The 115343-nt window shown below is 45.7% G+C and carries 73 protein-coding genes, 5 tRNA genes and 1 riboswitch (1 of these 79 running past the window's edge); of the genes, 31 read left to right on the plus strand and 47 right to left on the minus strand.

Translation table 11 applies throughout. The features are described 5' to 3' along the window. The 10 genes from B0I27_RS05040 to B0I27_RS05085 all read right to left on the minus strand — a co-directional run. The coding region (locus B0I27_RS05040; RefSeq protein WP_146133090.1) for a hypothetical protein at positions 1-9017 on the minus strand (9017 nt) is incomplete at its 3' end. Positions 9018-9038: 21 nt separating this feature from the next. After that, positions 9039-12866 carry a tail fiber domain-containing protein gene (locus B0I27_RS05045; protein ID WP_181276685.1) on the minus strand — a complete coding sequence of 1276 codons (3828 nt, stop codon included), beginning with the start codon at positions 12864-12866 and terminating at the stop codon, positions 9039-9041. A 114-nt stretch (positions 12867-12980) separates the two neighbouring features. After that, positions 12981-19322 (minus strand): beta strand repeat-containing protein, encoded by a 6342-nt coding sequence (locus B0I27_RS05050; RefSeq protein ID WP_146133091.1) that lies wholly within the window; start codon positions 19320-19322, stop codon positions 12981-12983. A gap of 58 nt (positions 19323-19380) precedes the next feature. Next, entirely contained in the window at positions 19381-20409 is a 1029-nt protein-coding gene (locus tag B0I27_RS05055; RefSeq protein WP_106292135.1) for a PorP/SprF family type IX secretion system membrane protein, read from the minus strand. Positions 20410-20412: 3 nt separating this feature from the next. Then, positions 20413-28620, minus strand: coding sequence for a PKD domain-containing protein (locus B0I27_RS05060; protein WP_181276711.1), 8208 nt, complete (start codon positions 28618-28620; stop codon positions 20413-20415). A gap of 216 nt (positions 28621-28836) precedes the next feature. Then, entirely contained in the window at positions 28837-29094 is a 258-nt protein-coding gene (locus B0I27_RS05065) for a hypothetical protein (protein WP_106292139.1), read from the minus strand. A 297-nt stretch (positions 29095-29391) separates the two neighbouring features. Then, a tRNA-Val gene (locus B0I27_RS05070) sits at positions 29392-29469 on the minus strand. A 92-nt stretch (positions 29470-29561) separates the two neighbouring features. Beyond that, entirely contained in the window at positions 29562-30071 is a 510-nt protein-coding gene (locus tag B0I27_RS05075; RefSeq protein WP_106292141.1) for a glutathione peroxidase, read from the minus strand. 29 nt (positions 30072-30100) lie between these two features. Next, positions 30101-31741: an NAD+ synthase gene (locus B0I27_RS05080; RefSeq protein WP_106292143.1), complete on the minus strand. Its 1641-nt coding sequence runs from the start codon at positions 31739-31741 to the stop codon at positions 30101-30103. Between the two features lie 33 nt (positions 31742-31774). Beyond that, on the minus strand, positions 31775-32395 hold the full coding sequence (locus tag B0I27_RS05085) for an outer membrane beta-barrel protein (protein ID WP_106292145.1): 621 nt from the start codon (positions 32393-32395) through the stop codon (positions 31775-31777). A 24-nt stretch (positions 32396-32419) separates the two neighbouring features. Between B0I27_RS05085 and gldB the strand changes: the two genes are divergently transcribed. Beyond that, positions 32420-33448 carry a gliding motility lipoprotein GldB gene (gene gldB / locus B0I27_RS05090; protein ID WP_106292147.1) on the plus strand — a complete coding sequence of 343 codons (1029 nt, stop codon included), beginning with the start codon at positions 32420-32422 and terminating at the stop codon, positions 33446-33448. Here the strand turns inward: gldB and B0I27_RS05095 are convergent. Both B0I27_RS05095 and B0I27_RS05105 read right to left on the minus strand, forming a co-directional pair. Beyond that, positions 33445-34113 carry a hypothetical protein gene (locus B0I27_RS05095; protein ID WP_146133092.1) on the minus strand — a complete coding sequence of 223 codons (669 nt, stop codon included), beginning with the start codon at positions 34111-34113 and terminating at the stop codon, positions 33445-33447. The two genes, gldB and B0I27_RS05095, sit on opposite strands and share 4 nt — an antisense overlap. Positions 34114-34471: 358 nt before the next feature. Then, entirely contained in the window at positions 34472-35464 is a 993-nt protein-coding gene (locus tag B0I27_RS05105; RefSeq protein WP_106292153.1) for an aldo/keto reductase, read from the minus strand. A 147-nt stretch (positions 35465-35611) separates the two neighbouring features. Here B0I27_RS05105 and B0I27_RS05110 point away from each other — a divergent pair, with 147 nt between their 5' ends. Further along, the gene (locus B0I27_RS05110) at positions 35612-36067 is read left to right on the plus strand and encodes a hypothetical protein (RefSeq protein ID WP_106292155.1); all 456 of its coding nucleotides are present in this window, start codon (positions 35612-35614) and stop codon (positions 36065-36067) included. A gap of 70 nt (positions 36068-36137) precedes the next feature. Here the strand turns inward: B0I27_RS05110 and atpG are convergent, their stop codons facing one another. From atpG to B0I27_RS05150, 8 genes are all read right to left on the minus strand, one after another. Next, entirely contained in the window at positions 36138-37028 is an 891-nt protein-coding gene (atpG, locus tag B0I27_RS05115; protein ID WP_106292157.1) for an ATP synthase F1 subunit gamma, read from the minus strand. A 63-nt stretch (positions 37029-37091) separates the two neighbouring features. Further along, positions 37092-38666 (minus strand): F0F1 ATP synthase subunit alpha, encoded by a 1575-nt coding sequence (gene atpA, locus B0I27_RS05120; RefSeq protein WP_106292159.1) that lies wholly within the window; start codon positions 38664-38666, stop codon positions 37092-37094. 70 nt (positions 38667-38736) lie between these two features. Continuing rightward, positions 38737-39282 (minus strand): ATP synthase F1 subunit delta, encoded by a 546-nt coding sequence (gene atpH / locus B0I27_RS05125; RefSeq protein WP_106292161.1) that lies wholly within the window; start codon positions 39280-39282, stop codon positions 38737-38739. A gap of 25 nt (positions 39283-39307) precedes the next feature. Next, positions 39308-39817, minus strand: coding sequence for a F0F1 ATP synthase subunit B (gene atpF, locus B0I27_RS05130; protein ID WP_106292163.1), 510 nt, complete (start codon positions 39815-39817; stop codon positions 39308-39310). 88 nt (positions 39818-39905) lie between these two features. Further along, entirely contained in the window at positions 39906-40121 is a 216-nt protein-coding gene (gene atpE, locus B0I27_RS05135; RefSeq protein ID WP_106292165.1) for an ATP synthase F0 subunit C, read from the minus strand. A gap of 35 nt (positions 40122-40156) precedes the next feature. Beyond that, positions 40157-41290, minus strand: a complete 1134-nt coding sequence (atpB, locus tag B0I27_RS05140; RefSeq protein WP_106292167.1) for a F0F1 ATP synthase subunit A — start codon at positions 41288-41290, stop codon at positions 40157-40159. Between the two features lie 20 nt (positions 41291-41310). Beyond that, positions 41311-41685: a hypothetical protein gene (locus B0I27_RS05145; protein WP_106292168.1), complete on the minus strand. Its 375-nt coding sequence runs from the start codon at positions 41683-41685 to the stop codon at positions 41311-41313. After that, a complete protein-coding gene (locus B0I27_RS05150; RefSeq protein ID WP_245925438.1) occupies positions 41682-41924 on the minus strand; it encodes an AtpZ/AtpI family protein in 243 nt (80 codons plus the stop codon). Before B0I27_RS05150 ends, B0I27_RS05145 begins: the two co-directional genes overlap by 4 nt. Positions 41925-42129: 205 nt before the next feature. Between B0I27_RS05150 and porW the strand changes: the two genes are divergently transcribed. The 3 genes from porW to uvrC are packed head-to-tail and all read left to right on the plus strand — an operon-like array spanning position 42130 to position 48825. Next, positions 42130-44724 carry a type IX secretion system periplasmic lipoprotein PorW/SprE gene (porW, locus tag B0I27_RS05155; protein WP_146133093.1) on the plus strand — a complete coding sequence of 865 codons (2595 nt, stop codon included), beginning with the start codon at positions 42130-42132 and terminating at the stop codon, positions 44722-44724. Positions 44725-44728: 4 nt separating this feature from the next. After that, positions 44729-46987: a transglycosylase domain-containing protein gene (locus B0I27_RS05160; protein ID WP_106292170.1), complete on the plus strand. Its 2259-nt coding sequence runs from the start codon at positions 44729-44731 to the stop codon at positions 46985-46987. A gap of 11 nt (positions 46988-46998) precedes the next feature. Further along, on the plus strand, positions 46999-48825 hold the full coding sequence (uvrC, locus tag B0I27_RS05165; RefSeq protein ID WP_106292171.1) for an excinuclease ABC subunit UvrC: 1827 nt from the start codon (positions 46999-47001) through the stop codon (positions 48823-48825). Here the strand turns inward: uvrC and porN are convergent. From porN to B0I27_RS05205, 8 genes are all read right to left on the minus strand, one after another. Further along, positions 48817-49689, minus strand: a complete 873-nt coding sequence (porN, locus tag B0I27_RS05170; protein WP_106292172.1) for a type IX secretion system ring subunit PorN/GldN — start codon at positions 49687-49689, stop codon at positions 48817-48819. The two genes, uvrC and porN, sit on opposite strands and share 9 nt — an antisense overlap. Before the next feature lie 6 nt (positions 49690-49695). Then, a complete protein-coding gene (gene porM, locus B0I27_RS05175; RefSeq protein WP_106292173.1) occupies positions 49696-51219 on the minus strand; it encodes a type IX secretion system motor protein PorM/GldM in 1524 nt (507 codons plus the stop codon). A 37-nt stretch (positions 51220-51256) separates the two neighbouring features. Continuing rightward, on the minus strand, positions 51257-52075 hold the full coding sequence (gene porL / locus B0I27_RS05180; RefSeq protein WP_106292174.1) for a type IX secretion system motor protein PorL/GldL: 819 nt from the start codon (positions 52073-52075) through the stop codon (positions 51257-51259). A gap of 27 nt (positions 52076-52102) precedes the next feature. Continuing rightward, entirely contained in the window at positions 52103-53419 is a 1317-nt protein-coding gene (porK, locus tag B0I27_RS05185; RefSeq protein ID WP_106292175.1) for a T9SS ring complex lipoprotein PorK/GldK, read from the minus strand. Between the two features lie 159 nt (positions 53420-53578). After that, positions 53579-54343, minus strand: a complete 765-nt coding sequence (locus tag B0I27_RS05190; protein ID WP_106292176.1) for a uroporphyrinogen-III synthase — start codon at positions 54341-54343, stop codon at positions 53579-53581. 6 nt (positions 54344-54349) lie between these two features. Beyond that, positions 54350-55333, minus strand: coding sequence for a DUF4271 domain-containing protein (locus B0I27_RS05195; RefSeq protein WP_106292177.1), 984 nt, complete (start codon positions 55331-55333; stop codon positions 54350-54352). Positions 55334-55361: 28 nt separating this feature from the next. Further along, positions 55362-55763, minus strand: a complete 402-nt coding sequence (locus B0I27_RS05200; protein WP_106292178.1) for a hypothetical protein — start codon at positions 55761-55763, stop codon at positions 55362-55364. Positions 55764-55783: 20 nt separating this feature from the next. Next, a complete protein-coding gene (locus B0I27_RS05205; RefSeq protein WP_106292179.1) occupies positions 55784-56839 on the minus strand; it encodes a nucleoid-associated protein in 1056 nt (351 codons plus the stop codon). A gap of 93 nt (positions 56840-56932) precedes the next feature. Between B0I27_RS05205 and B0I27_RS05210 the strand changes: the two genes are divergently transcribed. After that, positions 56933-57838 (plus strand): AEC family transporter, encoded by a 906-nt coding sequence (locus B0I27_RS05210; protein ID WP_106292180.1) that lies wholly within the window; start codon positions 56933-56935, stop codon positions 57836-57838. A gap of 81 nt (positions 57839-57919) precedes the next feature. Here B0I27_RS05210 and B0I27_RS05215 read toward each other — a convergent pair whose 3' ends face one another. Beyond that, positions 57920-58117, minus strand: a complete 198-nt coding sequence (locus tag B0I27_RS05215) for a hypothetical protein (protein ID WP_106292181.1) — start codon at positions 58115-58117, stop codon at positions 57920-57922. A gap of 227 nt (positions 58118-58344) precedes the next feature. Here B0I27_RS05215 and B0I27_RS05220 point away from each other — a divergent pair, with 227 nt between their 5' ends. The 5 genes from B0I27_RS05220 (at position 58345) to B0I27_RS05240 (ending at position 66104) form a co-directional block, all read left to right on the plus strand. Beyond that, positions 58345-58926, plus strand: a complete 582-nt coding sequence (locus B0I27_RS05220) for a TetR/AcrR family transcriptional regulator (RefSeq protein WP_106292182.1) — start codon at positions 58345-58347, stop codon at positions 58924-58926. Between the two features lie 104 nt (positions 58927-59030). After that, complete coding sequence (locus tag B0I27_RS05225; RefSeq protein ID WP_106292183.1) at positions 59031-60380, plus strand: TolC family protein; 1350 nt, start codon at positions 59031-59033, stop codon at positions 60378-60380. Between the two features lie 6 nt (positions 60381-60386). Next, complete coding sequence (locus B0I27_RS05230; RefSeq protein ID WP_106292184.1) at positions 60387-61517, plus strand: efflux RND transporter periplasmic adaptor subunit; 1131 nt, start codon at positions 60387-60389, stop codon at positions 61515-61517. 24 nt (positions 61518-61541) lie between these two features. Then, positions 61542-64742 (plus strand): efflux RND transporter permease subunit, encoded by a 3201-nt coding sequence (locus B0I27_RS05235; protein WP_106292185.1) that lies wholly within the window; start codon positions 61542-61544, stop codon positions 64740-64742. A 345-nt stretch (positions 64743-65087) separates the two neighbouring features. Then, positions 65088-66104, plus strand: a complete 1017-nt coding sequence (locus tag B0I27_RS05240; protein ID WP_106292186.1) for a LacI family DNA-binding transcriptional regulator — start codon at positions 65088-65090, stop codon at positions 66102-66104. Here B0I27_RS05240 and uxuA read toward each other — a convergent pair. Beyond that, the gene (gene uxuA, locus B0I27_RS05245) at positions 66101-67288 is read right to left on the minus strand and encodes a mannonate dehydratase (protein ID WP_106292187.1); all 1188 of its coding nucleotides are present in this window, start codon (positions 67286-67288) and stop codon (positions 66101-66103) included. The two genes, B0I27_RS05240 and uxuA, sit on opposite strands and share 4 nt — an antisense overlap. Positions 67289-67308: 20 nt before the next feature. Beyond that, complete coding sequence (locus tag B0I27_RS05250; protein WP_106292188.1) at positions 67309-68151, minus strand: SDR family oxidoreductase; 843 nt, start codon at positions 68149-68151, stop codon at positions 67309-67311. 183 nt (positions 68152-68334) lie between these two features. Between B0I27_RS05250 and B0I27_RS05255 the strand changes: the two genes are divergently transcribed. Beyond that, positions 68335-68922 (plus strand): Crp/Fnr family transcriptional regulator, encoded by a 588-nt coding sequence (locus tag B0I27_RS05255; protein WP_106292560.1) that lies wholly within the window; start codon positions 68335-68337, stop codon positions 68920-68922. 6 nt (positions 68923-68928) lie between these two features. Here the strand turns inward: B0I27_RS05255 and yiaK are convergent, their stop codons facing one another. Then, positions 68929-69900 carry a 3-dehydro-L-gulonate 2-dehydrogenase gene (gene yiaK / locus B0I27_RS05260; RefSeq protein WP_106292189.1) on the minus strand — a complete coding sequence of 324 codons (972 nt, stop codon included), beginning with the start codon at positions 69898-69900 and terminating at the stop codon, positions 68929-68931. A 108-nt stretch (positions 69901-70008) separates the two neighbouring features. On the opposite strand from yiaK, the gene B0I27_RS05265 reads away from it, so the two are divergent. Then, entirely contained in the window at positions 70009-70731 is a 723-nt protein-coding gene (locus B0I27_RS05265) for a pirin family protein (protein WP_106292190.1), read from the plus strand. Next, positions 70731-71033, plus strand: coding sequence for a response regulator receiver protein (locus B0I27_RS05270; RefSeq protein WP_106292191.1), 303 nt, complete (start codon positions 70731-70733; stop codon positions 71031-71033). Before B0I27_RS05265 ends, B0I27_RS05270 begins: the two co-directional genes overlap by 1 nt. Here the strand turns inward: B0I27_RS05270 and B0I27_RS05275 are convergent. The 3 genes from B0I27_RS05275 to B0I27_RS05285 all read right to left on the minus strand — a co-directional run bounded on the left by B0I27_RS05275 (position 71014) and on the right by B0I27_RS05285 (position 73048). Further along, a complete protein-coding gene (locus tag B0I27_RS05275) occupies positions 71014-71619 on the minus strand; it encodes a thioredoxin family protein (protein WP_106292192.1) in 606 nt (201 codons plus the stop codon). The two genes, B0I27_RS05270 and B0I27_RS05275, sit on opposite strands and share 20 nt — an antisense overlap. 1 nt (position 71620) lies before the next feature. Further along, positions 71621-72094: a TlpA disulfide reductase family protein gene (locus B0I27_RS05280; protein WP_106292193.1), complete on the minus strand. Its 474-nt coding sequence runs from the start codon at positions 72092-72094 to the stop codon at positions 71621-71623. 126 nt (positions 72095-72220) lie between these two features. Next, the gene (locus B0I27_RS05285) at positions 72221-73048 is read right to left on the minus strand and encodes an energy transducer TonB (RefSeq protein ID WP_106292194.1); all 828 of its coding nucleotides are present in this window, start codon (positions 73046-73048) and stop codon (positions 72221-72223) included. 260 nt (positions 73049-73308) lie between these two features. On the opposite strand from B0I27_RS05285, the gene purL reads away from it, so the two are divergent. Then, on the plus strand, positions 73309-76977 hold the full coding sequence (gene purL, locus B0I27_RS05290; RefSeq protein WP_106292195.1) for a phosphoribosylformylglycinamidine synthase: 3669 nt from the start codon (positions 73309-73311) through the stop codon (positions 76975-76977). 84 nt (positions 76978-77061) lie between these two features. Here the strand turns inward: purL and xth are convergent, their stop codons facing one another. Further along, positions 77062-77844: an exodeoxyribonuclease III gene (gene xth / locus B0I27_RS05295; RefSeq protein WP_106292196.1), complete on the minus strand. Its 783-nt coding sequence runs from the start codon at positions 77842-77844 to the stop codon at positions 77062-77064. A 238-nt stretch (positions 77845-78082) separates the two neighbouring features. Between xth and B0I27_RS05300 the strand changes: the two genes are divergently transcribed. After that, positions 78083-78400 (plus strand): hypothetical protein, encoded by a 318-nt coding sequence (locus B0I27_RS05300; RefSeq protein WP_106292197.1) that lies wholly within the window; start codon positions 78083-78085, stop codon positions 78398-78400. Positions 78401-78719: 319 nt separating this feature from the next. After that, positions 78720-80297: a peptidoglycan-binding protein gene (locus B0I27_RS05305; RefSeq protein WP_181276686.1), complete on the plus strand. Its 1578-nt coding sequence runs from the start codon at positions 78720-78722 to the stop codon at positions 80295-80297. 9 nt (positions 80298-80306) lie between these two features. Here the strand turns inward: B0I27_RS05305 and B0I27_RS05310 are convergent, their stop codons facing one another. From B0I27_RS05310 to B0I27_RS05320, 3 genes are read right to left on the minus strand one after another with little or no spacing between them, the layout of a single operon-like run. Beyond that, positions 80307-81473: a glycoside hydrolase family 88 protein gene (locus B0I27_RS05310; RefSeq protein ID WP_106292199.1), complete on the minus strand. Its 1167-nt coding sequence runs from the start codon at positions 81471-81473 to the stop codon at positions 80307-80309. Between the two features lie 5 nt (positions 81474-81478). Beyond that, entirely contained in the window at positions 81479-83938 is a 2460-nt protein-coding gene (locus B0I27_RS05315; protein ID WP_106292200.1) for a glycoside hydrolase family 2 TIM barrel-domain containing protein, read from the minus strand. A gap of 55 nt (positions 83939-83993) precedes the next feature. After that, a complete protein-coding gene (locus tag B0I27_RS05320; RefSeq protein WP_106292201.1) occupies positions 83994-84239 on the minus strand; it encodes a hypothetical protein in 246 nt (81 codons plus the stop codon). Positions 84240-84296: 57 nt separating this feature from the next. Between B0I27_RS05320 and B0I27_RS05325 the strand changes: the two genes are divergently transcribed. The 6 genes from B0I27_RS05325 to B0I27_RS05350 are packed head-to-tail and all read left to right on the plus strand — an operon-like array spanning position 84297 to position 97441. Further along, complete coding sequence (locus B0I27_RS05325; RefSeq protein ID WP_106292202.1) at positions 84297-86975, plus strand: glycoside hydrolase family 2 TIM barrel-domain containing protein; 2679 nt, start codon at positions 84297-84299, stop codon at positions 86973-86975. 29 nt (positions 86976-87004) lie between these two features. Beyond that, a complete protein-coding gene (locus B0I27_RS05330; protein WP_106292203.1) occupies positions 87005-87871 on the plus strand; it encodes a polysaccharide lyase in 867 nt (288 codons plus the stop codon). A gap of 26 nt (positions 87872-87897) precedes the next feature. Further along, positions 87898-90717, plus strand: a complete 2820-nt coding sequence (locus B0I27_RS05335; protein WP_181276687.1) for a SusC/RagA family TonB-linked outer membrane protein — start codon at positions 87898-87900, stop codon at positions 90715-90717. A 10-nt stretch (positions 90718-90727) separates the two neighbouring features. Beyond that, positions 90728-92440, plus strand: a complete 1713-nt coding sequence (locus tag B0I27_RS05340; RefSeq protein ID WP_245925439.1) for a RagB/SusD family nutrient uptake outer membrane protein — start codon at positions 90728-90730, stop codon at positions 92438-92440. Between the two features lie 10 nt (positions 92441-92450). Continuing rightward, positions 92451-95567, plus strand: a complete 3117-nt coding sequence (locus tag B0I27_RS05345; RefSeq protein WP_106292205.1) for a SusC/RagA family TonB-linked outer membrane protein — start codon at positions 92451-92453, stop codon at positions 95565-95567. 38 nt (positions 95568-95605) lie between these two features. Continuing rightward, a complete protein-coding gene (locus B0I27_RS05350) occupies positions 95606-97441 on the plus strand; it encodes a RagB/SusD family nutrient uptake outer membrane protein (RefSeq protein WP_106292206.1) in 1836 nt (611 codons plus the stop codon). Between the two features lie 93 nt (positions 97442-97534). Here B0I27_RS05350 and B0I27_RS05355 read toward each other — a convergent pair whose 3' ends face one another. Then, complete coding sequence (locus B0I27_RS05355; RefSeq protein WP_106292207.1) at positions 97535-101689, minus strand: two-component regulator propeller domain-containing protein; 4155 nt, start codon at positions 101687-101689, stop codon at positions 97535-97537. A 212-nt stretch (positions 101690-101901) separates the two neighbouring features. Between B0I27_RS05355 and gntA the strand changes: the two genes are divergently transcribed. Together gntA and B0I27_RS05365 are read left to right on the plus strand one after the other, a co-directional pair. Then, positions 101902-102612, plus strand: coding sequence for a guanitoxin biosynthesis heme-dependent pre-guanitoxin N-hydroxylase GntA (gntA, locus tag B0I27_RS05360; RefSeq protein WP_181276688.1), 711 nt, complete (start codon positions 101902-101904; stop codon positions 102610-102612). A gap of 4 nt (positions 102613-102616) precedes the next feature. Then, on the plus strand, positions 102617-103198 hold the full coding sequence (locus tag B0I27_RS05365; RefSeq protein WP_106292209.1) for a DUF1989 domain-containing protein: 582 nt from the start codon (positions 102617-102619) through the stop codon (positions 103196-103198). Between the two features lie 156 nt (positions 103199-103354). On the opposite strand, the gene arr is transcribed toward B0I27_RS05365, so the two are convergent. The 5 genes from arr to B0I27_RS05390 form a co-directional block, all read right to left on the minus strand. Continuing rightward, positions 103355-103780, minus strand: a complete 426-nt coding sequence (arr, locus tag B0I27_RS17795) for an NAD(+)--rifampin ADP-ribosyltransferase (RefSeq protein WP_281260333.1) — start codon at positions 103778-103780, stop codon at positions 103355-103357. Between the two features lie 528 nt (positions 103781-104308). After that, positions 104309-104380, minus strand: a tRNA-Glu gene (locus tag B0I27_RS05375). 35 nt (positions 104381-104415) lie between these two features. Beyond that, positions 104416-104491 (minus strand) — tRNA-Met (locus B0I27_RS05380). A gap of 70 nt (positions 104492-104561) precedes the next feature. Beyond that, positions 104562-104633, minus strand: a tRNA-Glu gene (locus B0I27_RS05385). Positions 104634-104675: 42 nt separating this feature from the next. After that, a tRNA-Met gene (locus B0I27_RS05390) sits at positions 104676-104748 on the minus strand. Between the two features lie 132 nt (positions 104749-104880). Between B0I27_RS05390 and era the strand changes: the two genes are divergently transcribed. The 3 genes from era (at position 104881) to B0I27_RS05405 (ending at position 107352) form a co-directional block, all read left to right on the plus strand. Continuing rightward, the gene (gene era, locus B0I27_RS05395) at positions 104881-105759 is read left to right on the plus strand and encodes a GTPase Era (RefSeq protein WP_106292210.1); all 879 of its coding nucleotides are present in this window, start codon (positions 104881-104883) and stop codon (positions 105757-105759) included. An 86-nt stretch (positions 105760-105845) separates the two neighbouring features. Next, the gene (gene der, locus B0I27_RS05400) at positions 105846-107147 is read left to right on the plus strand and encodes a ribosome biogenesis GTPase Der (RefSeq protein WP_106292211.1); all 1302 of its coding nucleotides are present in this window, start codon (positions 105846-105848) and stop codon (positions 107145-107147) included. Position 107148: 1 nt separating this feature from the next. Further along, positions 107149-107352, plus strand: coding sequence for a hypothetical protein (locus tag B0I27_RS05405; protein ID WP_106292212.1), 204 nt, complete (start codon positions 107149-107151; stop codon positions 107350-107352). Between the two features lie 7 nt (positions 107353-107359). Here B0I27_RS05405 and B0I27_RS05410 read toward each other — a convergent pair whose 3' ends face one another. Continuing rightward, a complete protein-coding gene (locus B0I27_RS05410) occupies positions 107360-108973 on the minus strand; it encodes a S41 family peptidase (protein ID WP_146133094.1) in 1614 nt (537 codons plus the stop codon). Between the two features lie 345 nt (positions 108974-109318). Here B0I27_RS05410 and B0I27_RS05415 point away from each other — a divergent pair, with 345 nt between their 5' ends. From B0I27_RS05415 to metF, 3 genes are all read left to right on the plus strand, one after another. Then, positions 109319-109885 (plus strand): hypothetical protein, encoded by a 567-nt coding sequence (locus B0I27_RS05415; RefSeq protein ID WP_106292214.1) that lies wholly within the window; start codon positions 109319-109321, stop codon positions 109883-109885. Between the two features lie 62 nt (positions 109886-109947). Next, positions 109948-110061: riboswitch (SAM riboswitch) on the plus strand. 71 nt (positions 110062-110132) lie between these two features. Beyond that, positions 110133-113816 carry a methionine synthase gene (gene metH / locus B0I27_RS05420; RefSeq protein WP_106292215.1) on the plus strand — a complete coding sequence of 1228 codons (3684 nt, stop codon included), beginning with the start codon at positions 110133-110135 and terminating at the stop codon, positions 113814-113816. An 89-nt stretch (positions 113817-113905) separates the two neighbouring features. Further along, complete coding sequence (metF, locus tag B0I27_RS05425) at positions 113906-114859, plus strand: methylenetetrahydrofolate reductase [NAD(P)H] (RefSeq protein ID WP_106292216.1); 954 nt, start codon at positions 113906-113908, stop codon at positions 114857-114859. Between the two features lie 94 nt (positions 114860-114953). Here metF and thrC read toward each other — a convergent pair whose 3' ends face one another. Next, positions 114954-115343 carry the 3' end of a threonine synthase gene (thrC, locus tag B0I27_RS05430; RefSeq protein ID WP_106292217.1) on the minus strand. It continues 918 nt past the right edge of the window, so the window shows 390 of its 1308 coding nt (coding positions 919-1308); its start codon lies beyond the right edge, outside the window; its stop codon occupies positions 114954-114956.

The following is a 115343-nucleotide window of genomic DNA, read 5'->3' on the forward strand; positions in this document are numbered from 1 at the left end:
GGACAGATCTTGAAGCTGGTTACAGCCGGGCTATAAGAAGTGCCTTCGCTGTTGGTAGCATAAGCACGGACGTAGTAAGTCGGACCTTCGCGAAGACTTCCCAGGATACCTTCAAAAGACCCTATACCGCTACCTGCAGGTACGCATATATCTGAAGTCGTAGGTGTGCCGGTAGTATTAAAACATAGTCCGCGTGATGTAACCAGGGCTCCTCCATCAAGACTAACGGTAGCTGAACCAAGGGCCGTTTGTGGGGTCATCTCTCCAATTACTACATCGCTGACTGAAGGCACGCTCTTTACAATAGTGTCCCGAACGCAGCGTAAAGGGAAAGCATAAGCCTTATCTGCATAACTAACTGAACTACCGTTAAGCAGGTCCAGAAAATATCCATAACTCGTGCTGCTATACTGGGTGGCAGTCCAATAACGGCCATACACACCGCGACCCTCCAGGGTTCCTCCACCCTGCGTCAGCATTCCCGCCGAGTGAAGTTTCAGCACAGAAGCGTAAGCATTCGCGGCATTCGTCCAGTTTTGAGGTGCAGCATCCGCGGCTATCCACTCTGCCGATGTCGGAATACGCCAACCGAGACCCAGAAGTAAATTACAAGGATCATTATCAGGTTGCCATGACCGATTTTCTGAAATACTCGTAATCCAGGGTGTCCAGGCATTGGACGGTGCGCGAACCCCATTCTCCGATCTATAGCCCTTAGAACGATTGAACTGCCAGTACCAACCGGCTGAAGCTTCTGTTGCGTCGTTTACAGCTGTAGCTTGCTGATCAGCTCCCAAATTCTGGGTTAACCAACAGAGTAGGTTTCCGGATAAATTGGAACTGACATTTCCATAGTTTACTGTTTTACTTACAGGCGCGCCGTTCAATCCGGCAGTATGAATACTGGTAAATGGTTTACAGATCTTGAAGCTTGTTACCTCTTTGCTGAAAGCTATCCCGACACTATTCGTTGCGTAAGCGCGGATATAATAGGTAGGACCTTCGGCAAGGTTCTCGATGGTACCCTCAAAACTTCCCGTTCCACCGGCGGAATCTTGAATGACATTATCCGACAAGGTCGGCATCCCTTTAGTTGCCCAGACGAAGCCTCTAACGGTAACCTCTGCTCCCCCATCATCAGTAACCTCCACCGTTCCAACAGCTGTAGAATCACTCAGAGAAAGGATCGACACGACACCTACTGATGGAACAATGGGTTGCGTTCTAACGGTATCTATATCGCCGTAAGCGGTACCGAGATTGTTCGTCGCATAAGCCCTAATGTAATAGGTGGTAATATGCTTGAGGCCTGTTATTGTACTGACGAAAGGTCCGGTTCCAGTGCCATTGGTAGTTTTGGCAGCTAAGGCAACGGTTGGAATATCGGTGCTACTCCAGCACACACCTCTGGCGGTTACAGCCAGACCTCCATCCTTCAGAACATCGCCTCCACTCGTCAGTCCTGAGCTTAATATATCGCCGGCTTTAATGGTGATCACTGTAGGCGTGGTCGGCGTAGTGATACTATCTAAATTACCATAGGCTGTACCCATGGCGTTTGTAGCATAGGCTCTTACATAATAGGTCCTGCCCTGCAGCAGATTAGTAAGACCAACACTGAAGTTCCCGATGCCACCATTCGCATGGGCTGCTTTTAAGCTATCTAAAGTAGGAGTACCTGAGAGACTGTAGACCACGCCGCGTGCTGTAACCGGCAGACCTCCGTCTTTGGATATATTCCCGCCTGTAGTGGCTGTATTTTTAGTGATAGCCGTTGCCTTGTTGGTCGTGAGCGAAGGCAGTGTAGGAGTGGTGACAACAGTAGCAGTTGCACTGAAGCGCGTGCCTGCCGCATTGGTCGCATACGCCCAAACATAATACTTCGTTTCCGGTAACAACCGGATGATCGTTCCTGCTATCAGTGTTCCATTCTCAGTCACTGACAGCATGCTATCCTGAGGAACAGGATACACCGGACTTTTCCCGGAGGTATTCCAATACAGACCCCGGTCTGTCACCGGTGACCCACCTGTGGAAATCACATTAGCGGTACCTTTGGCACTGACCATCGTGAGTTCAGAAAGCTGAACATTGCTTACGGAGGGCCTGATGATGGTTGTTACCAGACTCTCGAGATTTCCGTATGCCGTACCCTTGCTGTTGATGGCAAAAGCTTTCACATAATACTTAGTTCCGGGAAGCAAACCCGTCAGGTAATTGGTGTACTCGCCAACACTGCTCACGCTGTTATAGACTTTGGAATTGACGGTTATCGTAAAGTCGGGGGTAGTGCTCCAGCAGATTCCACGACCCGTAATAGGCATTCCGCCGTCGTCGCTGATATCACCGCCGCTGGTTGCTTTCACGCTATCGATTTCGGTTGGCGTCAGGGTTATAAGAGTAGGCAGCATTACCTGGTTGGTGGTGAACTGAACCTGACTGCCATATCCCGTGCCTACACCATTCGTTGCATATGCCCTGACGTAATAGGTCGTATTGGCTGCCAATCCTCTCATCGAAGCAATGAAGCTTCCGATGCTTCCGGAAGAACGATCTTCAGTTTTGGTGGACAGGGACACGTCGGGATTACTGTATCTGCTCCAGCAAAGTCCTCTAACCAGGATAGCCGTTCTGCCATCGTCCGTAATTTCACCTCCACTTTGAGCTGATGTAGCGAGAATATTGGTAACCGGAGCTGTAGCCGTAAGGGTTGGAATTCCGTTTGTCTGGAATGTCCTCTCAACCCCGTATGCCGTACCGATCTTATTGATTGCGTAGGCACGGACGTAATAGAGGGTATTGGGCTTCAGGCCGGTCAGCAAAGCCGAGAATGCCTCGGTTCCCTCGCCGTTGTAGGTACGACTGTTGCTGATCGTTGGATTGGGTTGAGTGTTCCAGCAAATACCTTTAAGAGTAACCGGAGCTCCTCCGTCACTTGTAATGACACCACCGCTCTTTGCCGTTAATCCGGCGATATCAGTCAGTTCGTTCGTATTTAATATCGGAGCTGTAGGAAAAATAGTCACTGCTATTTGATTACCGTAGGCCGTTCCCGCAGCATTTGTAGCATAAGCCCGGATGTAATAGGTCGCGCTCAGCTCCATATTGGCTACGGTACTGCTAAATGATCCGGTTCCGACGCCGTCTATGGTCTTTGCTACGGTTACCGTATCCGGATCAAAGTCTTCGTCTGTACTCCAAACAACGCCCCTTTGTGTTATCGCGGCTCCGCCATCTGCACTGATAGTTCCTCCGGTCACCACTGTCGATTTGGAGGTCACTGTGGCATAAGTGGTAGTAATGGTTGCCAGCGCAGGTAAGGTGGTGACTTCGACTTCCTCTCCGTAACCGGTTCCCTGGTTGTTGGTGGCATACGCACGGACATAATATTTCGTGACCGGATTCAGGCCTTGAAGAGAACTGCTAAAAGAGGCACCAGACCACGGATCGTAAGTTGTTTTGCTATGGAGGTTAACAGTCGGTTGAGGACTGGTACTCCAGCAAACACCCTGATTGTACACAGAGGCCCCGCCGTCATGGATGAGCTTTCCGCCACTGGCTGCAGACTTCCCGTCTGTTCCGGCAACAGTCGTCAATGTATTCAGTTTCGGAATGTCGAGCGTAATGAATGTTATCTCATCGCCGTAGCCAGTACCCACGCTGTTGACTGCGTAAGCCCTGACGTAGTAGGTAGTACCCCGGCTCAAACCAGTCATGCCGGTCGAGAATGATCCGTTTCCTGAACCGACCTGAACTGTTTTATTGTTCACGACCGTATCGGGATTGAAACCGGATACTGTGCTCCAGACCACGCCCCGCGTGGTGACCGGTTCTCCGCCGTTATCGGTGATGATTCCTCCCGTAGAAGCGCTAAGGCCGTTGATGTTCCAGGCATCCCGGGTGCTGAGGGTTGGAAGAGTGGCCGGATCTGTGATAAAGCTAAGCAGGTTACCGTAGCTGGTTCCGGCAATGGTTGTTGCAAAGGCACGGATATAATAGGTTGTGCTTGCTTTCAGGTCAGTCAGCCTGCTCACGAAAACGCCTGCTCCACTGCCACTGCTTAGCTTATTGGCAACGACCGTATCCGGAATAAAATCAACTGACAGACTCCAGACCACACCCCTTTGAGTGACATCTGCACCACCGTCATCAGTAATATTTCCGCCGCTATTGGCCTTGGTCGGACCGGTAGCCGTTGTATATGCTGTGGATATGGTCGCCAGCGTAGGTGTTCTGAAGCTCATCTCTTCACCAAAAGAAGTTCCTACTCCGTTTACGACGTATGCCTTAACATAGTAGGTGGTGTTAGGAACCAGCCCGGTAAGATCTGCGGTAAATGTTCCTTTGAAGTAACCGGTCTGAGCGGTTTTATTAATGGTGATCGTATCAGGATTAAAGTTCCGTTCGGTGCTCCAGTAGATACCTCTTGTCGTGACTGCGGACCCCCCGTGGCTGACAATATTACCTCCGCTGACTGCTGTTACAGAAGATGTTGCGGTTGGCTTAGTCGTTATTATGGTCGCCAGAACAGGCGCTTTGGTGCTGAAGGTTTCTACATTTCCATAACCTGTTCCTACAGTGTTCGTTGCGTAAGCCCTGACATAGTAAAGAGTACTTCCCATAAGCTCTGTAAGCGTAGTGACGAAGCTACCTGAGCCATATCCGTTGGTGGTGTGCTCATCAGCGATGGCCGGCAATGGATCTGTGCTCCAGCAAAGACCGCTTTGAATGATATCCGTTCCTCCGTTGGAGATTATCGTACCTCCAGTTTTGACCGAAACGCTGGTAAGGGTAGCAGGGTCTGGTGTTATGGTAACGATTGAAGGGACATCAAACGTTTTGAACATCACTTCATTACTTGCATACCCTGTACCTACGGAATTGGCAGCATAAGCCCGCACATAATAGGTAGTGCCGGGTTTAAGACCTCTGAGGGTTGAGGTGAAATTGGCAGTGCCGGCCTGGACCGTCTTATTGACTACAACCGTGTCGGGTTTGAATCCTGAAGCGGTACTCCACACCAGTCCCTCCGTATGAATCAGCGCTCCGCCATCACTTAATATCGTACCGCCTGAAAGTGCGGTGGTTCCCGTCACGCCGCTTCGGCCCTCCATTGTAGTCAGGGTTGGAATTACCGGCGGACCGGTTACGAATTCTTCCACGTTTCCGTAGGCGACACCAGCGCTGTTAATAGCATAGGCTCTGACATAATACTTGGTACTTCCGAGAAGCTTCGTCAGACTATGAATGAAATTACCTACGCCTATTCCGCTGGTGGTGCGGGTATCGTTTATGTTCGGATCGCCAGTCGTGTTCCAGCATATACCACTTGAAGTAACCGTAGACCCCCCATCGCTTACAATGTCGCCTCCGCTCTTTGCATCTGTAGCGGTGATTGAATAGGCAGGAGTGGTGATGATGGTCGGGATGGTAAAGGTCAGGAAGCTGACACTTTCTCCATAGGCCACACCCGCACTGTTGATTGCGTATGCGCGGGCGTAGTATTTGGTGTTAGGCGTCAGATTCGTCAGCTGGGCAGAATAGCCTCCGGTACCATCGCCTGAAGTTGCTTTGGAATCAAGTATGGTCGGATTGTCGCCTGTGCTCCAGCAAATCCCACGTTCGGTAACTAATGCTCCTCCATGATTGCTCACCGTTCCTCTTCCAAGGGCTGTCTTTCCGCCGATGTTGATCACGTCCCGGGTTATAACCAGTGCTGGTTGAGGATCAGCAGTGCTGAAAGATTCCTGATTACCATAGCCCGTACCCACATCGTTTACCGCATACGCGCGAACATAGTAGGTGGTAGCACCGAGTAGCCCCGTCATCTTGATGGAGAATGTTCCCACACCTGAACCGCTTGACCAATAGGTATCGGCGGTGGTAGGATTAGGACTCGTACTCCAACAGATACCTCTGCTATAGACTGTCGAATTACCGTCGTTAGGGATATATCCGCCGCTGACCGCCGTCATATTGGTTATCGAATGAGCAGGCGCAGTAGTGATCTCTGCTGTAGATGCGGTCGTGAGGCTGTCCAGATTCCCGTAAGCTGTTCCGAAGCTGTTTACAGCATAGGCTCTGATATAGTAGGTTGTACCAGGGGTCAGGTCGCGGAGGCGGCTGACGAAGGTTCCCGTTCCGATGCCGTTGACCGGTTCGGAGGTTCTAGTTTCCAGATCAACGGTTGGTATCCTTTCCGTACTCCAGCAGACGCCTTTTGCAGAGATCACATCATCGCCGGTGGAAGTGATGTCGCCACCACTATAAGCGGAGAACCCGGTTACGTAAGATGGTGGCGTAGTCGTTAGTACGGCCAGAGAAGATGTACGGAAACTTGCCTCAGCACTTATGGCCGTACCTACTTCATTGGTAGCATAAGCCTGCGCATAATAAGTGGAGTTTGGCGTAAGGCCGGTGAGCGAGGCGAGGAAAGTACCTATATCTGTCTTATTCAGCGTAGTTGAAGAGACATAAATATAATTTTTCCTGTCCTTACTGTAGCGGATACCTCTGTCGGTAACCGGTGCTCCTCCATTGTTGACGACCAGGAACGTACCCGATGCACTGGTATTGGTGATGCTGGCGATCTCAAAAGCCGGCGGCAGCACAGACGGCAATATAGGAGGAAGCGTTTGAAAGATCTTCAGGTCGCCATAGGATTTGCCGTAGCTGTTGACAGCGTAGGCCCTTACGTAATAAGTGGTATTACCCAGCAGATGCTCCATCTTACTTGGGAAATAGCCTACTCCGGAGCCATCATTCGACACGATGTTGGCATTTGGATCTGTTATAGGGTCGCCGGCTGTGCCCCATATGATACCCCGCAGAGTTATCGAAGCACCACCGCTACTGGTGATATCACCGCCGCTAAGAGCAGACATACTGGTAATCTCAGTGACATTCAGGGTAATAATAACCGGTGCTTCCGGCACGATCTTGAACGTAAGATCTTCTCCGTAGGAAACGCCTGCTTTATTCACCGCATAGGCTCTGAAATGGTAAGTTACGTTAGAGGTCAGACCTTTGAGGACGGCGCTAAACCAACCCAGTCCACTACCCTGTGCTGAACGGGAATTCGCTATTGTCGGGTTTTCGGCGGTACTCCAGCAGACTCCTCTTTCGGTTACGGACGCGCCGCCATCTGCTGACACATGTCCGCCAACGGTTGCCGTAGTTTGGTACAGCGAAGATGCAGCGACCGTGTGAACGGTTGCTAAATCGGGAACATGGAGACTGTCGAGATTCCCGTAAGAAACACCCGCACTGTTCACTGCATAGGCACGCACATAGTAAGTAGTACCCGGAAGCAGCTCCTTCATGGTGCTGGTAAAGGCTCCGGAACCGTTGGAGCCCAGTGGTTCAGAGGTTGTGGTAGGAAGAGCTATCGTAGGGTCTCTGTCCGTACTCCAGCAAATTCCTCTCTTGCTGATTACAGAGAAGCCGGTGTTACTGATAGTGCCCCCACTTAATGCGGTGGTACCGGAATAGTCGTATGGCTTAATAGTGGTAATGGTAGCAAGCGCGGCGGTAATAAAACTTGTTTCGCTGCTATAGCCTGTACCTGCGCTATTGGTGGCGTATGCTTTTGCGTAGTATGTCGTTCCTGGCTCTAAGCCGCTCAGCAGGGTCGTAAACGCCCCTATATCCGTAGGCGTCGCTGTAGCAGATGGAACGTATATGTAGTTGATCTGGTCTTTACTGTAGCAGACACCCTTTTCGGTTACGATAGCTCCACCATTGTTAATGATCAGGGCAGAGCCGGTGGCGGAGTCTCCGGTAATATCTGTAATGGAAAGAGAGGGATTAAGCACTGGCGGTACGGGGGCCGGTGTCGTGAATTCGACCAGGTTGCCGTAGGCTATTCCTACGACGTTAACGGCGTACGCGCGAATGTAATAGGTGGTATTGCCGAGAAGTCCTTCCAATGTACTCGGGAAGGGGCCCACGCCTGAACCATCGTCTGTACTGGTATGAGTCGGAACGTTAAGCGGATCGGTGATACTGCTCCAGATGATGCCACGCTTGGTTACCGGGCTTCCGCCGTCTGCTGTGATGCTTCCTCCGCTTTCTGCCGAGATACTGGTGATATGAATTGCCGGAAGGGTGATGATTTCGGGAGTGGAGACAGGGGTTTTAAACACGACATCTTCGCCGTAGACAACACCCTGGCCATTTATTGCGTAAGCCCGAACATAATAGGTCGTATTCGGCATCAGAGCAGTTATTGCGCTCTGGAATGTGCCTATTCCACTACCGGTGGCCGGGAATTGCGTAGTGGTAGGAAGGAAGATATCGGGGTTTGGATTGGTATTCCAGCAGAGACCGGTCAGGGTAACGGGGGAACCTCCATTTACGAGAACCTCTCCTCCGCCAAGTGCGGTCTTTGACGTGATATCCTCAACAGGCAGTGTCTTAACGATAGCGCGACAGGCAAGTGATTTCCAATTATAACCATCATAATATTTGATGGTTCTGGTGTCGGAATTGATATAGAGTGCTCCGGCAGAAAGCCCGTTTGGACTGGGGTCTTTGTCGAGGACGGGGAATTTACAGGTATTGGCATCACGACCAGCACTAAAGCCTTTGCTTTGGGCAATAGTGGCGGTACTCATCTCGGCAACTTTCAACCAGGAACCGCCGTTGAAGATCATAACAGCATTACTTGCGGTTGAATAATAGATCGTGCCCGGGAGCAGTATTCCCACAGGGGCGTCATTTAGTGCGGGCAGGAAGGGAATACCTTCTTTGACCAGGAAGAAGTCATGAGTAGACGTCCCTGAGATATTACCTGTACAGAGACTTTCCCAATCAGAGCCGGTATAGATAAATGGCTCTGCGTTGGCGCTACTGTAAACCAGCATGCCTTTCTGAGGAGAAATCACAGCAGCAGGATCCAGCACCGGAAGGTGTGGAACGCCGTCCATTACCCGAAAGTAGTCTTGTCCTGAAGCGGTCTTCAGTACCGCAAAGAGGACGAAAAGGACGATTTTAGCTATGTGTGATAATTTTCTCAATACCGTTGCTCAAATACCATCTTACTTCATCTTGTCAAGTATCAAATCGATCTGCCGCTGCTGGCTTTCAATTCTATCTTTCAGGTCGTTGATTTCCGTTTGCTGATTCTTCAAAAGCACGTGCTGCTCTTTAACGGCCTGAATCAGGAGGCCGGAGAGCTGTGTATAGTCCACTTTCAAAAAGCCATCGCTATCCCGGGTGACCATTTCAGGGAAAAGTTTTTGAAGTTCCTGTGCGATCAGCCCTATCTTAGGACCGCTTGCGAAGCGTTTCTGATCCTTATATTCGAAGCGGACGCCGCGCATCTGATCAATAGCTTGCAGTGCATTTGCAAGGGTTTCTATTTTGGTTTTCAGTTTTCGATCTGAGGGTGTATAAAGGTTACCTCTCACAGTAAGATCCTGAGCGAGAACTGCGCTACCTGTTGATTCAAAGCTGAGACCGCGATTTGCGGCACCGTCGCTGCTGATCGAATAAGATAAAGTTTTAATGTTTTGCGTTGCTGTGTGGTTACCGAGGTGATCGCCTGGGATAGTAATGTTTGAGGACCCGTCGAACGGAATTCCATTTATAGTAATGGCATTGGTTAGCTTGGTGGCCGCCAGTACCGTCTTAGAAGCGTCGGCGGTGTTATCAACATTATTCAGGGCCAGCATTGCTTTTACCTGCGCAGGGCTTAAGGACTGTGCGGCAGATTCAACCGCAGAGTTATTTCCGAGCAGGGTATTTGGAGCCACTTTATTGATACCTGACGCATCCAGTTTGGTGTCTACGTAATTCTTTGTGGCTGCATCCTGATCTGCGGAAGGGTTTGCCAGGTTGATAATTTTGTAATTATTGCTACCACTCCCCATGGATATGTTTGCCTCAGCATCACCAAATCCGCTTAAGGTAATAGCACTCTTCGCTGTAGACGACGCTTTTCCGTTTGCGTCGCCTACCAGCATATTCCCTCTGGGAAGAGAGAGAGTAGTATTGATATTAGCAAGCAGGCTGTCGACGTATCTTTTATTTACTGCATCGCGTTCTGCTGTGGGAGTTGCGAGGTTTATTATTTTATAGTTTTCGAGGGGCAAATCTTTGGTGGGCTTGCCGAAGTCCGTTAAGGGTATGGAAGTTTTCTGAGCAGCAGCGGCCCTATTGCTGGCATCTCCTACAAAAAGCTGCCCCATAGGTAAAGCGTTATCAACAGGTACCCATTGATTGCCATCAAAAACATAGAACACCTTTTCAGTAGTATTGTAATAGGTACTGCCCGCTGTAGGATTTAACGGCGGGGTGGTCCCTCCGGGGATAGTGCCCGACTTACTGTCAACATACTTTTTAGTGGCTGCGTCCTGGTCGCTTGACGGATCCTGAAGTCCGGTTAACTTATGATTTGAAAAACTGATATCAGTTTCTGGTGCGCCAAAGCCGCTAAGAAGAATGGTGTTCTTAGCGACTCCCACAGCTTTTCCGGAAGCATTACCGACAAACAATTGGCCCGTAGGCAATGAGAGCTGGGAGGTAATTCCCGACAGTTGTGCGGCAAGATATTTTTTATTGACAGCATCCTGATCTTGAGTGGGATCTGCGAGGTTGGTAAGTTTGTAATTAGATAGCGACAGATTTTCTATGACAGCTCCGAATCGGCTTAACGAGACGTTTCCTATGGATATCGCTTCAGCGATATTAGCCGGACTTCCCAGCAGGATATGATCCGCTGACAAAGATATAGATGAGGGGTTACTCACCTTCTGATCTACGTAATTCTTTGTAGCTGCATCCTTTGGCTGCAACGGTTCGGCGAGATTACTGATATTGAACTGGCTGGATGCGTCTCCCATAAATACTGTTTCGGTCGCTTTTCCAAAACCACTTAGGGGTATTGCACTTTTCAGACTGGGCGCGGCTTTTCCGTAAGTATTTCCGACAAAGAAGTTACCCGCAGGGAGGGCAAGCGTGTTGACAGGGTTTAAAAGCAGGTCATCCACATATTTTTTAGTGGAGGCATCGCTATCGGTAAGGGGCGCGGCCAGATTAGTAATCTTGTGATTTCCCATAGAAATCTCCGTTGCTGCGGGGCCGAAACCGCTTAGCGGAATATCTGCTTTTGCTGTCGACACTGCCTTTCCTGAAGCATTACCGACAAACAATTGGCCCGATGAAAGGGCAAGATTGGTCGGAGCAAACACCTTATTGTCTACATAGTTTTTTGTGGCGGCATCCTGGAGTGCTGCAGGTTCTGCGAGGTTGGTAATCTTAAAACCACCAAGAGACACCTCTGCGATAGCCGCACCAAACTCACTAAAAGCAATGTCCTTCTTTTCTACCATTCCGGCCTGTCCCTGATCGTTTCCCATCAATAGCATGTTACGATAGAGGCTGATGTTAATGGGATAAACCGGTCGGGTATCTACATACAACTTATTAGCGGCATCGCCGTCATTGGAAGGACTAGCCAAACCAGTGATCAGCTTATTGTTCATGGCGATATTAGTAGCAGGAAGCCCGAAACCACTTAGCGGGATAGCACTTTTCAGGGTTGCTACTGCTTTATTAGATGCGTTTCCGACGAAGAAATTTCCTGAGGGGAGGGTAAGGAGACTTGTGGGGTTAAGGAAGAGCACATCTACGTAAGACTTGGTGACGGCATCCTGTGCTGCTGATGGATTTGCCAGGTTGACGATCTTATAGTTGGTTGTTCCGTCGCCGAGGGATACATGATCCGTTGGTGTTGCGAAACCGCTTAATGGTATATTTTCTTTATCTAATTTTTCGTCTGATATTGCTTTCGCTTTCACCGTAAGCTTGCCGCTGTTGGTTATGGTGGCATCGCCCGACATGCTTACTGCCGCCGCGACGTTGGATGGGTTTCCGACGAAGATCTGGCCGCTGGAGAGGGCATTGCCTACCGGCATCCAGGTGCTGCCATTATAGACATAGAGCTGTTTTTCTGTTGTATTGTAGAAAAGGCGACCTTCGGTTATGGGTGCACTAGCAGGGTCGGGGTTAAGTACGCCACCGGGTGTGGATCCGTTGATGGAGACTTCGAGCCACTGGTTGTTGATATCGTAGACGAAGAGTTTGTTTTCGTCGGTATTGAAGAAAAGGTCTCCGGGGTTGGGAGACGTTGGGAGGTCTGCACTTCCGCCACCGGGAATGGAGGAGGAGGAGATGGGGAGCCATTGGGGGGTGCTGGTTGCTCCGCCATCTGCCATCATGTACAACTTTTGTTCGCCGGTTTGGTAGTAAACGTCGCCGAATTTGGGCATGGAGGGAAGGGATGAAACAACGGGAATTTCTATCCATGAGGAGCCATTAGAGATGTAGTTCTTATTGGTTCTGAGCAAATAAACGATTGACCCTTCAGCGTTGACTGGAACGGAAGATATTGAAGTGGCAAAGCTTGTCATTGGAGTTACTACGAGCTCCTGCCAATTCGTTGCCAATAATTTGTAGAAACTGTTTGTTATAGCGTATAGGACAACATCTCCTGACTTTGATGAAATGTTTGGCAAAGATGTTCCCGATAAAAACTTCGGGATGTCAGAACTTATAGCTATAGTAGAAGTATTCAGAACTGTGTTTAAGACATTTGAGGGAGTACTATTTGCAATTAATGGGTATCCACTTACTGTCGGCCGGTAGATTATACCTTGCCCCATTGTAGGATAATTACTATTGAATCCTTTTGTTTCAACACTAATAACACTGCCACTTACTGAGGTTATTTTTTGTATCGCATATGTATTCCCATTTGCGTCTACTACTTGGTCGCCAACCACGACATTTGAAGCGGTGAAAATGTTACTCAGGTCCGAAAATGTCCCCGACATATCATATCCCCCGTTGATTGATTTTATCAAACTAATGTTATAGAGCCCATTAAATTGCCTTACAGTCTGTGCTGTGGTAGATACAATGGGCATAGTCAGCAGCAGAAAAGTTAAATACCAAGGAGTACAAGCTTTCATAGGAAATCAATAAGTCAGACTAACAGAAAAACCGGGTCCGTCACCACTTAATCCACATCCATCAGTAACAGCGGCGACACCTCCTATCTCAATCATTAGAATACCAGTATTGCCTAAGGACATACTCGACTCTAAAGCTATGTTCCCGTTAGTATTTCTGTCTACTTTAATAGGAGCGCCGAGATTTAGAAAAGAAAAAACTGGCATAAAGATGTCGTCTATCGTATTATTTGTCCTTTTCGAGAGGTCAATGATTTTTAGATAAAATTTATAATTTCCTGCACGGCTATTCTTTATTGCACTTGTTTTACTCTGTTCAGTTACGTTTATTCGACAAGAAGCCAAATTTGCATTTGCTGGAATCGTGATAACAAAACCAGGAATCTCGATTCCCATTCCCGTTATGTCTGTTGACCAATCACAAGTGATATGAGCACCCCAACCCTTAACTAAAACATCTTTCGCCCCAAGTCCCGATCCTGTCGCAAAGTATTGCTCGGGTCCTGCGCTACTTCCTCCCCCTCCAGTTGTTGGAGTTTTCCATTCTGCTCTTCCAGTTGTTCCGTTTAGGGTGAGCACCTGTCCATCAATTGCCGGATTAGGTATATCAGCTATCTTATCTAACTTTGTCTTATCATCCGGTAGCATTAGACCAGCCACGCCACGTGTGGTTGCTGTACCGCTTATAATATTAGGGGTTACGGAACCAACCGGACTAATATTCCCGCCGGTTATGGATATGGCACCAGCGACATCTGTAGCCGAATAGGATATAGAAGGCGCTTGCCAAGAAGCCGTACCGCCACCAGCTAATACAGTTAATACATTGCCTTCAAGCGCAGTATTTGTTATAGTGGGTATCTTATCGATTTTTAACTTGTCGATCGGAGCCATTAAGCCCGCTAAATTACTTCCACTCAGAGGAGTTACTAATGGAATGGTCGCTACTCCCCCATTCCCAGCTTGCATCTGTCCAGATGTCGGCAGCGGAGAATATGTTAGATTAACATCATTCCCGCTTCCGGTTATTGCAGCCCACGTACCATCTCCACGAAGGTAGGAACTGGATGTGGCTGTACCTCCGGCGGCGATTGCACCGATTGGTATAGTCAAAGCATCAAAAAGAGTCGAAGATATCTTCCCGGTTGTTATATTACTTGCATTTGTTTGATCAACGTTTTTAACGTTGTCGAGTGCAAGTAGGGACTTTGTTTGAATAGCGCTTAATGCAACAGGCGTAGCGCTCCCAGCTGTATTATTTCCCAAAATAGTAGATGCTCCAATTGGCGGTATTCCACCAGACGGCAGGACCCAAGACGCCGCAGTACCATTCGTTTGCAAGACTTTTCCAGAGTTACCTGCTTGACCTGGCAATAAAGCATTTATTGCCTCCGCAGCTGTTGTTGCCCCAGTCCCTCCCTTACTAACAGGTATTGTGCTACCTCCCCATACTCCATTCGAAATAGTTCCAAGGGTAGTAATACTAGATGAGCCTATCCATGTCGAAAGTTTTGTATTTTCCACATTTCCCAGGCCTAGAATAGTTTTAACAGTCGCAGCGTCCAATGCGGTTGGGACAGCGTTTGAACCTGAGCTATTCCCTAATAACGTCTTATCGGCTATTGCTGGCAAAGTTGCGCCAGTCGCCGATACTATTCCTGAAGCGTCAATAGCCAAGCCTGTTCCTATCTTTATACCACCTAAGGCACTAGCAGAAGCTGTTGGTAATGTATAATTATTAGCGCCAGCGGCAATTGCATCAAGTTTGGTTTTGTATTCCGGAAGCATTAAGCCAGCATTCGTTGAGGAGGCAGCAGTGATAGTGGCGGCTGAGCCATTGCTATTCGTAATAGTTCCTGACAACGGGCTTGCTGTGTAAGAGAGGTTCGTTGCCCCGCCCGTGCTCCAGGCAAAGCCTCCCGCAACAGCCGTTAGTACTTGACCTGGTGTCCCCGCAGCACCTGTAATTTGGAGTTTAGATGGAGTGATAACACCGTCTGCTATATCGACTGCTGCAATCGTTCCGTCCAGAATTTTAGAGGAAGTGATCTTGCTATCTCCTATTGTTGTAGCAATCGTTGTAGTAGGGGTATTTCCTGCTCCAGTAATATCCCCCGTCAGAGATATCGTCTGATCACCTGTATTTGTTCCAGATAAGTTAGCTCCTGGAGATATATTGGAACCGGTTATTGCACCTGCTGCGGCAATAGTGGTTCCTGCTTTGATCGCTCCTGTGGTAGTGACCGATGTGGGGGTAATATCACCTAAGCTAAGCTTGATCTCAGGCGTTGTTGTTGCATTAGTAACGACCCCTTTTATACCCGCGTTATCTAAAACAGATACGGATTCAACGGTACCGCCTCCACCAAGTGCTGGAGTACTCCAGACTGCCTTACCGGCAGCATTTATTGTTAATACCTGGTTGACAGTTCCAGGATCGGGAACCAGTGTTTTAACATAAGCTACTACCGCATTTGCAGAAGGGTATTTCTCGGGCGCTTGAGTTGTGGCTATAACATTTACTTTATTCGACTTATCCTCTTTATTCTGTATAGTGGAGTTTGCTGCGACATTAGCGTCAGTGAAAAATTTGTTACTAGCTCCCGTATTCTCCTTAATTAAATCTGTATGATAATCGCCGTTAGCGGCAACAATAGCACCTGTCCGTCCGAATACAGATGAAACAGTACTACTGCTGGCAACTTTGCCCCAGTCTACGCCATTCGAAATAACCCAGTCCCCAATATTATATGGGGTACCGCCAATAGTGCCTGCTGTATTTATGATGTAATACGACCCTTTCTCTGTTGAAGCCGGAGGTAGAGTACCCGATGCTGGATTATATGTACCTTGGTAAGTCACGGCACCCAGTAACGATTCAGGCAGGAACTTACTGTCAATCTTCGCAGACAGGTCTAACGGGACGACACCTGAAGCTACGCCTATTTCATTTTTACTGATCTTTGTATCTGCATACTCCTTGTTCGCAGCATCCGTAGCGGCGACAGGAGAATTGAGGTTAGTAATCCTATTTCCTCCCATATCCACTTCAGCGGTAGCTGCTCCAAAGCCGCTTAACGGTATTGCCTGCTTGGACGTTGCGGCAGCCTTTCCGGCAGCATTACCGATATAAAGTTGCCCCTCGCCTAGAGATAATGTTGAAGGATCCGCTGAGACTCCCCCCGAAATGTCCATCCACGAAAACGTGCCATTCCCATTTGATTTGAGAATATGACCAGCGGTACCATTAGTAAGCGGTCCACTGCCGCCTTTCAAATTCTTTGCTGCAATGCCGTCATCTGCAACACTAAGGCTTACAGTTCCTGTTGTTCCTCCTCCCAAGAGTCCGGCTCCGGCCGTTACTCCCGTGATACTGCCTATGCCACTGACGCTATTTCCGGCAGCACCTGAGATTGTCAGGGTCCCGGCAGTCAGGCTTAAGGTCTGATCTCCGGTGTTAGTGCCTGCTGTATTTGTCAGGGTGCTCAGCTGCGTATCTGTTACATATCTTTTATCAGTTGACGGGGCTATATCTGCGGTGGTAGCATCCTCTCCCTTTGTAACCAATCCTTTTGTATCGTACGAAATTTTTGTCTTTGTTCCGGCTACTATAAGTGGATTGCCGGTGACTTTACCACTGACGTCCGAAGAGTTGTCTCCTATCTTGGTCAGTAATTCTGTTATCGCTTCCTGAACGGTTGAACCGGTTATTCCGGTAATGGAGGGTGCTAAAGAAACTGTGCTTGCGTTCTGATCGCCGGTATTATCTCCGGAAACAATAGCGTTATCAGTTAATGTCAGCGTTTTCGCATTGGTTCCCCCACCGATACTGAAGCCTGTCGGTAAGGAAGCGAAAGTCAGACCGTTTAAACCGACAATATCCGTCAGCATCTTGGGTATATTAGCAATTGGCAATATCCCGATGACTTTCGTCGTTAAATCGATTCCTCCGGCCAGCATATCATTAGTGACCTTACCCGTACCAATTTTTAAGGTAGGAGTTAAAGACGTGGAGCCCGATGCGGCGCCTGTTACATCACCTGACACAGCTGGGGCGAAGTTTATAGACTGGTTCGTGGAGGTTAACGGTTTATTTTCCCATTTACCGGTAGTGACATTCCATTGCAAGATATCTCCACCAGCCTTCGTTCCTACTGAGAGGTCTGAAAGAGCTTCCAGCGAGTGTGTGTGACCTGTTGCCGCTGCATCAGTAATCCCGTATCCAGCTAAAGTTGTAGGATTGGTACCCGCTATTACCCGACCCTGGGCATCGGTAGTTACCGACCGATACGTGCCGGCTGTACCTACTGACTTGAGCGTTGTTGTCAGCGTTCCTGCAACATTGGTGACGTCACCTTTAAGAGCCGGAAACCGACCTTCGGCTAAGATACCCTTTGCATGACTTCCTGAAAGGTCGACCGCCCCGGCAGTTAGCGTCTGGTTGGTAAGCGTCAGATAGCTTTCTCCTGCCAAGGTCACATCACCACCATTTTCACCGGCTATCCCCCCGTTTGCAGATAATACACCTGCGTTTAAAGACAGTCCAGTACCGATTGAAATAGGTTGGGGGTGTCCCGCATTTATAGTGCTGTTCCCTAACAACGACTTTGCGGGAAGAGCAGCCAGCTTGCTCATAGCAATTTTACCATCTCCAATGGTCAGATTGGTGGAATTACCATCTCCTGAAAATATGGAAGCATCGTGTTTTACACCAGTCATTCCTCCGCTTGACGCGGTTGTAATCTTGCCTTGCAGTTCTTCCAAAGCTGCCTGTACGTTGGTAGATATTAATGCGCCGGATGGTGTAACTGCAACTTCTGCGGCTGTTTGATCGTCTGAGAGGCCAGCTATGGCTCCCCATGTGCCGTCTCCTCTCAGATAATTGTTTACAAGTCCATTTCCAATTATCGAGGATGCTGGGATGCTGGCAGTCCCGTATCTTCCTGAAGGAATGGTTCCAGTAGTCAAATTAGCAGCATTGGTTTGATCGAGGTTTTTTACGTTCCCCAGGCCAACATCTGAAGCGGTTAAGGCCAGCAAGTTCTTTAGCTGCGGCATCGTCATGGCGGATGGGCTGGAAGAAGCGGGAGACGGATTACCTAAAATGGTGGATGACGGGATAGTAGCCAACTTACCCAGACCAATTCCATTATCGGTGATACCAAGCGAAATAGTACCCGACGTTCCACCACCGGATAAGCCTCCTGAAGTTGTAATTCCTGTAATGGTACCCTGTCCTGTGCCTGACGCGGCGTCCACCCAGTTAAATCCGCCAGTCCCGTTAGAAGAAAGCACTTGCCCACTAACGCCACTGCCGGTTAAGCCTTTCATCTTCAAAGCGTCAATCGCCTGACTGGATATACCTAATGGGCTCGTGGAAACGCCGCTGCCTGTTAAGGTTGCATCATGGATAACAACACCGCCTGGCCCTGTTGATCCTCCACCGTTCAGAAGTCCTGCTAAATCAACGTGACTACCTCTCGGGCCGGATATGGAAAGCACGGATCCGGCCAGGCTCAAGGTTTGATTAAGATCTGCCAGACTAATAGAGTTTCCTCCTTTAAGCGACAAATTGTGAGCGGCATCAAGGCTAAGAACTGGATCAAAAGACGCAACCTGAGCAAACAGGTCATCTACATATTTCTTGGTGGCAGCGTCTTTACTGGCTGTTGGCAATGCCATGTTTGTAATTCTGTAACCACCCATTGCGATGTTGCCTGTTGGAGGAGCAAATCCACTAAGAGGTATATTCGCTTTGTCGAGTGCCTTGTTTGATACTGCTCCGTCCGCAATTTTTGATGCTGAAACGGCCTTATCTGCAAGATCCAAACTTAAGGGGGTTAAAGCCGCTTTTGCTCCATTGGTTATAAGTATCGTTCCGGAGGAACTTACATCTTGACCGGATACCGTCATCGGCACCCCATTAGCCGGCCAGGCATTAGACTGTTTCGGGCCAAACAGCATATGAGTGGTGGTATTGATATAGAAGTCGCCATTTGATCCGACGGTGGAAGCCGGATTCGTTGTACCACTCAACATCGCGTTACCCGTGGCCCCTCCTCCAGTAGTTAACTCTGTATTCTTAACCAGTCGCTGCCATCCGTTATCGTAAAAATAGAATCCTGCAGATCCGTCTGTCTGGTAGACAAGTAAACCTGTAGCAGGGCTGTTTATTCCGCTGCGCTGGGAAGCTGTTATTCTGGGTATCAACACCCCTTTAGATGTTGATGCTACGTCTAACTGGGCGCTTTGGTCTGGGGTTAGCGTGCCTATTCCTACCTGAGCATTCGATTTTAATGCGACGAAAACGATGATAAGTACGCCTAAATACTTGACGAATTTATTCATGAGGGAATGTTTATGGTTTATTGGTTTAGCTGGCATGGTATATATTCTTGAACGGGGTTTAGTAAAAATCATAGCATCTTCGGCTGTCGCTTCGGCGTCTTGCTCCTGAAGCACCATTCGATCTGCCCGGGAATGTGGTTTCGTAACTTAATGCAGCTTCTGAAGTGCCTGATGTGTTTCCATACTGCATTTTAGACAGGGTTGCATCGTGACTAAGACCGAGTCGAACTTTATCATACATATCTTTTCTGATGAACAAATCGAAGATGAGAGAAACAACAAGGGCATCCCGACCTCCTTTTGAATCACTGCGATACCAGAGTCCTACATTTGCTCCTTTATATTTGTACTGGCATCCCGCACTGATGAGGTTGGCATTTGCCTGATTATAAACTACCAGCGAGGGAATAAGACTCGAACCATCATCGTCTCCATATGGATTTAATGGCAGACGATAACTCGCATGGGCATTAAGACGAACGGGCAATGTTGATTTTGAACCGGTGAAGGACTCATTAGGCCTGTTTATATGCTGTGCCGACAGTCCTGACATGAAATTGCCTACCACCAGGTTGACGCCTGCTCCGGCATCGAAAAAGTATTTGTTATTATATTCTGGAAGGGTTGCATCGGATACCGCACCTGGAATGATTCCATCGATCGCATCAATCTGATCGCCAAAAACAATTTTACCGTAATCTATTTCCCGCTGAGTAAAGCCGGCTTGTAGACCGAAAGAAAGGACTGCATTATCAAAGTCAACGCTGTAAGAATAAATTCCCGAGATATTAAGCTTGCGGAGGTAGGCTGTTCCTTCATTTGAGCTGGTAACCAGCAAGCCCAGACCGCCGTTTAAGGCTGGCATATTATAGTCGGCTGAAAAAGTCAGATAGTTTTGATTGCCGGGAAGGGCACTCCACTGATTCCTGTACACCAGATTCATTCTCAGGTCACCATCAAACTGGCCGTTTAAGGCCGGATTCAAATAATTGGGGGCGTTATAGAATTGCGAATAAATATGATCCTGCGCCTGTGAATTAAGTGCAAACAGCAGTGAAAAGATTATATATAGTAGCTTTTGTTTCATATCCTAGCGTATCAGATTTATAGAACCGACTGTACGTCTCGGCCCGGTTTTATATTTCATCCCTTTCCATTCAGATCCTTCTATGAACCTGGCTTCGATTCTCCAGACATAAACACCTTGAGGTGCAGGTGAACCCCCAATATTTCCGTCCCATCCTTCCGTTGGAGTTCCCTGATCGTCCAGCTTATCTGTTTGCCAAATAAGCTGTCCCCATTTATTGAAGACCTTCAGTGAGTAGGTTGCTATTCCGGATCCCTTAGGGAGAAATGTCTTTAGATCCTGCTTCATGTTTGCTGGCTCAAATCCGCTGGGGACGTAGAGATAGCCGGGCACGCCCTCTATGCGGGCTACCTTTCTCAGGGTATCGGCACATCCGGCTTCGGTGGTCACGATCAAACTAACCGTATATTCTCCCGGTTCTCTGTAGGTATGTGAGGGGCTTTCTTCTGAAGATATCGAGCCGTCGCCAAGATCCCATTCATAGCGCTTGGGTTTTCCTTCACTGGTGTTTTTAAACGAAAAAGTGAAGTCCGGAACTTTGATAACATCATTCGGTAGGATTTCAAAGTTTGCAACCGGTGGCTGTGACACGGTGATGTATTGAGTTTGGACGGTTACGTCGTAACATCCAAACTCTCCGTAGGCCGTAAGCTTGACGTTATAAGGTGATTTCTCAGAAGTGTATCGATGCGTTGGATTCTTTTCTGTAGAAAACGTTCCGTCCCCAAAATCCCAGAGATAGCAACTTGCATTAATGGAGAGATTTTCGAAGGTCACACCCGTGAGAGAACAACCCTTCTGAACATCCGATGTAAAAGCGGCCTGTGGCAGGGCTGAGATCCTTATGGTACGCTTGAATACGTCACTGCATTGACCGTCGAAAGCAGTAAGCCGCAAGTAATAGGTGCCGGGTTTACCATAGATGTGCGCCGGTGAAGGATCTGTACTTAGCGGACTTCCATCGCCGAAATCCCACTGGTACCGGATTGCTCGTTCGCTTAGGTTCTTAGGTTTGACTTCCAGCTTCCCGTTACAACTCAGGCTGTCTGTAATCGTAAAATATGCCTCGGGTTTTGGATGTGTTCTCAGGATCTTATCAGTGGTATCCACCTTACATCCGTAAGTATTGGAAACGATAAGTCTTACCGAATAAGTTGTATCCTGAAGACTGGCAACGATAGTAGAAGGTTCTTTTTCGTTGGAAACAAGTTTCCCATTAAGATACCAGAGGAAACTGTCTGCATGTTCTGAAGTATTTTTGATATCAAGCGTTAAAGGAGCACAGCCGGGATTGGACTTCAACTCAAACCGAGCTACCGGTAGTGGATTATGCCTTATTACAACCTCGGTAGTATCAGAACATCCCAAAATATTCACGGCCACCAATTTTACTTTCGACACATAAGGCATCGATGAGCCGGCCGGTACAACAAAGCGATGGCTTAAGTTCTCCTGTGTCGAGATTGGCTTATCGTTAACTATCCATTTATAGGTAAGGGCTTCGGCACCGTCACCCGTTGATTTGTTAGTGAAGAGGATGGTCCCGGAAGTGCCGCATATTAAGGTGTCGGAAGCACTAAACGCTGCCGTAGGTTTCCCGACAACTTTAATTGTCCTCACCATGCTATCGATACATCCGGATTCATTATAGGCGAACTCAGTTACTTTATAGATTCCGGGCTTCGTGTAAATATGCTCTGCATTATAACCCGAGGCATTGTTATAGGGACTTTGAATGTCACCAAAGTTCCAACGTACGGTTGCTGCGTTTGAAGGTGTGGTAGTAACCTGCAGTTTGAACGGTACGCAATTCAGATTTGCGGAATTGCTTGTGAACAGCGCAACGGGAAGGGCTAATATTTTCACTTGCTGGCTGGAAACATTACTGCAGACGCTTCCGTCCGGATGAGACTGCAGGACTGTAAGCTTTACATTGTAGACTCCTTCGTTTAAAAATGTATGCTTGGGATTCGCCTCATTGCTTTTCGTTCCATCTCCAAAGTCCCAGGCATACGTGCTGGACGGAGTAGGTTGCGATTGAAACGTGACAGGATCATTTTTACAATATTGCTGACTGTCGAATGTGAACCTTGCATCTGGCACAGGATAGACGGTTATGGTTTCAGTTGTCACACCAGATGAACACCCGTTCGTCGCCAGCAAACTTACCTCGTAAACTCCGGGCTCTAGGAAAGTATGATCCAGGAATGCGGGCGATGTCGTTGTCGTCGTTTGACTTCCGTCCTTAAAGTCCCAATGGAAACGATTTGCTCCCAGAGAATTGTTATTGAACCTGACAGTGAAAGGAGCGCAACCAAACTTACGGTTCCCATCGACAACCAGCTCTGGTGTAACGGTATTTGGATAAACAACAATATTATGACTGGTGGTATCCGTTCCGCATTCATTCTCTGCAAGTAATGTTACTACGATGGTGTCTGTCTTTGTTACATAGAATGTATGCGTTAAAGAGGTATTATCGGTCGTTACTACCTTATCGCCGTCTCCGAAATCAAAAGTGTATTTGTTGGGGCCTCCTGCCGATTGATTGCTGAAATTTACGGTGAGAGGCGAGCAGCCTACCACAACGTCTGGGGAGAATACCGCTTTTGGTTGGGGACGTACAAGCACGGAATCGCGGTATTCTGTTGTCTCGCATCCGGAGTTGGCCCTAAGTGTGATAATATAAGTGGTGTCGCGATGTGCCGGATGGGGTTGAAATACGATTGCTCCTGGCTGAGCTTCGGTTGAAGTTTGCCCGTTTCCAAAATCCCATATATAATTTCCTCCTGCAATTGGTGTGGAGGTGTTTGTAAAACTCACGCTTAGAGGTCCACAGTCCTGAACTTTGTCTTTCGTAAAGGAAGCAACAACATTTTTGACGGTGTAAAACTCTTTCTCCAGGATGTCCTGCCCACATCCAAACTTACTTTTTGCGATTAGCTTGATGATGACTTTTTCGCCGTCCCTAACAATCGTATATCCGGGAAACTCTCTTCCCCTGCCTATCAGGACATCATCTGCATACCATTCAAAGTCGCCGTTGCGGTCTTCATATGGCTCCAGCATTATCGCCTTCTTCAAATCAAACGGAGTACATGAAATATAGGTGGTCGAAGAAAACTCGGCTTTAGCCAAAGGGTTAATAAGGATGCGTACAGGCTCACTAACGTTTTTTTGGGCGCCTTTACACAAAGCGGTAGTTACAATTCTTCTATACCAGGATGTATGCGTTAGAACAGGAGGAGCATAGTCTTTTTTTATTTCATCTGGAAGATCTGTCCAATCAGATCCGTTTTCACTGATTTGCCATTGAAAAAAGAAATTACCGTCGCCTCCGGTAGGAATCGTTCCTGCGATTACCGCAGAGGCTTCACCTAAGCACAGAACCTGATCTTGTGAGATGGAGTTATTAGCCACAGCTGGCTGCACCGTGATTTTTACAGAATTGCTGACGGATGAACATGGTCCTGATGTTATTTTCCGCCTTAAGTAAGAGGTGGCAGTAAAAACATTCGTGTAATCTTTCAGAACTGCAGCAGTCAGTAACGTCCAGTTTATTTCATCTGTACTGACCTCCCACGAGTATTGATAAGTCCCATTTCCCCCACTAAGTTGGTCGTTGAACAGTTGCACGTGCTGTCCGGAACACACTGTAGTCGTTCCTGTAATGGCATTCACAATAGCTGGGTAATTGAAAATTCTTACTTCGGCTATACTCGGATCACAGATACCGTTGGAGATACTCCACCTGAATACATATTCACCCGGTGATGCACCGCTGACCGTAGTCCGATAACCGGATGGATCATCAAGCCGGCATACTGGGCCGCTCACCTGAGTCCATGATCCGAGGCCTTTTTCAGCTTGGTTAGCGGTTAGAGAAAATTCAGTTTCATTGCATAGATACTGATCTGCTCCTACTTTGGCGATTGTTACGTTCGGAAGCACTTCTATCAGGAATTCCGAGGAACGGACCTCATCGCAAGTACCATTCCTGACTACTGCCCTAAACCGGCTGGTCTGTTGCGGAATGTGATTAGTGAGTTCTTCAGAAGAGACGTTTAAAGGAGTCCAGTCTCCTCCATCGGTTGACACCTCCCATCTAACTATGCTCCCCCTATGTCCGCTAACCTTTAGACGTACGGCATCCCCAATACAAACTCTCGATTTGGCACTTGTGATTTCGCCACCTATCGAAGGTTCATCAACTGTTATCTTTACTCCTTCAGTAAAAACGAATGTTTGGCACCCTCCGCCCTGAGTAATCTTTACTCTGTACCATGTTGTGCTGGCCAAAGCCGGTGCGGAATAGTCTGACAGAGTGACGCCCGGAAGATCATCGTAGCTTTTTCCATCCGTTGATATCTGCCATTGAAGAATATCGGCCGGAGAGTAACCGGAAAGCTTTAACAGTCCAGGTGAACTCCCCTTGCAAATAGAAAGAGCAACTGGATGGATCGTTCCTAAGGTTGGATAATCTACTACTGAAATGATCAGTTGGGCACTGCTCGTCTTGCATGACGCGTCGGCTGAGCTGGCGTCACTGGAGATGTTCCACTCGAGCTTGTAAACACCACCTTTAAGGTTACTTACCTTTGTCTTCGCCTGATTTGCATCTTCGAAGATTAGTCCCTCTGGACCCGATAACAACTTCCAGAAACCCTTCTCTCCGTTCGATATATCAGGCAGGTTCCCGGTTAGAACAGTATGGTTATTTGAGTTGTCTTTAAGGATACAGATTTCCTGCTTTTCACCTACGGTTGCTTGGGTAACAGGTTTGCGAACGGTGAGGGTTACCGCTGATCTCTCATCGGGACATGGGCTGACGCCAGAAATAACCCATTCCAATACATACGTTTTACCGGCCACAAGGTTACTCACCGTAGCGTTATGCGCATGGTTATCCGGAGAAAATGAAAGCTTGCTCAGCGGGTCAGAATCCCTCCATGTTCCTGTGAAATGTCCGGCATCATTTGCGTTCAGCTTATATGAGGTTTCATTACACAATATCTGACTTTCTCCGGCTTTGGATTCTGGAGTCGGGTCGTTGACGACGATCTCTATTTCCGGACTTACCACTTCACATTTTCCATGGCTTTTAGCTATACGGCGGTACTTGGTTGTTGCGATTGGAAATACTTCTATGTTTTCTTTTGTACCGTTGACTACAGGTGTCCAGACGCCCATAGTGCCGACTAACTGTTCCCATCTGAACGTATACTTAGCCGAATGAACACTGCTTGCTCCTCCAGTTAATAATGCTGTCGTTAGTTTCACAGCTTCGTTTTTACATGATATCAGTCTGTCGGCCTTTATCGTGTTTTGGATCGCTGAGATAACTTCAATGGAAATTTTATCAGGTTCACTACGACATATACCATTGGATATTTCCCAGGTAAACTCATAATGGGCGCCGGTTTGTAATCCAGCTATTGTAGCGTCGTGCCTGTTTGCATCATCAAACGAAACCGTGGGACCAGCAGTTTGCTTCCATAACCCAGAGCCAACTTCAGGTCTGTTGCCCTTTAGCGTAAATGTTGTCGTGCCTTCACACAAGATTTCATTCTCACCTGCATAGGGTTCAGTAGGCAACGGGAGAATCTGAACACTTGTAACCGACGACGACGCTTCAGAGCAAGATCCACTTTTGACTATCGCACGAAATTGTGTCGTGAACTTAAGTTTACTATAGCTATAACTTGTTGCAGTCGACTGAATCAGATTCCATGTATGCCCGTCGTCTGTTGAGCTTTCCCATCTCACAACATTCCCGGTGTGACCGGTCAAATCTATCTTTCCACTTTCAGAAGTTACGCAGTAGGTGGCTGCTCCGGATGTAGTACCACCCTTTGTTTCCGGATCGACATCTACAACAAATATCTCAGATTTAACTACAGAGGAACATCCGGCAGCTTGACCCAAGCTGGCCACATTTACTCTGAAAAACGTCTTTTTACTTATAGGGAGGAAAGCGTATTCTTCCAAGGTATGGGATATTCCTGTCCAGGTGATTTGGTCTGTTGACGATTCCCAGCTCAGGATCTTTCCCGAATAATCAGTTAACTTCAACGTTCCTCCATTGCCAACACAAACACTTTGACTACCCGATAATTGTCCGCCTACAGGTTTTGCATAGACTTCTAAGGTCATATCATCAAACTCATCGCAACCGGCATCATTACTTATTGTCCACCGCAAATGGTAAGTGCCAGGAATAAGGCCAGAGATAATGGCGTTGGGACTTGCTTCTCCACTAATGAACGCATTTGGAGGACCGTCTACTACGCTCCACCTTCCGGACTCTTGAGGTTGAGGTGTATTTCCCTTCAGTTGGAAGGTTGTCTGGTGCTCTCCCGGAATATTATCGCAGACAAAAGCATCCGCACCTGCGTCTTTAATAATCGGTCCATAAAGGGTGACCATTCTTGTCTCAGTAACCGGATGGTCGCATTCGCTATTGTAAGTTACACTCACCCTATAAACTCCGGAAGCATTAAAGGAGATAATCGGAAAAGGATCAGACGCTCCATGTTCCTCGAAATGATAATCGCCGCCGCTGACTTCCCACTTGTAAATTTTATTTTTCGCGAACCCCGTATAGGTCGGTTTGAGGTTTTTGTCTTCGGCAAAATTGACGATGACCGGATAATCGCGGCAATACTTCGGATTGATATCAGGCAAAGCAACAGTTAAGGGGCCGGCCACGGTAAACGGCTTTTCAAGGATAAGAGTCTTGCAAGAATTGGTCGATTCAAGACGAAGTAAATAGTCTCCTGGAACAGAAATCTCAATACCTGGATGCAAATCTTCCCGTGACCCTAAAAATTTGACGCCGTCTAAAACTTCTGTTCCCGTTGCAGCGTCCATAATCTTCCAGAGCCAGGCAATGCCACATGATCCCTTCACTTTAGTTTTATTTTCTAAGGACATCCTCACGGGGCTGGATCCGGATAGATAACAATCGGCTGACTGCGTAAAGCTAAAGTCAAGCTCAGGATCAGCCTCAATGCATATGTCTGAAATCTTTTCGGAGGGAGGGCAGCTATTATTGCTTGCAACAAGCTTTACACTGTACACGCCGACTTCTTTAAAACGATATGAGAGGTTAGTTTCGTCAGAAATTAATTTCCAGGAACTTTCTGGTTCAGATTTTTTCTTTACATACCACAGATAAGAGGTGTAGTCTGTACAAGCTGTACCTTCGGAATTCTCGGACATTCCTGGAATAGTTTCGTTTATAATAGTAACAGGTTCGTTCAAACAGCCGCGTCCTCCGGATATATCAAAACTTGCAACAGGAGCGCTGAAAACTTTTGAATACGTTTGTATTGGAAAGCTAGCCCCTGTACAGAAGGGAGCATTGACAGATATGCTCACCTGATAGGCGTTATAGACTGGCTGATTAGGGTTAGCGACTGGTTGATTACAAGATGGTTTACTGTACTTATGGCTGGCAATTCCGTTTAAGGCAATTAGTTCGCTCTGACTGATCAGATCTATATTGCCATCGCCCCAGTCGAATTGATACGCCAATCCGGGGTAGTTTGTTAAAATGCTTCCCTTATTAGATGAGGACGGGATACCTATATTCATGGAAAACTTAACGGATCCCGTATCTTCGGCATCCGCGTTTGAAATACACGCCGTCTGTGCACCCTCTGACTGCAGGCTATTGTTATTAGTCGAACTCAAGATGACGTAGCTTTTTGTTGAGACTACCCCTTCTCTTTCAGACCTAAATGTTGCGGTGTAATAGCTGTCTTTCAGTTTAAGTGTCTGGAGATTTGATTCCTCAAAATCAAACTGTAGATTTGGCGTGCCGGTATTATAATCGTCCTTTAATACACCGGAGAGACTCGCATTTGGAGCTGTTGAGTTTCTAACTACAAGTTCCTGATAATCTTTGCCTTTATCCTTGATATTCGAGCAAAAGCCCCATATCTGATCTACCACCAAAACTCTACTATTATCTGATGGGGCGACATGAATGACAGGGGCTACCCCTCCGACAATTTTTATGGGCGTATTGAGTACTTTATGTGGGATATCCCCTGAGTTCTTAACCTCAATTTTTAATCTATAAAAACCACTTAATATGCCCTCGGGAATCTTTCCGTTTACAAACGTTGCAAAATGACTTTTAAATACTCCGATCGGATCTGACGCAATAAAATTTCCATCCCTATCAGACAGATATAACTCGAACACACATCCCTTCTTAAAACTTCCACTTAAACTAATAGGCACAGAGATGTCACTCCCTGGCCCATAAGGACCAGAATCCACCTCTCCTATCGTTATAACCTGAGCGGTGGCTGAAAAACTTATTAGAATTAATAAAAAAACAAATAGTCGGTTTAAGAAGAATTTCCTATACATAGTAGGACTTGGGATGGCCGTTTATAGCCGATAAGTGCTGCTTGATTATAAAACTGCATAGATAGTCAGCCCCAAGATTACTTGTCCCACAATGATTGCCAACCATACAAACCTGCTCTCCTTCGATGATAAAGGAACTCCGTCATTTTCGTCCAGAGCATGCGCCGGCACTTCGCTTAAGTCATGAAAGAATTTTTTCCTTCCTTCCGAAGATTGATTGAAACGCGCTTTCTTTCCTGATGCAGCTGTACTTATGTATTCAGGGAGTGCATGTGTTTGCGGATGACTGGTTATTAGGTTCATAAAATAAGTTCAAGCTACAATAGTACCCAAAGGAATACTCTCAAAATATGATGTAAGTCATCATTAAATGTGATATATTTTTAACTAATAGATAAAAGTTTAAACATCATTATACATTTCTTCCCATTAGCGTGGATTAATGCACGGTTACCAGAATAGAAGACAAGGAATGGGAATGGGAATGGGTAAAATGGCCCGAAACTTAGAAATAATAGTGCGAGGAAGTGGACTAAGATGAATTCTTCAGGAAAATCTTATAAAAGCAAAAAGCTCCTTAGACATATATCTAAGGAGCTTTGGTGGAAGCTACTGGGTTCGAACCAGTGACCCTCTGCTTGTAAGGCAGATGCTCTGAACCAGCTGAGCTAAGCCTCCATTTCCTCGCCTTGTTCGGTTTGGGATTGCAAATATATCATCCTCTGCACAGTTTCCAAAGAATAAATTAAAAAAATATTTATAAGGCTGACTTACAGGTATTTTGTTATTTCCGTGGAGAGCGGTTCAACCTTTGATCGGAAACGATGAATCAGCTTACCGTTCTCATCGATAAGAAACTTCTCAAAGTTCCACTTAATATCGCCTGTAAAATCCGGGTTGTCAGTGTTAGTTAGATACTTAAATAAAGCAGCCTGTCCCTCGCCTTTAACTGTTACTACATCACTTAGAAGGAAGCTGACACCATAATTGGCCTCGCAAAATTCTTTTATCAATTCAGTTGAGCTTAGCTCTTGTTTGAAGTCATCTGCGGGAAAACCGATCACTACCAACTTATCTTTGTACTGTTTGGAAAGGGTTTCTAATCCAGCATATTGCTTGGTATAACCGCATTTCGACGCAGTATTAACGATAAGGATCTTTTTGCCCTTAAAGGCCTTAAGGTCAATATTCTTCCCGTCAATCGACTGTATCTTGAAGTTGTGAACCGACTTTGGCGGTGCAAAGAACAGCGTCATGAAAAGTAAAGCTAATATCTTCATTGTATATAATATTTAAAATTTCTACGACATTAAGAAAGATACTTACCTACAAGCGGCATTCTTCTTCCCATACCAAACGCTTTAGGTGACACTCTAAGTATCGGAGCTGTCTGATATCTTTTAAACTCAGCCATATTTACCATTTTGAGGGTTTTTCTAACTAATTCCGCCTCAAACCCTTGTGCTATAATCTCTTTAGAGCTCTTTCTCAGCTCAATATACTGGTAAAGAAATGCATCCAATGTATCATAGTCTGGCAACGAATCGCTATCTTTCTGATCAGGTCTCAACTCTGCTGAAGGAGGTTTTACGATACTGTTTACAGGAATAATTTCACGATCCCGATTGATATACTCAGCTAACTTATAAACCTGCGTTTTGTAAACATCACCGAGCACGGAGATGGCACCTGCCATGTCTCCATATAACGTTCCATAACCTACAGCACACTCGCTTTTATTAGAGGTATTCAGAAGTATGTAACCAAACTTATTCGAAAAGGCCATCACCACTATTGCTCTGCTTCTTGCCTGAATATTCTCCTCAGTCGTGTTAAACGGAAGTCCTTTAAATGCAGGTTTAAGCATGCTTTCAAAGGCATCTGTAGCATCTTTGATCGCAATAGTATAATGTTGGCATCCCAGGTTATTGACCAGACCCATAGCGTCACTAACCGAATGATCGGTCGAATACTTCGACGGCATCAGAACCGCCATTACATTGTCGGGACCAAGAGCCTCGGCTGCCAACGCACATACTACGGCTGAATCGATCCCCCCGGAAAGGCCAAGAACTGCCTTACTGAATCCCGACTTACCAAAATAATCTTTGATACCCAAGAGTAATGCTTGATGAATCTGCTCTATGTCAGAAGGAGGCTGATAGCTTATTGGCTCTAATCCCTGGATTTCTCCGTCGTTAAATTCAAATATCCGGAAGTCTTCTTCAAAATACTTCATATGATGAAGCAGGTTGCCTTTTTTATCAAATGCGAACGATCCTCCATCGAAGACTATTTCCGTCTGCGCACCTACCTGGTTAACATACAGCAGCGGAAGCTCATACTTTTTGCAATTCTCGCTCAAGACCTTTACCCGATTATCATCATGCACGTATGAAAAGGGTGAAGCCGCAATATTGAGCATTAAAGAAGGCTTCTCTTTGATAAGCTCATCCATCGGTGACATCAAATACAATGGATTATCCTTCATATTCCACAAGTCCTCACAAATGGTGAGGGCGATGCGGAGCCCCTTAACTTCAATACATTTGAATACTAGCCCAGGCTCGAAATACCGATACTCGTCAAATACATCATAATTGGGCAACAGGGCTTTATTTACTTTTGATACCACCCGTCCATCTTCCATTACATAGGCCGAGTTGAAAAGATCCTTACCCTCTAAACGATCATTGCGTGTCGGTGCTCCAAGCACACAGACGATCCCCGTACAGGCTTTGGCAATCCGATTGACAGACTCTTCACACAGGTCTATAAACTCTGAAAACTCAAGGAAATCTCGCGGCGGATATCCACAAACAGCCAGCTCTGCAAAAGCAACTAAGTCGGCGCCCTCCGATTTGGCTTTGTTAATTGACTCAATAATTTTTGTGGTATTTGCTTCGAAGTTGCCTATATGATAGTTTAACTGCGCAAGAGCTATCTTCATGTGTATGAGTTTTAAACGTGGTAAGTAAGGGTTCTAGAAAAAGACACCAAGTGTTAAGGCGACGTATGAATTCTTTAATTTTTCGCCTCGCTTGTTCATCGTGGTAAAACCATTGTTATAGGTAACACCTGTTATAACATTTAAGTTTCCGTTAACTTCCCATTCTACACCGGCGCCCGCAATCATACTAAGTCTGAAGAAGTTAACCTCTGACGAAATATCAACATCATTTTTCTTAGGAATGCCAGGTCCTTCGCTGATATCCCCCTTCGCGCCAATTTTAAATCCTGTACCTAAGCCAAACTGTCCGTAATAACGTCCCATAGTTGTCGGTGCACTTTTCAGCTTTAATGTAAGCGGAACTTCGATGTACCGAACCTTGTAATTTATTGAGTTCAGATCAGAAGCAGCAGGACTGTTGACAGATGTTATGGTGAATCCCGAGGCAAAGTAGTAATTGGAGCTAAAGGCAAAGTCTGCCAATACACCGTACGCAATACCCGCGCTAGTGCCATCTCCCGGAGAACCCTCTCCTGTGACCCATCCCAGGTTCGGCGAAACCGTAAAGCCAAGCTGTGTGTTGTCTCCCGCAATTTGGGCCGAAGAAACAAAGGGCAGTAAGAAGCATACCAGCGCAAAAAAAAGATTTTTCATATTTTCGTTTTTCTCATTTAAACTATGTCCTGCAAAAGCATTGTCCAAATCTACTTGTTTTTTTTTACAGCGTTAATTTTAACGAGCTGCCAGAATAAAAAAGCAGTTGATGTAAGCCACATAGATGTCGACATCCGCATCGAACGGTTTGATCAAGACCTGAAGACTCTACAACCCGACAACATTACTAAAAGGTTGCCTGTTTTAGAAAAGAAATATTCTACATTTTATCAGGATTACATGGAGCAAATGCTAAGTGCCGGAAGCACTTCGGACACTGCATACTATGCCAATATGCGTTTGATACTTACAAACGACGACTTCCACGCACTAAAGACTGAAGTTGGCGCTGCATTCAAAGATCTTAGTAACAAAGAGGGTGAACTCCGCGACGCGTTCAAACATATTAAATACTTCTACCCTGACGTTCAAATACCGCGGATTATATCCTTCTACTCTGGCTTCACGGTTCAGGTTCCCTTAGGCAAAAACTACCTGGGAATAGGTCTGGACATGTTTTTAGGAGCTGATTCCAAATTCTACCCTGCTTTACGTCAGAGCATACCACAATATATCTCGAGACGATTTACTCCTGAGAATATCACTCCAAGGCTTATTGAGACCTTTGTGAGAGAAGAGATGTTTCCGGAACCGGACGACTTAAATTCGCTCCTAGACAGGATGATTTACAATGGCAAAGTGATGTATTTCATGCAATCCGTGCTTCCCGAAGTGCCTGATTCTCTCATCATTAACTACACATCTGATCAGCAGCAATGGGCAGAAAATCATCAGTCGGACATCTGGGGCTACTTTCTTGAGAATAACTTGTTATATGAGAGCGACTACATGAAGATACAGAAGTTCCTGACGGAGGCTCCGTTTACTCCGGGTATAGGAAACAGGAACGAATCCGCTCCGAAGCTCGCATTATATACGGGATGGCAAATCATAAGGGAATATATGGAAAGGAACCAAAATGTAGATCTGCCGGCACTTATGAAAAACACCGATTACCAACAGATCTTAACCGATTCCCGGTATAAGCCCTAATTTACCGTGCCTAAACTTGTAATTGGGTTGATAGTAGTTTTTCCATCTGATCCGTACCCTCCAGAGTATACTCTTCCATTTGCCAGCTGTCCCAAAGGCCTACCAGGGGATCCTGACCTGATCTGTCCGAAGATAACGGCAAGATCAGACTGTGGGTTAGTACGATACCCCCCGCCGCGATTTTCAATTTCAATATAGGCAGACTGCTTCGAAGTCTGGATTTGGGGTGTAACACCTGAAGACAAATAGTTTATAACCACGTTTCCGCCATTTCCGTTATCAAATTTCCGATTAGCAGATTTCGCATCTTGCCCTGCCACATTGATAGTGAGATTTTTGAGCGCGGCGAAGTTTATATTTAGTTTGATATTGGTTCCGTTATTCCTCCCATCATTACCTCCTATCCATGCTCCTTTTTCAATAACAGCATGGCGGACGACCATCTGCGCTTCCTTCTTGTTGAAGAAACTGATCTTAGCGCCGGGACGCATAACAAGTGTATCTATAAACACAGATACACTTGAGTCCCTCGAGGAAAATTCATATGATTCTCGCTTGTCGATTACAAGCTTCTTTATTTCGATAACTTTCGGTTTCAGCTTAGTTTGAGAACCAGCAAGAAACGGGGCAAGCAGGCCCATCAATACTACTAATCGCTTCATCATAAAATCATTAACGATTAAATGATGCAGTTCGTTTAGTCATTCCATAAACATGGAAAATAAAAGTTGTTTTTTATTGAAGCACCTTGTAAACTGCTCTTAAGCATATACCGACTCCCACAACGAGAATCAAATTGGAAACAGCGTCAATTAGCGACCAATCCCCAAAAAAACGTAGAAGTACACCTATCATGGTGATGATGATACCAATGGTTAATAATTGGTAATGAGCCGGATTATTCGCGTTGTCGTTTTGTTCGCCTAGATTACGGGTAGTTCTGTCTGTATTTTCCATTCTTTTATAATGCTGTGCTAAGTTACAAACTTAGATAAAATAAATCTAATGCTTTCTACAAAAGGGTCAAACCAGCTTGAGTTCGTCGAGCCTTTCGTTTATAAATGCCATTTCATCCACAGAGATTTTGACGTTGACCGCTCTCGCGTTTTGAACTGCTTGCTCAGCATTCCTGGCTCCCGCCAGGGCAATCGTTATACCAGGCTTGTCTACCGTCCACCTGAGCACCAACTGTCCTAAGCTCACACCTTTGTCCTCAGCTATTGGTTTAATGCTCTCCAGAAAAGCATTTACCAAGACTATATTGGCGGCCTGATAATACTTCAGATCGGCCCGATGGTCGCCGGCAGCGAAAGTATGTCCCGGTTTAATCTTTCCAGTCAGCAATCCTCGCTCAAGAGGACTGTATGCGATTATAGATCTTTTATTGGCAAGCGCAAAGGGAATGACGACCTCTTCTATACCTCTGTTTACCATACTGTAGGGAACTTGATTGGATACCAGTCCCGGTGCTTTCATTGCTTCGGCCATTTGCACTTCGTCATAATTACAAACGCCGGCATAACGGACCTTGCCTTGCTCGATTAAACGCTGCACGGCCTCCATACTCTCACTAATAGGCGTAGTGATATCCGGCCAGTGTATTTGATACAAGTCAATATAATCAGTACCTAACCGTCGAAGACTATCCTCACATTCTTTGATGATACTGTCTTTTCCCGCATACTTATAAACATTTATTGCCTCACCTTGGTTGTTTTCAGACTTGAATCCAAAATCCCCTTTCTTCAAATCCCACCTCATCCCATACTTGGTCAGTATTTGTACCTTATCTCTGGGGATCCCTTTAATAGCTTCCCCTACGATCTCCTCACTAAGACCCTGACCGTAAATCGGAGCCGTATCTATTGACGTTACGCCTTCCTCATAGCAGGCACGGATCGCCTTTACCGATTCGCTTCTCTCCGTTCCTCCCCACATCCAGCCTCCGGCAGCCCAGGCACCGAATGTAATTACCGAAACTTCCAGATCTGATTCTCCCAATTTTCTAAATTCCATATTTCCAATTTCTGTGTTAACAACGCCAGGGAAAATAAGTTTAGCGGATGATATTTGATCTGACGAGTGTCGCACTCATACAATGATCTGCGTATTAAATTACTAATAGTCCTGTTTATAACTAGTTGCAGGTTCTTAGTACGATCCATGATAGCGAAAAAATCTCTTTTATTTCTGATACTCGGCTTGGCCTTATCCGGCTGCCGGATAGACGATACATTGTGTGAGGCAGCAGACTGCATCGCTCCAGTGGTCACACTTAAAATAAAACTCGTTGATAAGGTTAGCAATGTCAATTTGCTTAGCAGAAACAGCTCTTTCAAACTTTCAGACTTAACTATCACCAGCACAGCCTACAGTTCAAACCTGGCGTTAAAAATAGACAGCACGGAACTGAACAACAGGTATGTCACCATTTTATCCTCAGGCACGGAGACATTTACCGTAAAATATAAAGACTCCGCACCAGATCAGATAGACATCCGTTCAAAACTAGTAAAAAGCGGCTGCTGTAAAATACTGAATGTTCAATCGATAACACTCAATGGCAATCCCGTGTGTCCAAAATGCAGCGGGGTGGAGGTAATTGAAATTCGCAAGTAGTAAAAGTCTATCCATGAAAAAGGTCCCAACGCATCACGCTGGGACCTTTTTCATGAATATTATACTCGTATTAACCGTTTGAAAGTGCTGCAGCACCACTTACTATCTCTGTAAGCTCTGTTGTAATAGCAGCCTGACGGGCCTGATTATACGATAACTTTAGTGATCTTAAAAGCTCTCCTGCGTTATCTGTAGCCTTATCCATTGCAGTCATACGCGCTCCATGCTCAGAAGCATGAGAATCAAGCACTGCCTTATATAATTGAATCTTAATCGACTTCGGAATCAAGCTGCTCACAATCTCCTCCTGAACGGGTTCCAGTATGTAATCAACTTTAGATCCCACCGATCCCTTCCCAACAGTCGGAGCTGGCTTCGGCAATGGCAGTAACTGCTCTGCTGTCAGAATCTGCATCGCTGCGTTTTTGAACTGATTGTAAACGACTTCAACACGATCGTAGTCTCCGTTAACAAATCCGTCCATGATAGACTGCGTTACAGTAGAAACGTTCGCGAATGACAGATCTGCAAATAGTTCGGAGTGATTTCCAATCGTTTTGTATTTACGGCGTTCGTAGAAATCCTGCCCTTTCTTTCCAATAGCTAAGATGCTTACATTACCATTGCGAAATTGTTCAGCATACTTCTCTGCAATGAGAACATTGGCAGTTTTGATAGCATTCGCATTAAACGCTCCGGCTAGGCCTCTGTTTGAAGATACTACAACAATTAACACCCGAACAGGTTCACGCTCCTGGATGAATGGAGAATTTGAGTTCTCAAGACTTGCAGATAAATTGCCCAGAATGTCCTTTAATTTAGTTGCATAAGGACGCATCTGAACAATTGCATTCGTAGCCCGCTTAAGCTTAGCAGCAGATACCATTTTCATGGCCTTTGTAATCTGCTGAGTTGAACTTACAGACGCAATCCTGTTTCTTACTTCTTTTAAATTAGCCATTTTTTAAAATTTAAACTTTAAGTCCAGAAGAACAAAAAGTACTTCTGAACTTAAGAGCACGAACTAGTAGTTCGCAGCAAGTTCTTTTGCTACAGTTTCAAGAACTCCGGTAATAGAATCATCGAACTTTCCAGCCTTCAGGCTTTTCAACACCTCAGGGTGTCTTACTTCCAGTTGCTGTGTATATTCCGCTTCAAATTGTTTCACCTTGTTCACAGGCACCTGACGCAACAGACCTTTAGATCCGGCGTAGATGATCGCTACCTGTTTTTCAACAGACACTGGTGAAAACTGACCTTGCTTCAAAATTTCAACGTTCCTCGCACCTTTATCAAGTACCGCTTTCGTAGCAGCATCAAGATCAGATCCAAACTTAGAGAATGCCTCAAGCTCGCGATACTGAGCCTGGTCAAGCTTCAAGGTACCAGCAACTTTCTTCATTGACTTAATCTGCGCATTACCTCCAACACGAGACACAGAAATACCCACGTTGATCGCCGGTCTCACACCCGCATTGAACAAGTTAGACTCAAGGAAGATCTGACCGTCGGTAATCGAAATAACGTTTGTAGGGATATATGCCGATACGTCTCCTGCCTGAGTTTCAATAATCGGAAGCGCAGTTAAAGAACCACCACCTTTTACGACATCTTTAAGAGATTCCGGGAGATCATTCATATCTCTTGCAATTGCATCAGATGAGTTGATCTTAGCAGCACGCTCCAATAGACGGCTATGCAGATAGAACACGTCACCAGGATATGCCTCGCGGCCCGGTGGACGACGAAGTAACAGCGATACCTCACGGTAGGCTACTGCTTGTTTTGACAAGTCATCATAGATAATCAATGCCGGACGTCCTGTATCACGGAAGAATTCACCGATTGCAGCACCTGCAAATGGCGCGAAAAACTGCATTGGAGCAGGATCAGCAGCAGAAGCGGCAACAACAATAGAGTAAGCCATTGCACCGTTCTCCTCAAGGGTACGAACGATATTTGCAACAGTTGAATTTTTCTGGCCAATAGCTACGTAAATACAATATACCGGCTTTCCTTCTTCGTAGAATTCTTTTTGGTTGATGATGGTATCGATACATACAGCTGTCTTACCAGTCTGACGGTCACCGATAACCAACTCTCGCTGACCGCGACCGATAGGAATCATCGCGTCGATAGCTTTGATACCCGTCTGAAGAGGCTCAGTTACAGGCTGACGGTAGATTACACCCGGAGCTTTACGCTCAATTGGCATTTCATAGGTCTTTCCTGTGATAGGTCCTTTTCCATCGATTGGCTGACCTAATGTATTAACAACACGGCCAAGCATTCCATCTCCAACTTGAATAGAAGCGATCCTTCTGGTGCGCCTCATCGTATCACCTTCCTTTATCTCATCGTATGCACCAAGCAATACAACACCCACGTTGTCTTCTTCAAGGTTCAAAACAACACCTTGTAACCCATTGTCAAATTCAACCAGCTCACCTGATTGAACTTTGGTTAGTCCGTAAACCCGGGCAATACCATCGCCCACCTGCAATACGGTACCTACTTCTTCAAGTTCAGCCTCTGATTTAAAGCCTGACAATTGCTGACGCAATATTGCCGAAACTTCATCTGGTCTTACCTCTACCATAGTTTTATATTAAATATTTTGTTTTTAACTCTGTTAATTATAATGCCTGTAATACTTGTCTGCAATCGGATCAAACCACCTTTTGTATGAACTCTTTTTTGAGTTTGCTTAAACTGCTGGAAATACTCGCATCAAACTGCTTGTCGCCAACCGTTAGCACAAATCCACCAATGAGGTCAGGTTCTACAAGTGTCTTAAGCAAAACCTTCTTTTGTGTTGCTTCCTCCACTACCCGTTGCACTTCGGCCTTATTTTCATCTGTCAGCGGGATCGCTGATACGATCGAAGCTTTTATCACCCCATTGATCCTGTTGTAGCCGTTTACAAACTCTTTGGCTGTTTCATACAGGACTTCTGCACGCCCTTTGCTGATCACTATCTTGAAAAAGCGAATAACAATCTCATTAACGGATGGGCTGAACACTTCCTTAACAATCGAGAATTTTTTATCCGGACTAATAATCGGATTTCTCAAGACAGCCTTTAACTCAGGCGTCGCCTTTAAAACAGCTAAGAAAGACTCCAGATCAGACTTTATGGCGTCAAGTGTATTTCTCTCCTGCGCCAGGTCAAGTAATGAATTTGCGTACCTTGATGCTACTTGTATTTCAGACATCTTATGTTATGATTTGGAAAGCTAATTAATTTAACTTTACTTCTTTTAATAGATCAGAAACCAATGCTTGCTGCTTGTTCCGGTCTTCAAACTGATTACGAAGAATCTTTTCAGCGATTTCTATGGAAAGCGTTGCAACCTGATCCTTCACTTCATTAAGAGCGGCAACCTTCTGGCTATCGATTTCCTGCTTCGCCTTTTCTATCATCTTTGCACCTTCAGTTTGGGCACTAGTACGGGCTTCAGCAACAATCTTATCTTTTAATTCTTTCGCTTCTTTTAAAATCAAATCACGCTCAGCACGTGCTTCTTTTAATAAACTTTCGTTCTCATTGGTAAGGCGCGCCATCTCTTCCTTGGCTTTTTCAGCAGATGCAAGTGCATTCTCGATGAACCGCTCACGTTCTGAAATCATTCCAAGGATCGGCTGCCACGCTAGTTTTTTCAATATGATAAGCAGTAGCAGGAACGCTACAGATGCCCAAACTACAAAACCGAGGTGGTGATTAAGTATTCCCTCAAATAATTCTCCCATTTTCTATCAATATTTTTTTGATTGCAAAATACAAGGACCGGAAAATAACCAATCGTTAATCTCCGGTCCTTAGACCGAAGTCCCTTGTTTATTGAGGATTGTTACCCAATAAAGCTACTACCACACCAAACAAAGCAACACCTTCAACAAGGGCTGCAGCGATGATCATAGCAGTCTGAATTTTAGAAGCAGCTTCTGGCTGACGAGCAATACCTTCCATTGCTTTACCACCAACCTGACCAATACCGATACCTGCACCGATTACCGCTAAACCTGCACCTATTGCAGCAATTGAACCTACCATAATTGTATTTATTAAAATTTAAAAAAAGTTTCTAATTAATGGTGATGCTCATCAACCGCCGTTCCAATGAAGAGGGCCGTTAGCATCGTAAAAATAAAGGCCTGTAAAAACGCTACCAGAAGCTCGAGTACGTTCATGAACAATACAAACGCAACCGATACAGGCGCTATAGCCAGGGACTTGAAAATGAAAATAAGGGATATTAAACTCAAGATGATGATGTGACCGGCTGATATGTTGGCATAAAGACGGATCATCAATGCAAACGGCTTGGAAATAACACCGATAAGCTCAACAGGAATCATAATCGGATACAACCACCATGGCACATCAGGTAGCAAAATATGCTTCCAGTAGTACTTGTTACCATTCAGATTCACAACAAGCAAAACAATGAATGAAAGTACAAATGTCAGAAATATGTTCCCCGTTACATTCGCTCCTCCCGGAAATATCGGAATCAATCCTAACAAATTGTTGATCCAGATAAAGAAGAACATGGTCAACAACAAAGGCATGAATTTAGCGTACTTGTAGCCGATATTTGGAATAGCGATATCGTCTCTTACAAACATAATGAAAGGCTCGATAACAGACTGTAATCCCTTAGGTGCCTTACCTTGTCTTTTCTTATAAGAAGATGATACCGATGTGAAGATCAAAATAAGTACAATAACCGCGATCCAGAGAGATGCAATATTCTTTGTAATCGAGAAGTCGTATATCTTTGATGAAGCCTCTTTGTCAACGTTTCCTTGTGCGTCTACAACAAACAACTTATCTTCAATAAGCTTATAAGTATAATGGGTTCCCTCGTAGGCATCCTCTCCATGGTGAAACTTTGCAGACGAAAAAGCCTCCACACCTTTATCCGTAATAATAATAACCGGCAATGGTAGCGACGTGTGTCCCCACAAATGCCAATAATGTGAGTCAGCAATGTGCTCCATGATAGCCTTGGTAGGGTCAAACTTTTCTTCCCCATGACTGTTTTCTACATGCTCAACACCTGGGATGTGGCTATCGCTTTCGACGGTAGAACTTGCTGCAGAGTCACTGGTGTGATGCTGAGCTACTAAAGAGGGACTAATACTGAAGAGAGTGAAAAAAAAAGCGCAAACTACAAAGAGTCTAACTTTTCCTGAACTCAAAATACGCGTAGAGATCATCTAATTGGAGATTTTACTATTTATTTTGGTGGGCGCAAGTTAAGTAACAATGATTTAACTTCAAAGGCAGTAAATAAGAAATATAAAGAAAAAAACTCCAGGGCGAAGAATGTACCGTTTACCCGGTGTTTTTGAAGGTAAATGACCACAAATAATAAACTGACTATCAGTTTAATAAATATAGCGGCCATAAGTACATAAACAGACAATTCACCTCCCGTTTTGATTCCGGCGTACGAAGCTATATATGCTACTATTGTAAGGCCGGCGAGGAAGCCGAAGATCAACCAGAATTGAGGTACAAGAAGAGAGTAATACGCATCTAACGCCAATGCAAGAACCGATGCGGCGATAAGTACTCCGCAGAACTGAAATAGAAATTTTTTAATGCTCAATTTTTGTTTTTGTTTACTGATCGTATGACCAAATACATGGAAGCACATACCCCGACAAGACTAAGAAATGCTGTAAATATAGGCGTACCACTGTCGCGGCCCTCATCAATCTGGTAGCCGATGAACGCAAATATCCCAATTACCGCAATCATTTGAAACCCCATACCCGAATAGTAGGCATAACTGTTCAATGCTCTTTTACCTTTGTCTTTATCTTCTTTTTCGTCCGATGGCTTCAACTTGGATCTTTTAGGTTGTCGACTAGGGATCAAAATTAGTAAATCATTTTCCTATTATCGTCGTAATCTCTTTTGTTTTTATTGCCTCACCACAATCTGATTCTGGATAAAATATTGTAAAATTGCTCCTTACGCAAAATGATATCTCCAATTGGATAATCGCCGTTCCTCTCTGCTTTCTTGTTTGCTCTCCTTCCTGATGCTGATGGCTGCGGGGTGTGCTTCCAGCCAAAATCCGACTTTGCAAAATGTAACGGCCCGGTTTAATATCCTATATAATGCTGAAAGGTTGCTGGATGATTACTTAAAAAGGGAAGATGTCTTTATTGCGGACGATTACACCGAACTTTTACCGGTTTTTAGGAAGCTAAGAAACGATACAGACACTCAGCTTCTGGACTCTGTAATTTTTAAGGCCAATAAAATTATCAATAGTAAAGCGCAGAGCGATTTCCTGAACGATGCATACTTCCTGATTGCCGAAGCTAATTTTCTAAAAGGCAACTTTTTCGATGCTGCGGAATTTTACACCTATGTCTACGCTAATTTTCCCGGCGAACAGGACTTAGCCCAGCGCGCGAGGATCAACAAAGCGCGGGCCCTGCTGTCCCTGAACAACGTTCGGGGAGCGACCGCAATGCTAGACACTGCACTGAAGTATGACAGGATATCTGAAAATACTAAGGCCGATCTTTTTGCATTAAAAACGCAGATCCTAATTTCACAAAACAGATTCGAGGAGGCCGAACTGAGCCTCAGCCAAACGCTTTCTGCCAGACCTCCGAGGTCAGGCAAACAACGATGGACCTTTCTACTGGCTCAGTTGCATGATAAGAACAATAAGAAAAGTCTGGCTTTACGCAACTATAAAAAGCTCAAAAAAAACATCGCACCTTCAGTACTGAACTTCTACGCAGATGTAAAGCAGTCGGCCATACATAATGAAATCTATCAAAGGGATGTTGATGTCATTACTCAATTGAAAACACTTTTAGAGAATGACCTGTACGTAGATTTTAAAGACCGCATACTTTACATGATAGGAAAAGTGCAGGAACAGAGGCATCTGACAACAGACGCCTTGATAAGCTATAAAAACTCGGTAAGGGCAAGCCTGCCAAATAGCGATCAGAAAGGTCTTGCCTACAACTCCCTGGCCGATATCTATTTCACAAGCGGACTTTATAAACCCGCACTTTCATACTACGATAGCAGTCTGGCTTCTCTTCCCCCTTCCCATCCCCGATATGCAGACATCAACAAAAAAGGGGAAAGTCTCCGTCATCTTGCGGACAAATTCGAAGCGGTAAATTTTGAAGAAGCTCTTCAAAGAATTGCGGAACTGCCTGAAGATGGGCGGCAACAAGCAATTACAGAGCTAATCCGGAAAAGAAATGAGGAAGAAGCGGAACATCTGACTTCGAGTATATTGCTGGAAAGAGACACAGAGCCCGGGCAGACCGACTTCTTCTATTTCAACAATCCAAGAGCGCTAAGACAGGGAGCTCTTGAGTTCAGGGAGAAGTGGGGAAGCAAACTTCTGAAGGACGGCTGGCGGTACGAGATCTCCGGAACCTCAACATCAGAACTCATACCATTACCTGCAAACGCTGCGCAAGGAAATGAAGCTACTGCTACCCATCCAGAAACTACTCGAAGATTTGAAGATTACTTGAATAATCTTCCACTCAGCCCAGATGCGATCAAAGCATCAAACGAACGAATCGCAGCCTCTGTATACGAAATCGGAGTATTTTATCTTAACAAACTGCATGATGATTATCAGGCCTCTGCCAGCTTTGAAAAGTTGGCGGGTCGTTTTTCAGAAACGAGTTACGCTCTTCCCGCATATTATCGCTTGTACTTAATGAAACGTAAAACCGACTCCGCATCGGCCAGGAGATACGAACAAATCATTCTTACAAAGTATCCGGAATCTGAAATTGCCAGCACAATCCGGTATGCTTCGTCTCCACTTAAAGATAATTCCCCGGATGCAGCTTACACGAATATCTACAACCTTTTCGCCAACAAACAGTTCGAAGAGGTTATTAAGCAGGTTGAAGAAGAACGTAAAACCAAAGAATCAGATATTTTCGCCCCACAACTCGACTACTTCTACACCATCTCCATGGGGCATAATCAAAACCCGCGCGCATTCGAAGATTCCCTTTTGTCGTTTACCTCCAAATATTCCCAGGACTCACTTGTAACACCACTCGTTCGACAGCATATCGAATATATTAGATTAAACAGAGAATCTTTTTCGCAAAGATCAGTTGCCCTGTTAGTCGATGAAGAGAGCGCATCCGGACACAGCCCTACAGAACTTTCCATTGACCAGACACTCCCTGAAACCAGGAAAATCGACCCGCTGCCCCAGACACCCGATATGCATGCCGATGTTCAACATGCTACTCCATCGCCGGAAGCTGCTATAGCCCCCCGTACACCTATACCGCATTATTTCGTGATAAACATCCTCAGCGCAACAGCAAATCTAAGCCCATCACGGTTTGCAATAGGGCAATTCAACCGTTCCAGATACCCGGGAGTTGCAATAAAACATCAATTAAAAGTGGTGAATAAAGAAAATCAACTGATATTTGTAGGTCCCTTCCAGGATAAGGAAGAAGCCGTGTCATATGAAGCCCGAATTCTTCCTATGATGAAAGAAATAATGAAGATACCTGCGGAGAGGTATAACACCTTTATTATTTCCGGGGAGGGGCTCGGTCAATTGAATACGCGTGAGCAAATTCAATCGCACATAGAACATACTACTAAGAATATTAAGTAATCATATGCCACAAAAAAAGACTTCACTTACAAAGCAGGAGATCACTAAATACACCATAACATTCTGGAAAATAGTCATCGGTGCTATCGCCTTCGGCATCATCCTTATATTTAGTATCGGCCTCGGGCTTTTTGGCAAACTACCATCTTTCAGAGATCTTGAAAATCCGAAGAGCAACCTCTCATCAGACGTCATCTCGGATGACGGAGTCGTCCTCGGCTCCTACTTTGTTCAAAACCGGTCGAACGTCCGTTATGACGAGATCTCTCCAAACGTCATTAACGCCCTTATTGCAACAGAGGATATCCGCTTTTACAGCCACTCCGGTATAGACTTCAAACGAATCTTCACCATTGTTTTTTACAACCTGATGGGAAATAAGCAAGGTGCGAGTACGATCACTCAGCAGCTGGCGAAAAACCTTTTTCCGCGCGAGGGTGTCAACGGATTCTTCAGCATTGTAATTGTCAAATTTAAAGAGTGGATCATCGCATTAAAGCTCGAAAGAAATTATACCAAAGAAGAGATCATCACCATGTATCTAAACACGGTCGACTTTGGATCTTACAACAGTTTCGGCATTAAATCTGCTGCTCAGACTTATTTCAACACGACTCCCGACAAGTTAAATCCTGAGCAGGCTGCTGTATTGATCGGTATGCTGAAAGGTCCCTCATGGTATAACCCTGTACGTAACCCGGAGCGGTCTCTTGCCAGAAGAAATACGGTTCTTGAAAACATGGGAAAGGCAGGATATCTCTCAGACCCTGAAACAGAAGAATTGAAACAAAAGCCCCTTGTTCTGTCTTTCAAGGCTACCCATCACTTTGATGGATATGCAGCCTACTTCAGGGCGGTGCTAAAAAAAGAAATACAAAAAATCTTTGAAGATCAAGAGATCGTAAAAGCCGATGGCACACCCTATGATCTGGATCGCGACGGATTGAAAATCTACACAACAATCAACGCCAGAATGCAGAAGTACGCCGAGCAGGCTCAGCGGGAATATATGAAGACTCTCCAGACTGACTTCAACAGGGAATGGAAGAATCGCAACCCGTTTATGGGCGAGGCTGCTAAACTGCTTAAAATCGGCATGATGAGGTCTGACCGCTACCGCCAGCTTAAAGACGAAGGCATCTCTGAAGAGGAAATAACGAAGAACTTCAACACACCCGTAAAGATGTCCATTTTCTCCTGGAATGGCGAGGTAGAAAAAACCATGACCCCAATGGACTCCATCAAATATTACAAGCTGCTGCTCCGCAATTCCATGATGTCCATGGAACCGCATACCGGATTTGTCCGCGCATGGGTAGGAGGAATAAGCTTTGAGCATTTCAAGTACGATCAGGTAAAAACGGGTGCGCGCCAGGTCGGTTCTACTGCAAAACCTTTTACCTACGCTGTCGCTATAGAGAATCAGGGATATTCTCCTTGCTATATGGCCCCCAATGAGCCGGTAGAAATTGAAGGATACAGACCCCGAGCTTATAAACCAATACCCGGCTATATTTCATTAAAAACTGCGTTGGCATACTCTCAGAACTATGTTACCGTATTCCTGATGAAGCAAGTCGGCGCTACAGCAGTCTCCACGCTGATAAAAAAGATGGGTATTACCACCGACGTACCTGCCTATCCCTCCATTTCCCTGGGAAGCTTCGAGGCCTCTGTGTACGACATGGTAGGTGCTTATTCAGCGTTTGCCAACCAGGGCATCTGGACAGAGCCTACCTACCTGACCCGCATTGAAGATAAGAACGGAAATGTCCTGTATGAAAGAAAGGCGAGAGTTGTGGTTGCCCTAAACCCGCAGACGGCATACGCTATTACAGATATGCTGAAAGAAGTCGTAGATAGAGGTACAGGCCGACGTCTGAGAACGAGATATAACCTGACAAATCCAATCGGCGGTAAGACCGGAACCACGCAGAACAATTCTGATGGATGGTTTATCGGCATCACCCCTCAGCTGGTAACCGGGGTGTGGACAGGAGCTGAAGACAGAGCTATCCACTTTGCCAACACCAGCCAGGGCGGGGGAGCAAACTCAGCCTTGCCAATCTTTGGCTTGTATATGAAAAAAGTGTATGCAGATCCGACGCTGAAATATACCAAAGGAGATTTCGAACCTCCAAAAGGGGGAAGTACCATAACCTTGAACTGTGATGCTTATACAAAAAAGCCAAGTAGCGACTCTACAACAACGACCGCACCTGCTGTTGAACCTGTAGTTCCCGTCACTGAGCCGGCTCCATAAAGTGCTAAAGAATGAAGTTTGATTATCGTGAGGCGCTGAAGAAGATCCCGTCCAAACCGGGTGTCTACCAGTATTGGGATGCCGCAGGCGAATTGATCTATATAGGGAAAGCAAAAAACCTGAAAAACAGGGTTAGCTCTTACTTTAATAAGGATAATTATCGCATCAATTCCAAAACCAGAGTATTGGTCAGCAAGATTGCCGATATCACCTTTACGATCGTTGATACGGAAATAGATGCCTGGCTGCTAGAAAACAGCCTGATAAAGAAACATCAGCCAAGGTACAATGTCCTCCTTAAAGACGACAAAACCTATCCCTGGATCGTTGTCAAGAATGAACCGTTTCCTAGAATTTACTGGACAAGGCGTATTATTAAGGATGGTTCCAAATATTTTGGGCCTTATGCTTCGATCAGCATGATGCATACCATCCTTGATCTCATCAAAGAAATCTATCCATTAAGAACCTGCAATCTGCCTCTAAACCAGCCAAACATCGCTGCAGGCAAATTTAAAGTTTGCCTCGAATACCAGATCGGTAATTGCAAGGGACCTTGCCAAGCTTACCAATCAGAGGAAGACTACAACCAAAGTATCGATAGCATACGCGACATCCTGAATGGAAAAATTGGCCAGGTAGTGCGAAGCTTGAAGTCTCAACTGGAAACTGCTTCCATGGACTTGAACTTTGAACTTGCTCATAAGCTTAAACGCCAGTACGATCTCCTGGAGAAATACCAGAGCAAATCCACGATCGTCAACTCTTCCATATCTGATGTCGATGTGTTTAGCATCGCCTCAGATGAAAAGCTCGCGTTCGTCAATTATCTAAAGGTGATGAATGGAACGGTCATCCAGACTCAGACTCTTGAACTTAAGAAGAGACTTGACGAAACGGATGAAGATCTGTTGAGTATTGCAATCTCTGAATTCCGGACCCGCTTCAATAGTACCTCCAGGGAAATCATTGTGCCATTTGAATTGGAGCTGGATGACCCTGCCCTGAAATTCACGGTGCCTAAACTTGGCGAAAAAAGAAAATTACTTGATCTCTCGCAAAAGAATGTCAGCTTTTTCAAACGTGACAAGATAGATCAGTATGAAAAGCTCAATCCGGAGGTACGAACGGAAAGATTGCTCAACCAGATGATGAAAGATCTTCGTCTGAATCAGCTACCACGACATATTGAGTGCTTCGACAACTCCAACTTTCAGGGAAAATATCCAGTATCGGCTATAGTAGTATTCAAGGATGCCAAGCCCTCAAAAAAGGACTACAGGCACTTCAATGTGAAAACTGTTGAAGGACCCAATGACTTTGCCACGATGGAGGAGGCCGTATACAGACGCTATAAAAGAATGCTGGACGAAGAAACGCCTCTTCCGCAGCTCGTAATCATCGATGGCGGAAAAGGGCAGCTCTCTGCCGCTATGAAAAGCCTGAAGCTCCTTGGCATTGAAAAACAACTAACGGTAATTGGTATCGCAAAAAGACTGGAAGAATTATTCTATCCCGGCGATCAGTATCCATTGTATCTGGACAAAAAATCGGAAACACTCCGAATCATTCAGCAACTTCGCGACGAAGCTCACCGCTTCGGCATTACCTTCCACAGATTAAAACGCGATAAGGGGACCTTGGTAACGGAACTGAGCAACATCCCTGGCATTGGTAAAACGAGCGCCGACAAGCTGCTTTTACACTTTAAATCAGTAAAGAAAATCCGTGAAGCAACAAAGGAGGAAATCAGGTCGGTCTTGAACACAAAACAAACTGAATCCCTCCTTAGCTATTTTGCCGGAGACAAAAATAAACCTGGTCCTGATCTAATATGACCAAAGGTCATGCTCATAGTCCATAAGCTCTTTCTTGACACGCTCAGACTCGTAAAGACGGTCAATACCTGATGCATAGTCCTTAATTCGTAAATCGTCAGGATTCGACTCCTTCACGATATAGCTTGAAAACAGACGCTTCATAAATATATCGTCGTAGCTAAGTCCCGTCGCGTCGTTGTTTCGTGTGCTCACTGCTTTGGTTACAAAAATATGGCGGGCCTCAGGAAAATAGATCCAAAACGCTGGCTGCTCACCAAGATCCTGACCTGCTGCCTTTATCTTCACCATAGGAGCGATACCAATGATGCGGGGTTCGAAGACCGATCGTTGCTTATCAAATATCCAGTCTTCCTTAATCTGAAATTTCGTTACGCTGTCCGGATTAAATTCGCCGCTTTCCATGTGCGAACCAATTTCTTCACCCATATCGTTGAATTCAGGAACTACTACGCTATCGGCAAACTTTGCCATCGCCTGGCCCGGAGGCAGGATCGTACCAAAAGAGTCTCCGTTAGGATCTGATTTCGTACTTACCGCATCATAAGCAGTCAATTCACCTGCCTGCACAGCCTCCATGATCACATCAATCAGCCGCGATTTAGGTGAAGCATAGATGTGATTCATTTTCTCACGCAGATCGATCTCCCTCCAAACACGTTTGGAAAACATCACATCAACATCCCTGACATTCGCATATGGGGTCACCCGGGCGCTTTCAATGTTCGCCTGCTTGAAGTAACCATCCACCGGTCTTTCCACTTCAACTGCCTGGGGAGTCTGTGAATTGTTTAAATTGGGACTCTGTGCGCTTGCTGCAGCAGCAAGCAAAGAGAACATTCCAATCATGCATAAGCTTCTCATCTCAATTTAATTAGCTGTTAACGCAATAGAATTTAATGACCGTTGCGAACCATCAGGACCAACCGCAATAATATTATCAAATATGACTCTCGAGCCGGGACCGATCCCTGCAAGGGCCGATTTCATCGCGGCACTCAAAGTATTCCCGGTCGTGCTTAAAACAACAGCGTCCGCCCTTGGCTTGGCAATGATCAATGTAAAGCGTGTCACGTCAAACCGGGCGTCAAAATCGAAGTTCTCCAGCATCGCGAAGACTTTACTTTGAGACTTTATCGCTACAGAACTTGCAACGCCACCCGTTTTGCCAACAAACTTCGCTACCGGATCAGGAATACGCTTTACGCGAAAATCGGTGGTTCCGACTGTCTGCACCTTACCCGGAGCAACTTCTGCAGATACAGACACCTTTGCCTGCCCCGGAGAACTTACTGTGACGATGTACTTGCCGCCAGCTCCTTTGATAGAACCGCCCTGCATACTTACACGCAGATTCTCTTTCGGAATACCGGGCGCCGATACAGAGACAGGATTTGCCACGCCGATATAAAATACGTTCATCTTATCAGGAGAGACCACTGCCGATGGCCGGGCAACCTGATATTTCTGTTCTGGAGTACGATATTCTTTTATCGTTCCATCTGTCTGCTTAACCTTCACGATTCCAGACCAGGAGAATACTCCCTCCCTTGTCGTTGGAACCGAATAAACTCCCTTCCCATCTCGTAGGGGCAGATTCGCTCCTCCAACGGTGATTGATGGACTTGTCCTTGAGTCATAAGCCGTCAGAAACACTTCAGCAGTATAAGGCTGTCCCTGAATCAAGTACGAAGTAGGTGCAACCGCAACTGCTGCAAACTTATCAAGATTAACTACCGCCTGATCCATCTTTCCAAGAATACGCTTGACCACGTCCGCTTCAGCATTCTTCGCATCGGTCTGAATTTTAGTCAGAATAGTCATCGCAGCTGTTAAAGGCGTACCTTCTCCAAAATTGACATCTTCCCAGCTACGACGTCCCTTTACAGGGTCGTTTGCCTGTAGGGCAAGATTGAGACCTGTTTTGTCCTTCTCGTCCAGTAAGCTGCTCAGCTTTTCGCGTGTTTCATTGATTTTCGCTTTCAGGGCTGCCCCTTTCTTCTGATTGATCATGATTCCCGGAGAAATATCTGTGTTATCGCGCTGAACAAGATCACCTGTATCTTCACTATAACCCTGTCCCGCAGTCACAAATTCCTTTTTCAATTGTTCAATGTACGCATTCAGCTCCTCCGATACCGCCTGAGCCTGCTTAGCCCGCTCGTAAATTGGTCGCGCGCGCTCAGGTTCCTCTTTTAGCTTGGTAGCCTCGAATGACGAAAATAGTTGCGTCACACTGGTATTAACGTTTGATCGGGACGTTTCTAAACTATCATTAATGTTCTTAAATGCATTGAGTATACTATCTGACACATTCAACGCGAGCATAGCGAGCAATACCAAATACATGATATTGATCATCTTCTGTCTCGTCGTTTCTCTACCTGCAGCCATCTATTTGATTCTTGTATTGATACTGTCCATCATTAACTTAGACCCGCGGCTGATTCATAGCCGAAAGCATATTACCATAAATCGCGTTCAAAGAGGCCAGATTCTTAGCCAGACGACCAACCTCATCTTTAAACTGTTTAGAATCTTCCATCGACTCGTTGAAATTCTGCATGGTCAAAGAGACGTTCTGATAAAACTTATTCATCGACTTCAAGTGGGCACTTGAGTCCTGCAATTCCAGCTCATATACAGCATTTAATGCAGACAAGTTGCGAGCCAGATTATTAACCTGCTCATGGTATGATTTCGTATCTGCATTGGTGTTACCAAGTTCAGCAAGATTCTCTGTAGCCTTAGAAAAAGCAACGTTCAGTTTGTCAAAACTACCTGAAGCACTCTTTACCTTAGAAGTATACTCATTTGTTGCAATGGAAGCGTCGGCAACGGTAGATATCGAGGCTACCTTATCACCGAAAGTCCTTAATCCATCACCCAGACTTTGGATCAGTTCAGGACCAACTTTCGCATCAGCAAGCATTTTATCTAATGCAGCAGATGTCGGTGCGGAGCTAGCTACCGGCGCCTGACGAGTTGCCTTCTGCGGTAACTCACCGCTGAAATCATCAGCAAGTTCCGGATAAACCCTGGCCCATTCCGGATCCTTGGCAGGAGGAACAAAGCCTGTTAAAAAGAAAAGGAACGCTTCCACCCCTAGTCCTATACCAATCATGTAGTTGCCCCAGACACCCCCTATATGAAGAATCTTAAACAATGCACCCAAAATAACAATACTCGCACCCCAGGATATCGCTTTATGCAGGAACCCCTCAAATCCTGTGCTTTTCTTCTCAGCCATCTTAAATATAATTTTTTGATTTTTTAATTAGAATGTACTCTTATCCCTGATATCCCTTCCCGGATAGCGGGTTACACATCGAAAGCCTATGTAAGACTTGGATGTGTCCTGATATTCATATGTCCGGGTGGAATTTTGCAGAAAATATCCAATATCCTTCCAGGATCCGCCTCTTACGACTTTACGTTTCATCGTTTCAGGGTCGCCTGTTTTGGCCTCATAGCTGAAGACCGGGTTCATATCGTGTACAAAGGTTGAAGCCGACTCATCGTAGGCTGATGATGTCCATTCAGCAACGTTTCCAGCCATATTATATAATCCGAAATCATTCGGAAAATAAGACTTCACATTCACTGTGGTTGCCCCTCCGTCATCATTATAGTTTCCTCTTCCCGGCTTAAAATTAGCCATCAGACATCCTTTTGCATTGCGGATATAAGGACCGCCCCAAGGGTAATCCGTACCTATCCTACCACCGCGGGCAGCATATTCAAACTCCGCTTCGGATGGTAAACCATAAGGCAGCCGCGGGCTTCGCTCCGCTTGTTTCGAATTTTGATAGAGCCTTGTACGCCACACGGTGAAGGCTCTCGCCTGTCTCCACGTAACGCCCACAACAGGATAATTTGCATAGGAAGGGTGAGTGAAATATCCTTCTGTAAGCGGATCATTCTGTGCATAGGCAAAGTCTGCCAGCCAGGCAAGCGTATCAGGATAAACCGCTACTGTATCGCGGAAAATAAAATCAGATCTCCTCTTCGTACGGTCAGCCCTGTGATTCGCTGCATCCTGTAGATTTACAAATGCAAAGTTGTATTTAAGAAGACGTACGTCTATTTCGTTTTGGTCGAAGATCCTGTCCTCTCCCTGGTAGTACATTCCCTGAAGTTTGTTCGCATTTGCAGGACTCCGCTTATTGCTCCATATGATGGATCCATCTCCAACTTTCGCCCAGTCGATATAACGCTGACCCCCGCTACCGGATGCCTGGTTACCGGTCTGAACAAACAATTGAGGATCCTGAAGATAGTCGGTGATCGCAATGGAGTCTCGCACCCAGTTCACAAACTGTCTGTATTCACTGTTTGTAATCTCGGTTTCATCCATATAAAAAGCCTGGACAGTGACTTGCTTATTTTGTGCAATTTGTGAGAAAGTGATATCCTGGTCGGTTTGACCCATCACAAACGTGCCGGCAGGCACATAAACCATCCCGTAAGGGACCTGGCTTGTACTTACTTTCTTATTCTTTACCCCTACTAATTCTCCTCCTGCTCCATTGCGACCGCAACTCGCTGCCACTATGGAAAGTAGAGAAAAAGCAATCATGTAAACTCTTCTCATCTATGCGCTGAACCTGGTTAAAAATTCTATTGAATTTGGGGCTAAGTTATTAAAACTCTTTACATCTGATTCAAATTTCGCACAGATTTAACAAACTATGCCCCTCTTTAGACAAACATATAAAAAAGGGGTTAGTTTGAAAGAATAAAGTCTTCAAATTTACTTGTTCGCGAGCTTTATATATTGCTCAATAGCCATCGTCATACTTGGGGCAACGGGCGTCGGGGCCGGAATATCTAATATAAGATCACGCTCCTGAATCGCCTTTTGAGTACTTGCACCAAATGCAGCGATACGTGTGTCATTTTGCACAAAATCTGGGAAGTTTTTGTATAGTGATTGTATACTGGACGGACTAAAGAAAGCTATTACATCATAAAAGACATCAGCAAGGTCTGACAGGTCACTGCACACCGTTCTGAATAGCACTGCCGGAGTAATATCATAGCCGTTGTCCTGCATAAACTTCAGGGTTTCTTCAGCCGCTACATCCGAACAAGGAAAAAGGAACTTTTCCGATGCATTCTTTTTCAGTACTTCCGCAAGATCAGATGCAGTTTGCTTTCCAAAAAAGATCTTCCGCTTACGATATTGAATGTATTTCTGCAGATATAAGGCAATATTCTCCGAAAGACAGAAATATTTCATCTCCGAAGGCACATCAAACCTCATTTCCTCACATATTCTAAAAAAGTGATCTGCTGCATTTCTGCTAGTGAAAACCACAGCTGAAAAGTCAGCGAGGTTGATCCTGTCCTTACGAAAATCCTTTGCCGTAACACCTTCTACGTGAATAAACGAGCGAAAATCAATTTTAACGTTATACTTTTTCGCTAATTCAAAGTAAGGTGACTTATCTGTTTCCGGTTTTGGCAAGGTTACCAAAACGCTTTTAACCTTTTTCTTCCTGTCTGATAACTGCATCTTTATTTAGAACCTGAGAGCTTTAATTAATACCAATATTGGGCAGATTTCAAGCGCACAAAGATACAAAATTAAATACAGCTTAGGAAACTTGTAGCTAGACAAGATATTAGAGATAGCCCTTGTGAATTGAGAAAAAACGATGAAGAATATCAGTACAAACGACAGATAAATATAGTAAGGAGCAAAACGCGTCGGCGTTAAACTAAACGCAATGACTATCGGAAGAAACAACAGGGCAGCGTTGAAGTAACTAAGGAATAAAATAGAAATATATTCTTTGACAAGCTTCACCGAGTCAAATAGAAAACCAAGGAACTTCAACAGGATGACTTTAAGTGTGAACACTCCAATAACAATCATCGATAGCCGTAAAAACCATTGAAATCCACTATAGGAATAGGAAAGCTGGAAGTACTTCCCACACTGGTACAAGAACATTCCAATGGTAAATCCGAAAAGCAGATATAGAAATACAAACGGCCAGGAATTAAAAAACTTTTCCTCTTTATTGATCTGGCTGAGAACCCGATTGCTGAAGAAAGCGTGAATTATAGCTGATAGTTCATTAAAGAACATATGCCTTAATATGGCAAATAATATCAGGGAAACCAGTACAAATGCAATCACCCACAGCTCTCCCTTCTTTCTAAGCTTTCCGGAATCATACTGTTGCTCGGGCTTTTTCGATCTCGACTCCCATTCTGAAAAGTCAAGATTCGTTACGAGATTCGCCTTAAACAAGCTGTCACGAAATCGGTTTTCCCTCCCGGGATCGGGTTTCTTAATCCATACCATGGACAAAGAATCGCCAATATGGCGTAGAGAATCATTAACCCGCTTCTTCTCCTCCTGTAACAATCTCCATCTGTTTATTCTGGATTCTTTGAACCCCGCAGATGATTCAGCAACAGTGTCCACCTGTGCCTGTACAGCACCTGCAGACAAGCTTATCAGGAAGACGAATAGTAGACGGGCGAAGAAGTTCATATACAATAAGAGGCAAAGGTAGCCATTTTCATTTCAGTTTCCTTGCTGTAACTCTTACAGCATCCGCTTCCATGGTCTGAAAAACAAGCACGCCATCTTCTAACTTTTTAATCAGAAATTTAATTTTCCTGCTGCCCTGTTCTTTTAAATTCTCTTCATAATTGATAACAGGGTACTCGATATGATAGGTTCCTTCAGACAATGCCCTTCCTCCCCAAATCATTTCCAACTTCTTTCCCTTGCTGAACCGAATAGATGGGTTGTTCTCTTTTAGCTCCTCATCAGGTGTTACACTTCCTTGATTGGGATTCTCCACTTTTACATATTGCCAAACACCATAAAGATCCTCATCATTTACAGCCGGATTACAAGCGGTCGATACGACCAGCAAAATAAAGATGCTTAAATAAAAAACCCTTGATAAACTCATGACTTGTTATACTAATGAAACTACTGCTCTTCCTTAAAAAAGACCTTGTAAAAATTCATCGATCTCCCCTCATCGAAACCCTTCTCTATTAACTCTCTGTCACCGTGGATATAGATATGAAAGTTTTTATCCAGCTTTAAAATACTTTTAAACTTCCTTGCCTGCGTCTTAACGGCGGCGGCAGAGATGTCGAACGAATCATTTATTTCCGTATCGAATTCCTGCTCATAATTGCTTTTATATGCTTTAAAGGATGCTATAGCGTCCGGATTGACGATGACCTCGTTTGAAAATTCGTCCAAATCAAAACTCTCTTTCTCTTTGAAATATTTCATTGATTTGTTAAGCAAATCAATCTTATCCGCCTTGGTCAACTCAAACTCTTCATCCACCCTTGTAGTGATAAAGTCTTTATAAACACCAAGTGCCGCTGAAGTCTGATTATAACTATCATTACGAATCTGGAGTTTAAGGAAGTCATCTTTCCAGTAAACAGCCTCCGTGCTTCTGTTGGTCTGGTCGGTCACCAACACTTTATACCCCTCGGATTTGTCAGTCTTAAAAATAAGAACGCCCTTATCAAGCTTTTGAATATTAATTCCTTCCTGTTCGTACTCCAGTCTGAAACCCGATTTCTCAGGAAAAACCTTTAAGTAGGTTTCCTTCGTTTCAGATTTAAACACACCAATCGCATCGAGCACTTCGCCCTCTATCTGGACATTTTTAAAGGATACCACGTAAAGTTCGCCAGACTTGATCTTGGGATGGGTTGAGACATCGTACAGGAACTTAGCCATCATTTGAGAGTTTTCGTGAAAGCGAAGCGGATCGTCAAATATCTCCGTACAGAAGTGGAACATCTCATTGAGCTCCAGATTACCGCTCGAATGCATAAAGCGATAAACTTCATTAACCTTCTCAAAAGGTTTGAGATAATATTGCATCAATAAATTATTGAGTAACTCATCGTCTATCCGGAAAGGTTCCTCAGAAAGAACATAAAACTCTTCCTGCATCTTGTTCCCAATTCGGTGAATAGACAGATGCTCCAGCGCTGCTTCGAAAAATGTGACCATAATCAATTTGTAAAAAGGCGTGAAACATACTGAAATATTTCATCAATCGCCTACTTTTGCTGATATTTCTAACACCCTCGGGGTTCAAATAATATGATCAACTTTATTTTGATAGCGGGCTCGCTTCTGATGGGGCTGCTGTTTAACATCTTTGGGTCATTACCTAAAGATTCATACAAAGGAATCAATGCATGGGTCTTGTTCGTCGCTCTACCAGCCTTATCACTAAAGTATATTCCGGCTATTGAATGGAGTCCGGAAATGATCTTCCCGGCTATGGCCCCGATCATCGGATGGGTGGCTGCATGGCTTGCAGTAACTGCCTATGCCTGGAAATTCAAGATTGACAGCGCTACCAAGGGATCATTAAAACTTTCTACGGGACTTGCCAACACATCGTTTCTGGGTTTCCCGCTGGTAATCGCTTACTTCGGCGAGGAAGCACTAAGTATAGCCATTATTTCAGACCAGGTAACGTTTATGCTGCTGACAACGGTGGGTATCATCACCGCCTTGCGTGCGGCAGACGGCGAAACGGTATCTCCGGGAGTTATTATCCGGAAAGCTTTTAAGTTTCCTCCTTTCATAGCTTTCCTGATGGCTCTTATCCTTCCGCGATTCGTTGATCTAAGTCCCCTGAATCCCTTGCTCGATCGGCTTATCGTCACCGTTGGCCCTCTTGCTTTGTTTTCTATTGGTCTGCAGCTGAAATTTTCTGAATGGAAAAGCGAGTGGAAAAACCTCTCCTTCGGACTGGTCTTCAAGCTTTTTATAACACCAGCATTGGTACTCACAACGGCTCTGATTTTTGGCATCAAAGGAACAATTCCGCAAGTAAGCATCTTACAGGCAGCCATGCCCACCCTCGTTACAGGAAGTCTTCTGGCTGACGAATATAAGCTGAACCCTCAATTAGCGAACATGATGGTTGGCCTCGGAATCTTCATAGCATTCTTATCAACCGCCTTTTGGTGGCATATTATGCAGTTGCTACTTTAAGACTGAAAGGCAACCTGCGTACTGCAGCCACCCTCGAATATCGGAGAGAAAGTCTTAAGGATATAAATCAGACTGATACTATCAGTCAAAAAAGGCAGGTACGTCTTCTTCTTCTGTTAACAGACTCTCAATTTTCGATCCGCATTTTGGACATTCGAAATAATCTTCCTGAATTCTTAATTCATCGTTTAAAACCTGAATATAATTTAGAGAAGCATCACAGCAATTGCAATTAAAAGCTGAAGCAGATACATTGGAGATTACTTTATGTGTTTCCATGACTGGGTAATTTTGCTACAAATCTAGTCGCAACAAGCAGATAAGGAACTGACGCAGATCATATTTGATATTGATCGTTAACATGCATTATTTTAATAAGTTGATAGTATCATAATAAAAGACATCCGGAATTGAGTTTTTTGCAAGGAAAAGCAATTATCATTGAACTGTCATTATCAGCTTACCCGATTATAGTTTAAGGTCAAACTACCTATCTTCGCGACCGAATGAACGTTCAATTAGAAAATATTACCTGCAAGAAGACGGCGATACTGGAAAGCACACTGCGTCTTATAAAGGAGAATGGATTCCACGGAACGCCTATGAGTCAGATTGCAAAGAGCGCTGGCGTTGCCGCTGGCACGATATACCATTACTTCGATAGCAAAGACACCTTAATCCAGTCCTTGTACCTGTACGTTAAAGAACGAATGAGTAATATCATCCCTCATCAGGAGGATGATAAGCCTTACAAAGAATTATTTCTCTCGTTCTGGATTGCGCAATGTGAGTATTTCATTGAAAACGAGGACGTTTTGCACTTCATTGAACAATATATGACATCTCCTTACAGACACTGTAATCCCGAAAACGAAAGCAAACTTTTATCCTCGGGAGTTGTTCCATTTTTTCAAAGAGGAATAAATTCAGGATATATAAAAAATCTTGACTATCAACTACTTGTACCCGTAATACATGGCAGCATCATAGCCGCAGCAAAATATCATTTATCAGGACGCTATGAGTTCACCAAAGACCGTTTACGCGAAACCGCTCTGGTCATCTGGGACGGCATTAAACACCGATAAACAAATAACAATTCTCACACCCGAAATACGAAAATCATAACACGGTCTAATTTATTTAAGACATCTCTGTGATCTCTGTATCCAAGCTTAAAATAGAATTTTCAATGAAAACAAGAAAGCTCATCTTTTCATTAGTATTAGGAATACCGCTGATGGTTCCCGGCACTCTTTCTGCGCAAACTACCACTGCCGATTCCACGTTGGGAAATGCAACTCTGGAACAATGCATCCAATATGCACTGAAAAATCAACCCTATATCAATCAGGCACTTATTGATGAGGAAATTGGCGAACGCGATATCAAATCCGCTTTATCGGGCTGGCTTCCCCAAATCAATGCTAACGGAAGTTTCAATCACAACTTTAAGCAGCAGGTAAGTGTTCTGAACAACAACGGAGAAACATCTTTTCTAACAATAGGAGCCAAAAACACATCATTGTTTTCGCTTCAGGCAGATCAGAAGATACTGGATGCAGGTCTCATCCAGGCGTCCAAAACGGCGAAATACTTTAGAGAGCAATATAAGCAAAGCACGGAAAATACCAGGATTTCTACAGTCGTGGATGTCAGCAAGGCTTTTTACGACATCCTGACGAGCAGAGAGCAGCTTAATATTACTGACGAGAATATTGCACGTCTGGAAAAACAGCTGAAAGATGCTTTCGCACAGTATGAAGGAGGCTTGGTCGATAAAACTGACTATAAGAGGGCACAAATCAGCTTAAGCAATTCACTGGCTGATAAAAAGAGAATCACGGAAATGCTTAAATATAAACACGCTTATTTGAAACAGCTTATCGGTTACCCCGTAACCCGCGATCTGACTATAAATGTGAATAACGCCAGCATGGAGAGTGAAATCTTGTTAGATACTACCCAGCAGCTGAATTATAGAAACAGGATCGAATACAAACAGCTGGAAACACAACGGGAACTGCAACGCATTAACACCAGCTATAATAAGCTTGCTTACCTTCCCACCCTTTCCGGTTTCATCAATTACAACTGGAACTACATGAACAAGGAGATCAGCAACCTCTACGACACCAGCTATCCAAGCTCCGTTGGAGGCCTGACCTTGAGAATACCCGTATTTCAAGGTACCAGACGTATCCAGGAGATCCGGAAGGCGCAGCTTCAGGAAAGAAGACTGGAGCTTGATCTCATAGATGTGCGTAATCAGATCCAGAGCCAGACAGAGGCTGCAATGGCTTCCTATAAAGCTAATCTGAACGACTGGAAAACTGCACGCCAGAATGTGGGACTCTCGCAAGAGGTCTACAACACGATCAAAGTTCAATACGACGAGGGAATAAAGACGTATCTGGAGCTGATGACAGCTGAAACAGATTTACGTACCTCCCAGATCAACTATCTCAATGCATTATACAGTCTACTTTCCAGCAAATTAGATGTTCAACAAGCTTTAGGAACCATTACCTTTCAACAATAACCCATCATGAATAATAAACTAACATTTGCTTCTATAATCTTTGGCTCTGCGTTACTTACAGCCTGCGGCGGATCTGATCAGAGTAAGCAGGCTCCTGCAGCACCTCCAGCGGTGACCGTCAGCACCTACACCGTACAAAAAGAACAGGTCAATGGTATTGATTCTTACCCCGGAACGATAGTTCCTCTAAACGAAGTCGAGCTTAGAGCTGAAGTCAACGGCTACATCACCAATATCTTTGTAAAAGATGGTCAGCAAGTATCAAAAGGTCAAAAATTGTATGAAATAGACAGGAGCAGATATCAGGCAGTCTACAACCAGGCCAATGCGCAGCTGCAAATTGCAAAAGCAAACCTGACCAAGACGCAAAAAGACGCAGAACGCTATACTCGCCTTGCCCAGCAAGACGCTATCGCAAAACAACGTGTAGATTATGCTCAGGCAGACCTCCAGACGGCGCAGGCACAAGTCGCCTCCGCGCAGGCAACTCTTTCAAATGCAGCAACTGATCTTCGCCGTTCTACCATCATCGCTCCGTTTTCAGGAAAGATTGGTATCTCTATGGTAAGAAGAGGTGCATTGGTTACCGCGGGATCAACACTCATCAATACCGTATCTGCCCCCGATCCGATGGGTGTGGATATCAATATCAACGAAAGTGATATCGCCTACTTCTCGCAGCTTCAGCAGGGAAAAGCAGCTAGCTTCGATATTATCCTTCCGGATAATTCAAAATATAGTTCAAGCGGCAAGGTGCTCGCCGTAGATCGCGCAGTTGATCCTCAAACGGGAACCCTCCGTGTACGTGCAAGCTTCCCTAATGCCAACGGAAAGCTGGTAGCAGGCATGAACTGTACCGTTCAGGTTGCCAACAAGCAATCAGGTGAGCAGATCACAGTGCCTTACCAGGCCGTTACCGAACAATTGGGCGAGTTCACCGTGTATGTAGTTGGAGACAGCAATAAAGTTGCACAACGCCAGGTGAAGTTAGGGATCAAGGTAAACGATAGGATTGTTATACGGGACGGCCTTAAAGAAGGCGAAGTGATCGTAAGCACCGGAACTCAAAACCTCAGAGAAGGCGCGGTAATCCAGACAGAAGCATCCGCTCAGCCGGCAGCCGCACCTAAACAATAATTATTTCAAAGCAGACAAATCTATATGATCTCAGAAGTATTCATACGGCGACCAGTCACCGCTATTGTCATCTCCATTTTGATTGTAATGGTAGGTGTTATCGTACTGACGACCCTACCGATCAGTCAGTATCCCAATATTGCTCCGCCAACTGTTACCGTAAGCGGTGTTTACACTGGCGCAGACGCAGAAACTGTTGAAAAAACAGTTACCACACCCATAGAAAGTCAGATTAATGGTACTCCCGGCATGTCTTACATGTCGTCAAACAGTACCTCTGACGGCCGTTCGGCTATTACAGTAACGTTCGATGTCGGTACCGATATCGATATCGCCACGCTGGATGTTCAGAACAGGGTCGGTATCGCTGAACCGGCACTTCCCGAAGCGGTACGACGTCTTGGAGTAACTACAAGAAAAGCCAATACCGATATCCTGGCGGTATTGGGACTTTACTCTCCAAATGGCACCCACGACATGAAATTCATGTCCAACTACGTCAACCTCTATCTAAGAGACGCCATCATGCGTGTTGACGGAGTGGGTGACGTTCAGGCATTCGGGCAACCGTTCAGTATGAGGGTGTGGCTTGACGCAGGGAAACTGGCTCAGCTTAATCTAACTCCCGCAGATGTATCGGCGGCTATACAAGAGCAAAACGTACGTGTACCGGGTGGTAGTGTAGGTGGCCCTCCTCAGCAATCATCACAGGTATTTGAGTTCCCCGTAATCCTAGATGGTGATCTGGATACGGAAGAAGAGTTTGAAAATATCGTCATCAAGACAGGCGCCGAGGGCTCTATCGTTTATCTTAAAGACGTAGCGCGAGTTGAGCTGGGGGAATTTTCTTACGCCACACGTTCCATGGTAAACGGGAAGACCGCATCCATGATGGCCATCAATCAGATGCCCGGTGGTAACGCGGTTCAAACCTATGAGGGTATCCAAAAGGCGCTTCAGGAATTAAAAAAATCGTTCCCTAATGACCTTGATTACATCATCAGTTATGAAACGGTGTCCGTAATCAACGTATCCATCAATTCCGTTATTCACACGCTGATAGAGGCTCTGATCCTGGTAACCCTGGTGGTATTCCTCTTCCTGCAAAGCTGGAGAGCGACACTGATTCCCGTGCTCGCCATTCCGGTTTCGATTATCGGTACCTTCATTTTCTTCACACTCTTAGGATTTTCCATCAATACCCTTACTATGCTGGCCTTCGTACTGGCTATTGGTATTGTGGTGGATGATGCGATCGTGGTGGTGGAGGCCGTCCAGCACTACATTGACCACGAGAAGCTGTCTGCCAAAGAAGCAACCAGGCGTGCAATGAAGGACATAACAGCGCCGGTAATAGCCATTGCCCTTATTCTTGCTGCGGTTTTCATACCGGTAGGATTCATCCCCGGCATGGTTGGCCAGCTATATCAGCAGTTTGCCATCACCATCGCGGTATCGGTAATCATATCTGCATTCGTGGCACTTTCTCTAACCCCGGCCCTTTGTTCTCTCCTTCTCGTTCCAATGAACCTGAATAAGGAATCAAAAGGAATAAATAAATTCTTTTACAAGTTCAACAGCTGGTTCCACCGCGTTACAAACAGATATTCGGAAGGAGTGAAATGGTGTATCCGCAAAGCTCCTATGGTCATGATCATTCTGGTTTGTATCTATATAGGAACTGTGGGTTTGTTCAGCAATAAATCAGCAGGTTTCATACCTACTGAAGACGCTGGTATATTCCTGATGGGTATTACACTTCCTGAAGGAGCGTCTGCTTCCCGTACGGATGAATTCTTATCCTATGTTACGAAACGTGTTCAGAAAGAAATTCCGGAAGTAAAAAACATTACCTCAATAGCCGGAATCAACATCCTGAACAGATCATTCAAATCGAATGCAGGAACGTACTTCGTACAAATGAATCATTGGGATGAACGTCAGCGTACCGTTGCGGAAATTCTCGGCCAGATTCAAGGGATGTTTGCAGGTGCGAAAGAGGGTAGCGTACTGGCAGTTGCTCCTCCTGCTATTCCCGGACTTGGTGTGAGTGGTGGTTTCAGCCTCCAGATTGAAGAACAGCAGGCCGGCGATATCAAAAATTTCCAGGCCGCAGTGTTCAAATTCCTCGGAGCCGCAAACCAGCGCCCGGAAATCGGAATGGCCTATACCTTGTTTAATGCTAACACACCAAACTATCAGCTGACTGTCAACAGAGAGCAGGCTAAAAAAATGGGCGTTTCGGTTGGTACGATATATAGTACTATTTCCAGTTATCTGGGAAGTGCGTATATCAATGACTTCACGCGCTACGGACGAAACTTCCGTGTAGTAACCCAGGCCGACACCACCTACCGTCAGCATATTGAAGACATCGGAAACCTGTATGTTAAAAACGTTTCCGGCAGTAACGTACCTTTGAGTGCTTTAGTGACTTATGAAATGGTACAAAAACCATCCATCATTAACCACTACAACCTTTTCCGGGCTATCGAAGTAAACGGTAGTGCCGCACCTGGTTACAGTAGTGGAGATGCCTTGAAGGCACTAGAGGAAGTTGCAGCACAGACACTTCCACAAGGCTATACCTACAGTTTCTCGGGACTGAGTGCACAGGAGCAAGAATCCGGAAATAGCACAATCTATATCTTCGCGCTGTGTATTGTATTCGTGTTCCTGTTACTGGCAGCTCTTTACGAAAGCTGGTCGGTCCCTTTCTCTATCCTTTTGTCGGTGCCTTTGGGTGTATTCGGAGCGATTCTTGCCCTGACATTCCTTCCGAAGATCGATAACAATATCTTCGCACAGATCGGCTTGGTAACCCTTATCGGACTGGCAGCCAAAAACGCCATCTTGATCGTGGAGTTTGCCAAAGAACGTGTGGATTGGGGAATGGAGCTTGTTGCCGCAACAATTGAAGCGGTGAAGCTGCGTCTGCGACCGATCATCATGACCTCTCTTGCATTCATCCTGGGTATTGTTCCTTTGATGTTGTCGACGGGAGCGGGAGCGGCTTCCAGACAGACGATCGGATGGACCGTTTTTGGCGGTATGCTTGCAGCAACGCTACTGGCAATCTTTTTCGTGCCCGTACTGTTTATATTGATCACGCGCCTTGCGTATGGTAAAGAGAAATTAGCTGAACTTCAGGCAAACTACAATCCTGATGAACATAAGGATACTCTGCATGTCGATGAAAATGATGAAAACGACGGTAATTATTAGATAAAACGTCAAACCAAAAAGAGGGGTGTATCATTAATCATGATCACCCCTCTTTGCTTTAGTGGGCTTATGAACATCCCGTAGCGAGCTGGTGATCTGCTAGTGGCCAGCTGGTGGCTGAGGCCGGGGTGATGCCACAGTGAGGCCACGGTGAGGCCACGGTGAGGCCACCTTTTTGCGGTGAAACGTGGCCTCACTGTGGCATCACTGTGGCATAATGGTGGCTACACCCACAAGCAAACCTTAAGCAGGTCACAGGCTGATCACCGGAACACCCGGGGTGGGTATCAGGAGGATGGATACGGTCTCATTTATATTTTTAATTAATATCTTCGTATCGGGATTATGGATCAGGTTAACTTAAAACGGCTTGCTAAAGAATTAAATCTTGCGATATCGACGGTTTCCAGGGCTTTGAGCGATAGCTATGACATTAGTGAAGGAACGAAGAAGAAAGTCCTTGCTCTGGCAAAAAAGCTTAATTATCAACCCAATCCTTTTGCACGAAGCCTCAGAAACCGCAGCAGTAAAACGATTGCGGTGATTCTGCCGGAAATCGCCAATAACTATTTTTCCGTTGCAATCAACGGAATTGAGGAAGTGGCACAAGCTAATAACTATCACGTATTAATCTATATCACCCATGAAAACCTGCAGAAGGAAGCTGATATAGTAAGACTGTTGCTGAATGGCCGCGTGGATGGCATTTTAATGTCCTTATCCGGAGGACCCGAAGATACAGACCATCTCAAAGAGCTGCAGGAAAGCAAGGTTCCAGTAGTTTTTTTCGACCGGGTATCAGACACCATTGAAACGGCAAAAATAACCACCAATAACTTTGAAAGCGGCTATCTCGCTACCAGTCACCTCATCAGCAGGGGTAGCCAGAGAGTAGCTTACCTCACCTATTCGGGCGAGCTATCGATCGAACAGCAGCGCATGAAGGGATATATGGAGTCGGTTTCAAAACGCGGACTTTTGTTCCGGGAAGAATTCATCGTGTGCTGCAACAGAAATTCAGCCGAAAATTATGAAAAAATAAAAGAGCTTTTCAGTGCGGATGGCAGGCCGGATGGGGTTTTTGCTTCTGTAGAATCGCTGGCAATACTCGCTTACGAAGTATGCTCAGAACTGAATTTGAGGATACCGGAAGATGTAAAAATAGTGGGTTTCTCGAATTTAAGAACGGCATCACTGCTAAACCCCGCACTGACAACCATCACACAGCCGGCCTTTAACATGGGGCGGGAGGCGGCAAAGGCTTTATTTGAGGCGCTTAAGAAGCCCCATATCAAGATGGAGGACCAAACAATAGTTCTTCGCTCAAATCTGATTGAGCGAAGATCTACTGCTGCTAATTAAATTCCTTTGTTTCTGCGGATGGCGACTTCAAGACCCCGCAGTTCTGCAAGACCTCTTAAGCGACCGATCGCTGAATAGCCAGGATTTGTTTTTTTCTTAAGGTCATCCAGCATCTTATGACCATGATCCGGACGGAACGGCATCCGAAGATCTGCTCTGCCGGCAGCCTTACGTCTTTCCTGCTCCTCTACCAAAGCCTTCATCACAGCATACATATCCACATCTCCGTCAAGGTGATCTGCCTCATGGAAATTCCCTTCAGCATCACGGCGGGTGCTTCTCAGGTGAATAAAGTGGATTCTATGACCCAGGCGTTCAACCATTCCTGCAAGGTCATTATCTGCTCTCACGCCGAAAGAACCGGTGCAATATGTAAGACCATTGTTCGGACTGTCAACAGCCTGAAATAGCTCAACAATATCAGCTTCTGTACTCACCACACGTGGTAAGCCAAGAATAGGGAACGGAGGATCATCAGGGTGGATACACAGAAGGACACCGGCTTGTTCAGCGGTAGGAACGATCTCCGACAGGAAGCTGTACAGATTCGCTTTCAGTTCTTTAGGTCCTGTTGAGTCGTATCCGGCCAGCACTTTCAGGAAATCTTCCAGAGAGTAGCCTTCTTCAGAACCCGGAAGTCCTGCAATAATATTTTTTACGAGTGCTTTCTTATCTTCTTCTGCTAAAGAATCAAAGTACACTTTTGCTTTTTGCTTTTGCTCGTCGGTATAGCTGGCTTCTGCACCCGGTCTGTTCAGGATATAAAGCTCGAAGGCCGCAAATGCCGCTGCTTCAAAACGCAAAGCGGTGGAACCGTCGGGCATTTCATAGTCAAGATTGGTACGCGTCCAATCCAGTATCGGCATGAAGTTATAGCATACGATGTCAATACCGCAGGCGCCGAGGTTAGTCAGCGTTTGCTTGTAGTTGTCGATATACAGCTGGTAATCGCCTGTACGCTTCTTAATATCTTCGTGAACAGGAACGCTCTCCACTACAGACCAGGTCAGGCCTGCAGCTTCCACTTCCTGTTTTCTTTTGACAATTTCTTCTTTAGTCCAAACCTGACCGTTTGGAACATGATGCAGGGCGGTAACTATACCGGTAGCACCTGCCTGTCTGATATCTGCGAGAGACACCGGATCCTTGGGTCCGTACCATCTCCATGTTTGCTCTAATGACATATACTCGATTTTATTATTGATTAAACACCTGAAAATGCGCTGAAGCCTCCGTCAATAGGAATGACAACTCCGGTAACGAATTGAGATCCATCGCCACACAACCATAATAAGGTTCCGGTAAGATCGTCCGGTGTTCCGAAACGGCTCATCGGAGTGTGGGAGATGATGGTATTTCCGCGGTCAGTCAGGCTTCCGTCGGTATTGGTAAGCAAGGTCCGGTTTTGTTCTGTAAGGAAAAAGCCCGGGGCCAGAGCGTTAACGCGGATACCTACTTTCGAAAAGTGAACCGCAAGCCATTGTGTAAAATTCGATATTGCTGCCTTTGCGCCGCTGTATGCCGGGATCTTTGTCAAAGGAGTAAATGCGTTCATAGAGGATATATTAATAATAGAGGCTCCGCTCTTACCAATCATATCTTTTGCAAACACCTGTGTAGGCAATAGTGTACCAATAAAGTTGAGATCAAATACAAACTTGATTCCTTCAGGGTCCAGATCAAAGAAAGTCTTCAATCCTTCTTCTGTAGAGTCAAGGTCTTCTGCCAGCAGGAAGCCTTTGGAAGTCGTTCCTTTAGGATGGTTACCGCCCGCTCCGTTAATCAGAATATCGCAAGACCCGAGGAGCTCGTTTACTTTCTGGTGAGCCGCCTTTAAGCTCTCGAGATCCAGAACGTTACATGCAACGCCTACGGCATCTCCGCCTTTTTCTCTGATTTCCGCCGCAACTCGTTCGGCAGTTTCTTCTCTCAAATCTAAGATGGCGATCTTTGCTCCTTTGTCTGCAAGAGCCTGGGCCATTGTACTGCATAGCACGCCGCCACCACCGGTTACAACTGCTACTTTACCTGAAAATTCTGATGACATATCCTTTTTTGGTTATTAAATTGTGGTTTGCTCCGTAAAATTGATGAAAATATCTTTGCTAAGACAGGCTTTACCTACATTTATTTACGGAATCGTTTTCGGCAAAACAGGGCAAAGGAACGCCTTGTTGACGTAAACAGCACCCTGATTCGCAGCTTAACATTTTTCTTTAACTTCGCTATTATGACCGGAGCAGACCTGATACTGGAAAACATCGCCCCTTTTATTTCGCTTGAGAAGGGGGAAAAAGATCTATTTGTCTCGCTGTTAAAACCGGACACCATCCCCAGAAAAAAAATCATATTGCAAACCGGAGATATCTGCCGGTATTCCACCTTCGTAACGCAGGGTTGCCTCAGAGGATATACCTACGACAAGAACGGCATGGAACACGTACTTAACTTCGCGCCAAAGGGATGGTGGATAGCCGATATGTATAGCCTGATCTCGCAAAAAGCGGGCACCTTGAACATCGAGGCGCTGGAGGAAACGGAAGTACTGAAGCTGTCGAAGAGCAATCAGGAGCTTCTTTATAAGGAGATACCTAAGTTCGAACGTTTCTTTCGGATCATTATAGAAAAATCGCTCGTCGCATCTCAGGAGAGGGTACTTGACAACCTGAGCCTCACGGCAGAGGAGCGGTATACGAAGTTTTGCAGTAAATATCCCAGCCTGACGGAGTATGTACCCCTCAAGCAGGTAGCCTCCTACATTGGAGTTACGCCTGAATTCTTTAGCAAGATGCGAAGCAATTTGCTAAAGAAGAAGTAATCTGCACTACATACTCAGCACTTCATTCCAGATTTTTTCGTTCACAGGAATACCATCACGCGTATGTTGATTTCGTTTGGAAAGGGTGCTTTCTCCCGGATACCGAACCTCTTCAGGGTGTCCGAGCTTGGTAAATTTAAGAATCTGCTCCACGAGAGCTTCATTTCCTGTGCCTGGCTTTATCGCGATGAAGCATTGGGAAACGCCCGACTCTGCGCCTCCACGGGTAATCTCGGCGGTAGATCTTCCGCCGCTGAGCGAAGTCAGCAGCACGTCGACCAACAAGGATAAACCTGAGCCTTTCCAGTATCCGATGGGTAAGGCCCGCTGCGATTCTATGATCTTAGCCGGTTCTTTGCTCAGCTTCCCCTCACTGTCGTATCCTCCTGGGAAGGGTAAATGTTCCTCGCGGAACTTATATTCCTGCATCTTCCCAAACGAATACTGAGACACCGCCATGTCCAGCACGATATGCCCCCCGGCCCGGGGCACCGCAATAACGATGGGGTTATTACCCAGACGAGGTTCCGTCCCACCCCAGGGCGTCACATTAGCGATGGTATTGGTAAAGCAGACTCCGATGAAGCCTGCATCGGCCGCTTGCCAGCCGTAGGTTCCGCCACGCATCCAGTGATTGGTATTTTTAAGCGACACACAGCCTACACCATACTCACCGGCTAATTCAATCGCCCTGTTCATGCAATGAATCGCATTGGATATCCCGGGAGCGAGGTTTCCATCCCAGTTTTCGAGGGCAGCCATCCCTTCCATGCGTTCGGGCTCAGCAGCTGGCTTAACCAGGCCTTCCTTCACCGCACGTACAAATGAAGGAAAGCGATTCAAGCCATGAGTATGAACGCCGTCTCTGCTATTCTCTGCAAAGATGCGGGCACATAATTCTGCCTTTGATTCCTGAAATCCGTTGTTTAACAAAACCCTTTTAAACTCTTCTTGTAGCCTGGTGAATTCGACCTTCATAACTGCGCGTTTTAATTACCTGTTGACATCAAAGATATCCATCGAATGCTTTCTTTCTTAACCTAAATTAAGTGGCCGATGTTTGCATAGCGGTAACTTTGTAGTGTTATGAAAAAATCAGTATTACATCAAGCAGCAACAAGAGGTTCAGCCGATCATGGATGGCTGAAAAGTTTTCACACCTTCAGCTTTGCGGGGTACTACAATCCAGAACGCGTGCATTTTGGAGCACTGCGGGTGCTGAATGACGACACCGTAGACGGCGGAAGAGGCTTCGGTAATCATCCTCATGACAATATGGAAATCGTATCCATTCCCCTCGAGGGAGAACTTCAGCATAAAGACAGCATGGGAAACGTCGCTGTTATCAAAGCAGGAGAGATTCAGGTGATGAGCGCAGGTACAGGAATTTATCATGCGGAATACAACAAGAATCCGAACGAGCCTGTTAAATTCCTTCAGATATGGATATTCCCTAACAAAAGGGATGTTACTCCCCGATATGATCAGATCAAGCTGGATATAGATAATAAACGCAATGTGCTCAATCAGGTCTTGTCTCCGGATAAAGACGATGAAGGGGTGTGGATTCATCAGGATGCATGGTTCCACATGGGACGGTTCGACGAGGGCAAACAGGCGACCTACAATCTGAAGAAAGAAGGAAACGGTATTTACTTCTTTGTATTGAAGGGCGCACTTAAGGTAGACGGCCAGGACCTGGAAACCAGAGACGGATACGGAATTTGGGATATCTCAGAAGTTAGTATTGAGGCAACATCAGACGCTGAACTTCTTATTATGGAAGTCCCGATGGAGGTTCGACTCTAATGCAAAAGATCAGCATCCTCGCGGTAGGTACGAATGAGAAAATTATGGCGACGATTTTGCGTCTCATCAATCAGAATCCGCAGTGGCAGGGAGATATTGCTTTGTCTTCCGAGACAGCGAGGGCGCTGCTACTGTCGGCAAACTACAATCTTATTCTTTTAGGATCAGGATCAGACGAAAGTAAAATTCGCCTGATCCTGAAAGATTTGGGCCAGAATATCCCGGTAGTGTTACATTATGGGGGCGGAAGCGGGTTACTGCTATGCGAGATTAATGAGGCTCTTAAGCCTTCTTCCATTTAACGGTACATCCAACGGCCTTCGTCTTGCTTACAGAGGGCTTTTTTCCATTGATCAGTTCATTCACCGCATTCTTCACGAAAGTTGACCTTGAAGGGTTGCTCTCATCCTGATCATTATCGATCGCTCCGGTATATTCGACAACATTTCCTTTATTTGTCTTGGCCAGAATAAAAACCGTCGGCGTATGGCTCGCACCAAATCGCTTCGTTATCTGCTGATCCGCATCCAGCAGATACGGGAAACTGAAGTTCTTTTCATTGGCACGCTCCTGCATTTTGGCGAAACTATCTCCCGGCGAAGCAACCGCGTCATTCGTATTGATGGCGATCACCGGATAGCCTTTAGGAGCATACTCTGTGTTAAGGGCGATAATACGGTTCTCGTAGTCTTTGGCAACGGGACAGGTGTTACAGGTAAATACTACAATGAAACCTTTGGCTGATTTGAAATCAGCGGGAGACAACATTTTGTTGTCGACGTTCTTTAGACTAAAATCTTGGACTACCGAGCCAACGGTATAACCCTGGGCGGATAACTTCATGCAGATTGCAAGAAGCAGGACGCATGACATAACAACTTTTTTCATTTTATTCGGGGTTTATAGTTAAGCTTTTAAGTTCTTCGTAAGAGAATTCTCGTTCGTAAAAACTGCGCCGGGAAGAAGCTGTATTAACGACAAGCGTAGCCGGGACGGAACCTCTCCAGTTCTTGTCTACATGATCGATGAACTTCTGCTGGTCGGGTTCGTCGAAAATATACACTTCTGATTCGATTTGATGCGTCTTGATGAAAGGATTTACCAGTTTTTCCAGCTTGGATCTGGAGTCGACACTAATAAGCAGAACCTGGAGAGGCAGCGCCTTATTTTCTTTACGGAGCCGCTCAAAGTAGGGGAGTTCCTGTACGCAGGGAGCGCACCAGGTAGCCCAGAAGTTAATGACAAATGTGGTATCCTTACCGTTCGCCAGCCTTTGATCAAAGTCCTTAAGGCTTAGCAGCTTCGCCTGGGCCCCAGCCCTGGAAGAAAGCAGGCAAATGAGAATAGCAAAAAGGAATTTCATGGTAGCGGCCGATGGTATACACAAACTTAGGCATTAAATAAAAGCCAATCAAAAGTTTAGCTTTTATTTAATGCCTGATTTATTCATCCCGGGAATACCAGAGCCTTCGCCACCGAGTTTCAGCAGCTATTGAGCTTCAAGATTAAGCATAATGGGAAGTGTATATTGAACCCGTACGTTTCTTCCGTTTTGCACACCGGCTCTCCATTTGGACGATTTCTTAAGCAGACGCATGGCCTCCTCTCCGGTTCCCAATCCCATATCTCTGAGGACTTTTATATCCGTCAGACTTCCATCCTTCTCCACTATAAAGCTTACAATCACTCTTCCTGAAACTCCCTGCTCCCTTGCAGCTGCCGGATAGTTGTAATTTTTACTGATATAGCTGTAAAATTTGGATAAGCCCCCCGGAAATTCGGGCATCTGCTCAATGGATACCATACCATAAACCTGTTCATCTTCTATAGTCGCAGCGTGAGTTGTGGTAGAGGTACCTACCGGCTGATCGATAACCACCTCTGCGCCGGGATCTCCCTTTACTGTCTCGGGACCAGGGTCCGCCACCTTTAAATCATCTACAGTAGGAATTTCGTCCACAACCTGACTGGCAGGCACCACCCTTGGAGGAACGAATCTGACCTGATCAGTACGCCGCTTTGGAGGCTCTGCCACTGACGGAGGCGGAACACTTTCGTCAATCGCGGGCGGAGTTATCAGGACGACATCTGTATGCAGGTCTGGGGTAGGGGTTGACAATTCAGTATCGCCCCCGTTGAGGTATCTGGAAATCAGCGGCGCACTCATTACAAGAATAAAGAAAGCCGCCCCGAAGAGCATTGACCGGGCGATGGTACGGTTGTTATTTTTGCGGAGCTGATACGCTCCATAAGCCTGATTTCGCCCTGTGAAAACGACATCTATCCATTGCTGATTAAAAATATCTAATTGTGCCATTGCGGTTGAGTTTTTAAATGATCCATTCACACGGGAATCATGTCTGAAAACCCTTTATCCTAGCGGTACCTCTAAAGATGATGTGGTTTAAAGAAGATCCTTTGTCTACTTTATATCAGGATGGTTTAAGACAGAGAATTCCACAACTGGAAATGCAGATTTTGAAAAAGCACTAAAAATGATTGAAAAAAATGGTTTATTCCCCTCATTCATTAGGCATTCCAAGCATTAAAACTAAATTTGCAAATCAAAACATTACAATGATCTATTTCTTCTCTAGTCAATCCCAAATAGTTTTCGCGGTACAATCACAACAACAGCTGTCTGCGGGCGATATTCCGAAGCTGGAATGGTTGTTTGGTGGTGCAAATCTCAGTAATGAAAGCACGCTTAAGGCCCCCTTCGTTGGTCCCCGTGCTGCTATGATCACTCCATGGAGCACCAATGCAGTGGAAATCACGCAAAACATGGGCATTCAGGGCATCATCAGAATTGAAGAGTTTCGGCAGGTAGAAGAAAGCTTTACCGGATTCGATCCGATGCTGTCTCAGAAATACAAAGAGCTTAATCAGGATCTGTACACCGTCCATGTAAAGCCAGAAGAGATCAAGGAAATTCAAGACATTGCAGCATATAACAAGCAGGAAGGGCTTTCGCTGAGTGACGAAGAGGTTGATTACCTCATCGGCCTTTCTCAAAGACTTGGGCGTGCCCTTACCGACTCGGAAGTATTCGGTTTTTCTCAGGTAAATTCAGAACATTGCCGCCATAAAATATTCAACGGAAAGTTTGTTATAGACGGAGAAGAACAACCCTCTTCCCTATTTAAACTGATCAGAAAGACTTCAGAGACCCATCCGAATGACATCGTATCGGCATATAAAGATAATGTGGCGTTCATCAAAGGGCCTAAGGTTCTTCAGTTTGCACCTAAGCGTGCCGACGTACCCGATTACTACACAACAAGCGAATTTGAATCTGTTATTTCCATAAAAGCAGAAACACATAACTTCCCTACAACGGTAGAACCTTTCAACGGAGCGGCGACCGGTTCGGGAGGAGAGATCAGGGACAGGCTTGCCGGCGGACAAGGTTCATTGCCTCTGGCAGGTACAGCTGTATACATGACCGCATTATCCAGACTGGAAGAAAACCGTCCCTGGGAGAAAGGCATGGAGGAAAGACAATGGTTATACCAGACTCCGATGGATATCCTGATCAAGGCATCTAATGGTGCTTCTGATTTTGGTAACAAATTCGGACAGCCATTAATTACAGGATCCGTACTGACATTTGAACATACAGAAGACAATCGCAAACTTGGCTTTGACAAGGTGATCATGCTTGCGGGTGGCGTGGGCTATGGCAAGGCAAGCCAGGCTCAGAAACAAAAGCCCTCAACGGGCGATAAAATCGTTATCCTCGGCGGAGAAAACTACCGGATTGGTATGGGAGGCGCGGCGGTATCTTCAGCAGACACCGGTGCTCTTGGTTCAGGAATTGAGCTTAATGCTGTTCAGCGCTCTAATCCGGAAATGCAGAAGAGAGCGGCGAACGCTGTTCGCGGTATGGTGGAAAGCGATCACAACACGATCATCTCCATTCACGACCATGGTGCAGGCGGGCATTTAAATTGTCTTTCAGAGCTGGTAGAAGATACCGGCGGTAAGATCGATCTGGATATGCTCCCTGTGGGCGATCCTACCCTTTCCGCTAAAGAAATCATCGGAAATGAATCTCAGGAGCGTATGGGTCTGGTTATCGGACAAGAAAACATCGACACACTGAAAAGAATCGCTGATCGCGAAAGGTCTCCAATGTACACCGTAGGAACGGTTACAGGTGACCACCGCTTTACATTTGAATCAGCAACTACCGGCATCAAACCCATGGATCTGGAGCTGAAAGATATGTTTGGCAGCTCTCCGAAGGTGATCATGGAGGATAAGAAAATTGAAAGAAAGTATCAGCCCTTGACTTACGATGCAGCGAACTTCGACGCTTACCTTAACCAGGTATTGCAGCTTGAAGCTGTAGCATGTAAAGACTGGCTGACAAATAAGGTGGACCGTTGCGTAGGCGGGCGTGTTGCCAAGCAGCAATGCGCAGGACCTCTGCAGCTACCTCTGAATAACTGCGGCGTTATGGCCCTGGATTTCCAGGGAAAAGAAGGTATTGCTACCTCCGTAGGACACTCTCCTTTAACAGCACTGATCGACGCAGCTGCGGGAAGCCGCAATGCCATTGCAGAATCACTTTCCAACATCGTTTGGGCACCTCTCAAGGATGGCCTGACGAGTGTTTCCCTTTCCGCAAACTGGATGTGGGCATGCAAGAATGAAGGTGAAGACGCACGTCTCTACGAAGCGGTGAAGGCATGTTCAGACTTCGCGATAGACCTTGGCATCAATATCCCGACCGGAAAAGACTCCCTGTCCATGAAACAAAAGTACAAGGACGGGGATGTGATCGCTCCGGGTACGGTTATCATATCAGCGGGAGGTAATTGCAGCGATATCACCGCTGTAGTGGAACCGGTTCTTCAAAAAGATGGCGGTAACATCTATTACATCAATCTATCTGAGGATAGCTATAAATTAGGCGGCTCATCTTTTGCTCAGGTATTGAACAGAATCGGCGATGAAGCACCTGACGTAAAAAATGCGGCGAACTTCAAGACAACGTTTAATGTGCTTCAGGAGCTGATAAAAGGCGGCAAAATTCAGGCAGGTCATGATATCGGCAGCGGCGGTTTGATCACAACACTGCTGGAAATGTGTTTCGCTGACAGAGAGCTGGGAGCAGATATCGATCTTACCTCTCTGGGAGAACAGGATATCATCAAGCTTCTTTTTGCTGAGAATATCGGTGTGGTTTTCCAGGCATCTGCTGGTGTCGAGGAAACGCTATCTGCAAAGGACATTCGCTTCCATAAAATCGGTACAGTCAACGACACTGCCAAACTAAATTTAACCAGCCTTGGAGCTGTTGAGCTGAACCTGAGCATTGACGATTTACGCGACGTTTGGTTCAAAACATCGTATCTCCTTGATCAGAAACAAAGCGGTCCGGTAAAGGCTAAAGAACGCTTTGAGAATTATAAAAATCAGCAGCTGAGGTATTCATTCCCATCTCATTTTGATGGAAAGAAGCCTGTTTTGGAAGAAGGCAAGCCTCGCATCAAAGCGGCTATCATCCGTGAAAAAGGAAGCAATTCGGAAAGAGAGATGGCTAACGCGATGTATCTGGCCGGCTTTGACGTCAAAGACGTGCACATGACCGACCTGATCTCTGGTCGCGAGACCCTGGAGGATATCCAGTTCATCGGCGCAGTTGGTGGATTCTCCAACTCTGATGTACTCGGATCTGCAAAAGGATGGGCAGGAGCTTTCCTTTATAATGAAAAGGCCAGAATTGCGCTGGAGAACTTCTTCGACCGTCCGGACACCCTGTCTGTGGGTATCTGTAACGGCTGTCAGCTCTTCGTTGAGCTGGGTCTGATCAACAAGGATCACAAGGACAAGCCTAAAATGCTGCATAACGACAGTAACAAGCATGAAAGCGGCTTCACGTCACTGACTATTCAGGAAAACAATTCCGTTATGCTGTCGAGTCTTGCCGGAAGTACGCTGGGTGTGTGGATATCTCATGGGGAGGGTAAATTCCAGCTGCCAATGGATCAGGATCAGTATCAGATCGTGGCGAAATACGGATATGAAAGCTATCCTGCAAATCCGAACGGATCAGGATACAATACGGCTATCCTATGCGACGACACCGGTCGTCACCTGGTGACTATGCCACATATCGAACGCTCGATATTCCAGTGGAACTGGGCACATTATCCTGCAGGTAGAAAGGACGAAGTAACACCATGGATAGAGGCTTTCGTAAATGCCAGAAAATGGCTGGAAAACCATCAGGGATAATAGAAGGCTGATAAATATTAAAAAGAGCAGGCAGAATGGATTCTCGCCTGCTCTTTTTTGTTATTAGCCTTGTTCTTTCCGGCTTTATACCGCCGTATCGGCAAGCTCTATCCAAACCGGAGCATGATCGCTGGTCTTTTCCCAGCCCCGTACATGCTTATCTACTCCCGCTGCAGCCAGACGGCTATCCAGTGAAGGGCTCAACAAGAAATGATCAATGCGCAGTCCGGCATCCCGCCCGTAAGCGTTACGGAAATAATCCCAGAACGTATATATTTTTTCATTGGGATAGAGCTTTCTCAGGGCGTCTGTCCAACCTTGATCAACCAAATTTTTAAACGCCTGCCTGACCTCCGGTCTGAACAGGGCATCTTCCACCCAGCGTTCCGGCTTATACACATCCAGCTCCGTAGGCATCACATTGTAGTCGCCAGTTAAAACAACCGGCAAACCAGACTGCAACAGCCCCGCGGCATGCGCAGTAAGCCTTTCGAACCATCGCAGCTTATATTCGAGCTTCGGTCCCGGAACCGGGTTTCCATTAGGCAGATAGAGACAGCCTACCACTATGCCATCTACGATTGCTTCGATGTACCTGCTATGTTCATCCTCCGGATCTCCGGGCAGTGCCCGCCTGACTTCTTTAATTTCCCGGTCCCTGGCAAGGATAGCCACTCCATTCCAGCTCTTTTGCCCGTGCCAGATTACATTATACCCGGCATCCCGGATAGCTTGTTCAGGAAATTTCTCCTGTGGCGCCTTAAGCTCCTGAAGGCATACGATATCGGGTGCGGATTCCTCCAGCCAGCGGAGTAAAACAGGCAGCCTGCCGTTAACTCCATTCACATTGTAAGTTGCTATTTTCATATCAGGGTAAAACAAATGTACACCGTTCTGCTTGCATTGTTATTCTGAACTACAATTTGCATGTCGAATTTAAGGACTTCTCTACTACCACTCTACGACCAAGATCAGTACCGACGGGCGATGACCGGCCCTGACGCACAAATACATTTATTCGGTTAACGAAAAAGGCGCGCGTTAGGGCCGGCAGCAAACAGACCAGACAGCTATTTGTTATATAATGGTATTTAATTGTATAGCTATGAAAACTCTATGGAAAAGCATGCTCTGCGCGTTGATGATGAGCGTGTCGTTCGAAGGAATCGCGCAAAGCGGAAAGGATACGCTTAAAGTGAACCCTGACCCTGCTATCAAGAAAACCGCAAAAAAGGTTGGTAACAAAACTTCTGAGATTGCGGCAAAGGGAGCTGCTAAAGTTGTTGATAAAACATATAAAGACAAAGTAGGGCCGCAGGGTCAAACCATCTATATCGACAATGAATCCCGGTACTATTATATTAATACAAAGGGCAAAAAAGTTTACGTCAGCAAATCAAGGCTCAAGCCGTCGGGGAAATAACCGGAATTTTTCTTCTACCGGCTGCATAGCGATAGCTTACCGGACTCTTGTCTCAAGAGGCTTAAACCAGTTCCCTTCCGGGAGCTGGCTTAAGCCTCTTCATTATTGTGCTGTCAGGCCGCATTCAGACCTTGCCATATCCCTTTCCATCTTCTTTTTACCATTGCAACCTCTTCTTAGCTATTGCATCATTTGCCCTGCATAAATGACCATTTTGTCGGTCAGACTTCCGTTCATCGTTTGGATATTTGATCTGGCATCGATACACAACAGCCCCCTACGAACCGGCCAGATAAACAACTCCTTCATACCCCGATCAATGTACAAAACACTCATCATGACTTCCTACCTGCTTCTCATCGCGAACTCCGCAACTCTGGCTCAAACCGTGCCGCTTCCAATCATCAGCATGGAAAACGGGCTATTGGCTTATGGCAGCGATGAAGAAGGGAACCAAATTCCTGATTTTAGTTACGCGGGCTATAAGAACAGTAACGTAGGCATACCCGTAGTTACAAAGGTTCTCAAAACGATTTCGCCTGTGATGGGTGATAATACTAATCATATTAACCAGGCTATTCTGTCTATGGCCAGGAAACCCAAAGACAGTTATGGAATAAGAGGGGTACTGCTTTTAGAAAAGGGCCGGTATGACGTTTTCGGAGTAATCAGAGTAAACGTCGACGGAATTATTATTCGCGGCGCCGGAAGCGGGCACAATCCGGATTCGGCAACAGTGATTTACGGCCGGGGAAATTCTCCGGAGAAACGAACCATAATGGTTGCTGGCAGCGGAACAGCCAAATGGGAAAAGCAAGGCGAACAGACGAACATTACCACGGAATTTGTGCCCGTTAACGGCAACTCTTTTGAAGTCGAAAGTACAAAAGGATATCATGTTGGGGACGTCATAGTGATCGAGCACCCCTGTACCGAAGAATGGCTCCATGCTATTGATTACGGAGGAACTGCCGGTGCCGCGTCAGAGCGATGGAAAGTAGACGAGTATCCGATCGTGTTCAAAAGAACCATTAAAGAGATAAGAGGAAATACGATAGTCACGGACGTTCCCCTTTATAACCACTTAAATAAGAAGCTTGCTCAATCATACATCTATAAAATACGAGAAGACATACGTAATAATATAGGTATCGAAGATCTGCGGATTGAGATTTCAGACTGGAAAAACAGGGACAGCGACGAGGACCACGCCCGGAATGCCTTGCAACTGAAAGGAGTGGAAGACTGCTGGGTAAAGAATGTCTCCACCGCGTACTTTATTAATTCGGGAGTTTCTCTTGTCAACGCAAACCGGGTTACCGTTGCGGATTGTCTGGCAGAGGACCCTGTCTCCAGAATACACGGCGGCCGAAGATACAACTTCAGTGTTGATGATTATTGCAGCCAGATTTTATTTAAAGACTGTATAGCCAAAAAAGGCAGGCATAATTATATTTCCAATGGGGCTACTACCGTTTCCGGGATCGTATTTCTCCATTGTGTATCTATAGATCCCTATGCTTCAAGTGAGGGCCATCGCAAGTGGTCAATGGCCGTTCTGTTTGACAACTTTCAGGATAGAGGCCATCTCATCGGTAACCATATCGTCCTTGGAGCCTATAATCGCGGAAGCTACGGCACGGGGCATGGCTGGTCTCTGGCACATAGCGTGATCTGGAACTGCGACCTCAAACGGCCTGACGGCCGGAGGGGAATCGTCATCTGCCAGAAACCACCAACCGCACAGAATTATGTTATCGGTGGGTTTGGAGATGTGAACAGGAATGTTCCTTTTCCTCAGTATCCGGCGGGACATATAACGGGCATAAATAAAGGCATAAAACTGCTGCCGGAATCGTTATTCCAACAGCAGCTAAAAGAACGGACAGGAAGATAGTTAGCAGAGCTATTTCATGTTTTTATATCTTAACAAGGCCTCCAGATAGTAATAATCCGCGTAGTTGATCGGCACATCTACTTCACTATTCTTTGGTTTGTGACCGGTACTATGGTCCAGAATGAAGCCCCTGTTGGTACCCGGCTCACTTGCATATTTTGCGGACAACGACTTCAGCATTTTCCTGGCTGCCTTCTTATAGCCTTTAGCGTTTTTAGAGTACAGACTAAGCTCAAATAAGGCAGAAGCTGCAATTGCGGCAGCCGACGCATCTCTGGAAACACCGGGTATTCCCGGGTCATTATAATCCCAATATGGCACCATATCCTTCGGAAGTTGGCTGAGTATAAAATCCGCTACTTTCTCTGCCTGATTTAAGTAAACTGCATTCTTTGTTTCCCTGAAACAGAGAGTGTAACCATAAAGCGCCCATGCCTGACCTCTGGCCCATGCAGATTCATCATTATAACCCTGATGCGTGTTTTTCTTTCGTACAGTTCCGTCTGCTTCATGATAATCAATGACATGATAGGTGCTGTAATCCGGCCGGAAATGGTTCTTCAGCGTATTGTCGGCATGGGTAACCGCGATCTTATAAAATGACGAGTCGCCGGTAAGCTTTGTGGCTGCAAAGAGCATCTCCAGATTCATCATATTGTCTATAATCACAGGATAAAGCCACTTATCCCGATTATGATCCCACGACCGGATCACGCCGGCTGAGGGGCTAAATCGCTTGGAGAGCGATTTAGATGACTGAATAACAATGTCTTTATACGCCTGATCGCCCGTTAACCGCAGTCCGTTACCATAACTGCAAAACATAATAAATCCCAGATCGTGAGTACCCGTATTGAATTGCTCTTTCTGGAGCTTACCGGTAAACTTGCGGGCTAGATCAAGCCACTTCGCATCGCGTGTATATTCGTAAAGATACCAGAGCTCCCCAGGGAAAAATCCACTGGTCCAGTCTTTAGAAACAACCAACTTCAACTTCCCATCTTCCAGAGTTCGGGGCATTACCTGCCCTTTTCTGGCATCGGCTTCCTTAATCTCTTCAAGCATCAGATTGGTTTGACTTTCTGCGAAGGCAAACTGCTTTTTAACATTTATCTTCTGTGCACTTACAGAGCCAATGGCACAACTGATCAGGGCCAGGCTTAAAAAATACTTCATATTATTTACAGGTTTATAAATGCAGTTTCTACACCTTCTACTTTTGCTGATACCGTACTGCGTCCTTTATTTAGCTTTACTTTAATAATTCCGCGGCCATTATAGAGCTGCAAATTTCTTGAACCTGTAGATGTTCCCTGATTATCGATCAGTTCACCATCACCAGACAGAGAAAATTTCAGCAAGCTGGCATTATCAAGGCATTGCACACCTGCAGCGTCATAAATCCTTGCCTCCAGGGTCGCAATACCGTCGTCTTCGCTGGTCTTATGGATAACGAGTTTCGCTGGTTTAGTCCACTTGCGCGTTTCATAATCAAAGCTTATCTCGTCAGTCATACGTATCTTCCCTTTCGTCGCAATCACTTTCACCGTGTTCTTTCCAGCAACAAAAGGCAGGTTCCACCTTAATCCCGCTGCCGGAAAGTCCTGACTGTTGCGAACCTTTACTCCAAAGCTTTTCCCATTCAGGAAGAGCTCGGCCTGATCAGCGTTGGAATATACCTTTACCATCTTTTCCTCGCCTTCGTTGCCCCAGCGTACCGGCCACGAATGTCCGTAGATATGCACCATAGGTTTGCTGGTCCAGTACGACTGGAAAATATAGTACGACTCTTTCTTCGTAAAGTCCCTTTCTACAACGCCCTTCTGATTAACATAGGGAACCGGATTTTCAGGGCGTACCGGCGTAGAGAAATCTTTAAACGGCCAATAGGCTGATCCGCTTAACCAAGGCATTGTTTCCTGTTCTTTTAAATGCCAGTCGATCAGATTACTCATATAAGATTCGCTCCAGTCACCGTCTTTGGAAATCCTCGCCTGTCCGCCATAAAGTGATGCATCCCCCGCTCGCTCATCAGCGCCATCGCTGCTTTTCACTTTCCGAAGCGCATTATCAGGGTCTTCGGAATGCCTGCGGGCATGACTGTCACCACCCCATTCAGCATGGAAAAAGTGTTTCACCCGCTTGTTTTCCTCTTCAGAAACCTTTTTATAATCAGTATACACGCCCCTGTACCAGCCGGCCCAAATGGAAGGCGAATACACGTCAACAATATCTTTACAGAAGTCGCATCTCCGGATGGCCGTCTTTCTGGAGGGATCCAGCTGATGTGATAAATCATTTAGCTCGGCCATAAAGCTGCGAATCGCTTCCTTGTCAAATGCTGAGAAGTCTCCGGGCCAGTCATTCTCATTTCCTAAGCCCCAAATGATCACAGATGGATGGTTGTAATGCTGCTCAATCATATTGGTGAGCATCCGACGCGCCTGATCTTTGTAAATATCTCCGCCGAGGCCCCCTCTGCACCATGGGATCTCCTCCCACACCATTATACCGAGACTATCGCAGAGGTCCAGTACGATGGGAGATTGCTGGTAATGTCCGAGGCGGATAAAATTAACACCCATATCCTTCATCATCTGCATTTCAGTGCGGATCATATCCTCCGTCATCGCTGCGGCTACACCCGCATGATCCTCATGCCGGTGTGTCCCTTTCAACAACACTCTTTTGTTGTTCAGCATGAAAGGCCCGTGTTCTTTAAATTCAAAGGAGCGGAAACCAACTTTTTCGGTCCGGATATGTTTACCCGCGGCTGAGAGAAGTTCGGTTTCTACCGTGTACAGCTGAGGTTTATCCGGCGACCATAAAAAAGGCGACTTGACAGAAAACTCCGCAATTGATGCTTTCTCATCGAAAGACTTCAGGCTTTTTTTTACCGTTGCGAGCAGCTTGCCGTCCGGATCTTTCAGACGGACGGTGATATCAGCGCCTGCCAGACTAGTGGGATCATAATACCTGGCTCGAACATCGATCTTCCCGGCTTTCAAATCCGTCCTCAGCTCTGGTTTTATGAATAGCCTTTCGACACTCAGTGCAGGAGCATAGACGAGATTTAAATACCGGTAGATTCCCCCATAGAGATTAAAATCACTGAGATCCGAGGGGATCATTTCAAGGTCCCGTGAGTTATCAGAACGGATGGAGATGGGAACAGAACCCTTGAACTGCTTGTTAAAAACATCCAGCTTTTGGAATTGCGCCACGGCATCGGTTATGTCTACCGTCCATTCGTCATATCCCCCTGTGTGAGAACCTACTTTGGTTGTGTACACATAAACATCCGTTTTCTGACCTGCCCCTTCGAAATGCAGAAGAATCCTTCCGCCCGGATAGGGGTTCTCGAGAGGCAGTTTTGTTCTGTACCAGCCAGGTCCCTGGTAATAATTCATATCCGGATCAACGGCGTCCTCTGCGTTGAAACTGTGCGGAAGCGTAACAGGCTCCCAGAGCGGGACAGCTTCAGAACTTCCTTTTGCAACCGGTCTGACGGCTTCCCATATTCCGCCCAGGTCTTGTTTTAAAAACTCCCAGTCAGAGGTCAGACGCTTTTGTTGCTGAGCACCCGCCCAGTTGAAAGAGCTCAATACAGCTAAAAAAATCAGGAATACTCTTCTTTTCATTTTTATCTAATTGGAGGAAGTTACGGCACGATAAGAATCTCCCTTGTTTGGTTTATTACGGTAGATGCTTTGGTATATTGGCTTCACAAAAATAGATCTTTGCCCCCCGGCCGAGACCGAATAATTCTTCATAAATACCCGTCATTTGATACAAGATGTTTTCCTGGAAACGACCTGTCATCCACTGATTTCTGCGCAGAAAAGGCAAATTATCCATTCCCCGGCCTGCATCAATTATCTGGTAAGAATGGAAGAAACACCCCTTAACAGCTCTGTCAAGGAAGGGTACATTTGATATCATTCAGTTGAAGAATCTTCTGAATGAACCTGAGTACTAACCTATATTTCTTCGCCTGATATGAGAGTGAATCTGATCTATTACTTACTAATCAACTTTTTCCTGGCCTCCGGATTGCAAGCCCAGGAAAGAACTTCAAAATCCATCAACAGTAACTGGCTTTTTCAGAAAGGCGATACAACGAAAGCCGAGGCTGCCTGGAGTCGGGTCTCTCTGCCTCACACATGGAATTCGCTTGATGTGGCAGATGATGAACCGGGCTATTACCGTGGTGATGCGTGGTATAAAAAAACGCTCCATCTTCCGGCAGACTGGAAGGAAAAGGAGGTGTATGTCTATTTCGAAGGAGCAGCTCAGGTTGCTGAAGTCTTTATAAACGGACGCCCTGTAGGTAAGCATACCGGCAGTTACACCTTCTTCTCCTTTCCCATCAGCCAATATCTGAAGTTCTCGAATTCAGGTAATACCGAAAATCAGATACTGGTAAAGGTAAATAACAGCCATAACGAAGGTATTCCGCCCTTATCCGGCGACTATACGTTCTTTGGAGGTGTTTATCGGGACGTCTATTTAAGAGCATTTGACAAAGTCCACTTCGAAGCGGATAATCATGCGAGCAGTGGCATATTCATTACTACTCCACAAGTATCTGACCATACGGCCGAGCTCAATATAAAGGGTGCATTTGTGAATAAATCCACAGCCACAAAGAACGTATGGATCAGTCATCAAATATTCGATGCTGAAGGCAAACTATTTAAGGAGCTGAAAGGATCATTTAAAGCAGGTGCCGGACAGAAGATCAGCTTCAGGCAGGGCTTAAAAGCTATTAAAGGCCATCGTTTATGGTCTATTGAAAACCCCTATCTGTATCGCGTAGTTTCTACTATTACAGAAGCAGGTAAGACTGATATCCTCGATCAGACATCCAATCCATTAGGATTCAGATATTTTAAGTTCGATCCTGCAAAAGGCTTCTTCTTGAACGGCAAACATGTAAAGCTTGTTGGAGCCAGCCGCCATCAGGATTTCAAAGGGATGGGTAACGCCCTACCCGACGCCATGCATGTTCGTGATGTAGAACTCCTCAAGAACATGGGAGGGAACTTCCTGCGTATAGCCCACTATCCTCAAGACCCGGCTGTACTGGAAGCTTGCGACCGTCTGGGGATTCTGGCAGCAGTGGAAACCCCTTCAGGAAATCACATCACAGAGACTCAGGATTATGCAACCAATGCTTTGAACATACAGCGCGAAATGATCAGACAGAACTTCAATCACCCGAGTCTGATTATCTGGGCTTACATGAACGAAGTACTCTTAAGACCACCCTATGAGAAAGGTTCCGAGCAGCAGGAAGCATATTTCAAGAAGGTTACCAGACTCGCACAGCAGCTCGAAGACCTTACACGTAAAGAGGATCCTTACCGCTATACGATGATTCCAAACCACGGCGCTTTTGATCTATACCACAAGGTACAGCTTACAACCATACCGATGCTTGTTGGCTGGAATCTTTATTTAGGCTGGTATTCCAGAACATTGGACGGCTTCGGAGATTTCCTGGACAAACATCACAGGGAACTTCCCAATAAGCCACTGCTGGTTACAGAATATGGTGCAGATGCCGACAGCCGTCTACACAGCTTTACGCCTGTACGCTTTGATAAGACGGTGGAGTACGCAAATATTTATCACCAGTCTTATCTCAGACAGATGATGGATCGCCCGTTTGTTGCTGCAGCAATGATCTGGAATCTGGCGGAGTTCAGTTCAGAGCAGCGTGGTGAATCTACGCCACATGTTAATGCTAAAGGCATCCTAACGCATGATCGTAAGCCCAAAGATGGATATCGCTTCTATCAGGCGAATCTGCTTACATCGCCCTATATCCAGATTGGCAGTAAGGAATGGACCACCAGGACAGGATTTATCGAGTCAGAAAACAACCTTTTTTGCAACCAGCCCGTCCTGGTCTTTAGCAATCAGAAAGATGTTACCCTTGAAATAAACGGAAAGCCGGTCGCAACTTTACCGACCGAACAGGGAATCGCGCGTTTTATAGTGCCGTTTACTAATGGGTTGAATCGTCTGACAGCAACTACAAACAACGGGGAGATTACAGATCAGGCGGACATCAACTTTAAGCTGCTTTCTCATAACCTGAAAAGCAAAGAGTTCCCGTTTAACGAGCTTAATGTAAGTCTGGGCGACAAGCGTTTCTTTTTTGATGAAAGCACCGCTCAGGTTTGGATACCCGAACAAGAATATACGCCAGGAAGCTGGGGATATAAAGGCGGCAAGATTTTCAGTATGAACAATACTACACGCCATAGCTATGGCTCAGACAAGAACATTCTGGGTACCGATCTGGATCCGGTCTATGCCACCCAGAGAACCGGCATAGAGCAGTTTAAACTGGATGTCCCGAATGGAGATTACGAAGTCACGCTTCACTTTGCCGAACTCATCTCGGCCGTAAGGAAGGAAGCACTGGCTTACAACCTGGGTAACGACAAAGACAGTGCAGACGATTTCGTCGAGCGCATATTCGATGTTTTCATCAACGGTAAGAAAATACTTTCTGACTTCAGCAATACAGAAGAATTAAGACCTGAGTATGCGGTATCATCCAAATTCAATGTAATTATCAATAATAATGAAGGTATAACCATCGACTTTAATGCTATTAAATCAGAAGCAATATTAAACGGCATTCAGATTAGAAAGAAAATGTAGCGCACCAATAACCATTATAACCTAACAAAATGAATAAATCGAATATCAGAAATATCTGCTCCGTTTTTTTGCTGATAGCTGTAATCTCTTCTTGCAAGACGGATGAAACTGCGCCCCCGGCAATTTCCGGAGGTGACACCACAGGAACAAAATCACCTGAGGCGCCGAAAGCTCCCCTTTCAGTAAAAAGCCTTAACTGGGATGCCTATCCTGATCAGACCTATTCTAACGTAAATGCGGCAGCAGATTTTGGAACGCTCACCGGATGGAAAGAGCAACGAACAATCATTTCAGGCAAAACGCTGAGAGTAAAACTGGAGAAAAATGCGCTTTCATCTGCCGGAGGGATAGTAGCCAATATAAATATCGATGAGGGAAGCGAATACGAAGTAGAGTTTAAAGCCAAATTTCATAGCCAGTTCGATTGGAGCAAAGGAGGAAAGCTGGGTTTCGGATTAAGGATTGGGGAGGGCAATACCGGCTGTGATAAAGCAGATGACGGCAACGGGGGTAGTGCCCGTATGATGTGGTACACGTCAGGCAACGGAGATGTTAAACTGAAGCCATACCTCTATTATAAGGATATGCCGGATGAATGCGGCTCAGGATTCAACACCGCTTACCCTTCTACCGGAAGCATTGAAAAAGGCATTTGGTATACTATCAAAATCTATGTAAAAAGCAATACGGGAACCAATACTGACGGTAGAGTTAAATTCTCAGTTGACGGTAACACAGTACTTGACAAAGCAATCCGCTGGACCACGAATGACTCAAAGCGTCTGATCAATAAACTAAGCTTCGCAACATTCAGGGGAGGGAGTACTCCCGACTGGCAGTCAGAAACGGACGGATTTATCTACTTCGACGACTTGAAATGGACCAGACTCAACTAACCACGCAAAAATTAAATAGAAATAAGATGGGAATAATTGTATGTAAGCAACACCTGCGCAAGGTCCATATAGCAACGCTATGCCTGCTATTGGCTGTCCCTGCAGGTTTCGCCAAGAGCAGCGCTGCTACTCGAAATACTACACTGAAAGACAGTTTAAAGCTTTCAGGAAAGATCACAGATACCACCAGACTGACACCGGGTACGTTTAACGTCCTATATTCAAAACAGCCCAAATCAACAAATCTGGGGGCTGTCTCCGAAATCTATACCGAGGATCTTAGAAAGACGACTGTATCGCCTTTATATGGAACCTTTACAGGGAGGTTGGCAGGTTTGCTAACCAGCCAGTCTTCCGGTGAACCGGGTAACGACGGATTTACTTTGTCATTGAGAGGACAAACGCCGCTGGTTCTCTTAGACGGAGTTCCTCAGAGCTTTTCATCGATCAACCCCGAGCAGGTAGAATCTGTAACGGTGCTGAAAGATGCTCTGGCGACTGCTATGCTAGGCATAAGAGGCGCAAATGGAGCAATACTGATTACTTCAAAGAAGGGTCACGCCGGAGCACAAAGAATATCCTTTACTGCTTTGGCCGGTATTTCGCAGCCAACCCATCTTCCGGATCCTTTAGATGCCTATAACTATTCGCTGCTCTATAACGAAGCGCTGGCCAATGACGGTCGACCGGCGTTCTTCACACCGGAGGCTTTAGACGCCTACCGGTCGGGCAGCAATCCGATCCGATATCCAAATGTCGACTGGAAGAAAGAAGCATTGAAGAAACAATCCGCCTATAGCCGCTACAACCTGGAAATGTCTGGTGGAAGCGTTACGGCAAAATACTATGTGAGCATGGATTATCTTAATCAGCCGGGGACGTTTAAAACCACTGATGAGAATGTTTACAATACCAATTCAGATTACAAGAGGTATATCCTGCGCTCAAACGTGTCTGTCGATCTATCAAAAAACATCACTACAACATTGGGATTGATAGGCCGCCTGCAAGATTCAAATGAGCCGGGAGCGACCACATCAACGCTGTATGACAATATAATCAATACTCCCGCAAATGCCTATCCCATCTTCAACTCTGACGGATCCTACGGAGCCAGCCAGAATTACCGCTCCAATGTTTTCGCCCAAACCAACAGCTCCGGCTACCGCCCTGGTTTAACCAGAGACTTCCGGATAGACCTTGCTCTGAAGGGAAAGCTGGATGCGCTTACAGAAGGCTTATGGGTAAAAACATCCGCTACAATCAACAGCTATCTGGTTCAAAGTTTTAACAGAAGTAAATCTGTGCCGCTTTTCCGGGAGGATATCGATGCCGGCGGAATGACCAGCTATTTCCCTTTTAATAACCCCGGTGATCAGGCCAATTCAGTTTCTACGACATCCCAGAATCGCGTATTTTATCTAGAAGCTGCTCTCGGTTATGATAAGAGTATCGGCAAGAACAATCTCGCAGCGCAGCTTTTGTTTAATAACGATTTTCGCCATATCAACCGGGATCTGCCTTATAACGTCCGCGGGATCTCCGGAAAGGGATCCTACAACTATGATGAGAAGTATCTTGCAGAGGTAGCGTTTTCCTACAACGGCACCAAAGAAAGATATCCCTCAGGCGAAGGTTTTGGCTTCTTTCCTGCGGTTGGTTTAGGTTGGAACATAAGCAAAGAACAGTTTATGGGAGACATAAACTGGTTGGAGAATCTTAAACTTAGAACAACGTACGGACGGGTAGGTAACTTTACCGCGACTGACTACATCTACAATCAGTATTACAATTCAACGGGCGGCTATAGCTTCGGAGACACCCACAATTCAGTCGACGGCATAGCCCTTAATACTCTCGCGAATCCTTATCTGACATGGGAAAAAGCCGATAAATTCAATATCGGACTGGACGCTTCCCTATTTAAAAATACACTATCGCTAAGTGCCGACTACTTTAACGACAAGTATTTCGACCTTCTTCAAAGCATGGGGAATAACAGTGCCATCAATGGTGTTGGATATGCTGATCGGAATATAGGCATCAGCCGCTATAAAGGGTTTGAATTTGATCTAACCTACGCAAATAAGAAAGGTCAGCTTACTTATTTCTTGGCACCCAATCTATCCATCCTGCAATCAGAGGTTGTTTTCCAGGACGAAGTTTTCCGCAGGTATAGCTATCAGCAGAGAACAGGAATGCCTGTAGGACAACGTTTCGGCTATATTGCCGATGGTCTCTACCAAAATCAGGCTGAAATAGACAATAGTGCTACAACCAGCGCGACAGGTATCCGTCCCGGCGACATCAGATATCTTGATTTAAATGACGACGGTGTGATCGATGTCAACGATCAGACCGCGATTACTACAACCAGACCTTTGGTGTACTATGGCCTTAACTTAGGTATGAACTGGAAAGGTATAGATCTCTCCGCTCTGCTGCAGGGCGTGCACAACCGGGATATCTATCTGAACGGATCATCAGTATGGGCGTTCCAGGGATTGCAGGGACAAGCTTTCGAGCATCATTTAAACAGGTGGACTCCCGAAACAGCCGCGACAGCAAGCTACCCAAGACTATCTGCAGGCGAAAGCCTCAACAATAATGTCGCGTCTACGTATTGGATCAGATCCGGCAACTACCTGCGCCTGAAAAGCGTGGAACTGGGGTATACGCTGCCGGCATCTCTCGTTAAGAAAGTCAAACTCGCCGGGGCCCGCATTTTCATAAACGGAACAAACCTTTTAACGTTCAGCGGACTAGACGATACCGACCCTGAGAATTATAACAATTCTTACCCTATTCAAAAAATGATCAATGCAGGCATCAATGTTAAATTTTAGAGTGATGAAGATGAAGAATTTGTACATAGCATGTATAGCAGCAACCCTGTCAATAGGTTTCACAGGTTGCTCAAAACCGGAGGATGGCCCGCTCGAAAGGATTACCGAAGACTACGCCTTTGACTCCACAGATAAAAACGGAAGGTACGCCGAGATGTATCTAAACGATATCTACTCCGTGCTGCCCGATGGTTTCAACCGCATTGACGGAAATTTTCTTGATGCAGCAACCGATGATGCCATATCATCACAAGCCGGCACGGGAATAGACATATTCACTAAGGGCTTCCTGAGCGTATCGAATAATCCGGATGATGCCTGGAGCAAAAACTACGAAGGTATCAGAAAAGTAAACTTTTTTCTGAACAAAATTGACATAGTACCGGTGAGCGATGCTATAAAAAATACCTGGAAAGCAGAAGCACGTTTCTTAAGAGCAATGTTTTACTTCGAATTGCTTAAGCGCTATGGCGGAATCCCACTAATAGCCGATGAGGTATTAAACCCTGATAACCGTACCAACTTCAGCCGCGGCTCCTTTGAGGAATGTGTCAATTACATCGTCTCTGAATGCGACGCCATCAAAGATGCCGTTCAAAAAGACCCGGTACCGTCAACAGACTATGGCAGAATTTCCAATGGCTCGGTTCTGGCATTAAAGTCCAGAACCTTGCTCTACGCAGCCAGTCCACTGTACAACGGTGGAAACATCGGCGGCTCAGCGGCGCAACAGCGATTACAAGGCTATGCTTCCTTCGACAAAGAACGCTGGAACAGAGCCGCTATAGCTGCCAACGAACTGATCGCCGGATCAGCAGGCAAGTTTGCCCTGTTATCTTCAGCTAACTTCAAAGCTAACCAGGTATTCCTGAGCAGAAGAAATTCCGAGGTAATACTGGCTCACCTGGGTGCCGACAACAAGGATCTGGAGACAAATAACGGCCCGGTAGGTTATAGTAACCCTAACCTTGCCAGCGGACGTACAAACCCTACTCAGAATCTGGTTGATGCTTTCCCGGCAGCAAACGGGCGACCAATTTCAGAGGCGGCTTCTCTTTATAACGAACAAGATCCCTACTCCAACCGCGATCCCCGCTTAGCACAGACCGTACTTTTCAACGGCGCAGAATGGCTCAAGAGACCGATCGAAACATTTGAAGGCGGAAAGGACAAGCCCAATAATACTACCCGGCAAACCACTACCGGGTATTACCTTCGCAAGTTTCTGGGGAATTTTGAAACAGCCTCTCAATATGGCAACAGCCCCCACAACTATCCGATCTTCCGCTATGCCGATATTTTACTGAGCTATGCTGAAGCTAGAAATGAGTATCTGGAAGCGCCCGATGCTTCCGTTTATCAAGTTCTTTATGACCTGAGACTAAGAGCGGGCATAGCCAAAGGAAACCAGTCAGGCTATTCTTTCGGACTGAAGAATGTATTGACCAAAGAAGAGATGCGGCAGGCTATTCATAATGAACGACGGATCGAACTGGCGTTCGAAGAACATCGCTTCTGGGATCTCAGACGCTGGAAGATGGCTAAAGACGCATTAAATCAGCCACTAACGGGAATAAAAATCACTAAAGGTGCATCTGCCCTTTCTTTCGAGAAAGTGAAGGTCACGGATATTGCCTTCGCCGATCCGAAGATGTACTTCTATCCAATTCCTGACAGTGAAATCTTAAAAAACTCAAACCTTGTTCAAAATTCAGGCTGGTAATTATCGAATCATGAAAAAATATTTAATAAGTGCATGCCTTCTGCTTATATGCAGCCTGTCCTGGGCTCAGCAGCAGGTTATTACGGGTACTATAAAAGACAGCGATGGACCGCTTCCCGGCGTTTCCATTTACCAGAAAGGCTCCACCTCCAGGGGCACCGTAACCAACCTCGAAGGGAAGTACAGGCTGGTCTTGGACAAAGAGAACCTGGGTATACTTACGTTTACCTACATCGGATATCTGTCTCAGGAAGTGAGGATAGCAGGTCGGACGGAGATCAACCTGACGATGATGCCCGATGCTAAGGGATTGGAGGAAGTGATCGTGATCGGCTATGGAACACAAAAGAAACTTACCAATACCGGTGCCGTAAGTGCAATTTCGGGAGATAACCTAAGACAAAGTCCCTCCGCAAGCTTACAAAACTCGCTTATCGGACGCGTACCTGGGGTGATTACACAGCAGCAATCAGGCCGCCCCGGCGGTGACGGCGCAAAAATACTTGTACGTGGCCTTAGCACCACAAACGGTAGCGGCGCACCGCTCGTTATTGTCGACGATCTGGAATACGCAGGAAATATTGCCGACATAGACCCCGACCAGATAGAAACCTTCACGGTGCTTAAAGATGCATCTACGACGGCGGTTTATGGTATTAGAGGAGCCAATGGCGTCATCGTAATCACGACCAGAAGAGGTAAAGCCGGCAAAGCTCAGATCACCGTTCGTTCGGAGACCAGTCTTCAGCAACCCAGCTATGTACCCGAATATCTTGATTCTTACGAATCCGCATTGCTGTTCAATCAGGCCGTAAATAATGATATCGCTTTAGGAATAGCACCGTCAAGAACAGCGTTCTCTGATGAAGCAATCGCGGCTTTCAAAAACGGTACAGATCCTTACAGATATCCTAATGTCGACTGGACAGATGAATTGATCAAACCTTTTAGTCTCCAGAACAGGAGCAACATCAACGTGCAGGGTGGTATGGAAAAAGCGAAATACTTTATTTCCGCAGGTTACTTAGGACAGGATGGGCTTATTAAAGATTTTTCCCAGAAGTCAGGAATGAACAGCAATTACTATTATAAGCGCTACAATTTCCGCTCCAACCTGGATGTGCAGCCGAGCAAATCGCTGACGCTGAACCTCGATCTTTCCGGTAACTTCTCCGAACGCAACTCACCAAATAACCGGGGCAGGGCCAACCATGATAACGTATTTTTCGAAATAAGCGACATGAACCAGCTGGCACCATGGGCTTATCCGATATACAATCCTGACGGCAGTTATGGAATAAATCCAGGAAACACCCTGAATAACATTGTTGGTCGCTTAGCCGAATACGGTTATGTGCGTGAGTTCAGAAATGACCTGACTGCTAACTTCAGGGCCACACAAAAGTTAGACTTCATCACGCAGGGGCTCTCTGTAAAAGGAGTAGTCGGCTATAATGGCTATGGCGGCTTCACCCGGAGCCTTACCAGAAACGGAACCGACGGACGCGACTTCCCGGCTTATTCCTATGATTCGCAAACAGGCTCCTACACCATTCTGAACACCAATATATACCGCACAACGCTCCCTAATCTGAGTAACTCCAATAATGCGGGTACACGTAAATTAAACTGGCAGGCTTCCTTAAACTATGACCGTACTTTCGGGAGCAAGCACCGCATATACGCGCTCGGGCTTTACAATTACCTGAACGATATTTCCGGAGCCAACGTTCCCGACGTGTTTGAAGGATACACCTTCCGTTTAGGGTATGATTATAAGAGCAAATATTTGCTTGAGCTGAACGCGGGTTATAACGGTACGAGCAAGTTCTCTCAGGCTGAGCGCTACTCACTATTCCCGGCCGTATCTGCAGGATGGAATATCTCTGAAGAGCCATTCTTTAAAGACCGTATCAAGTTTGTCGACCTGCTTAAAATCAGAGGTTCTTACGGTCTGACCGGAAGTGACAACCTGAGTGGTGGTTTCGATTATGTATACCTTCCAACCTATAACAGGTCAGCAACAGGAACAGGAGAAAGTTCTTTTAACTACAGCCTGGGCGATACTCCAACAGCAATCACCGGGATCCGGGAGAGTACATTGGGAAATATCGTCACCTGGGAAAAGGAACGACAAAGTAATATCGGTGTGGAACTCAGAATGTTCAAGGGCGCCCTCAATGTTGTTGCTGATGTATACAGCAGATATCGTTACGACATTTTGCAGGAGCGACAAGTTTCTGCGGCATCAGGAATCAGCTCCCAGCTTCCACCCGCCAACATAGGTAAGGTAAGAAACCGCGGTTTTGAAACCCAGATCACATACAATGGCAGAGTGAACGAACTGAGTTACAATGTAAGCGGTAATGTTTCCGTCTCTAAAAATAAACGCGTGTTCTTTGATGAACCCCTCAAGGCATACCCATGGAAAACCTTAACCGGACAATCCATAGGCAGTGAATTGGGCTATGAATTCCTCGGCTTCTACACTAAAGCAGACATTGCTGATGCTACGATTGCAAAACCAGCGACGGGACAGGTCTTTGCCGGCGACTTAAAATATAGCGATCTAAACGGTGATGGACTCATAACCGCCGACGATATGTCCGTAATGCCTTATGCAAACCTTCCCAACACCATTCTGGGTCTAACGCTGGGTGCCAGTTACAAGAACTTCAGCTTTAGCGTTACTGCTCAAAGTGCCCTGAACTTCTCCCTTAGCGCCCGTAACGAGTCGGTTGTCGTAATGTCGAACAATTTCAGGGAAATCCATAAAGATGCCTGGACGCCTCAGAACGCTGTAAACCCAAGCTTTCCAAGGTTAAGTACGGTGTCCAACATCAGCTCCCTTACTACGCTGAGCAACATATCAACGTTCTGGTCGAGACGAAGTGATTATCTGAGGATCAAAACAGCAGAAATTGCCTACACGCTCCCTAAAGATCTTGTGGGCAAGGTGGGCCTTGGATCAGCCAGGATATATGTAAACGGCTACAACTTGCTGACCTGGAGCTTAAAAGCTAAGAACATCTATGACATAGACCCCGAAAACCAGGAAAGATCAACCGGTGAAGACTTTTATCCTCAGCAGAAGATTTATAATCTGGGAGTTCAGGTTGCATTTTAAGCAGCAATGCATACTAACATTCGTATAATCAATACAATATGAAAAATTCAATTAAGGCACTCATCTTTTTTACCATAGTGCTTCAGGCATATTCCTGTAAGAAACAGGACATCCTGGATGCAAAGCCCAATACAGATCTTAACCTGGAAACCACGTTTGCAGACAGTACACGAACAAGTGATTTCCTGTTTGGAATTTACTCAGACATCGCACTCGACTTTTCCATCGAGCGCCACTACTCCATTTCAGTGAGTCTTGCAGATGCCGCCGATGAAAGCAACCATCGCCTGGGAGGGTTGAATCAACCCAATACTGTTCTTGCTTTAGGAGCACTAAGCCCGGCTAACGGACAGGGAAATCATCCCTATCAAAACACCTGGCAAAAGTCGTATTCTAATATTAGAGCCGTAAACATATTCCTGGCTAACGTGGATAGCTCTCCCTTTTCAGAGAGCCTGAAGAGAAGTTCGAAAGCTGAAGCAAGATTTCTGAGAGCCTGGTATTACCACCTTTTAGTGAAGGGATTTGGTGGCGTACCATTATTGGGCGATAGGATTTTGGAAGCAACAGATGTTTTCGACACCCCACGAAGCTCTTATGACGATTGCGTCAAATACATGGTAAGTGAACTGGAAGCTATTGAAAAAGAGCTCGTTCCCTCTCAAAATTCTCAAAACTACGGTCGCATTACCAGCGTAGCAGCAAAAGCCTTGAAATCAAGGATACTCCTCTATGCCGCGAGCCCACTTACCAATGGCGGAAATATAGGTAACTCTCCGGAGCAAAGAGCTGTGGCCGGATACGAGTCATATAGCGAACAGCGATGGAGAGAGGCAGCAGACGCTGCAAAAGATGCCCTCGATGTGGCCGATGCCCATGGATATGGTCTCCACGTCAGACATACTATCGGCAGCGGCAGCAGTATCAAGGCTGCCCCTGGCTATGGCTTCGCAGAAATCTATACCCGCAGACGGGCTATAGGTACAGATGCAGATGGAAAACCGCTTAAAGAGGAATTCCTTCTACCGGGTATGCGCGTTACCGGAGGAAATAAACGACTGGAAAGCAGATTTCTCCCTCAATCAACCGGTACCTCACGTACGGAATCTGCACCTTCCCATAATCTGGTAAAAGCATTCGGTACCATAAACGGAAAGCCTACCGCCGAAGATCCAGCTTATGATCCCGCTAAACCATATCAGAACCGCGACCCAAGATTGCACTATACCGTGATATTCAACGGTACACTCTGGAGAGCAAGTTCCGGATCCAGCCAAAAACCCGTTTATACCTACAACGGTGCTCCTACTGACGGAATTAATAATAGCGCATGGTTTACAGGCTATTATTGGAGGAAAATGATGGACTCAACCGTAAACAGTAATTCAGGAAGCTTCCAACGGGTATGGCCGTTAATTCGCTATGCGGAGGTGTTGATGAATTATGCCGAGGCTAAAAACGAAACCGGGGATATCGCTGCAACTTATGAAGCCCTGAAAAGAATTCGTGAGCGGGCAGGGATACGGGCAGGAAGCAATGGAATGTATGGCCTGGAACCCGGCATGAGCAAAGAAAAAATGCGCGAGGTGATCCTGAACGAACGACAAGTTGAATTCGCGTTCGAAAGCCATCGCTACTACGATGTACGCCGCACAAAGACCGCTATAGAAAATCAAAATGTACTGATGACCGCTATGAAGATAACGAAGTCGGGCGCAGCGGATGTAGTTAAATCGACCGATACTTATCAGTACAGTGAAGAACCTATTGCCACTAATGGTCAACACGTTTTTTACGAACGCAACTATTGGTTCCCGATCCGCCAGACTGAGATGGATACCAACCCGAGCTTCGTGCAGAACCCGGGCTATTAAAAAATACGAGGAGGTTTCCCCTCGGTCCTCTTTGTTCTGTGTCTATAATTGAGAAGCCCGCGTAAGCGGGCTTTTTAATTTACAAACACCTCGTTAAGCACCTCCTTTATCCTCGTTTAAATATTCAGTAGGCGTTTTTTTGAATTGCTCTTTGAAACACTTTCTAAAATAGTCAATGTCTGTAAAGCCGGTCATATAAGCTATTTCACTAACACCGTAGTTATTAGTCTTTAACAGTTGTGCAGCCCGCTTGAGTCGAACCGCCCGGATAAACTCCACCGTAGTCTGATTAGTAAGCGCTTTTATCTTCCGGTACAAAGTAGTACGACTCATATAAACTTCTTTCGCCAGATCCTCTACATTCAACCCCGGCTCGGATATATTCGCCTCAATATATGTCATCACCTTGGACAAGAATACCTCATCCGGAGAGGTGATCGCCAGGTTCTGCGGCTGTAGGGTGATCTCTTTCTTATAACGCTCCCGCAACAGACGTCGCTGCTCCAATAAGTTCCAGACTTTCGCTTCCACAATACTGATGTTAAACGGCTTGGTAATGTAATCATCTGCCCCTGTCTCCAACCCCTCCAATGTATTCGCAGTCTGGCTACGGGCGGTCAGCAGGATGATCGGTATGTGACTGGTCCGGTTATCCGTCTTTAAAGTACTGCACAACATCGTTCCGCTCATCACCGGCATCATCACATCGCTAATAATGATGTCCGGAGAACTCGCTACCGCTTTATCCACGCCTTCCCGTCCATCAAAAGCGGTTTCAACGTCAAATTTCTCTTCAAAATGCTCCTTCAAGAAGTTCATCACATCCTTGTTATCTTCGACAATTAACATAATAGGCCTCAATTCCAGTTTTTCCAAAACATCCTTTGTGCGCTTTTCCAGAAGTTCCCGGGTGCCTGCTGGTTCCTCGGCATCCAGATAGCCGCCTATGGCTTCACTGTCAGCATAATCAGGCGCAATCACTTTATCATCAAAATGTCTCCGTCCCAACGGGATCTTAACAATAAAACAGGTCCTTCCCTCTTGCCCTCCGCCCCGCTGGGTGCTTTCCACCAAAATCTCTCCATGATGAAGTTCAACAAGCATCTTCGTAAAAGCAAGCCCGAGACCAGAGCCCTGCAAATTGGCTCCATCCTCGTCATAGTGCTTAAATGGCTCGAAGATATGTCCCAAATTTTCAGGCGCTATTCCTGTCCCATTATCTTCTACTTCAACTATGGCAAATCCTTGATTCTGATCGTTCGCCTCGGTTTGTTTAACCCTGATAGTGATGGAACCGCCTGCCTTGGTAAACTTCATCGAGTTAGAAAGTAAGTTATAAAGCACTTTCTCGAACTTATCGCGATCAAACCATGCTTTAATGACTCTTTTCTCAGCTTCTACACGAAGACTTATACCCAGATGACCCGCGTAACCCTCAAACGCTGCCACTACTTCTTTAATGAAGTTTACCAGATTGCTTTCCGCAACTTGCAAATTCATATTTCCACTGTCAAACTTTCTGAAGTCAAGCAGTTGGTGTACAAGCTTCATTAATCGCTCGCCATTGCCTTTCATCAACTGCAACTGCTGCCTCAATCGGTTATTTCCTTCGTTAAGACTTAACAGCTTTTCTAAAGGCGCCAAAATCAGCGTCAGAGGCGTTTTGATTTCATGGGAGATATTAGTAAAGAAGTTCAGCTTCCGCTGATAAAGCTCATTGTCTTTTTCCCGGATCAGGTGCTCATAATTTAGTTGATTTTTCAACTTGGCTGTTTTTAGCGAGCTGTAGTAATAGAAATAGAGTATACCCGCAATGACCACTATATACAACAGATACGCCCACCAGGTCTTCCACCAGGGCGGCAACACAATTATTTTAAGTGTTTTAGACGACTCGTTCCAAAGTCCATCGTTATTACTTGCCTTTACTTTAAAAATATAAGTTCCCGCAGCCAGATTCGTATAAGTAGCAATACGCTGGTTGTCTACATAATGCCAGTCGCCGTCGCGCTTCAAACCTTCCAGCTTATATGCGTATTTATTCTTTGACGGATTTACATAGTTAAGCGCAGCAAATTTCAGCGATATGAAAACCTGGTCATACTGCAGTGTTATTTCGTCCGTTTCGTTTATAGATCGCTTTAACGGTGAATCCTCTCCGTAGGATATTACGGGTATATTTCTTATCAAAAATTCTGTTAATATGACCGGCGGCTTATAGGTATTGCGTTCGATATCCTCTGGCTGAAAGTACGTTAAGCCGTTTATTCCTCCAAAAAATAATTCCCCTCCCTCAGTTTTATGGCTGGCGTTAGGCATAAACTGGTTACTTTGCAAGCCGTCTTCGACGAAATAATTGGAAATGGATATCGCCGTTTTGTTGAAAGGCGGACGACCACTGATAGTGATCCTGGATAAGCCCTTATTAGTACTAACCCACAAATTCCCTCTTTTGTCTTCTTCAATCGACTGGATAGCATCATTAGCGAGACCGTATCTATGATCGACTACATAGAACCTATTCTTAGATTTGTCAAACAAGTTCAGTCCACCTCCCCTCGTACCTATCCAGACCCGCTTTCTTGAATCGATAAACACCGTGGAGATGGCGCTGTTAGTTAGGCTGTAGGGGTTGTTTTCCTGTACATGATATTGTATAAATTTCTTTCCGTCGAAGTAGTTAAGCCCCTTGTTCGTAGCCACCCACAAATTATCTGCGTCATCTTTTAATAGTTTAAATACATTGTTTCTTGTAAGGCTATTTTCATCGCCGGCATTTATCGTAAAGGTTCGTGTTTTGCCGCCATCGCTCAGTGAAACTAAGCCAGACCCATTTGTCGCTAACCACAATTCATCTTTAATTCTAACTATGGAAACGATCTCCCTGTTCCGGACTGGAAGCTCAACTTTCCGCAGATTGCCTGTACTGGTGTCCATAAAATACAACCCATTTACAGTACCAAGCCACAAATTCCCTTTTTCAGAATAGATACATTTAATTGTATTGGCACCGATGTTGGAGCTAATCTGCGGTAAGGCGAAAGTTTTAAAGGTTGCATTTTTACGGTCCCAATAGTTCAAACCTCCCCCTTCTGTACCGATCCATAGCGCGCCATCCTGAGCGTCGGCAATCGAACTTACCATTCTATAACTTAAGCCCTCTTTGTTGGGAGTTCGCGCGCCGAGGTAGTTAAACATACCATTGCCCGCCGCCACCAGGTTTACTCCCCCTCCAAAGGTAGCCAGCCATATATTCCCGGCCCTGTCCTGCAAAATATCTCTTATGGAATTCTGACTAAGCGAATTGGGATCGAATCTGTCGTTCTTATAGTTGGCAAACGTCTTCGTGTTACTGTCAAATACGCTCAGGCCGTCACGGGTACCGATCAGCACCTTGTTTTCCCTGGTAAAAAAAATCTCTCGAATAATATCTGCAGGAAGGCTCGCAGGATCTGCTTTGTCGCTTCGGAAACGTTCCAGGGTATTCGTCCTTGCATCATAAACAAACAGCCCCGCCGCCTCCGTTCCTATCCATATTTTATTTTCTTTGTCTCTTGTAAGCACGCGCACGAAGGAATTCCGCAACGACGAGTCTCTTTCCAGAATAGACGGCAATGGGAGATACCGCTTTGAGGCAGGATCAAACCTTCTCAAATCTTTGTCGACACTTATCCACAATATACCCTGTGCATCTTCCATCAAGCGATCTGCGCGACGGTTTGACAGGTAAGGGTAGACACTGAATGTCTTTCTTCCCGGATCATAAAGCTTCAAGCCCTCCTGGCTTGTCAGCCAGACACGACCTTTAGAATCTTCATATATCGACGTTATAAAGTCGTTTGATGTAACCGTGCGCCTTACCGTTGTAGATAGCCGGGTAAACTTTTCAGTACGCTTGTTGAATACATTCAGGCCGTCTGCGGTTCCAACCCAGATATCACCGTTTTTAGCTTCATATAACGCATTTATCTGATTGTTTGATATGCCGCCCGCATGACGGAACTGGTGCTTATAGTGCGTAAAATCATAACCGTCAAATTTATTCAGCCCATCTGCTGTGCCCATCCAGATCACTCCGTCCTTATCTTCAAGCAAACAGAGAACCGTATTTTGTGAAAGCCCTTCGTTTATTGTATAGTGCTTGAAATTGTAATTCACTTCTCTCCCTCGTACAGACATACTAAAGCAGAACGCAAGGGCCAGCAAAAACCGTTTCAGCCAGAAGCTATTGCAAAAAATAGTAAACATTGGAAGTTTGGAATTTAGGTTCGTTACCGCAGCGTATCTTCTAATAGAACGAAAGTTAGTGATTATAGCTTGTAAGAGACAAGTTTAATTATCCATTTCTGTATTGAAGCGAGAGGGGGCACGGCTTCATAAGTTCAAAAGATAAACAAAATCGATAAGACATAGTTGTAGGTATTACATCTACCAACTTCATTCAGAGAATGAATAATACTATGGACAAACGTAAACAACAGCAAAGCTACTTCAGGCCAGACGAGGCAGCACAATATCCCGAACAGCAAGTACGAGATATTAATCAGGAATTCACCCAGAGAATTGACGCGATAGATTACCCCTGTGTAGGAGCGAAATCAGCATTACACACCAGCCATTACCGTTTAGGAACTTATGGCAAAATGGGTGACCCTGATACTACGCTCCGTTTAGCGGAAGATCTTAAAAAATATATCCAGGAGACCTTATCGAGCGATAGCAATTACATGACGATGATTGCGGTCTTCGACGATGAAGCTGATTCTGAGGTTAATTTTGAACAAAAGCTCTGGCTGCAGCTTCAGAAATTATATGATGTAGATAAAGATTCGCAATGGGACGAGGCAGTGAGCAAGAACCCCGAAGACCCTAGCTTTAGCTTCAGTTTCAATGGATCCGCTTTCTTCATCGTTGGACTTCATCCGCACGCCAGTAGGAAATCACGGCAATTCAGCAGGACTGCAATGGCCTTTAATCTTCATCAGCAATTCGAAAAACTAAGAGAACTGGGCCTATACGAGAAAATGAAGAAGGTAATTCGGGACCGTGAAGTCGCTTTCGATGGCAGTATCAATCCGATGCTTACTGATCACGGTCAAGGCTTAGAAGCTCCACAGTACAGTGGAAGAAAAGTGGACTCTAGCTGGAAATGCCCATTTCACCATCATTAAAAACATGATTTATACTATAGAGAAACAAACAGGAGCAGCTTTTACCTTAAAAAAGGGAAGCTTGTTGAAGGTTATCGATCCGCAAGGCGAACAGGTGAGCGACATGGTACTATTTAACGCAGACGATATCCGTGAAAAGATCTCGTCTGGCAAGACGTTAGATTTTGAAAATACCATCCTGATCACACAGGGACACCATTTGTGGAGTAACAGAAGTCACAAGATGATGAAAATAGTTGAAGACACGAATGGTCGTAACGATTTTCTATTAGCACCCTGCAGTGCGGAAACCTTCGAAATACTTTACAACAATCCGAATTACCATCCCAGCTGTTTTGAAAACCTGTACACCAATCTTTCGCAATTCGGAATACAGCCAGATGATATTCCAACAGCCTTCAACATCTTTATGAATGTACAATTCGCAGCTGACGGAACCTTATCAGTAGACCCTCCTCAAAGTAAAGCCGGAGACTATGTGCTTTTTGAGGCGACAATGGACCTCATTGTAGGACTGACCGCATGCTCAGCGGAGCAATCCAACAATTACTCCTTCAAACCTATTCAATATGAAATCATTAAATAACGTGGCTATTTACTGATTAGCAATAGCACACAAAAAAAATGGGATAAGTTCATACAATTGAACTTATCCCATCAAGTAGTCCGCAGGGAAAATCTCGAACCATGTTATCAAAGACCTGAAACGCTTGGCAGGTAAATAATTTGATAATAACAATCATCAATTAATAATGTCATCTTTCTTCCCCGCAAATCTGTCGCGAATCCGCTGTATTTGTTCTGGTGTTGTTCTTTGCCATGTTGTCGCTTCCCCAATAATCTTCAGAGGTTCGGTGCTTCGGTAGGAACGAGTTGGATTGCCGGGAAATTTCAAGTTGGTTACGTTGGGATCGTCCTCAAAATTGCCCATAGGTTCTACAATGTACACGCGCTCCGGGCCTTCACCTGGCGAAAGCGCAGCAGCAAGGCCTGCTCCGTTAGGCAGGGCGGTGAAGTAAATATGATTCATCAGCAAGTCTGACTGATAATTGGAAATCCGGCCGGCAGTCAGTAAATCGCCAATATTGAGTTGGGCTTTGGTGCCATGATAAAACGGCCCTTTGTCGGCAGGTTGACTTACAGACGCTGTGGCCAGCTCCTGATGCATGGCTGCTTTTTCTGGATCACCTACTTCCTCATAACATTTGGACAAATTGTTGTGCAGCGAAGGAAAGGCGCTCTGAACAGCGTCGTCTCCAACCGCTTCTGCAAGCTCCAGGGCTTTCTCATACCAAGCAATTCTTTGGGAAGCTTTAAGCTGAACCCGGGCATTAAACCAGGCGATAAGAAATCTTTCAAAGTCATTAGTAGCTTCGTCCCAGCCCTGGAGGAAATGAATGGCCGCTTCTTCAAGTTTTCCCTGTTCTTCTAAACGCATACCCTGCATGCAGAGCCTAACAATAGGATTATCCGGATGAAATTCTACACTCATATTCATTGAATTTGTTCGAATATAGTGGGTGAAAAACATAAAAAAGTGCTTTTCAAACTATCTTTTCCATGGCGTACAAAGACGGCAATTTCTGCGTTATACTTACAACAGTGAAACGATGCGTAGCGGACGCCATCTTGCTGATTAAGCGAAATTACGACATAAAAAAAGGGAAAGAAGTTCTTTAAACCTCTTTCCCTTCCGTAGCCCGCAGGGGAATCGAACCCCTATTTCCAGAATGAAAATCTGGCGTCCTAACCGGTAGACGAGCGGGCCATTAAAAGCGACTAACATTGCTGCCATGCTTTCTTTGGTAGCGGGGACCAGACTCGAACTGATGACCTTCGGGTTATGAGCCCGACGAGCTACCAACTGCTCCACCCCGCACTGTTTTATGTCCGGATAATCATCGCTGATCCTCCTTACCTTGATCCACTTTTTCAAGCTTCACGTGTTGTAGTCCATAGGGGAATCGAACCCCTGTTACCAGAATGAAAATCTGGCGTCCTAACCCCTAGACGAATGGACCATTCAAGCTAAGCTAAAGATAAATCTTACTGCTTACTTCAGGTAGCGGGGACCAGACTCGAACTGATGACCTTCGGGTTATGAGCCCGACGAGCTACCAACTGCTCCACCCCGCACTATTTTTTTCAACTAGCAACAGCTTTTTCTTCTGTTTTAGCTTTGAAGAATAACTTCCAGCACTGTTTGAATTGGACTGCAAAGATATATTTCGTTTCTTTGCAGTCCAAATCTTTTTTAAAAAATATTTCATGTCACATAAAGCCGGATTTGTAAGCATAATTGGGAAGCCAAATGCAGGGAAGTCAACATTGATGAATGCCCTCGTTGGTGAGAAGATGTCTATCATTACACCCAAAGCCCAAACCACCAGACACCGGATCCTGGGTATTGTTAACGAACCAGAGTACCAGATCGTGTTTTCGGATACCCCCGGAGTTATCAAGCCAGCCTATGGTTTGCAGGAAAGCATGATGGGCGCAGTTAACGATTCGTTGGTAGATGCGGACATCATTTTATTTGTCACAGACATCAATGAGCGCCACGACGAGTCTGACGTAATAGAGAAGTTAAAGAACACCCAGTCTCCTGTAGCGGTAATCATCAACAAGATTGACAAATCGCAGCAGGAGTATGTATTCCCGAAAATTGAGTACTGGAAACAGGAACTGAATCCAAGCGCAATCTTTGCCGTATCTGCCCTTCATGAACATAATGTAGCCGGCGTAATGGATTATATCATCCAGAACCTGCCCGAGCATCCTCCCTATTACGACAAGGATACGTTGACCGACCGCAACCAGCGCTTCTTTGTTTCCGAAATCATCAGAGAAAAGATTTTCACCCTTTACGCACAGGAGATCCCCTACAGTACGGAGGTAATCGTTACCGAGTACAAGGAGGAGGAAAAGATGGACAGGATCAGCGTCGAAATCATGGTGGAGCGCGATTCTCAAAAGAACATCCTCATCGGAAAAGGCGGCGAGATGCTTAAAAAAGTGGGAACCTATGCACGACGTGACATCGAAGAATTTATCCAGAAGAAGGTGTTTTTGCAAATGTTCGTTAAGGTAATTCCAGATTGGCGCAACCGCAAAAACTACCTCAAGAGATTCGGTTACGAAGATTAAAAAAGCACATAAGCCACAAATGGCTTATCTTTACCGGCACACAAACAGACTGTTAACGGAAATACAGATCTGAAATACAAATAATAATGAGCAATATAGTAGCCATAGTAGGACGTCCAAACGTTGGAAAATCAACTTTATACAATCGCCTGACGGAAACCCGTAAAGCGATTGTTGATGATATGAGCGGCGTGACAAGAGACCGCCATTACGGATTGGCAGAATGGATCGGGAAACCCTTCACAGTAGTAGATACAGGCGGATACGTGGCGCATTCAGAAGACGTCTTCGAAGCAGCCATCCGCGAACAGGTAATGATCGCCATCGAAGAGGCCACAGTAATTCTCTTTATGGTGGACGTAACCACCGGAATAACCGATCTGGACGACAGCATCGCCGATATCCTTCGCCGAAGCAAAAAGCCGGTGCTGGTAGTAGCAAATAAGGTTGACAATAACGCACTGATTAACGAATCGCATATTTTTTACAGTCTTGGACTGGGTGATATCTATTGTATCTCCTCCATGACCGGCTCGGGTACTGGTGAACTTCTGGACGAAGTGGTAAGCCATTTCCAGGAACTTCAGGAAGAAGCCAGCACACTGCCTAAGTTTACCATCGTGGGTCGCCCTAACGTTGGGAAATCATCGCTAATTAATGCCCTGATCGGAAAAGACAGGAACATCGTTACCCCTATAGCGGGTACCACACGTGATTCCATTCATATTCATTACAATCAGTTTGGCCATGAGTTTATGCTGATTGACACTGCCGGCCTTCGTAAGAAAACCAAGGTGAAAGAGAATATTGAGTTCTATTCGGTGATGAGAACGATCAAAGCAATTGAAGAAGCTGATGTAAACATTCTGATGATTGACGCCGTTGACGGCATTGAGTCTCAGGATATCAACATCTTCCATTTGGCTGAGAAGAACAAGAAAGGCATCGTAATCCTGATCAATAAGTGGGATTTGATTGAAAAAAATCACAAGACCACTAAAGTGTTCGAGGAAACCATTAAAGAGCGCCTGGCCCCTTTCACTGACGTGCCGATCATCTTTACATCCGTAATCGAGAAACAACGTATCTTCAAAGCTTTGGAAGCCGCCACTGCGGTTTACGAGAACAAAACCAAAAAGATCTCTACATCGAAACTAAACGATGTCATGCTTCCGATCATCGAGAACAACCCGCCGCCGGCGTTAAAAGGAAAGCACATCAAAATTAAATACATCACACAGATTCAGGCAAGCTCACCTATGTTCGCTTTCTTCTGTAACCTGCCGCAATACATCAAAGACCCGTACAAACGGTTCCTGGAAAACAAACTGCGCGAGAACTTTGACTTTACGGGAGTTCCTATACAGATATTTTTCAGACAGAAATAAAATGAAATTCAAGCTAACAGGCTTGCTATGCTTATCGTTCATCCTGCAAATCGCAGGATGTGCGACAGGCAGCAAGAGAGATATCGAACTCCAGGACTCCCTCGAAACAGTCAGAATTGCAGATTCTCTTTTAAACCTCGAACTCAGTCTGGATGATAGTGTTGAATTTGAGATTGATACCATCTCAGCACCGAAGAGAAAGTAACTCAGGTTTATTTCAATACAGCTACTGACCTTTCGATCATACTATCCGTTTCATTCAGAACCCGGTAATAAGCATCTTCACCAAAATAGAAGCGAGCTAACAGTGCCCTGATATCAAGCATAATGACTTCTCTCGCCTCTTCAAACTCTTTCTGAGTGAATGAGATCTTTCTTTTAGCCGCAAGTGCCTGTAGCTGCTTATAATGACTGCTACTCAGACTGAACTCATCCAGAAGGTCTCTCAAACTTCCAGGTCTGGCCTGTTTAATCAGATAGCTGTACACAAGCTCATTCAATACAGCATTGCTGCTTAATGAATAATACAGGGGCGTATGTCCAACAGTATCAATCGGCACATAGATATCCGGCATCACACCGCCTCCTCCAAACACTACTCTTCCCGAAGCCGTTTTATAATTTTTGTCTTTGGTGGCATAAAGGCTGTCCATGAGATGTTTCTGATCAAATACCAGCTCGCCGTTCTTGATCCGGTTTGAAATCTCTTTGAAGTACTCTATTTTCCCACGCGTGTAGGGCTTTTGAATGGATCTGCCCGATGGCGTGTAATATCTCGCTACCGTCAGATTTAGTGCCGATCCGTCTCCGAAATTAAACTGTTCCTGGACCAATCCTTTGCCGAAGGAACGGCGTCCGACGACAGTTGCCCTATCCAGGTCTTGAAGCGCCCCCGCGATGATCTCACTTGCTGATGCCGTGCCTTCGTCTATCAGCACGACCAATTTCCCTTTCTCATAATCTCCCGCGTCTGTAGCAAAATAATCCGTGCGCGGCTCGTGTTCCCCCTGCGTGTAAACGATCAACTCCTGATCTCCAAGGAACTGATCGGCCAGAGCAGTCGCTGCATTCAGGTATCCTCCGCCATTGCCGCGAAGATCCACTATCAGGCCCTGCATACCCTGCTTCTTCAGGCGCCTCAACTCAGTGAGAAAATCCTCATCTGTCTTCGCCCCGAACTTACTGATCTTGATATAGCCTATGCGATTGCTGATCAGATAAGAAACGTCGATACTGCTAACCGTTACTTTTTCACGTGGAACTTTAAAGATTAGATCTTCATTTGAACCATAACGCCTTACAGTTAGCCTCACCAGCGTACTCTGTCGTCCGCGAATTAACTTCACAATGCCGGGTGGCTTCATACCAACACCTGCAATATTCTGGTCTTCGATCTTAACAATCTGATCACCGCTCTGCAAACCCACTTTCGACGCTGGTCCGGTTTTGTTAATATGGGTGATGATTAAGGTGTCATTTAACAGTTGATACTCAATACCGATACCATTGTAATTACCCTCCATGTCGTCGCTAAACATACGGGCTTCGACGGGCGGAAGGTATGCCGAATGCGGATCAAGGTTATTGAGAATCTCATCGATAGCCAGGTTCTGCAGCGTATCAATCTTTATAGGGTCTACATAGTTTTCTCTGATAATATTCAGAACCTGCTCAACTTTACCTCCATCCCCTGCCGACTGGAAAATTTTGAATGAGCCATTTCTGGAGTTCAGATCCTCCTTATGAAACTTGGGGCCCAAAATCATTCCTAACACCAGCGCACCCGAATAACAGGCAGCTATTAACAAATTTTTCCTAGTAGACAATGCGTGATAATTTCGATGCTAAATTAACACTTGGATTGTCAACTTTCAGACCTCTTTTTAAATAGTTTTTGGAGCTATATCAGGGCGAGAGATTCGTCGATCACCCCTTTGCCAAGAACCTATTAAGACCGTACGAACTCCGTACCAACGTCGTACCAGCTTCGAAAAAAGCGAACAAAAGCCGACCACAGGCCGAAGCAAAACCGGAGCCAGGACTACTCCGAAAGAACGATGATAGAAAATCAATTTCTGATCAAATTCTACCCGGCCTTCATACGGTTCAAAAGAAATGGCCTTATATTTGCCTCTGCTATCAATAGGAAAACATAAAACGACTACCTCAACATGCACGAAATAGAACCATTTTATCGCTGGCGGGATGATTATGTAGCTGCTGAGGATGAGCTTTCACCGTTCTATCAGACAGAGTACAGTGAGTTTGAGTTCGATAAAAAGATCTACAACTATTTCATACACCCGCAATGGGATTATTTTGGATCCCAGACGCTATATCTGAAGATCTTGTATGTCGACTATGATCGCAACTTCGCTGTCATAGAGTTCATTGGCGAATGGAATGACACCATCTACAATGATATTATGCTTCTTAAGCGGGAGATCATCGAAATCATGATGCGTGAGGGGATTAATAAATTCATATTACTGGGCGAAAACATTCTGAACTTCCATTCATCCGACGATTTGTATTACGAAGAATGGTTTCAGGACGTAGAGGATGGATGGATCGCAGCCATTAATTTTCGTGAGCATGTAATTGAGGAGTTTAAGAAAAACAATATCGATTATTATATCAACTTTGGCGGTGCATTGGATAACCTCCCATGGCGCACACTCAACCCCCAACAGCTCTTCGCCAGAATTGAAGACCAGCTAAGTAAGCGACTTGATTAGTTAACTTTAGTATCCTTTTAGCAAGCATTTGCTTTTGACCGAATTATATCGCATTTTTGCGGTGCTTATAAAGAAAGACGGAGGGAGTAGACCCTGCGAAGTCTTAGCAACCTGTGCTTACAAGGTGCTACATTCTATCTCGATTTTATTCAAAGAAATAAGGGAAAAGATAAGTTAATGACAGAATCCGAAGGATCTTTCTCAAATAAGCTTTATGCAGGCATGCCTGCTTAATGCTAAATACAACATGGATATCAGGAAAGAATTAGAGAAACGCATTCTCGTGATCGACGGAGCAATGGGGACTATGATCCAACGCTACGCACTCACGGAGGAAGATTTTCGTGGTGAGCGCTTTAAAAATCACCCTTGCGACGTAAAGGGAAACAATGACTTGCTGAACCTTACCCGTCCTGACATTATCAAAGCCATACATGCGGAGTACCTCGAATCCGGTGCCGATATTATCGAAACCAACACGTTTAGTACTCAGCGCATTTCCATGGCTGATTATAAGATGGAGGATCTCTCCTACGAACTCAGCTTTGAGGGGGCAAGAATTGCAAAAGAAGTGGCTACTGAGTTTACGATGCGCAACCCGGAGAAACCCCGGTTCGTTGCAGGTGCCGTCGGCCCTACTAACCGTACTGCTTCCATGTCTCCGGATGTCAATGATCCAGGATACAGAGCGGTGACTTTTGATGATCTGGTTGGTGCGTATGACGAGCAGATCAGGGGATTGATCGACGGAGGTGCAGATGTGCTGCTTATCGAAACCATCTTCGATACATTGAATGCCAAAGCGGCCATATTTGCTATTAAAGAATACGAACAGCTAATCGGAAGAAAGATCGACATCATGATCTCGGGTACCATTACCGATGCGAGCGGCAGAACGCTGTCTGGCCAGACCGTGGAGGGGTTCCTGAACTCACTGACACATGCGAACCTGCTCAGCATCGGTCTGAACTGTGCGCTGGGGGCTAAAGAGATGAGGCCGCATATTGAGGAGCTTGCTGCCAAGGCGCCATGTTATGTTTCAGCCTATCCAAACGCGGGACTTCCAAATGAATTTGGCGCCTATGATGAAACGGCTCATGAAACAGCTCACCTCCTGGAAGATTTTATAGAAAGCGGCTTTGTGAACATCGTAGGAGGATGTTGTGGAACGACACCGGAGCATATTGGCTGTATTGCCGAGAAGGCTGCCAGGATTGCGCCCAGAAAGATACCACAAGTTGAACCTTATATGCGTCTTAGCGGGCTGGAACCCGTAACGATCAAGCCAGACACGATGTTTGTTAACATCGGGGAGCGTACCAATATTACCGGTTCGCCTAAATTTTCGAAACTTATTCTAAGCGGTAATTACGAAGCTGCTCTGGCCGTAGCCCTGCAGCAGGTTGAGGGTGGCGCGCAGGTTATTGATGTGAACATGGACGAGGGAATGCTCGATTCGGAAGCTGCGATGACCCGCTTCCTGAATTTGATCGCTTCTGAACCGGATATCGCAAAGCTTCCTATAATGGTCGACTCGTCTAAATGGACGGTCATCGAGAATGGATTGAAATGTCTGCAGGGGAAAGGGATTGTGAACTCCATTTCGCTTAAAGAAGGAGAAGAAAAGTTTATTCACAGTGCTCAAACCATCATGAAATATGGAGCTGCAATTGTGGTGATGGCATTTGATGAACAAGGGCAGGCAGACAACTACGAACGACGAATCGAAATATGCAAGCGCTCCTACGATATACTGGTAAACCAGGTAGGCTTTCCTCCTCAGGACATTATTTTTGACCCTAACATCCTGACGGTAGCGACCGGACTGGAAGAACATAATAATTACGCCGTCGATTTCATCAACGCAACACGCTGGATCAAGGAAAACCTTCCCTATGCAAAAGTGAGCGGCGGGGTATCCAATATATCCTTCTCCTTCAGAGGAAACAATGTGGTTCGCGAGGCTATGCACTCTGCTTTTCTATACCATGCTATCAGGGCAGGCCTCGACATGGGAATCGTGAACGCGGGGATGCTCGAGGTGTATGAGGAAATACCCAAGGAATTGCTGGTTAGAGTGGAAGATGTCCTTTTGAACCGCAGAGAAGACGCAACGGAGCGCCTGGTGGACTTTGCCGAAACGGTGAAGGCTAAAGGAAAAGAAGTTGTGAAAGACGAAGAGTGGCGTAAAGGACCTGTGGAAAAACGCCTATCGCATGCCCTTGTAAAGGGTATAACAGAATATCTCGATGACGATGTAGAGGAAGCGCGGCTAACTTACGCTCGCCCGCTACAAGTGATTGAGGGACCGCTCATGGACGGAATGAACATCGTAGGTGACCTCTTTGGCGCCGGTAAGATGTTCTTACCTCAGGTAGTAAAATCGGCCCGCGTAATGAAGAAAGCGGTGGCCTACCTCCTTCCCTTCATCGAAGAGGAGAAGTTGCTGAATCCTTCGGATACCAGCTCGAGTTCCGCAGGAAAGATTTTGATGGCCACTGTAAAAGGTGATGTGCACGATATCGGCAAGAACATCGTCGGCGTGGTACTGGCCTGCAACAACTTTGAGGTGATCGACATGGGGGTGATGGTTCCGGCCCAGGAAATCTTGAAGAGAGCGAAAGAAGAAAATGTTGATATCATCGGACTTAGCGGACTGATTACGCCTTCTCTGGATGAGATGGTGCATTTTGCCAAGGAGATGGAGCGCGAGGGCTTTACCATGCCGCTGATGATTGGCGGCGCAACAACGTCGCGCATTCATGCGGCTGTGAAGGTAGCTCCGAACTATTCGGGCTGTGCGATACATGTACTTGATGCCTCACGAAGCGTCTCCGTATGCAGTAACCTGATGAACCCTGAGACAAGGGACGAGTATATTCAAAAGATAAAGGATGAATATGCAAAAGCCAGAGAAGCACACCTGAACAAACGTACAGACAAAAAGCTGAAGACAATTGAAGAGGCGCGGGCAGATAAGTTCAAGATCGATTTGAACGCTGTAGTGCAAACTGCACCGGCTTTTACAGGAACGAAAACTTTTGAGGACTATCCGCTTGAAGAGCTTATTCCTTACATTGACTGGACGCCTTTCTTCCACACCTGGGAACTCAAGGGAAGCTACCCGAAGATCTTCAATGATCCTAACGTAGGACCGGAAGCAAAAATCTTGTTTGATGATGCTCAGGTTCTATTAAAGCAGATCATAGACGAGAAATTGCTAAAAGCTAAGGCTGTCATCGGCTTCTGGCCGGCTTATGCTGACGGGGATGATATTGTGCTTGACCTATCGGGCACAGGAACCTTTGCTGCGGATAATACAGCTACGATATATACTCTGAGGCAGCAGGCTGAGAAAGTAAAGAACGATCCTTATTATGCTCTGGCCGACTTTATCGCGCCTAAAGAGTCGGGTGTTAAAGACTATTTCGGTGGATTTGCTGTAACTGCAGGAATAGGGACAGACGAGCTGGTTGAGCGATTTGAGAAGGTTCACGACGATTACAACAGCATCATGGTTAAAGCCCTGGCAGACCGTTTGGCTGAGGCATTCGCCGAAAGAATGCATGAGCTGGTGAGACGGGAATATTGGGGATACGCGAAGGATGAGGAGCTCACCAACGCCGATCTGATCAAAGAACAGTATCAGGGAATCAGACCGGCACCGGGATACCCGGCTTGTCCGGATCATACCGAGAAGCGCACGCTGTTTGATCTCCTGGAAGCGGAAAAGAATGCGGAGATCCATTTAACGGAGAGTTTCGCCATGTATCCGGCATCATCAGTGAGTGGTTTTTACTTTTCGCATCCTGAGGCGCGCTACTTCGGTCTGGGAAAGATTAACAAAGATCAGGTAGAAGATTATGCCGCGCGAAGAAACGAAACGGTGGAGCTGGTGGAAAAATGGCTGAGTCCTAATCTCGCCTATTAAGGACCACTTCGATAATATATAGATATGATAGCGGCGCAGGGAGATGTTTAAGGCTTATTCCCGCTCGAAAGATAAAGAGACCACTCTGAATGAAAATCACTGAACACATAGAAAACGCCGCAGGAAAAACGCTGTTTTCTTTTGAACTTATCCCTCCCGTTAAAGGAAATGGAATAAAGCAGATTTATGACACCATAGATCCGCTAATGGAGTTCAACCCTCCTTTTATTGATGTAACCTACCATAGAGAAGACTATATCTACAAGCAACACCCCACCGGTTTGCTGGAGCAGGTTGCGTATCGCAAGCGTCCGGGAACCGTTGCTATTTGCGCTTCGATCATGAACCGCTACAAAGTAGACGCGGTACCACATCTTATCTGCGGAGGTTTTACCAAAGAGGAGACGGAGAACGCTCTCATCGATCTGCAGTTCCTGGGCATAGATAATGTTCTGGTATTACGTGGTGACGCACGTAAGGCGGATGCATCTTTCATTCCGACTCCAGGTGGGCACGCTTACGCAACAGACTTACTGGAGCAGGTCTCGAACTTCAACCAGGGTAAATATCTGCACGATAATTACGATACCAACAGAACTGATTTTTGCATCGGTGTGGCGGGATATCCGGAAAAACATTTTGAAGCACCTAACCTGAAGACGGATTTCGGTTATCTGAAAAAGAAGGTGGAGATGGGCGCAAATTTCATTGTGACGCAGATGTTCTTCGATAATCAAAAGTATTTTGACTTCGTCAGAACGTGCCGCGAAAACGATATTCATGTGCCGATTATTCCGGGCCTTAAGCCGATTACTACAGCGAAGCAGCTGATTAATCTTCCCAAGATATTTCATATCGATATTCCCGAAGATCTCAGCGATGCTGTCTCAGCATGTGCAAACGACAAGGCAGTGAAGGAATGTGGAATAGAGTGGATGATACATCAATCAAAGGAACTGATGGCGTTTGGTGCGCCTGTACTTCATTATTACACCATGAGTAATGCAGAGCCAACGAGACGAATTGCGGAGGCTATATTTTAGGCGGCCGGCGGCTCTAAGAGGCTAAGTGTAGTGTACGAAAAAGGGAAGCTTGTGTATTATGCAAGCTCCCCTTTTTTCTTTGTATCCGGACGGACTAACCTTCCAGGAGGTAATTCTTAAATGCTTCAAAATCTGCACCCAGTTCAACAGACTGCTTAGGTTTACCGAGCAGTTCCTCAACCTGATCAGGAATCACAACACTATCTTTGATCTTGCCTTCGTAAACGTCGGGAAACTTGCAAGGGTGAGCAGTTGACAGGAAAACCGCTGTACTGATATTATCTCTGGAATCGTACCGATACTGCCCGATTGCCATCCATGCAATGGCGGTATGCGGACAAACTACATACTGGTAATCTTCAAATATTACGTTGACTGCATCAGCCGTTTGACCATCGTCATAGCTATAAGCCGTAACCACCTCTTTTAAAGAGTCTGCGTCGTCGTTAAAAAGGTTCATAATCCTGACCCAGTTACTTGGATT

The sequence above is a fragment of the Arcticibacter pallidicorallinus genome, from assembly GCF_003002875.1.
Taxonomy (GTDB): domain Bacteria; phylum Bacteroidota; class Bacteroidia; order Sphingobacteriales; family Sphingobacteriaceae; genus Arcticibacter; species Arcticibacter pallidicorallinus.

Coding starts and splice junctions, on each gene's coding strand:
- B0I27_RS05105 (WP_106292153.1), bottom strand. CDS start 35,464: ATGGAATTTAGAAAATTGGGAGAATCAGATCTGGAAGTTTCGGTAATT.
- atpA (WP_106292159.1), bottom strand. CDS start 38,666: ATGGTAGAGGTAAGACCAGATGAAGTTTCGGCAATATTGCGTCAGCAA.
- B0I27_RS05405 (WP_106292212.1), top strand. CDS start 107,149: ATGAAATTCAAGCTAACAGGCTTGCTATGCTTATCGTTCATCCTGCAA.
- porK (WP_106292175.1), bottom strand. CDS start 53,419: ATGAGAAGAGTTTACATGATTGCTTTTTCTCTACTTTCCATAGTGGCA.
- B0I27_RS05355 (WP_106292207.1), bottom strand. CDS start 101,689: ATGTTTACTATTTTTTGCAATAGCTTCTGGCTGAAACGGTTTTTGCTG.
- B0I27_RS05080 (WP_106292143.1), bottom strand. CDS start 31,741: ATGAAGATAGCTCTTGCGCAGTTAAACTATCATATAGGCAACTTCGAA.
- der (WP_106292211.1), top strand. CDS start 105,846: ATGAGCAATATAGTAGCCATAGTAGGACGTCCAAACGTTGGAAAATCA.
- B0I27_RS05305 (WP_181276686.1), top strand. CDS start 78,720: ATGTACAAAACACTCATCATGACTTCCTACCTGCTTCTCATCGCGAAC.
- B0I27_RS05240 (WP_106292186.1), top strand. CDS start 65,088: ATGGATCAGGTTAACTTAAAACGGCTTGCTAAAGAATTAAATCTTGCG.
- B0I27_RS05110 (WP_106292155.1), top strand. CDS start 35,612: ATGATAGCGAAAAAATCTCTTTTATTTCTGATACTCGGCTTGGCCTTA.
- porL (WP_106292174.1), bottom strand. CDS start 52,075: ATGGCTGAGAAGAAAAGCACAGGATTTGAGGGGTTCCTGCATAAAGCG.
- B0I27_RS05230 (WP_106292184.1), top strand. CDS start 60,387: ATGAATAATAAACTAACATTTGCTTCTATAATCTTTGGCTCTGCGTTA.
- gldB (WP_106292147.1), top strand. CDS start 32,420: ATGTCCTGCAAAAGCATTGTCCAAATCTACTTGTTTTTTTTTACAGCG.
- B0I27_RS05225 (WP_106292183.1), top strand. CDS start 59,031: ATGAAAACAAGAAAGCTCATCTTTTCATTAGTATTAGGAATACCGCTG.
- yiaK (WP_106292189.1), bottom strand. CDS start 69,900: ATGAAGGTCGAATTCACCAGGCTACAAGAAGAGTTTAAAAGGGTTTTG.
- porW (WP_146133093.1), top strand. CDS start 42,130: ATGGCTGCGGGGTGTGCTTCCAGCCAAAATCCGACTTTGCAAAATGTA.
- B0I27_RS05345 (WP_106292205.1), top strand. CDS start 92,451: ATGAAAAAATATTTAATAAGTGCATGCCTTCTGCTTATATGCAGCCTG.
- atpB (WP_106292167.1), bottom strand. CDS start 41,290: ATGATCTCTACGCGTATTTTGAGTTCAGGAAAAGTTAGACTCTTTGTA.
- uxuA (WP_106292187.1), bottom strand. CDS start 67,288: ATGTCATTAGAGCAAACATGGAGATGGTACGGACCCAAGGATCCGGTG.
- porM (WP_106292173.1), bottom strand. CDS start 51,219: ATGGCTGCAGGTAGAGAAACGACGAGACAGAAGATGATCAATATCATG.
- B0I27_RS05215 (WP_106292181.1), bottom strand. CDS start 58,117: ATGGAAACACATAAAGTAATCTCCAATGTATCTGCTTCAGCTTTTAAT.
- B0I27_RS05190 (WP_106292176.1), bottom strand. CDS start 54,343: ATGCAGTTATCAGACAGGAAGAAAAAGGTTAAAAGCGTTTTGGTAACC.
- B0I27_RS05210 (WP_106292180.1), top strand. CDS start 56,933: ATGATCAACTTTATTTTGATAGCGGGCTCGCTTCTGATGGGGCTGCTG.
- atpH (WP_106292161.1), bottom strand. CDS start 39,282: ATGTCTGAAATACAAGTAGCATCAAGGTACGCAAATTCATTACTTGAC.
- purL (WP_106292195.1), top strand. CDS start 73,309: ATGATCTATTTCTTCTCTAGTCAATCCCAAATAGTTTTCGCGGTACAA.
- B0I27_RS05205 (WP_106292179.1), bottom strand. CDS start 56,839: ATGGTCACATTTTTCGAAGCAGCGCTGGAGCATCTGTCTATTCACCGA.
- B0I27_RS05270 (WP_106292191.1), top strand. CDS start 70,731: ATGCAAAAGATCAGCATCCTCGCGGTAGGTACGAATGAGAAAATTATG.
- era (WP_106292210.1), top strand. CDS start 104,881: ATGTCACATAAAGCCGGATTTGTAAGCATAATTGGGAAGCCAAATGCA.
- B0I27_RS05250 (WP_106292188.1), bottom strand. CDS start 68,151: ATGTCATCAGAATTTTCAGGTAAAGTAGCAGTTGTAACCGGTGGTGGC.
- metH (WP_106292215.1), top strand. CDS start 110,133: ATGGATATCAGGAAAGAATTAGAGAAACGCATTCTCGTGATCGACGGA.
- B0I27_RS05335 (WP_181276687.1), top strand. CDS start 87,898: ATGGGAATAATTGTATGTAAGCAACACCTGCGCAAGGTCCATATAGCA.
- gntA (WP_181276688.1), top strand. CDS start 101,902: ATGGACAAACGTAAACAACAGCAAAGCTACTTCAGGCCAGACGAGGCA.
- atpE (WP_106292165.1), bottom strand. CDS start 40,121: ATGGTAGGTTCAATTGCTGCAATAGGTGCAGGTTTAGCGGTAATCGGT.
- B0I27_RS05095 (WP_146133092.1), bottom strand. CDS start 34,113: ATGATGAAGCGATTAGTAGTATTGATGGGCCTGCTTGCCCCGTTTCTT.
- metF (WP_106292216.1), top strand. CDS start 113,906: ATGAAAATCACTGAACACATAGAAAACGCCGCAGGAAAAACGCTGTTT.
- atpF (WP_106292163.1), bottom strand. CDS start 39,817: ATGGGAGAATTATTTGAGGGAATACTTAATCACCACCTCGGTTTTGTA.
- B0I27_RS05085 (WP_106292145.1), bottom strand. CDS start 32,395: ATGAAAAATCTTTTTTTTGCGCTGGTATGCTTCTTACTGCCCTTTGTT.
- B0I27_RS05350 (WP_106292206.1), top strand. CDS start 95,606: ATGAAAAATTCAATTAAGGCACTCATCTTTTTTACCATAGTGCTTCAG.
- uvrC (WP_106292171.1), top strand. CDS start 46,999: ATGAAGTTTGATTATCGTGAGGCGCTGAAGAAGATCCCGTCCAAACCG.
- B0I27_RS05050 (WP_146133091.1), bottom strand. CDS start 19,322: ATGAATAAATTCGTCAAGTATTTAGGCGTACTTATCATCGTTTTCGTC.
- B0I27_RS05300 (WP_106292197.1), top strand. CDS start 78,083: ATGAAAACTCTATGGAAAAGCATGCTCTGCGCGTTGATGATGAGCGTG.
- B0I27_RS05330 (WP_106292203.1), top strand. CDS start 87,005: ATGAATAAATCGAATATCAGAAATATCTGCTCCGTTTTTTTGCTGATA.
- B0I27_RS05195 (WP_106292177.1), bottom strand. CDS start 55,333: ATGAACTTCTTCGCCCGTCTACTATTCGTCTTCCTGATAAGCTTGTCT.
- B0I27_RS05075 (WP_106292141.1), bottom strand. CDS start 30,071: ATGAAGATATTAGCTTTACTTTTCATGACGCTGTTCTTTGCACCGCCA.
- B0I27_RS05340 (WP_245925439.1), top strand. CDS start 90,728: ATGAAGAATTTGTACATAGCATGTATAGCAGCAACCCTGTCAATAGGT.
- B0I27_RS05265 (WP_106292190.1), top strand. CDS start 70,009: ATGAAAAAATCAGTATTACATCAAGCAGCAACAAGAGGTTCAGCCGAT.
- B0I27_RS05315 (WP_106292200.1), bottom strand. CDS start 83,938: ATGAAAAGAAGAGTATTCCTGATTTTTTTAGCTGTATTGAGCTCTTTC.
- B0I27_RS05220 (WP_106292182.1), top strand. CDS start 58,345: ATGAACGTTCAATTAGAAAATATTACCTGCAAGAAGACGGCGATACTG.
- B0I27_RS05415 (WP_106292214.1), top strand. CDS start 109,319: ATGCACGAAATAGAACCATTTTATCGCTGGCGGGATGATTATGTAGCT.
- B0I27_RS05055 (WP_106292135.1), bottom strand. CDS start 20,409: ATGAAACAAAAGCTACTATATATAATCTTTTCACTGCTGTTTGCACTT.
- B0I27_RS05200 (WP_106292178.1), bottom strand. CDS start 55,763: ATGAGTTTATCAAGGGTTTTTTATTTAAGCATCTTTATTTTGCTGGTC.
- B0I27_RS05280 (WP_106292193.1), bottom strand. CDS start 72,094: ATGAAATTCCTTTTTGCTATTCTCATTTGCCTGCTTTCTTCCAGGGCT.
- B0I27_RS05310 (WP_106292199.1), bottom strand. CDS start 81,473: ATGAAGTATTTTTTAAGCCTGGCCCTGATCAGTTGTGCCATTGGCTCT.
- B0I27_RS05255 (WP_106292560.1), top strand. CDS start 68,335: ATGACCGGAGCAGACCTGATACTGGAAAACATCGCCCCTTTTATTTCG.
- arr (WP_281260333.1), bottom strand. CDS start 103,780: ATGCATCAGGAGCTGGCCACAGCGTCTGTAAGTCAACCTGCCGACAAA.
- porN (WP_106292172.1), bottom strand. CDS start 49,689: ATGAGAAGCTTATGCATGATTGGAATGTTCTCTTTGCTTGCTGCTGCA.
- atpG (WP_106292157.1), bottom strand. CDS start 37,028: ATGGCTAATTTAAAAGAAGTAAGAAACAGGATTGCGTCTGTAAGTTCA.
- B0I27_RS05285 (WP_106292194.1), bottom strand. CDS start 73,048: ATGGCACAATTAGATATTTTTAATCAGCAATGGATAGATGTCGTTTTC.
- B0I27_RS05325 (WP_106292202.1), top strand. CDS start 84,297: ATGAGAGTGAATCTGATCTATTACTTACTAATCAACTTTTTCCTGGCC.
- B0I27_RS05235 (WP_106292185.1), top strand. CDS start 61,542: ATGATCTCAGAAGTATTCATACGGCGACCAGTCACCGCTATTGTCATC.
- xth (WP_106292196.1), bottom strand. CDS start 77,844: ATGAAAATAGCAACTTACAATGTGAATGGAGTTAACGGCAGGCTGCCT.
- B0I27_RS05320 (WP_106292201.1), bottom strand. CDS start 84,239: ATGATATCAAATGTACCCTTCCTTGACAGAGCTGTTAAGGGGTGTTTC.
- B0I27_RS05160 (WP_106292170.1), top strand. CDS start 44,729: ATGCCACAAAAAAAGACTTCACTTACAAAGCAGGAGATCACTAAATAC.
- B0I27_RS05065 (WP_106292139.1), bottom strand. CDS start 29,094: ATGAACCTAATAACCAGTCATCCGCAAACACATGCACTCCCTGAATAC.
- B0I27_RS05275 (WP_106292192.1), bottom strand. CDS start 71,619: ATGAAAAAAGTTGTTATGTCATGCGTCCTGCTTCTTGCAATCTGCATG.
- B0I27_RS05365 (WP_106292209.1), top strand. CDS start 102,617: ATGATTTATACTATAGAGAAACAAACAGGAGCAGCTTTTACCTTAAAA.